Source organism: Mycobacterium paraintracellulare (assembly GCF_000276825.1).
GTDB lineage: Bacteria > Actinomycetota > Actinomycetes > Mycobacteriales > Mycobacteriaceae > Mycobacterium > Mycobacterium intracellulare.
In genome coordinates this window covers 5,299,523-5,412,640 of record NC_016948.1, presented here as the reverse complement: position 1 = coordinate 5,412,640, position 113,118 = coordinate 5,299,523, and the positions used below count along the sequence as shown (strand labels likewise).

The following is a 113,118-nucleotide window of genomic DNA, read 5'->3' as shown; positions in this document are numbered from 1 at the left end:
AGCAGGTCCACGACGGCTCGCCGGTCGGTGACGTCGCAGTTCACGACGGTGGGGTTGATCCCGAGCTCTTGCAGCGTGGCGGCGGCGGTCGTCAGCCGGTCCTGCCGGACGTCGCAGAGCACCACCGTGTGGTCGCGCCCGACGATCTTCGCGGTGGCCAGGCCCATGCCACCCGCGCCGCCTGTGATTACGGACACTCGATTCATACCTGGACGGTATACGGCGCGCGATCGCGGGACGTTACGGGTCTGGCACTGGATGTAACGGGTGGCCGGTGTGGCGGACGGCCGTCCCGAAGAACGGCGCCCGGACCGTGGCGGGCAGGTGGCGCCGGTAGCGGATCAGCGCGACGACGGCCACCGCCGCGTAGACGCCGCAGAGCAGCAGGCGGCCGTGCGTCGAGGCGATCGGGAACTGCACGACGAACATTCCCAAGAGCGCCAGCGCCGCGCCCCGGTGGAAGCGCAGCGCCAGGATCAGCGCCACGCCCATCATCGTCTGGGTCGCCGTGAGCAGCATCTCCTCCACCTGGCGGGAGTCGAGGTGCAGGGCGAACCCGCCGCCACCGAGCAGGTGGGAGATGGGCAGCGAGCCGATCAGCAGGGTCCACTGGTTGACCTTGGAAGAGATCAGCGTGGCGATGGCCGCCGTGCCCTTGCCGCGGGTGGCGAAGATGGTCGCGATGATGAACTCCGGGGCCTCCGACGCCAGCGGGGCCAGCCACTGAACCAGCAGGAACCGGTTGACGCCCAGTTCGGTACCTGCGGCCACCAGGTTGTCGGCAAACGGCTTGGCGCACAGCAGAATCACCGCGCCCGAGGCGGCGAAGAGGCCGACCACGGCGACGCGACGACGGACGTCGGGCAGTTCGCCCAGCGCGGCGGCGGTACCGATCAGGTCGGGCTCCTCGACCTCGCCGTGGCTCAGCTTGTACAGGTAGAACCCGAACCAGGCCAGCAACGCCAGCCCCAGCCCGAAATGAATCTCGCCGGCCACCGGCACCGCGAACGCGATGACGCCGGCGATCAACAGGAATCCCAGTTCGACGCGGTTTGCTGGCTCCAGCGTCAGCCCGGTGGGTTTCCCTGATCCGGACCTGCGCGCCACCACGATGCTGACCAGCACCACGACCGGCCAACCCAGCCCCATCAGCAGCCGGTTGGACCCGGTCATGTTGGCGGCCGCGTACTGCGTGTATTCGGCGTTGTGGCCGGAGACGTACGCGTAGTACAGGTCGACCGCGTATTCGGGCAGGACCGCGATCAAGGCGAGCAGCGCCGTCGCCAGGCCGCCGGACACATCGATCTGGGCGGCCTCGGCGGCCCACGCCAGCAGGAAGCTGGCCGCCACCACCGCGGCGCCGAAGATCAGCAGCGCGGGCACGGCGCCGACGTGCAGCCCGGCGATCCGGATGGCCACGGCCGGGGCGACGAATGCCCCGGTGATCAGCCCGGAACGCGTCAGGGTGCGGCGCCGCCACTGGGCCGTCATCGTGACGTCGGCAGCGGGCCTGTCTATGGCGAGCATCGTCATCCTTCGCGGGAGGCGGCGATCGGGTGGTGGTACTTCGGCTCGGTTGCCGTGACGAACTGATTACCCAAGCTACCCGTCGCCCACACCGTCAGCAACGCGGTGGGTAGGCAAAGTCGGTGACGTGCCCACGCCCATATTTGCTGTACAGGGGCCTATGGAAGCGAAAGTTAGGCAGCCCTGATTTCGAATTTTGGCAAACCTCGCCACGACTGGTTCGACGCGCAGCGAACGGTTCGGGTTCCCACTAGTGGTCCGGCCCCATGGCCGCGGCGGCGGCCTGGGCGAAAAGCTCGACGGCCTGATTGCGGCTCAGCGACGCCAGCAGCTGCGCGGCGGCGCGCATGGTGTCGCCCACCATCAGCGTCGGGCCGTTGCCCAGGTTCTCGAAGGCCTCGGCGATGACCTCGGAGACGGGGGCCGCGTCCGCCGGCGCCTCGTCGGGCGAGCCGATCTGGCCGCGGCTGTATTCGAGCGCGCGCAGGGCCGGCGTATCGGTCTTGCCGAGGATGAGCCCCAGGACGTCGACGCCCTTGGGTTGCAGTTCGGCCCAGAGCGCCTCGGCGAACACCATGTCGAAAGCCTTGGAGGCGCCGTAGGCGACCATGTTGGGCCCACCGGCCAACCCGGCACCGGAGCCGAAGAGGACGATGCCGCCGCTGCCTCGCCGGACCATCGCGGGCGCGAAGTGGTGGCACAGCTGCATGGGCACCATGCAGTTGCGCTGCACCATCGCCTCGGCGGCCTCGATCGAATTGGCAAGGAACGGTGTGAACTTCGGGTCGGCGCCGGCGCAGTAGACCAGCATCCCGATCTCCAGGTCGCCGGTGGCGGCTGCGATCGCCGCCGCGGCGCCGGGCTGCGCGAGATCGATAGCGACAGTGCGGGTTTGCGCCGACGTCGTGTTCTCGATCTCGGCCGCGACGCGGTCGAGAACGCTTTGCCGCCGGGCGAGCAGCACCACGTTGACACCGCGTTCGGCCAGTCCTTCGGCGAACGCCGCCCCCACACCGTCGGACGCGCCGGCCACCAACGCCCACGGCCCGTACTTCGTCGCGAACGTCATCTACGGGGCCCCGAACGTAGCGACGCGCACCTGAGTGAAGCGGCGCCGCGCGATGCGCCATCCCTCGCCGGTCCGCACGATCTCGTCGTCGTAAAAGCCCCACGCGTTGACGCCGGCCTGGTTGTCACCGAACATGATCACCGCGTCGACATAGGTTCGGGCAGTGGCATTGTCGCCTTCGACGGCGATGACCTGGTTGGATAGCCGATGCAGGGTGTGGCCCGCCATCGCGTGCGTCTTGTCCATGAAGTCGGTGACTTCGTCCACACCGCTCCAGCGGCCGATCTCGCCGTAGTCGAGCTCGCAGTCGTCGGTGAACACGGTGCGAAACAGCGGCCAGTCGCGCCTGTCGATGCCGGTGGCGTAACGCACCAGCAGGTCCGAAATGTCTTGCCGGTCTTCTCTTTCGCTCACGGACGATCTCCATTCGGGTGGACGATGATCCGGGGCGGACCGTCGGACCTGCGGGCCAGCTCGAGGGCGTCGGGGACCTCGTCGAGGCCGATGATCGTGCCGACGCTCGGTAGCGGGTCCAGCCGCCCCGACGCGATCGCGTCGAGTGTGCCGTACCAGTCCTGCGGGTGCGGGCCGCCGCCGAACTGGATGGTCACGCCCTGGCGGGTGGCGGTGGTGATGTCGAGGGTGTCGCCGGTGTACCAGCCACCCGCACAATAGATTCGGGTGCCCATCTCGGCGGATTCGACCAGCTTCTGGATCAACCCCGGGGCGCCGACGCATTCGAATACGACGGCCGGCCCGGGCAATCCGCGCCGCGCACGGACCTCGTTGAAGGCCTCGAACGGGGACTTCTCGGAAGGGTCGACCACGACATGGGCACCGAAGCGGTCGCGGGCCAGCTCGCGCCGGTCGGATTTGTAGTCCGCCACGATGATGGGCTCGACGCCGCGGGCGGCCAGGGCGGCGACGGCCGAAAGCCCGATCGCCCCCGCGCCGATGACGATCGCGACCTCACCCTGTCCCAACCGCGCCGACCGCACGTAGAACTCGCCGACGGCGAACGCGTCGGTCAAGGCGACGGCGTCGCTGGGCACGTCACCCGGGACGCGCTTGGTCGCGGCCTCCGAAACCACCAACAGCTCACCGAAACTGCCCTGCGCCTCGGGGTGCTGGCCGATGATGCGCATTCCGCCCGCGCCGCCGTCGACCAGCCGCACCGGCATGGCGGTCACGCGCGTGCCGGCGGCGAACTGGTCGGTGCAACCGGGACCGTGCCCGATGACCTCGCCCACGAATTCGTGACCGAGCACGATGTCTCTATCGGTGTCATACAGCGAGCGGCCGGTCGGGTCGTCGATGGCGAGTTCCGGGTGGTCCATGAAATGCACGTCGGACGCGCAGATCGCGGTGCTCAACGTGCGCAGCAACAACTCGCCCTGGCCGGGGATGGGGTCCGCGGTCTCGCGGACCTGCAGCCGACCGTCTCGCAACACCACTGCGCGCAATACGGTAGCTTTCTCGAATAATCGACATAAGATCTCGAATGTTCGTACAACTGTAAAAATCGCGTAGCGGAGGAGTCAAGCGATTCGCGGATCGACGTCAGCGCCGACCGCGCGGGTGCTCGATGTCGTCGAGCTCCTTGCGCGGTCCGGAAGCGCGCGGCTGCGGTTCTCCGACGTGGTGCGCGAGCTCGATCTCACGCAGGCGACGGCGCACGCCATCCTCAAGACCTTGTGCGACCGCGGCTGGGCCAGTCGCGATCCGATCGCAAAGACGTTCGCGCTGGGGCCGGCGCTCGCCGTGGTGGCCGCCCGCACGGACACCGCCCGCCCGCTGGCCCACGCGGCGCGCTCGGCCGCGCTGCGCCTGTCCGGTGAAGTCGGCTACGCCTGTTCGGTGGTCGAGAAGTTCGGAGACTCCCTGGTGGTCACCGCATTTGAGGGCGAACCCGCCACCCAGCCGTCGGGCATACCGGGCGACCGCATCCCCTACGCACCACCCTTCGGGGTGGCGATGGCGGCCTGGGACACCGACGAGGAACAACGCGCCTGGATCCGCCGCGGCGCGGGCAGCAATGCCGATCGCACGCAGCGCCTGCAACAGGTCCTCGCACGGACGCGGGAACGGGGATTCGACATCGACTGGACGACACCCGCACTGGCCCAGGCCGTCCAGGTGGTCGGCACCTTGGACAGCAATGAGATGCCGACACCCGTGCGGCACATCATGGACCAACTGCTTGTCGAATTCACCACCATCGGGTTCCTTTCCGACGACAACCCCGGGCGTCGGAAGCAACCCGTGGTGACGATCGCCGCACCGGTCTTCGACGACCGGGGCCGCGTTTCCCTGATGGTGGCCGTGCACCCGTTGTGCCCGCTGAGCGCGCGGCAGATCCGGGACATCGGGGCGCATCTGACGGACGAGACGACGGCACTGAGCGGATCACCAGCATCAGCCGGGTAGCCTCGCCCCGGAGGCGAAAAGTCATGGCAGAGAACTACCTTGTGGACGAGCTGGCCCAATTCGTCGTCGGCGCGCAGGCATCTGACCTGACCGGGCGGCCCCGTGCGCTGTTGACGCGCAACGTGCTCGACAGCGTCGCGTGCGCCGTCGGTTCGTTGAACGGGGAGCTCATCGCGACGGTCCGTGAACACACCGCCCAATTCAGCGGAGACCCGACGGCAACACTGGTCGGCGGAGGCCGGGCATCGGTGGACCAGGCCGCGTTCTTCAATGCGGTGCTGGTGCGCTACCCCGATCTGCTCGACACCTACCTGACCGTGGGAGGCTTGTGCCATCCCGCCGACAACTTCGGTGCCGTGCTGGCGGTGGCCGAGCACACCGGCGCCGGCGGCGCCGACTTCCTGCTGGCACTGGCGGTCGCCTACGAGGTCCAATGTCGTTTCAGCGCACAGGTTCCCGTGATGGCACGCGGACTCAACCATGCGCTGCAACTGGCGATGTCGGTGGCCGCGGGCACCGCGAAACTGCTCGGGCTCAGTGCCGAACAGACCGCCAACGCCATCGCGGCCGCCGCTGCCGACAATGTGTCGCTGGCGGGCGTGCATGCCGAACCGGTTTCCTACTGGAAGGGCATCTCCCCGGCCAGCACCGGCATGCGCGCCGTCTACACGACAATGCTGGCGGCGCGCGGAGTCACCGGTCCCAAGTCGCTGTTCGACGGCCCTCACGGGCTGGTCCAATTATTCGGTCAGCCAATCGATTTCCACACCGCCGACCGGGCACTGTCCTGCGTCGAACAGACCTATCTGAAGCAGTACTGTTCGCTCATCCACGGCCAGGTGGTGATCGGCGCGGTCCTGGTGCTGCGTGCCGAGAACAGTCTGCGCGGCGAGGACGTCGCGCGGGTCGGCCTCGAGGTCTTTCAGGGCGCATTCGACATCGCCGGCGGCGGTGCGTACGGCAACAAGGACCACCCGCGCACCAAGGAGCAGGCCGACTACAACCTCAAATACCTGAGCGCGGTCGCCCTGCTCGACGGGGGAGTCGGTCCCGAACAGCTTGAGACCGAACGGGTTCTGCGCGCCGACGTTCAGGACCTCTTGTCGCGGGTGGACGTCACGGCGGCCGACGATCTGACCGCGGGCTATCCGCAGCGCACGGCGGCGCGGGTGCACCTCAGGACGCACGACGGACGCGAATTCAGCCGCGAGCAGGACGATTACGAGGGATCACCCACCCGTCCGATGTCCTGGGATCGTGTCGTGGACAAGTTCTGGTGGCTCGCCGGGCCCTTTTGCGAGCGGGCGCTGGGTGACGAGATCATCGCGGCGGTCGCACGGCTCGACGAGATTCCCGTCGCCACGCTCACCGGACTGCTCGGCGCCGTGAGCCCCACCGCCCGGCGTCCGCGCACCGGGCCGCGCTTCTGACGCGCGCCCCCTTGCGCGTCCGGGCACGCGCGGTCGATGATCGGCCATGCCCAAAGAACGTGGCCTCAATCGGTGGGAGCTGGTTACCTGCGCGCTCGCGGGACACGTCACCTATGCGCCCGACGATCACGCGCTCGCGCAGCGGCTGAGCGGCACCACCGGTCTGGGTGAGGTATGGCGCTGTCTGCGGTGCGGTGAATTCACCGTCGGCCCGCCGCACGGACGCGGTCACGCCGAGGACGCGCCGATGATCATGCACGGCAAGGCCTTACGCCAGGCCATCATCATTCGCGCCCTGGCGGTGGAACGCCTGTTCCGCGCGATGGTGATCGTCCTGGCGGCCTATGCGGTGTGGAAGTTTCGCGGAGCGCGGGGCGCCATTCAGGCCACCCTCGACCGGGACCTGCCGATCTTCCGCGCCGCCGGTTTCAAGGTCGATCAGATGACCATCGTGCACGAACTGGAAAAGGCGTTGGCCGCCAAGCCGTCCACCCTGGCGTTGCTGACCCTGATGCTGGCGGGCTATGCACTGCTGGAGGTCGTCGAGGGCGTCGGCCTGTGGCTGCTGAAACGCTGGGGCGAATACTTCGCGGTGATCGCCACCTCGGTCTTCCTACCGCTGGAGATCCACGATTTGGCCAAGGGCATCACGATGACGCGGGTGGTGACGTTCACCATCAACGTCGCCGCGGTGATCTATCTGCTGATCTCCAAACGTCTGTTCGGCCTGCGCGGCGGGCGCAAGGCCTACGACGAGGAACGGCGCGGCGAGCAGCTGCTCGACGTCGAGCGGGCCGCGGCCAGGACCTGAATCTGCGGCGCGTCCGCTATTCCGCCGCCGGTCTGGGATGAATGAAAATACCCTCGGCCTCCACCGTGACGCCGTGCTCGTCGGCCAGGTGACCGACGGCGAACGTCTTGACGCCCTCCACACGCTCGACATGAGCCTGGGCCCGTAGTGGCCGTCCCAGCGCCGTGGGGCGCCGGTACCGCAGCGTGAGCGTGCCGGTGAACGCGGGCTTGTCGGGCTGGTGCGCGGTCGCGCCCAGCACATGATCGAGCACCAGCGCGCACACGCCGCCGTGCACGGTGTCCGGCGGGCCCTCGTAGGCGGCGCCCAGCACGAACTCCGACCACACCAGTCCGTCGGGTTCGTGATGGATGACCAGCGGCGGTGCGATCGGGTTGCGCAGGCCCACCACCGCGTTGCCCCACGCGATGGTCTGGCCATCGGGATTGCGGTGCACGCCGAACGGCCCGGGCTTCAACGCCCCGCTCAATTCCGCTGCCGCACTGTCGATCTTGGACGTGGCCGCCGCCACCGCCGCGGCGCCGGCCTCGGTGCGGATGCTGATATCGATGAGCCGGCGAAGCGATTCGGCCAGCGGCGCGTAGACCGACTCGAGCTCGCCGAAGTCGATGCAGGGCGTTTGGTCATGCATCTTCGCAACTTAACTCAGGTGTCCACCCAGCGGGCGGCGCCCCTCGGAAGCGTCCGGCGGGCCGGGCATACTGCCTGGGGAAGGAGGACCTCGATGGGGACCTACGCGATCACCGGATCGGCGTCCGGGATGGGGCGCGAGACCGCGCAGCGCCTCCGGGACGGCGGGCACACCGTCATCGGAGTCGACATCAAGGACGCCGACGTCGTCGCCGATCTGTCGACGCCACACGGGCGTAGCGAGGCCGTCGAGCGCGTCCTGGCGGCATCGGGCGGCAGGCTCGACGGCGCCGTGCTTGCGGCCGGACTCGGGCCCAGTCCCGGGCCGGATCGCCTTCGCCAGATCGCCCAGGTCAACTATTTCGGGGTCGTCGACTTACTGACCGCCTGGCGGGCGGCGCTGGCGGCCTCCGGGCGCGCCAAAGCCGTTGTCGTCGCCAGTAATTCGACGACGACCGTGCCCGCGGTGCCCCGCCGGGCCGTGAGGTCCCTGCTCGCGCACGACGCCGACAAGGCGTTGCGCTCGGTGCGGCTGTTCGGACCGGCCGCGCCGACCATGATGTACGCGGCCTCGAAAATCGCTGTCAGCCGTTGGGTGCGGCGGCATGCGGTGCTGCCCGAGTGGGCCGGGTCCGGCGTGCGCCTCAACGCCCTGGCGCCGGGTGCGATCATGACTCCGCTTCTGGCCGAACAGTTGTCGGACCCGCGGCAGGCCAAGGCCGTCGAATCGTTTCCGGTCCCGGTCGGTGGTTTCGGCGACCCGGGGCAGATGGCAGAGTGGATGTGCTTCATGTTGTCGGACGCCGCCGACTTCCTGTGCGGCACGGTCATATTCGTCGACGGCGGCACCGATGCCTATTTCCGGTCCGACGACTGGCCGAAGGCCGTGCCGGTGGGCCGATTGTCCGGGTACCTGCGCCGGTTCAGGGCCTTTCCATAAATTCTGCTGTTGCGTGCCTTTCGATATACCGGGAATGTGCGCTATCCCACAGCGCGGCTTTTCGTGACGTTTACCTCGGCGCGGCGTCCACGCAAAACGGCTGTGGTGCAATTGAATGAATCGGCGCACGGCCGAAAAACAAAGGATCAACTGTGACCACTCTTCCGTCCTGGGTCAGCCAGGGCTCCGCCAACCTCGACGTGGGCGCGCCCCTGAAGGCGCGCGCCTGCGACGCGCTGTACGCGGTCCTCGGCAGCAAGCGGCGCCCGGGGGCCACCGCCCCGCGCATCATGCCCAGGGGCGTCGAACGCTGCTGACGTCCGTCGGTCAGACTGGCAACGGTGCCTGAATACGCGAAGCACGACGACTACTGGAACCACAATTCCGCCTATCACCCGTGGCTGGTCGGCCTCGCCGCGCGGCGGCACGGCGATGTCTTCGACGTCGGGTGCGGCGAAGGGCTGCTGGCCCAGCGGTTGGCCGCGGTGTCCCGCAGCGTTGTCGGCATCGATGCCGACCCGGTCTCGGTGTGGCGCGCGGCGCAGCGATTGCAGTCCATCGACAACGCGTCGGTGGAACATGGGCGGTTCGAGGACCTCGATGGGGCCGAGCGGCGCTACGACCTGATCACCTTTGTGGCCAGTCTGCATCACCTGCCGCTGCGCGATGCCCTGCACAAAGCGCGTCAAATGCTGCGGCCCGCCGGGCAACTGGCCGTCGTCGGGCTGTCCGCCAACAAGAGCATCGCCGACTGGGTGTGGGCCGGCCTGTGCGTGCCGGGGGCGCGCGTCGGCGGGTTACTGCATCGGGAGACCCGCGACATCGGGGTGCCCGTTGCCGATCCCCGGGAGGGCCTCGACGAGATCCGGCGTGTCGCCGCCGACGTCTTACCCGGGGCCGCCATCCGGCGGGGCCTCTATTACCGTTACCGCCTACTGTGGCGAAACCGCTGAGCGCGTTGCCTTTTCGCGTTCGCGCCGGCGCGCCCGGGACGCCCGCAGGTTGACGGCGTTGCCGCACGTCTTGACGTCGTGCCAGACCCCGCTGTTGTTCTTCGAGCGGTCGTAGAACGTCGACCCGCACCGGTGGTTGTGGCAGCGCTTGATCCGCCGCCAGGTGTCGGCGTGCTGGCTCAGCAGGATTTCGCCCCACAACGCCGAGGCCAACCAGCGCCACCCGTTGCCGCTGGGATCAAGCCGCACCTCACCGGCATCGGACAGCCCGAAGGACGCGACGACACCGTGGGCGCCCCGAGACCTCGGCGGTTCGCCGTCCACCATCCGCTCGATGGTGGACCGCACCGCGCGAAGCCTGCCTAAATCCGCCTCACCCAGCTCCGGTGGCGACACGTCCACGCCGCGCGCGGACGACCAGGCCCGCACCGCGGCGTCCGCCCACTCGCGCGCCTGGCCCGGGTCGGCCAGCAGGTCCGGTCCGTACCCGTCGACGCCCCTCGTGTTGAGGAAGTCCTGGACCAAGCCCAGGCCTCCAGGCGCCGCGGCGCAGCCGTATCGCTGTGACGCAATCCACGATGAAGACATAGGCAAATACTACTTGACTGCGTCGCTGCCGACAACTAGCTTGACGTAATCAAAGCAATTTTGCCTCAGTCAAAGGAGCAGGATCATGGTCAACGTCAACGGAGCGGCCGTGGTGGTCACCGGCGGGCAGCGCGGTCTCGGCAAGGCCATCGTGGCCGAGTTGTTGGACAGGGGCGCGGCGAAGATCTACGCGACGGCGCGGGTGCCGAAGCCCAGTGAGGACCCCCGCGTGATCGGCGTCGAATTGGACGTCACCCGGCCGGACTCGGTGGCCGCGCTGGCGACGACGGCGGCCGACGCAGAAATCGTCATCAACAATGCCGGCGTTCTCGGCGCCCGGACCCTGCTCGACAGCGACATCGAAGAGGTGCGAGCGGTCTTCGAGACGAACTACTTCGGCGCGCTGCGCGTCGCCAAGGCATTCGCACCCGTCCTGGCCGACAACGGCGGTGGTGCCCTCGTCGACATCGCCTCGATCCTGTCCTGGATGCCCGGATCCGGTGGGTACGGCGACTCCAAGGCCGCCCTGTGGTCGATGACGAATTCCCTGCGTGCCGAACTGGAGAAGCAGGGCACCCTGGTCATTGCCGCGCATCTCAGCTTCACCGACACCGACATGACCTCCGGCTTCGACGCGCCCAAGAACGACCCGCGCCAGGTGGCACGCGCGATCGTCGACGGCATCGAGGCGGACGACAAGGAGGTGCTGGCCGACGACGATACCCGCTACGTGAAGGCGGCGCTGGCCGGACCGGTCGAGGCGCTGCCCCGGATGCCGTGAACCGCCCGGCTCGACGTGGCCCGGCGCGGCGGGCGGCGCTCCGTGTTTGGATAGCGGTATGTCCGATACCGAACGCATCGTGACCGCCACCCGGGTCATGTCGGCCAACGCCGCGCGGATCTTCGAACTGATCGCCGACCCGTCGCGCCAGCCGAGCTGGGACGGCAACGGCAATCTGGCGTCATCGGCGCCCGGTCAGCGCGTGCGCGCAGTGGGTGACGTGTTCAAGACCACGCTGACCAACGGCGCGGTGCGGGAGAACCATGTCACCGAGTTCGTCGAGGGCAGCAAAATCGCTTGGCGCCCAGCCGAACCCGGCAAGCAGCCGCCCGGTCACCTGTGGCGCTGGGAGCTCAGCCCGGTCAACGCCGAGCTGACCACGGTGACCCACACGTACGACTGGACGGAGCTGACCGACGCCACCCGCCTCGAGCGCGCCCGCGCGACGACGACGGACATGCTGCGCGAGTCGATGGATCGGCTCGCCGCGCTGGCGCAGAGCGCCGAATAACAAGCCGCCCGGAAAAGTCAGCCCAGCTTGGCGCGCACCCACTGGAAGGTGCCGACGTTCTTGACCCGAACGCTGCTAAATCCGTTGTCTTCCAAGGTGTCGCCGATCTCGTCGTCGTCGAACGCGTGCGCCCCGACGTTGGGCAGCAGCTGCCAATAGCGGGCCAGCCGCCCGGCCGTCGGGACCATGATCGCCACCCTGCCCCCGGGCCGCAGCACCCGCGCGATCTCGGCGAGCGCGGCCTTCGGGTCCGGAACCAGTTGCAGCACGGCGGTCGACACCGCCGCGTCGAAGGTGTTGTCGCGCAGCGGAAGTCGCTGCGCATCGGCCTTGATGAAGCCGACCTGGGGCCCGGCCTCATTGCGGACGGCGCGGGCGAGCATCGGCTCGGAGATGTCGACGCCGAGGGCCAGCCCGTCGGGTCCGGCGGCCCGCGCCAGCGACGCGGTGACGTTGCCCGGTCCCGAGCCGACGTCCAGCGCGATACCGCCGGGCGGGATTTGCAACCACTCGAGCGGCAGCTGCCAGGCGCTGATCCACTGGCGAGCGAAGGCCTGGGCGTTGTCGTAGAGCATCGACCCGACTCGTGACGCCCACGCGGCCTGGATCGGGCCGGTGTTCTTCCCCACGCCGTCGTCGCCGGCCGAACCGGAGCCGAGCAGGTCGAGATAGCCGTGACTGACGTCGGGATCGGCCGGCGGATCGATGAGCAGGTCCAGTGCCCGCCGCAGCGCGGGAGGCAGCGTGATGTCCACGTCGGTCATGCGTAACTCCTTCGGGCAGCAGCCCCGAGCTGGACGCCAAATCGCACAGTGGGCTGGCGAAGATTCCCCCGTTGGGCAGCCTACGCCGCGCGCGGGGTTACCGGCGGACGGCGGCGTGCTCGCGGACGAGGGCGTAGAGGCGCCAGTAGCCCGGCACGCCCTTGAGGGCGGACTCGCCCCGGTCGCCGAAGCGGTGCCGCGATCCGGTGACGATGTCGCGCAGCGTCGAGGACACCAAGACCTCGCTCGGCCCGGCGAGGGCCGCCACCCGCGCGCCGATGTGCACGGCCATGCCGGCGATGTCGTCCTTGCCGGCGCCGCGCACCTCGACTTCGCCGGCGTGGATGCCGACCCGCACCTCGATGCCCAGCACTTGCACCGCGTCCACGAGAGCGTCGGCGCAGGCGAGCGCGGCGCTCGGGCTGCTGAACGTCGCGACGAATCCGTCCCCGGCGGTGTTGACCTCGCGGCCGCCGAAGCGCTGCAGTTCGTGCCGCACGATCCTGTCGTGGTTGTCCAGCAGGTCGCGCCAGCGGTAATCGCCGAGCTCGGCGGCGCGCTCGGTCGACCCGACGATGTCGGTGAACACGATGGTCGTGAGCAGCCGCTCGGCGTCAGAGGCGCCGCGGATCCCGGTGATGAACTCCTCGATCTCGTCCAGCATCGGCCCGGTGTCGCCCACCCAGTACAGGACGTCTTCGCCGGGGAGCTCGACCAGGCGCGACCCGGGGATGCGCTCGGCGAGGTAGCGCGCGTGCCCGACGGGGCTGAACCGCGGGTTGTCCCGGTGCAGGATCAGCGTCGGCACGCCGACCCGGTCCAGCCGGTCGCGCACGTCGCCCTCGCGGATCTTGCCGATGAACGCGCGCGCCATGCTGGGCGACGCCGCCCGGTTGCCGGCCATGTCCCACCACGACCGGAACGCGTCGTCGTGCGCGACGCTGGGGGCGATGATGCCGAGGATGTCGAAGCCCCGCTCGACGGCGTCCGGCTCGATGGCGACGGTGGTGTAGGGGTCGGCCTCGGCGAGATCGGAGCCGAACGGGTAGTCGGGGGCGCGCAGCGTGCGCGCCTGGCCGTTCACGATCACCAGGCTGTTCACCCGCTCGGGGAAATCGGCGGCGAGAACCACCCCGGCCAGCGACGTGAAGCTCGGAGCCAAGATCGTCGCGCGCTCGCATCCGACCGCGTTCATGACCGCGATCGCGTCGTTGGCCCAGGATTCCGCGCCGATCATGTCCAGCGACGGGACCCGGGAGGACAGCCCGATCCCGCGTTGGTCGAAGCGGATCACCCGGCAGAAGGACGCCAGGCGCCGATGAAAGCGGTACATCGACGGCTCGCTGTCGACGCAGTCGATGGGGATGAACGGGCCCGGCAGCACGAGCAGGTCGATCGGGCCATCGCCGAAGACCTGATAGGCGATGTCGATCTCGCCGCAACTGGCATACCGGGTCCGTGGAGCCGCAGAACTCCCAGCCACGGGTCGAGCGTAGTTCAGGGCACCGACACCGCAACGGCCTTCAGGGGCCGATGATCGGAACCAGATAGCGGGCGGCGTACTCGCGCACTGCCGCCGGGTCCGAGGTGTCGAGCCGGTCGGTGGGAAAGACGATGATGCCGAGCGCGACGCGCAGCAGGATGTCGGCGACGTTGTCCAGGTCGGTCCCGGACATCTCGGCGCCGCACCGCCGCAGGGTATGGGCGATCCCGTCGGCGAACTGGCGGATCGGGAACACGTGCGACCGGGAGAACATCCCGAACAGCTCCGGCTCGCTTTCGGCGATCCGCGAATACAGCGGCGAGTCCTGCACCAGGCGCACCCCGAGCGCGAACGCCTCGACCACGGCCTCCCGCGGATCACACCCCGCCGTGGCCTGATCGAGCGTGCTGAAGAACAGCTCGGCCTCGCGCCGCACTACCTGCCCGAACAGCTTCTCCTTGGTCGGAAAACGGCGATAGATGGTGCTGCGGCTGACCCCGGCCCGGGTGGCGACGTCGTCGATATTGGCCCGACGCACGCCGTAGGTCTCGAACACGCCGCGCGCGGTGTCCAGGATGGTGCGATCGAGATCGGTCAGCGCCTCGGCGGAAGCGGAGTGAGAGGCCGAGCCCGGTTCGGACTGCATGATTGGCGGCATCGTATCAACTCTCCGGCACGGTTCATCGGCGCTTTTCGGCGCGAGGAAAGCGGCGCGGCCCACCGGCGATGTGCGAGGCCGCGGGACGGCTGCTAGGCTCTGAAACAAAGATACGACTTTGTGTCACTGGTTCACAACGCGTGGCCGGCTCAGCGCGTGCATGAGGAGGTGGGCATGACCGCCCAGAACGACGAACTCGCCGCCCCGAGCGCGGGATCGCGTTTCGACAGCGGCGTGCGCGAGGCCGTGCCCATGCCCACCGACGGCCCCGACTGGTCGGCCACCGACGACACGTCACCGCGCCTGGGGCCCGATTCGTTGATCTGGAAGTTCTACGGAGACAACCGAACCCAGCTGTTCGGATTCCAGCGCACCGCCGGGGTCGAGAACTGCATCGAGCAGCTCGCGCAGGGCGTGCTGGACCACTCCGTGATCTTCAGCGACACGCTGGGCCGGGCCAAGCGGACCGCGCCTCCGCTGATGAACACGGTCTACTCCGAGGACCCCCACGAGTGGGGGCGAAAGGTGCGGGACTTCCACAAGACCATCAAGGGCACGATCAGCGACGGCTCGCGGTATCACGCGTTGAACCCGGAGCTGTTCTACTGGGCCCACGCCAGCTTCGTCGACCAGGTCATCTACAACACCGACACCTTCATCCGGCGGCTGTCACACGCCGAGAAGGAGCAGATCTTCAACGAGGGCAAGGTCTGGTACAGCCTCTACGGCGTCAGCGACCGCGGCCAGCCGCAGACCTACGACGACTTCGTGGCCTACTGGGACGAGATGCTGGACCGGTTCGTCCCGCACAAGACCGTGCTGTACGGCACCGGCTACATCCGCAAGGGCATCCCGGGCCCGCGCTGGATGCCCAAGCCGATCTGGAACGTGGTGTCGGCTCCGCTGAACGCCTATACCCGGCTGGTCGTCGTCGGAACGCTGCCGCCGCAGATGCGCGAGGTGTGCCAGCTGCACTGGGATGCCAAGAAGGAGAAGCGATTCCAGCGCTTCGCCGGGGTCATCCGGGCGCTCAACCCGCTGATCAACCGACTCCCCGTCAAGGCGCTCTACACCCCTTGGGCGGCCCGGGCGTGGGCCCGCGCCGGCGTCGACCCGCGGAAGTTGCACAACCGGGCCGCCGCGGCATAATCCCGCCTCCGGCGGCCCGCCCTCCCAGGGTGCCGGCCGTGACATCGCGCGGGTGGATAGGGCATCGTGGTTAGCCGGCTTCCCAACGGGGCATTCCGCTGCGTCGGTCGGGTGTGCCGGTCGAGCGAATCCGAAGGAGAACCGCGATGCAAATGACGGGCAATACGGTTCTGGTCACCGGCGGTGGTAGCGGAATCGGCCGCGGTCTGGCCGAATCTTTTCACCGGCTGGGCAACCAGGTGATCATCGCCGCCCGACGCAGCGACCAGCTACGGGCCGTCGCAGAGGCCAACCCGGGCATCCAAACCCTGTCGCTCGATCAGGGTGACGCCGCCGACATCCGGCGGTTCGCCACCGAGGTGACCGACCACTACCCGGACCTCAATGTGCTGATCAACAACGCCGGCATCCAGCGGGTCGAGGACCTCACCAGCGGCAATGTCGGCCTGGCCGAGCAGTCCGTCGCCATCAATCTGCTGGGCCCCATGCGGCTGACCGCGTCGTTGCTGCCGGCGCTGCTGCGCAAGTCGCACGCCACCATCCTCAACGTCACGTCGGGCCTGGCGTTCATGCCCAGCGCGCTTACCCCCACCTACTGCGCCTCCAAGGCGGCGCTGCACTCCTACACCGAATCGCTGCGCTTCCAGCTGCGCGACACCTCGGTCCAGGTGATCGAGATCATCCCGCCGCACGTGCGCACCGCCCTGCAGGGCGAGCGGGGATTCGATCCCAGGGCGATGCCGCTCGACGAGTACATCACCGAGACGATGACGCTGCTGCAGACGCAGCCACAGGCCAACGAGATCGTGGTGGAGCGCGTCAAGATGTTCCGCTACGCCGAGCGTGACGGCACCTACGACGACATCTATCCGCGGTTCAACGAGACGATCACCGCCATGTTCGGCAGCTAGCGCCGCCCCCTGTACGCCCGCGGGGCGCGGGCCGAGACCCCGTGTGACACAGGGCGATAAAACCCCGCCAGCGGGTTAGCCGCTCACTCTCCGAAACCGCCGTGCGGCGACGCGACCGACATCGCGCCGGGGCTACCCATGCCGAGGTGGCTGGAGGCGAAGGCGACGCCTTTGTCGATGATGGAGCCGTCGTCGGCGTAGGTGTTGTGGGCGGCGAAGTTCATGCCGTCGGAGCAGACGGGGTCTTCGGTGGCGCAGACTTTGAGGGTTTTGTCTTGGTAGGCGGGTCCGATGACGACGGGGGGTTCGCCGAGGAAGTTCATGGCGCGCACGTTGGGCATGCCGAAGAGCACGACTGAGGAGACGTGGTTGGCGACGTCGGGGGACAGGGGTTTGGGGACGGTGGCGGGGTCGATGCCTTCGGGGACGGCGGCGGAGGTGACAAAGCCCATGACGGCGGCGCCTTGGGAGTAGCCGCCGAGGACCATTTTGGTGTTGGGGCAGTCATGGGCCATGGAGACGACGTGGGCGCCGGCGTCGCGGATGCCGTCGATGCCGGTGTCCCATTGGTCGGTGGCGGGGTAGTTGACGGGGTAGACGTCGAAGGAGCGGTCGCCGACGCGTTGGTGCAGGGCGTCGACGAAGGCTTGGCCGGTGGGGCCGACGCCGGGTTCTTCGCCGGTGCCGCGGGCGAAGACCACTTGCACGTCGGGACATTGGGCGGCGGCGGTGGGGATGAGGGAACCGGAGACGGCCGAGGCGGCCATGCCCGATGCGGCGATAACTACTGCTGGACCAAAAGAACGAACCATGTGACGCGCAAACATGCCGCCATTGTGCCCATTCGACACGCGGCCTAAACAATGGAAACGCCGAAATTACCGTGTTCTCATAAAAGAACCGCCGCTGCTGCGGTCGGAGCGAGATCGGTTGTGCGCGGCGCTCATCCGGCGTGAGCGCCCCGGCACCTTGCGTCCCGCCCCTCATTGCGAGTGCCACCGGGTCGTCTCGGCCGGGCCGAAGCGCGGACCCGGGCCGCAATGTGGTCTGCTACTTGTAGTTACGGGTCGGGACACGGTTGAGCAGCAGCCACGTCCCGGCCAGCGGCTCGAATGAATGCGGCAGCGATGTTGAACGCAGTAGCCCAGGCCCTCAACGCGGTCCTCACCGCGGCGGGCGACCACGTGGCCAATCCGGCGCGGGTGTCGGATCCCGACAAGCTGCGCGCCGCCACCTCCGGCAAGACCGCGTTGGTGACCGGCGCCTCCTACGGCATCGGCGAGGCGACCGCGCGCAGGCTCGCGGCCGCCGGCGCGACCGTGCTGGCGGTCGCCCGGTCCGAGGGAAGGCTCGGGGACCTGACGGCGTCGATCCACGCCGGCGGCGGGCACGCGGTCGCCTACCCGACCGACCTCACCGACGAATCCGCGGTGAGCGGCCTGGCCAAGCAGATCACCGAGGAGCACGGCCCGCTCGACATCGTGGTGAGCAACGCCGGCAAGTCGCTGCGCCGCTCGCTGCACCACCAGTACGACCGCCCGCACGACTTCCAGCGCACCATCGACATCAACTACCTGGGGCCCGTCCGGCTGCTGCTGGGACTCGTGCCCGCGATGCGCGACAACGGCAGCGGGCACATCGTGAACGTGTCCAGCGTCGGCGTGCGGGTGGCGCCGGGCCCGCAGTGGGGCGCCTATCAGGCATCGAAGGGGGCGTTCGACCGCTGGCTGCGCAGCGTGGCTCCGGAACTGCACGCCGACGGCGTCGACGTCACGACCATCTACTTCGCGCTGGTCCGCACCCGCATGATCGCGCCCACGCCCCTGCTCGGCCGGTTCCCCGGCTTGTCACCGGATGACGCCGCCGACGTCATCGCGAAAGCGGTCATCGAGCGGCCCCGCACCCTGGAGCCGCCCTGGGTGCTGCCGGCCGAGTTTGCCTCGGTGCTGTTGGCCGGGCCGGCCGACCACGCCGCCCGGCTGTGGCACCGCCGATTCCTCACCGATTCCGACGGGGGCGACCGTGACCACTGACCGCGTCGCCACCACCGCCGCCCGCGCCCTGGTGCACTCCGGCCTGCTCACCCCGCCGTCGCCGGCGGCGGGCGTGCGGCTGCTTCGCGAGGCGCGCCGGGGCGGCACGAACCCCTACACGCTGCTGGCGGTCACGGCGGCCCGCTGGCCCGACCGCACGGCGATCGTCGACGACGACGGCGCCCTGAGCTACCGCGAGCTGCAACGCGAAACCGAGTCCCTGGCGCGGCGGTTGGCCGCGGACGGGGTCGCGCCCGGCCGGGCGGTCGGGGTCATGTGCCGCAACGGGCGCGGCTTCGTCGCCGGTGTCTTCGCCGCCGCGCTGCTGGGCGCCGACGTCGTCCCGGTCAGTACGGAGTTCCGCAGCGACGCGCTGGCGGCCGCCGTGCAGGCCCACCGCATCTCAACGATGGTCGCCGACAACGAATTCGCCGAGCGGATAAGGGCCGCCGACGAATCGGTCGTCACGGTCGACCCGGCCACGGTCACCGCCGAGGAAGGCGCCCGGCGGCCGCGGGTGGCCGCGCCCGGACGTATCGTGCTGCTGACGTCGGGCACCACCGGCAAACCCAAAGGGGTGCCGCGCGCACCGCAGCTGCGCTCCGCCGTGGGGGTCTGGGTGACCATCCTCGACCGCACCCGGTTGCGTACCGGTTCGCGAATCTCGGTGGCAATGCCGATGTTTCACGGCCTGGCGCTCGGCATGCTGATGCTGACGATCGCCCTCGGCGGCACCGTGCTCACGCATCGCCAGTTCGACGCCGAGGCCGCGCTCGCCCAGGCGTCGCTGCACCGCGCCGACGCCTTCACCGCGGTGCCCGTCGTCCTCGCGCGCATCCTCGAGCTGCCCGAGCGGGTGCGGGCGCGCAACCCGGTGCCGCACCTGCGCGTGGTGATGTCCAGCGGCGACCGCCTGGATCCCACGCTGGGGCAGCGATTCATGGACACCTACGGGGAGATCCTCTACAACGGCTACGGCTCCACCGAGGTCGGCATCGGATCCCTGGCGACGCCCGCGGACCTGCGCGAGGCCCCCGAAACCGTCGGGCGGCCGGTGGCGGGCTGCCCGGTGCGGATCCTCAACAAGAGCGACCGACCGGTGGGGCCGCGGGTGACCGGACGCATCTTCGTCGGCGGCGACCTGGCCGGCAAGGGCTACACCGAAGGCGCCGGGGAAGCCAAGGCCGTCGTCGACGGCATGACGAGCACCGGCGACATGGGCTACCTCGACAACGCCGGCCGCCTGTTCATCGTCGGCCGCGAAGACGACATGATCATCTCGGGCGGCGAGAACGTCTATCCGCGCGCGGTCGAAAACGCGCTCGCCCGCCACCCCGCCGTCGCCGACAACGTGGTGATCGGCGTCCCCGACGAGCGGTTCGGCCAACGGTTGGTGGCGTTCGTGGTGGCGCGGCCCGGCAGCGACATCGACGTGCCGGAGCTCCGGGAGTACTTGAAGAGCCGCGTCTCGCGCTTCGAACAACCCCGCGACATCAACGTCGTAGACCGCATCCCGCGCAACCCGACCGGCAAGGTGCTGCGCAGGGAGCTGTCCGGCTGAACAGGATCGTCCGGCTCCTTACTCGCGCCGCTCCACGGCGCTCGCCGTCGCCGGACCGCGCGATCACTCCTCGGCGGGCTCCAACGCGGCGACCTGCTTGGCCAGCCAGTTGGGCGCCAGCGCCGAGATCACGGTGGCGCCCGCGGTGGAACCCAGCACCCCCGACCAGGCGACCGGACCCAGGGGCGTGCAGCCGAAGAACTGGCTGAGCACCGGGGTCTGCACGATGCCGACCAGCACACCGGCGCTGCCCAGCGCGGTCGCGATCACCAGCGGGCTGTGCCGGCGGGTCAGCAGCGTCTGCGCCAGCTGCGTCGTCACCAGGGCGGTCAAACCCATTGTCGCCGTGCGGCGTTCGGTGCCCGGCGTCCAGCGCCCGATGGCCCAGGCCGCCGTCGCCCCGGCCGCGGTCACCGCGCCGCGGGTGACGATCTGGCGCATCAGCGGCGCGTCGAGGGAAGGCGTGGGCCCGGTCAGCACCGCGCGCCGGTGCTGCCGGCGCGCCTCCTCGGCCTCCTCGGGCGACGCGTACTCGGCTTCGTCGGGCTCGACGTATTGCGACGTGACCGCCACCGCGAGCGCGGGGAACATGTCGGTGAGCAGGTTGACCAGCAGCAGCTGGCGGGTGCCCACCGGTGCACGGCCGGCGCCGAAGGCGGTGCCGATGATGGTGAACAGCACTTCACCGACGTTGCCGCCGACCAGAATCGTCACGGCGTCCCGGACGCCCGCCCACATGCTGCGGCCCTCGACCAGGGCGTCCATCAGCACGCCCAGATCCTCGTCGGTCAAGACGATGTCCGCGGCGCCGCGGGCGGCCGACGAACCCCGCCCGCTCACCCCGATCCCCACGTCGGCCATCCGGATCGCCGCGGCGTCGTTGGCGCCGTCGCCGACCATCGCGGTCACCCGCCCGCAGCGCTGCAGCGCGGCCACGATCTGCACCTTCTGCTCCGGGCTGACGCGGGCGAAGACCTGCACGTCGGCGACCATCTTGGAGCACGCGTCCTCGTCGAGCCCGGCGAGTTCGGCGCCGGTGATCACCCGCGCGTCCGCGGGCAGGCCCAGCTGCCGGGCGATCGCCCGCGCGGTGATGGGGTGGTCGCCGGTGATCAGCACGACGTCGCGGTCGGCGTCGGTGAGCGCCTCGATCAACGGGCGCGCCGACGCCCGGGCGGTGTCCGCCAAGCCCACGTAGCCGAGCAGCTCGAGGTCCTCGGCCGCGGCGTCCACGGCGTCGGCGTCGGTGTCGTCGTCGTCGGTCTCGTGCTTCCAACCGCGCTGCGCCACCGCGAGCACCCGCAGGCCCTGTTCGGCGAGACCGCGGACGACGCCCTCGGCCCGTTCCTGGTCGGCCTGCGGGTCGGCGAACCGACAGCGCGGCAGGATGACCTCGGGCGCGCCCTTGAGGATCAGCACCGGCGCGTCGGCGGGATGCCCGTTGGAGCTGCCCAGCGCGCCGATCGCGGCGGCGAAGCCGCGACTGGACTCGAAGGGCACCTCGGCGATCATCGTCCAGTCCGAATCGCCATAACCGTTCAGCGAATTCGCGGCGGTGAGGATCGCCTCGTCGGTGGCGTGGGCATGGCCCTGGCCGTCCTGCGGCTGGGCGGACGCCCGCGCGGCGGCCCGCAGCAGCCCCGCCGATTGCGGATCGGTCAGTTGGGGCAGCGGGTCGTGCGGGTCGACCCCGACCGGCACGGCGCACACCACGCGTAGCCGGTTCTCGGTGAGCGTGCCGGTCTTGTCGAAACAGATGGTGTCGACGCGGCCCAGCGCTTCGATGGTGCGCGGCGCGCGGACCAGCGCGCCGCGGGCCGTCAGCCGCTGGGCGGCCGAGAGCTGGGAGAGGGTGGCCACCAGGGGCAGCCCCTCCGGCACGGCGGCCACCGCGATCGCGACGCCGTCGGCCACCGCCTGGCGCAGCGGGGCGCGGCGCAGCAGCGCCAACGCCGACACCGTCGCACCTCCGGCCAGCGTCAGCGGCAGCACCTTGCTGGTGAGTTCCCGCAGCCGCGCCTGGATTCCGGCCGCCGTCTCGACGTCGGCGACCGCCGAAATCGCGCGGTGCGCGGCGGTCCCGACGCCGGTGGCCACCACGATCGCCCGGGCGTGGCCGGCCACGATGGTGCTGCCCTCGAAGAGCATGCTGGCCCGGTCGGGGTCGTTGACGGCGACGGGGTCCACCTGCTTGTCCACCGGCAGCGACTCGCCGGTGAGCAGGGACTCGTCGACCTCGAGGTCCTCGGCCACCAACAGGCGGGCGTCGGCCGGCACCACCTCGGGGGCGGCCAGATCGATGACGTCGCCGGGCCGCAGCGACTTCGCGGACACCGTCGCCGTGCGGGTGGCGTGCTTGGCCGCCTCGAGCCGGCGGCGCGTCGTTGCGACCGCGGGGACGACCACCCGGCGCACCATCTGGTCCTGCTCGGCGAACAGCTCGGCGGCCGCGGATTCGGCCCGCAGACGTTGCGCCCCACCGGTTATCGCGTTGACGGTCATGACTCCCGCGACCAGCAGCGCGTCGATGTTGCTGCCGACGATCGCCGACGCGGCCGCCCCGACGGCCAGGATCGGGGTCAGCGGATCGGCGAGCTCGGTCCGGGTCGCCGACGCCAGCCGGGCCATGTTGTGCAGCGGCTTGCGCAGGGGCGCCAGGCCCGGGCTGTAGGACAGGTCGTCGAGACGGCGCCGCCACGAGGGTTCGGTCTCGACGGCCAGCGGCCGCGCGCCGCCGGCGAGCCGCGAATAGACGATCTCGGGATCCAGTGCGTGCCAGGCGGTCAGCGGTTGGGGGGTCGGGTCGGGCAGCCGCAGCACCCGGGTGGCCGAGAACGTTCCGGCCACCAGGGCCGTGGCCGCCGCGGCGTTGACCGGGTTGAGCCAGCGCCGAAAGCTCACCGGGTTGGTGGTCTTCTCCTGCTCACCGGTGACCAGCAGCAGCCCGGCCAACGTGGTGCCGCCCTGGGCCAGGTGCACCGCCGACTCGCTGGCCGATCGGGCCACCGGGATCGCCGAGAGGATCCGCACCGCGTCGGCCAGGTCGGTACCGGTGATGATGTCCGCGGTCCACGCCGTGGCGGCGCGCGGATCATCAAGCGCCACACCGACATCGGCGATCGCGAGCGCGGCCAGGGTGTCGGTCGACGCGAAGTCGCGGTGCAGCGCGGTGATCAGCAGCACCGGTCCGCGATCGGCCCGCAGCTCGCGGACCACGTTCAACAGCGGGGTGCCGGGCGGGTGCGTCGCGCCGACGCTGGCGGTCAGGTCTTCGGTCCCCGCGACGTGGCGGAGCACCACCCGCGCGCCGGTGCGGTGCGCGGTCTGGAACAGCGGGATCGCGTACGGGTCGACCTCCCAGCCCACGTCGACGCTGCCGACGCATTCGCCGTCGACGATCAGGTCGGCGCTTTCCAGGCCCTGCGCGGGCGTGGCCGAAGGCCCTTGATTGCGAACCCATTTCAGTCGTGCGCCGGTCGCCGGCAACTCGTCCGGGTCGGGCTCGGGCGCCTGTTCGCCGTGCAGCAGGGCGTCGGCGACCTCGTAGACCCGGTCGTCGTCCCAGCCGGGCGCGTCGCCGCGGACCCGCAGGACCGCGCGATGGTCGCCGCGCAGGGCGGCACCGTCGATGACGACCACCTTCACCCGATCCAGGCGGCGCAGCGCGCCCGGGTCGAGAACCAGCTGCCCGGAATTGGCGAGCCCGCGGCCCAAAATCGCCGCGAACGCCTGTCGGCCCATGTGCGCGGCCCGCGGCACCCCGGCTTCGATGGCCGCGGCCGCGTCGTCGGTGCCGCCGCCGGCCATCAGCGCGCTGACCGCGGCGATCAGCGAGCCGTTCGCCGCGGAATCGACGTAGCTCTCCACCGGCCCGGCCATCGAGCCCTTCGCCTTGTCCATCGCCGCGTCGATGGTTCCCCCGACCACGACGTGCGAAGCCTCGCCGGCCGCCGCGGCCGCCCAGCTGTGCCGGGGCACCTCCGACTTGGCGGACGAGATGACCGGGACCACCGGGGCCTGTGGCCGTTGCGGCGAGGCCAGGTGGGGTTCCCGGTCCCGCCACACCCGGCGGTGCGCCGCCGCCTCGGAGACCTGCAGGGTGCGCTGGGTCAGGTCGAGCATCGGCGTGCCGAACGACTGCGTCAGGCCATGGGCGGCGGCCGTCGTGGCGGCCAGCGCGATGTCGGTGCCCACCCGGCCCAGCCGCTCCTCGAGGATCGAGACCATGCGCGGTTGATGGTTGATGAGTGCGGCCGCGGCCCGGGTGGTCTGCGGCGCCGCGGGCAGCCGGGTCACCCATCCGGTCACCGCGGCGCCCATCGCGATCAGATCCAGTGCCGCCGCGGTGAGAGGCACCAGAATCGCCAGGGGGTTGCCCGGGTCGGCGAAGGGCGCGGACGGCGTCGCCGCCTCCGACTTCGACCAAGTGATGTCGGCGGCGATGGATGCGACGGTCGAGCGCACCTCGTCCAAGACGGCGTCGTGGTCCGTGCCGTCGGACAGTTCAACCACCAACCGGCCCAACGCACCCTCGACGTGCGCCTCGGCCACGCCCGGGATTCGGCGCACCGGCTCCTCGACGGCGGGCGCGTACTCGCCCCAGCGGGGGAACGGCAGCAACGGGTCCAGGTCCAGGTGCACGCGTTGCCCGCTGTGCCAGCGCACCGGCGGCGTGATCGGGGCGGCGGCGTTGTCGGTGGACGTGTCCGCACCGATTGCCCGGCCCGTGGTTTGAACCACCGATTGCAGGACGGGGCCCGCGAGCTCGGCGACCGGGCCGGCCAACGTCTGCAGCGCGCCGGCGGCCCCCGCCGCAGTCGACACGCCTGCCCGCACCACCTGCGCGGCTCCGCCGGCCACACCGGCGACGACGTCGGAAACGCCGGGAATCTTCACTCGTCACCCTTCAACTACGTCTCCCGCGCCTAATGATCCTGGCGTGTGAAGGACCTGTCCACACGTGGGGCGGGAAGGTAAACCGTCCGACGACATCGATGACGATGCGGGTCGATGCAGGTCGGGCTTCCCAAGATGGCAAGGGCTGCGATCACGTCCCTGGGACAAACATTACCGGGTTGCAGACAAACCAAACGCGCTGAACAAGTCGGGGTCGAGAAAGACGGTGATGCCGGCGATCCCGTCGCGACCGGGGGTCAAGACGTGGATCGAATGGGCCCGCAACACGTGATCGGCGGCGCGGCGGTACTCGGCGACGGCGGGTTGCGCGTTCGCGGCGGTCGGAACCATCGCGATATCGCCGGGCTGCGCCACCGCACGCTCGGCAAGGAACTTCAGCACCGTGTCCCGGCCGGCGAACCACACTGGGAGGGGCGGCATTTCGAGTTTGACGTCCGCCTGCAGCAGCGCGGTCAGCGCCGCCATGTCCGCGTTTTCGAATGCCGCGCAATACCGGTCGAGCAGTTCGCGCCGCCGGGCGTCGCCCGGCTCGGCCATCTGTTCCTCGCTGGGGGACAGCTCGGCGAGGTGGGCCCGGGCGCGCTGTAGCGAACTGTTGACCGCGGCCGGCGTGGTCTCCAGAAGCTCGGCGACCTCGGCGGCGCTGAACTGCACGACGTCGCGCAGGATCAGCACCGCGCGCTGGCGCGCCGGAAGCTCCTGAAGGGCGGTCATCACGGCCAGCCGCACGCTCTGCTTCGCGGTGAAGTCCTCCTCGGGGCTCTTGAACATCATGTCGTCCGGGATGGGTTCGAGCCACGCGTGTGCGCCCGCCGCACCGAGGTCGGCGTCCGGGTCCATCGAGCCCTCGCCCAGCCCGGCCGGCAGCACGCGGCGGGCGCGGTTTTCCAGTGCGCGCAGACAGGCCGTCGTCGCGATCCGGTACAGCCAGGTCTTCAACGCCGCGCGTTCCTCGAAGGCCTGATAGCCCCGCCAGCCCCGCAGATACGTCTCCTGCACGAGGTCTTCGGCGTCGTGCACCGAGCCCAGCATGCGGTAGCAATGCGCGATCAGCTCGGCACGAAACGGCGCCGCCCGCTCGACGAACTCCTCCTGCGCCGGCAATGCCCTCTCCTCTCGGCCGCGTGGTGAACCTACTCCTGTAGAGACATCCGGCCGCCGAAATTCATCGGCCGGCAGCGATGAATTCGGCCGCCCCGCCGTATCTCAATTAGTGAAGTCGCGGCACGGCCGCAGTCCACGCGAGGAAGCGAGCACGACATGAACAAGACCCCAAACCCCGGCGCCGACGGGTTCGCCGGCAGCACCGCGATCGTGACCGGGGCCGGCCGCGGCTTCGGCCGCGCGATCGCCACCGCGTTGGCGACCGCCGGCGCCGAGGTCGTCGGCGTCGCGCGCACCCGATCGCAGCTCGAGGAGGTGCGCGCCCAACTAGGCGACACCTTCACCCCGGTGGTGGCCGACGCCGCCGATCCGGTGACGGCCGGCCGGCTCATCGACCGGCACCGGCCGCGCACCCTGGTGCTGTGCGCCGGGGCGGCGCCGCGGATGGCGCCGCTGCAGGATCAGACCTGGGAGTCGTTCAGCGACAACTGGAACTCCGACGTCGCGCAAGTGTTCCACTGGGTTCGTCACGCGCTGCGGCGCCCGCTGGCGCCGGGCAGCTCGGTGATCGTGATGTCCAGCGGCGCCGCCCTGGCCGGATCACCGCTGTCCGGTGGCTACGCGGGCGCCAAGGCGACCGTACGGTTCCTCGCCGGCTATGCCGCCCTCGAATCGCAACGCGCCGGGCTCGGGATCGGCTTCACCGCCGTGCTGCCGCGGTTGACCCCGGCCACCGGCCTGGGCGCGGCCGCCGTCGCCGCCTACGCCGAGCGCCAAGGCGTCGACGTCGACACCTTCTTACAGGCCGCCGGGCCCGCGCTCACCGCCGAACAGGTGGGCAAGTCGGTGCTCGAGATCGCCACCGCCGGCCCGGACCACGACGCCTACCTGCTCACCTCCGCCGGCCTCGCGCCGCTGACCTGAAAACACCCGAGTCCGAAAGGCGCACAGCGATGAACACACCCCCGATCGTGACGGCCCAGGAGTGGGCGAGCGCGCATCGAGAGCTGCTGGAAGAGGAGAAGAAGCTCACCCGGGCCCGTGACGCGCTCGCGGCCCGCCGGCGCCGGATGCCCTGGATGGAGGTGGACTCCGACTACCGGTTCGAGGGACCCGAGGGCACGGTCAACCTGGCGGGTCTGTTCGGCGGCAGGCGCCAACTCATCGTCTACCGTGCGTTCTACGGGCCCGACATCGACGGCTGGCCCGAGCGCGGTTGCCGGGGCTGCTCGATGATGGCCGACCACGTCGGCAACCTGGCCCACCTGAACGCCCGCGACACCACGCTGGTGTTCGCCTCACGCGCGCCGCAGGCCGACATCGCGCGCCTGAAGGAGCGGATGGACTGGAAGATGCCCTGGTACACGATCACCGACGGCTTCGACGCGGATTTCGGCGTGGACGAATGGCACGGCACCAACGCCTTCATCCGTGACGGCGATCGGGTGTTTCGCACCTACTTCATCAACAACCGCGGCGACGAGGCGCTGGGGACCACCTGGAGCTTCCTGGACATGACCGCGCTCGGACGCCAGGAAACCTGGGAGGATTCGCCGGAGGGCTATCCGCAGACCGCTCCCTACGAGTGGTGGGACTGGCACGACGCGTACGGCGAGCACGAGCCCTCACGCTGGTTCGGTGACCCCGACCCGAACAACCCCAACGACATCCGGCCACCGAAGAGCTAAGTGGCACAGGCTGTTTGGCGCGGCCCGAAAACACGAATGCGCGGTAGCCGTCGAACGGCTACTCGCGCATTTGTTCCGCCGAGAATTCGTCGGCTATAAAATTCGGTGGTTCGCCCTGCCGACCTGGTAGCCGGTGGGGAACGATTTCTCGATGACCTGCAGTTGGTGATCCACCCGGGACTCGAGCTCGAGGACCACGCAGTCGCTGAGCGCCTTCGATTCGAGAACTATGTACCGCTGACCACAATCGGTGATCGGGTCGCCCGAGTGCAATTTCTCGACCGGCACCGACTCCGGAGTTCCATCTGCCTCCATCCATGACACGTTAGGTCAATTCCGCAAGCGAGGGAATAGACCGCTACGTGGCGGCGCCGGCCTGGCGCTGCTTGAAGAACACGCTGACGTGAACGATCAATCCGTCGTCGTCCCGCTCGAAGAGGATGCATTCGGGCCACGTGGTCGCGACGCCATCGATCTCGAACGTCTCGGACAGCTCGGCGTAGGAGGTTCGGGCGTCGACGTGCGAGATCCGCCGCACCTGCAACCGGTGGCCCTGCAGAGCGGTGCATACCTTGCGCAGGTAGGCGACGTAGTGCGCCTTGCCCTCGACGACGTCGCAGAACGGACCCTCCCGGGTCAGGCCGTCCTCGGCGAGGGTGCCGGCCAGTCCGTCCCAGTCGTGATCGGTCAGGCATTGCAGGTAACGCTCGACCGCTTGACCTTCCGCCGCGTCGCCCATCACGCCTCCGCTCCTGGCATTGCGCCGAGCGTAACGCTGCGGCGGAAAAACCGGCAGAATGTCGCCGTGGCGTTACATGCGCGGGCGCGGTCGCTGCTTTTCGTGCACGCCGACCGGACGCTGTCCGAGCGCGTGCCCGCGCCGCCCGATGCGGTGCGCGGCTTCTACGTGGACCTGGACAACATCAGGCTCGTGCACCCGCTGATCGTGTCAGTGGAAACGTTGTCCCGCGGCGAAACCCCGGAGGGCTACCAGCAGAGCTATCGGGTGGTCGATCGAATCCCCTTGGGGCCGCTGACCATCCGCACCGCCTATCACGCCCGGCTGCGAGTGCCGGCCGACGGCGACGTGCTGACGGAGGCCGCCCAGTCACCCGGGGTGCGGTTACGCGGCATGGTGAGTTTCGTGCCCGACGACGGCGGCACCCGGGTCACCGAGCGCATCCGGATCTCCGCGCCGCGGCTCCTGGCCGGGGTGACCGTCCGCGAGGCGGTCAAGGCGCACGCCGAGATGCTGGCCGGCATCCGCAGGCACTTCGAAGTCACGCACCCGCGAAATCGATGACGCCGCGAATGTTGCGGCCCTCGCGCAGATCCACGAACGCCTCGTTGATCTGGTCGAGCCGGTAGTGGCGGGTGACCAACTCGTCGAGTTTCACCGCGCCCGCCTGGTACAACGACAGCAGCATCGGCACGCTGGTGCGCGGATTCATGCCGCCGTAGAGCGCGCCCCTGAGCTGTTTGGCCGACAGCGTCATCTCCTGCAGGACCAACGGGACCGGGGGTTCGGTGAACGGGGTGATGCCGGTGAGCACGCAGATCCCGCCTTTGCGAAGCAGCGCCATCGCCAACGGAAGCAGGTCCACGTGCACCACGCCGGGGCAGACGACGACGCGGTCGGCCATCAGGCCGGCGGTGATCTCCCTGACCAGAGGTATCGCGTCCTCGGCGGAGGCGGCGGTGTGCGTGGCGCCGAAGACCTTGGCCGAATCGCGCTTGGACTCAACAGGATCCACCGCGACGACGTATTTGGCGCCCACGGCGCGCGCGCCTTGCAGGGCGTTCATCCCGACACCGCCCGCACCGATGACGACGACGGTGTCGCCGGGTTCGGTGCCCGCCGAGATCGTCGCGGACCCCCAGCCGGTGCTCACCCCGCACGACACCAGCGAGGCGGCATGGAACGGGATCGCGTCGTCGATCTTGATGACGGAGCGTTCCGATAGCACCGCGTATTCGGCGAACGTGCCGAGTTGCCCGTAGGCCAACAGGTTTTCGTCACCGAGGTGGCGCCGGCAGGTGCCGTCGGTGGGCATCTCCCGCACGAACAGGCTCGCGCCGATGTCGCAGATGTAGCTCTGGCCGTTGACACAGAACCGGCAGCTGCCGCACGCGGGGATGAAGGAGAGCGCCACGTGGTCTCCCGGACGCACCGAGGTCACGCCGGGCCCGATTTCTTCAACGACGCCGGCTCCCTCGTGACCGCCGAGCAGCGGGAACCAGTCCGGCGCCGGCTGGCCGCTCGCGGCCAGCGCCTCGGGGGTCGGCACCACATCGCCGGTGAACAGATGATCGTCGGAGTGGCAGATCCCGGCAACGGCCATGCGCACCAGGACTTCACCGCCGCGGGGCGGATCCAGCTCGATCTCGCGGATCTCCCAGTCCTGGCCGACCCCGCGGATCACAGCGGCGCGACACTTCATTGCGACCTCCCTGATGTCTCATGGCATTCCCGCAGCGGCGCCAGGCGGGCCCGCAGTTCCCGCTTGAGCACCTTGCCGTAGCTGTTTTTTGGTAGCTCGTCGACGAATTCGTAGCGCTTGGGACGTTTGAACCGGGCGATGCGCGTCAGCAGGTGCGCGTCGAGCGCCGCGGCGTCGACGGGATCGCCTGTGCCGACGACGAATGCGACCACCACCTCGCCCCACTCGGCGTCGGGGGCGCCGACCACGCACGCCTCCGCGACCGCGGGGTGCTCGAGCAGGACCTCCTCGACCTCGCGCGGGTAGATGTTGCTGCCGCCGCTGATGACGACGTCCTTCGACCGATCGCGCAGCGTGAGGAAACCGCGCGCGTCGAACGAGCCCATGTCGCCGGTGTACAGCCAGCCCTCTTTGAGCGTGGCGCGGGTGGCATCGGGGTTGCGCCAGTAGCCGGACATGACCGCGTCGCCGCGGCAGACGATCTCGCCGATCTCGTCGACGGGCGCCGGGTCGCCGCCGGCGCGCAGCACCGCGACGTCCATCCCGGACCGCGCATAGCCGACCGATCCCAGGATTGCGTCGTCGCCGGATTCGTGGTCGGCGCGGCGCAGCCCGGTGATGGTCATCGGTGACTCGCCCTGCCCGTAGATCTGGGCGAAGATCGGGCCGAACGCCGCAATCGCCTTGCGCAGGCTTTCGACATACATCGGGCCGCCGCCGTAGACGATCGACTTCAGGTTGGCCGGGCGGGCGCGGCCCGTGCCCACCAGGCGCTGCACCATCGTCGGGGCGAGAAACGCGCTGCCGGCGGGGTGATGCTCGCACAGATCGAGGAACTCGTCGGGGTCGAATGCGCCCGAGGCGGGCACCACCTGGCGGGCGGCGCGCAGCACGTACGGCAGGACGTAGAGCCCCGAGCCGTGCGACATGGGCGCCGCGTGCAGGAGGCTGCACCGTTCGTCCGGGTCGTCGATGTCGGCGAGGTGGGCCACGGTCATCGCGGTCAGGTTGCGGTGCGACAGCATCGCGCCCTTCGATCGGCCGGTGGTCCCGCTGGTGTAGAACAGCCAGGCTAGCGCCGACGGATCGGTGCGCGGCTTCGCCGACGGGGCGACGGTGACCCGCCGCGAGTAGTCCTGCGACTCAAAGGTTTCCATCGGTGTCGTGGTGATCGGCGCCAGTTCGCCGGCGATCGCCGTGGAGGCGAACACCCGCGCCGCGCCCGCGTCGTCGAGGATCTCGGCCATCTCGCGCGGATGCAGCTTGTAGTTAATGGGGACGACGACGCACTCGGCGGCCCAGATCGCGAACATCAACTCGATGATCTCGGGACGGTTGTGGGTCGCGATCGCGAGGCGGGCACCGGCGGCGTGCTGTTTTCGGATCGACGCGGCCAGGCGTAAGGCCCTGTCGCGCAGCTCGATCCAGGTGTACAGGCGCCGGGTGCCGTGATACACCGCGCCGCGGTGGGGGTGCCGGCTCGCGGCCTGATCGAGCATCGCGAACAGGTTCACCGCTCCGTCCACCGCGAGGACAAGGCGAACTCCGACAGATACTTCGTCGAACTCCATCCGCCGTCGACCACGATCGTCTGGCCGTTGATGAAACTTCCGCCCGGCGAGCACAAGAACGCGACCGTGCTAGCGATGTCGTCGACGCGGCCCAACCGCGGGTGCGGCGTCATCTCGGTGTTGATCTTGCGGAATCGCTCGTCCTGCAAGCGCTTCTCGACCATCGGTGTGACCGTGACGCCAGGCGCGACGGCGTTGCAACGGATGCCGGACGCGCCGTACTGGCAGGCGATGTGGGTGGTCAGCGCGGTCAGCCCGCCCTTGGCCGCGGAGTAGGCCCCGCCCCGCAGGCCGCCGACGACCGCGAACGTCGATGTCACGTTGATGATCGCCGAGCCGGGTCCCATGTGGGGCAGCACGTCACGCGCGAGCCGAAACGGTGCCCGTAGCATCAAACCCAGGAAGTAGTCCAGGGTTTCGTCGTCGGTTTCGTGCAGCGGCTTGGGGCTGCCGACTCCGGCGTTGTTGATCAGGAAGTCGATGTGGCCCCATCGCTGCACGGCGAGGTCCACGATGCGTCGCGGTGCGTCGTCGTCGGTCAGGTCGACGGCAAGTGTGGCAACGCGATCCGGATCGCCGATGGCCGTGTGCAGTTCGGCCAGCCGGTCCTGGTCGCGGCCCGTGCCCAGGACCGCCATGCCCATCTCGGCGAGTTTCGTGGCGCAGCCCAGGCCGATGCCGCTGCTTGCGCCCGTGACGATTGCGACCTGCATCTCACCCATCCTTAGTCTCCACCCGCGTGAGCGCCGCCCGGATCCGATGCTTGAGCACCTTGCCCGCGTCGTTCTTCGGCAGGGCATCCCAGATCACGACCTGTTCTGGCGCCTTGAATTTGGCGACGCCCTTGCTCACCAGCAGCGCAAGCAAACTCGCGACGTCCGGGCGCTGCGCGCCCACGGGGACGATCACCGCGCAGGCCCGCTCCCCGGTGCGCTCGTCGGGCAGCCCGACCACAGCGATCTCGGCGATGCCGGGATGGTCGGCGAGCAGGTCCTCGACCTCCTTGGCCGAGATGTTCTCGCCGCTGCGGATGATGACGTCCTTGGCCCGTCCCGTCACGACGAGGTACCGGTCTCCGGAACCGGTCGAGACCCAGCGCCCGAGATCCCCGGTGCGGAAAAACCCATCGGCATCGAAGGAATCGTCTTGGGGATGGCGGTAGCCCAGCAGCATCTGCGGCCCGCGCAGGTAGATTTCGCCGTCACCGGCGGGTGCGGCATCGTGGGGGACGAGCTTGATCTCGGCGATGCCGGCCCTGCCGTCGGTATCCGCGGCGCTGTCGGCTTCGTCGGGCCGGGGCGCGCCGACGGTCGCGACGGGCACCTCGGTGCAGCCGTACACCCGGGTGACCACCGCGCGGGCGAAATAGTCTGCGGCGCGCCGGATCAGCGACGGCGATACCGACGCGCCGCCGCAGATGAACACCTTCAGGTCGGGCAGGCGGGTGCCGCGGCCTTCGGCGGCGGACAGCAGCTGCTGCAGAAACGGCGTGGCCCCCGCCATGTGGGTGCACCGTTCGGCGTTCATCAGCGCGACCGCCTGCGCCGGATCCCACCGGTCCATCAGCACCGCGGTGGTGCCCAGCAGCAGCGGGCATTCGAAGGCATAGATCGAGCCGCCGATATGGGCGACCGGCGACGGGACCAGGAACGTGTCGCCGGGCTCGATGCTCCAGTGCTCGCGGAGCTGGCGGATCAGGGCATGCAGCGAATTGTGAGTGTGCAGGACACCTTTCGGGCGGCTGGCGGTCCCCGAGGTGTACAGGATCATCCGCGCGGCGTCGGGATCGAGCGCCGGAAGCGTCGCGGGGTCCGGCGCATGGTCGAGCAGGTCCGGATAGGGGGTGTGCGGACCGGCGTGCCCGGTTTCGCGCAGCACCACGACCTCGGGCGCGGTGTCCATCGCGGCCGTCACCCGTTCGAGCATCGCCCCGTAGTCGTGGCCGCCGAATCGGTGCGGGGCGAATAGCATTGCGGTGCCGGCGTCTTCGAGAATGAAGCGCAGGTCGCGGTCGCGCAGCGACGGAAGGATCGGGTTCACCACCATGCCGGCCAGCGTCGCGGCCAGATAGATGACGGCGGACTCATGCCAGTTCGGCAGCATGAAGGACACGACGCTGCCGGTGGGCATGCGCGCCAGCATCGCCGCGGCCAGCGCGCCGGCCTGCGCGTGCAGTGTGGCGCAGTCCAGCCGAACATCCTTGTCCACCAACACCGTTCGGTGCGGCGACGTCTGCGCGGCCGCGCGCAGGGAATCGGCGAGCGTGGTGTGCACCCACAGTCCGCGCCGGTAGGCCTCTGACGCATGCGCCGCGTCGTGGCGGGCCCGGGCGAGCAACTCAGCCGGCCTGACCGGTGACGCGACGCATGGTCATCGCATACCGAAACCTCGACGACAGGTGGGTGTTGATCGTCACCTGGGCCACCTCGCCGTCGGAGGTCGTGTAGGTGCGCCGCATCTGCAGTGCGGCCGTTCCCGCGTCCACGCCGAGGCCGTCGGCCAGTTCCGGGGAGAGCAGGACGGCCGCGATCTCCTGGTGCAACTGGGCGACGCTCACGCCGAAAAGATCCTCGATCAACGGGAAGATCGGGCCGGCATGGCGTTGCAGCAGCCTGCCCACCGCGGCGAAACTGCGGCTGATGTAGTACTCCGTCCGGCACATCGGCACCGACGCGCCGTCGGCCTGCCGGTAGCCACGCACCGAGAGCCACTGGGTGCCGGGCTCGAGTCCGGTCCGGGCGGCGAGGTCGTCGTCGATCGTCACCATCGCGTTGGATTCGATGGTCAGCTGCGCGCCGGCGGCGAACGCGAGCAGGTCGTCGATCGACATCGCGTCCTGGGCATAGGAACTCGACGCCGGGCGGGGTACCACCCGGGTGCCCGCCCGCGGCCGGGAGGCGACCAGGTTGTCCTCGCGGAGCCGGCGCAACGCTTCGCGAACGGTGTAGCGGCTCACCGCGAAGCGCTCACACAGTTGGTGCTCGGTCGGCAGCTGCGACCCCACCGGGTAGACCCCGTCGACGATCTCCTTGCGCAGCGTGCGGGCGATCTGCAGGTAGCGGTGGTCGCCCGCGATGGCCTGGGACATCAGTGGCCCGTGGGGCGCAGGGCGAGCACGCTGCCCTCGCCGTCGGCCGAGATGTACAGCGTCCCATCGGCCGCGGCCGTGATGCCGGCGAACGGACCCTGTGGCCCCGAAAACGGCGGCATGCCGCGCAGTGGCTTGGGAGTCACGCCCGGCGGGGGACCGACCGGCAGCCCGGACGCGATCGTCCGGCGTCCGTGGCCGGCGAGGTCGAAGGCGATCAGTTCCTTGGCGCCGGCATCGACCACGTAGAGCACACCGTCGCGGACCAGAATGCCCTGCGGCCGTTGCAGATCGGCCACGACGGTGTCGGCCCGCGACCCGGCCGGCCGGACCACCCGGCCCGCGCCCGCCTCCGCCACCAGCGGGGCCCCGTCGGCGTCGATCGCGACCCCGACCGGCTCGCGCAGATCGGTCGCCAGCACGTCGACACCTCCGGACCGCAGCGACAACACCCGCCCGGTCCCCAACTCCGCAACCACCACACCGCCTGGGGTCACCGCGACACCGTAGAGCTGGTCGAAACCGTCGGCCAGCACCTCGGTTTCGCCGGCTTCGGGCCGGTAACGGGCGACCTGGCCGCCCGAGGTCGTGACGACGAACTCGCCGGGCCCGCCGGCGGCGAGGCCGCGCAGGAACCCGGGATAGCCGGGGCTGAACAACATTCCCGCGGTCTGCAGGGACCCGTCGGGCAGGACGACATAGAAGTACGTGCCGTCGGCGATGTAGAGCTGCCCGTCCTGGCCCACGGCCAGGTCCAGCGGCCAGTTGAGTCCGCCCGGCAACACCGATGTCGTTGCGCCGTCGGGCGATATCTCGGTGATCTCGCCACTGAAGTTGGAGACGAACAGCCGGTCGCCGACGAAGGTGCAGTTGTCCAGCCCCGGATTCAGCTGGGCGAGCAGGCGACGTTCGCCGCTGCGGGGATCGATGCGCAGCACCTGCCCGCTGGCCACCTGGGTGGAGACGAGGTAGCCCCGGGCGTCGAACTTCACCGAGTCGGGGACGCCGAGATCTTTTGCGACACAGTGTGGCTCGCCGCCGTCGGGGTCGACGCGCCAGATTTCGTTGGCGCCCATCACCGGGAAGTACAGCAGGCCGTCGGGACCGACCTCCATCGCGTTCGGTGAGGGCACGTTCTCCAAGAGCACCCGTGGCGGGCCGCCCGACAGGTCGAATTCCAGCAGCCGCCCGCCCTCCCGGCATTCACCGATGAACAACCGGCGGTCATGGAACGTGATGCCGTTGGCCGACGGGACGTCGTCGCGCAGCACCCGCGTCCGGCCGCTGGTCTCGCGCACGCTGACCCGGCCGTCCATCACCTCGGTCGCGTACAGGTTGCCGCGGGGATCGAACGCGACGTCGTCGGGTGCCACGATGTCGCCGCCCTTGGGACTGGTGGTCACCAGTTCCCCGGTGCGGTGGTCCAGCGCGCTGATCTGACTGCCGGTCACCTGCGCGATGTAGATGCGGCCGTCCGGGCCGGTGCGCAGCCCGTTGGCCCCGAACAGCCGGCTCGGCGCGGTCAACCGGTCGAGTTCCCAGCCCGGAGCGACGTCGATCGCGTCCGGGACTGCGTACCGCGTGGGCTGCGTTGAGAGGGCCCTTGAAATGGACATGCTCGCCGAGGTCCTTCCGTCAGCCGGTTGGGCTGGACGTTATCAATTCCTCGTAGTCCAGACAATAGCCACGACGGTGTCTCGGCTCGATCTTGACAGCGAAGTCCGCCGCTCGGAATAGTGTTCTCCCAGGGACAGAGTGCCATATTTTGTCCGGACAAACTGGTAGCGAATGTCGCGGCCGGCGCGGGACGGCGCCGTCGGGGCCGAAAGCAGGTCATGGACGATCAATTCGGGCACCTCAGGCTTGATGGTCGCGTCGTGGTGGTCTCCGGCGCCGGCGGAGGCGGCATCGGCACCACCGTCACAGCCATGACCGCCCGGGCCGGGGCCACCGTGATCGCGGTGAGCCGATCGAAAGAAAACCTCGACGAGCACATCGCCCCGCTGCCCGCCCACGGCCTGGCCGTGGTGCCCGTCGCGGCCGACGCGTCCACCGACGAGGGCATCGCCGCGGTGATCGACCACGCGCGCCGCGCCGACGGAAGCTTGTACGGGCTGGTCAATGTCGCCGGCGGCGCCGAGCCGTCGACGTGGATGCCGTCGACGCGCGTGACCCGCGGCGACTGGCGCAAGATCTTCGCCGACAACCTCGAGACGGCGTTCTTCATGAGCCAGGCCGTGGCGGCCGAGCTCGTCGCGCAAAGACTGCCGGGGTCCATCGTGTCGATCTCGTCGATCAGCGGCATGAACACCGCGCCGTTTCACATCGCCTACGGGACCGCCAAGGCCGCGATCACCGCGATGACCCGCACGATGGCCCTCGAGTTGGCGCAGGCCGGAATCCGGGTCAACGCCGTCGCGCCCGGCGTCACCGAGACGGCGGCCTCGCGCACCTACGTCGACGAGGACCCCGAACGGGATCGGCAGGCGATCGCCATGGGACGGCGGGGCCGGCCCGAGGAGCAGGCCGGCGCCATCCTGTTTCTGCTCTCGGAGATGTCGAGCTATATCACCGGCCAGACGCTGTTGGTCGACGGCGGCCTGGACCTCAAATGGAGCCATCTCGGCGCCGACAACACGTCGCTCTTCTTGCGTGACGAATCCTTCCGCGCGGCCATTAGGAGGATGTGATGACCGATCTCGCCAAGGGCACGAATTCCGCCGGGGCCGAGGAACTCTCGTCCCCGATGACGATCGGCGTCGAGGCATACATCTCCGAGGACTACGCCCGCGCCGAGCGCGACAAGCTGTGGCGGCGGGTCTGGCAGCAGGTCGGCCGCGTCGAGGAACTACCCGAGGTGGGCAGCTATTTGACCTACGACATCCTCGACGACTCGATCATCGTGGTGCGCACCGGCCACAACGAATTTCACGCGCACCACAACGTGTGCATGCACCGCGGCCGCCGGCTGATCGACACCCCCGAGGGCGCCAAGAACGCCTGTGCCCGCACCCGAAAGTCGTTCGTCTGCGGCTTTCACGGCTGGACCTATGGCTTGGACGGGGCGTGCACGCGCATCCGCGAGCAACAGGACTGGCAGGGAGCGCTCACCCCGGACAACACCCACCTTCGACCGGTTCGGGTCGACACCTGGGGCGGCTGGTTGTGGATCAACATGGACCCCGACTGCGAGCCGCTGGCCGATTACCTGTTCCCCGCCGCGAAGATCCTCGACCCGTTCGGGTGTGAGAACTTGCGCTACAAGTGGCGCAAATGGCTTGAATTTGACTGCAACTGGAAGGTCGCGCTGGAAGCGTTCAACGAGACCTACCACGTCTACACCACGCACCCCGAGTTCAACAAGTTCGGCGAGTTCAAGGGGTGGGCGAAAGCCCAAGGCAGACACAGCAACATCGGCTACGACGCCCCAGAGGACATGGAGGCCACCAAGTCCAAGATCCGCCTCGGCATCGGCGCCGACCCGCGGGTGTCCACCGCGGAGATGCAGGTGTACACGATGGAGGAGACCAACGCCACCACCACCCAGACGCTGGTGAACGCGGCCAAGCGACTCGTCGACGAGTTGCCCGAGGGGACGCCGGCCGACAAGGTCCTCGAGCACTGGCTGGCATCGGCGCGCCGCGACGACGAGGCCCGTGGCGTCGTCTGGCCGACGATTCCCGCCGACATCCTCGGGCAGGCCGGCACCGCGTGGCAGATCTTTCCGAACTTCCAGATCGGACAGGGCCTGACCAGCGCGCTGTGTTACGGCGCGCGACCGCACCCCAGCTACAACCCCGACAAGTGCATCTTCGAGGTGTCGGTGTTCGAGCTGTACCCGAAAGGCCAAGAGCCCCAGACCGAGTGGGAGTACACCCCGGTCGGGGATCCCCGTTGGCGGTCGGTCCTACCGCAGGACTTCTCCAACATGGCGGCCGTGCAGCAGGGGATGAAGTCACTCGGCTTCGCCGGCACCAAGCCCAACCCGTACCGCGAACGCAGCACCGTCAACCTGCACTACCAATTGTCGAGATACATGGGTACCGGTGAGCCCCAGGAACTGTCACGCAAGGAGTCACCATCGGCATGACCATGCACCAGGACAGCTGCGGGCCCACCCAGACGCCCGACGACGTCGACATCGCCGCGCTGCGCGAGAAGTACCGGCTGGAACGCGAAAAGCGGCTGCGCAAGGAAGGTTCCAAGCAGTACATCGAACTGGAGGACGACTTCGCCGGGTACTACGAGGTCGATCCCTACACCCCGGCCGCGCCACGCGACCCGATTTCGGAGGACATCGACGTCGCGGTCCTCGGTGGCGGCTTCGGTGGATTGCTGTCGGCGGCCCACCTGAAGAAGGCGGGCGTCGACGACGTACGCGTGATCGAACTCGGCGGCGACTTCGGCGGTGTCTGGTACTGGAACCGATACCCGGGCATCCAGTGCGACAACGAATCCTACTGCTACATCCCGCTTCTCGAAGAGCTCGATTTCATGCCGTCGAAGAAGTTCGCCGACGGCGCCGAGATTTACCAGCACTGCCGCAACATCGGCAAGCATTTCGGCCTCTACGATTCGGCGATCTTCTCCACCCAGGTGCGCGATCTGCGTTGGGACGAGGAGATCAAGCGCTGGCGAATCGGCACCAACCGCGGCGACGACATCCGCGCCCGGTTCGTGGTGCTGGCGTCGGGCCCCTTCCACCGGCCCAAACTGCCCGGCATTCCTGGGATCAAGGACTTCAAGGGCCACGCGTTCCACTCGTCGCGGTGGGACTACGACTACACCGGCGGCGACAGCGGCGGCAACCTGCACAAGCTCGCCGACAAGCGCGTCGCCGTCATCGGCACCGGCGCCACCGCGATCCAGATCGTCCCGTTCCTGGCCCGAGACGCCCAGCACCTCTACGTCTTTCAGCGCACCCCTTCGACCGTCGACGAACGCAACAACGCGCCGACCGACCCGGAGTGGGCGAAGTCGTTGCGGCCGGGCTGGCAGCGGGAACGGCAACGCAACTTCCACTCCTGGACCTTCGAGGGCATGGCGCTGGGTCAGCCGGACCTGGTGTGCGACTTCTGGACCGAACTCGGGCGCAACACCGCGGCCCGGGTGCTCGCGCTGGACGACCCCGCGTCGCTGACGCCCGAGCAGTTCATGGCGATCCGCGAGGAAGAGGATTACAAGCTGATGGAGCGGCTGCGCCGCCGCATCGACGTGATCGTCGAGGACGCGCAGACCGCCGAGGCGCTCAAGCCCTACTACCGGTTCCTGTGCAAGCGGCCACTGTCCAACGACGAGTACCTGCCGATGTTCAACCGGCCCAACGTCACCCTCGTCGACGTCTCCGATTCCAAAGGGGTGGAACGGATCACCGAAAAGGGGCTGGTGGCGGGCGGCGTCGAGTACGAGGTCGACTGCATCATCTATGCCAGCGGCTTCGAGATCACCACCGAGATCAGCCGCCGCTATTCCATGGAGACGATCGAGGGCCGCGACGGGCTGTCGCTGTTCGACCACTGGCGCGACGGCTACAAGACGCTGCACGGGATGACCAGCCGCGGCTTCCCGAACCAGTTCTATACCGGTTTTACCCAGGTCGGCATCTCCGCCAACATCGCCGCCAACTACGAGCTGCAGGGCGAGCACATCGCCTACATCATCGCCGAGGCGTTGAAGCGGGGCGCGACCACCGTGGAGCCCAGCGCGGCGGCCCAGGAGCAGTGGTGCGCGACGATCCGGGAAACCGCCGTCGACAACTCGGCTTTCGACGCCCAGTGCACGCCCGGCTACTACAACAACGAAGGCGGCGGCGGGGGAGAGGGCATCCGGTCACACCTGGGCGAACCGTACGGCCCCGGCTTTTACGCGTTCGAGGACTTGCTGCGCGTGTGGCGTGACAGGGGCGACCTGGACGGGTTGGTGCTCGGCACTTGAGCGAAACCCCTGCAGAGCAACTACGATTCGACGGCCGCGTCGCCGTGGTGACCGGGGCCGGCCGCGGGTTGGGTCGCGCCTACGCGCAGCTGCTGGCCTCGCGTGGGGCGAAGGTGGTCGTCAACGACGTCGGCGGCGGCCTCGACGGCGAAGGGGTCGACGCCGGCCCGGCGGAGCGGGTCGTCGCCGAGATCACCGCGGCCGGCGGACAGGCCGTCGCGTGCAGCGCTTCGGTCGCGACCGCAGCGGGCGGCGACGCGATCATCGCGACCGCGCTCGAGCACTATGGCCGCGTCGACATCCTGGTGCACAACGCCGGCAACGTCCGCCGCGGCTCGCTGAAGGAGATGAGCTACGGGGACTTCGACGCCGTGCTCGACGTGCACCTGCGCGGCGCGTTCAACGTCGTGCGCCCGGCGTTCCCGCTCATGTGCGGGGCGGGCTACGGCCGCATCGTGCTGACGTCGTCGATCGGCGGCCTGTACGGAAACCGCGACGTGGCCAACTACGCGGCCGCCAAGGCGGGCGTCATCGGGTTGTCCAATGTCGCCGCGCTCGAGGGCGCCGCCGAGGGTGTCCGCTGCAACGTGATCGTGCCGGCGGCGGTGACGCGCATGGCGGACGGCATCGACACCTCCGCCTACCCGCCGATGGGCCCGGAACTCGTTGCGCCCGTGGTGGGTTGGCTCGCGCACGAATCCTGCTCGGTGACCGGGGAAATATACATCGCGCTGGCGGGCCGCGTGGCCCGGGCGGTCGTCGCGGAGAGCCCCGGCGTGTGCCGGTCGTCGTGGACGATCGAGGACGTCGGCAGCCATCTGGACGCGATCCGCTACGCGGAGGCGCCGCTGATCTTCCCGGTCGTCCCGGATGGCCATGACGAGCACATCCGCTACAGCTTCGAGCTGGCGCAGAGGTCAAGCGAACTCCATGGCTCGCCCGATCAAGGAGCGCTCAATGGCTAGCCCCGCGGGCCCGATGGCCGGTGTGCGCGTGATCGATCTCACCGCGATGGTGATGGGGCCCTACTGCACCCAGATCATGGCCGACATGGGCGCCGATGTGATCAAAGTCGAACCGCCCCAAGGCGATAACACCCGCTACATCTCGGTCGGCCCGGCGCCGGGCATGAGCGGGGTGTTCGTCAACGTCAACCGCGGCAAGCGCAGCGTCGTGCTGGACCTGCAGACCGACGCCGGAAAGCGGGCGCTACGCGCTTTGGTCGAGACCGCCGACGTGTTCATCCACTCGATGCGCGCCAAGGCGATCGCCAAGCTCGGCTTCGGCTACGACGACGTCGCCGCGATCAATCCCAAAGTCGTCTACACCAATTGCTACGGGTACGGGCGACGCGGACCCGATCGCGACCGCCCGGCCTACGACGACACGATCCAGGCCGAATGCGGCCTGCCGGCGGTGCAGCAGCAGTTGACCGGCGAGGCCGACTACGTCGGCACCATCATGGCCGACAAGATCGCCGGGCTGACAGCGCTGTACGCAACGACGATGGCGTTGTTCCACCGCGAGCGCACCGGGCAGGGCCAAGAGGTCGAGGTCGCCATGTTCGAAACCATGGCGTCGTTCATGCTCGTCGAGCATGCCAACGGCGCCCTGTTCGATCCCCCGCTGGGGCCCGCGGTGTATCCGCGCACCGTGGCGCCCAACCGCCGTCCGTACCGCACCAGCGACGGCCACATCGCCGCACTGATCTACAACGACAAGCACTGGAACGCGTTCATGAACGCCGTGCGGCCGCCGTGGGCCAGCGAGCTGTACGCGACGCTGGAACAGCGCGCCCGCGAAATCGACACCATCTACGGGCTGGTGGCCGAGACCATGAAAGAGCGATCCACCGCGGAGTGGTTGGAGCTGCTGCGCGAACTCGAGATCCCGGCCGCGCCGTTGAACACGCCCGGCGCGCTGTTCGACGATCCGCATCTCAAGGCTGTCGGCATGTTCGAGACCGTGGACACCCCGCATGGGCCGGTGCGCTTCCCCGGCGTGCCCACCTGGTTCTCCCAGACACCGGGCCGCGTCGCGGGGCCGGCGCCCGAACTCGGCGCCCATACCGAGGACGTGCTCGCCGAAATCGGCGCGAGCGGTCCCGGACTCGCACGAAACACACCGCCAGAGCACGATTTTGCGTCTGCTCGCCAGGGAGAGGAACTTCAACAATGACCGTGCCGGTGTACAAGCGCATTCTCGACCTGTTCGAGGCCGAGGGGGTGAACACCCTGTTCGGGATCCCGGACCCGAACTTCGTGCACATGTTCGCCGAGGCCGACGCGCGCGGGTGGTCGGTGGTCGCGCCGCATCACGAGTTGAGCGCGGGTTTCATGGCCGAGGCGGCGTCACGGATGACCGGCAAGCCCGGGCTGTGCATCGGGACGCTCGGCCCGGGCATGGCGAACATGGCCGGAGCGATCCAGTGCGCGCTCGTGGAGAACTCGCCGGTGATCTTCCTCGGCGGCCAGCGCGCCCGCATCACCGAGCGCCGGGTGCGGCGCGGGCGCATCCAATTCGTCCGCCAGGAGCCCCTTTTCGCCCCGTCCGTCAAGTACAGCGCGTCCATCGAGTACGCCGACCAGACCGACGAGATCATCCATGAGGCCATCCGCCGGGCCATGTCCAGCACTCCCGGCCCGGCCTACGTCGAATACCCGTCGCACGTCATCCTCGAAGAGCTCGACGTGGCCGATCCGCTGCCGCCGCATCGGTATCGCCTCGTTAACCAGGGGGCGGGCGCCCCGGAGATCGCCAAGGCCGCCAAGCTGATTCGCGAAGCGAAGAGCCCGATCCTGTTGGTGGGCCACGGCGTGCACACGTCGCGCACCGGCCCCGCGGTGAAGGAGCTCGCCGACCTGATGGCCTGCCCGGTCATCCAGACCTCCGGGGGTACTTCGTACATCCCGGGCCTGCAGGAGCGGACCTTCCCCTACCTGTTCTCCCCGGCCGCCAACGAGGCGGTCGAGCAATCCGACCTGTGCGTCGCGCTGGGAACCGAACTCGGTGAGCCCATGCACTACGGCCGGACCCAGCATTGGGCGGGCAACGACGCGAATCGCAAATGGGTGTACGTCGAGCAGGACCCGGCCGCCATCGGCGTCAATCGACAGTTCGACGTGCCGCTGGTCGGCGATCTGCGCGGCGTCGTGCCGCAGCTGGTCGAGGCGCTCCGGGACACCCCGCGCACCCCGTCGCCCAGCCTCGAGAAGTTGGTCAAGGCCGACGCCGAGGAGCTCGCACAGCTCGCCGAGACCGCGCCGTCGGGTCGTTCGCCGATCCACCCGGCGCGCTATGTCGTCGAGGCCACCAAGGCGTTCAACGAACTCGACGACGCCATCATGGTCCGCGATGGCGGCGCGACCGTCATCTTTCAGTGGACCTACTCGCAGGCCAAACCGCGCGATGTCATCTGGAACCAGAACTTCGGCCACCTCGGCACCGGCCTGCCCTACGCGGTCGGGGCTTCCGTCGCCGAGGGCGGCAAGCGCCCCGTCATGCTGCTGACCAGCGACTCGGCCTTCCTCTTCCACATCGCGGAACTGGAAACGGCTGCGCGGCAGAACCTTCCGCTGGTGTGCGTGGTGGGCGTCGACCACCAGTGGGGCCTGGAGGTCGGCGTCTACAAGCGCACGTTCGCCCAGCCGTCACCGCAGCCCGGCGTGCACTGGAGCAAGGACGTCCGGATGGACAAGATCGCGGAGGGCTTCGGGTGCCATGGCGAGTTCGTCGAGAAGGAATCCGAGATCGGACCGGCCATCGCACGCGCCTACGCCAGCGGCAAAGTCGGTGTGGTGCACGTGTGCATCGACCCGAAGGCCAACTCCGAGGAGATGCCCAAGTACGACCGATTCCGCACCTGGTATGCAGAAGGCACCCAGTGAGCGCCGCAACTAAGGAAGAGTGCTAGCTATGCGCGAATACCTGAAGTTCTACATCGACGGACAATGGGTCGACCCGGTGCGGCCCAACCCCTTCGAGGTGGAAAACCCGGCGACCGAGCAGGTTTCGGGAAAGATCTCGCTGGGGTCGGCGGCCGACGTCGACGTGGCGGTTCAGGCCGCCCGGCGCGCCTTCGCGGGCTGGTCGCTGAGCACCCGCGAACAGCGCCTGGACCTGTTGCAGTCCATCCTCGCCGAATACCAGAAGCGGGCCGACGATCTCGCCGAGGCGGTCACCGAGGAGATCGGCGCGCCGCCCTCACTGGCCGCGGGCCCGCAGGTCTTCCTCGGCATCGGCCACCTCACGACGGCCATCGACGTGCTGAAGAACTTCCCGTTCTCCGAACACAAAGGGGAGACCCTGATCGCCAAGGAGCCGATCGGTGTCTGCGGCTTGATCACGCCGTGGAACTGGCCGATCAACCAGGTCGCCGTCAAGGTGTATCCGGCGCTGGCCACCGGCTGCACCGTCGTCCTGAAACCCTCTGAGGTCGCGCCGTATTCGCCGTACATCTTCGCCGAGATCCTGGCCGCCGCGGGCGTGCCGGCCGGGGTGTTCAATCTGGTCAACGGTGACGGCGCGGGCGTGGGCGCGGCGCTGGCGAGCCATCCCGACATCGACATGGTGTCGTTCACCGGGTCCACCCGCGCCGGGATCGAGGTCGCCAAGAACGCCGCCCCGACGGTGAAGCGAGTGACCCAGGAACTCGGCGGCAAGAGCCCCAACATCGTCCTCGACGACGGCGGCTTCGCCGACGGCGTCCGCGCCGGCGTGGCCAACATGATGCCCAACTCCGGGCAGAGCTGTAACGCGCCGTCGCGCATGCTGGTGCCGAATTCACGGATGGCCGAGGCCATTACGATCGCGCGCGAGGTGGCCGAACAGGTCAAGGTGGGCAGCGCCGACGACGCGACGGCGATCGGGCCGGTGGCGTCGAGGACGCAGTTCGAGAAGGTGCAGCGGCTGATCCAGCAGGGCATCGACGAGGGCGCGACCGTGGTCGCGGGCGGCCCGGGCCGACCGGCGGGGCTGGACACGGGGTACTACGTCAAGCCGACCGTCTTCGCGCATGTCACCAACGACATGACGATCGCGCGCGAGGAGATCTTCGGGCCGGTGCTGTGCATCCTCGGCTACGACGACATCGACCAGGCCGTCGAGATCGCCAACGACACCGAGTACGGCCTCGCCGGCTATGTCTCCGGGGCCGACCTCGACACGGCGCGCGAGGTTGCCCGCCGGATCCGCGCGGGATGGGTGACGATCAATCACGCGTTCGACATGAACGCGCCGTTCGGCGGCTACAAGCGCAGCGGCAACGGCCGCGAATGGAGCGAATTCGGCTTCCACGAGTACCTGGAGGTCAAGAGCACCCTGGGCTACGCCCCCGGCAAGGCCTGACGCCCGACCCCGAAATCCGAACGCAGCGCAGCGGGAAACCGTTGCGTGTCCTCCCCGCGATCCCGCGCGTCCGCCCTTAAGCTGGCTCCGTTCACGAGGAGGGGCAGCGACGTATCGGCATCAACCATGGCGCCGGGCGGGATGGTAGTCACGGCGCGCTGACAGCGAGCATCGAGCCGGGCGGGTCTCACCCCGCACCGGCTCGTCGTTCTCGGCCCCGATGGGTCGCCCCCGTGCGCCGGGTCGGCCGGCTGGGGGTCTGGGACGGGCCGGAGGGGCGCAGCGGAATCCCGGCGCTCGACGGCCTGCGCGCGATCGCCGTTGCGCTGGTGCTCATCGGGCACGGCGGCATCCCCGGCGTCAGCGGCGGATTCATCGGCGTCGACGTCTTCTTCGTCCTGAGCGGATTCCTCATCACCTCGCTGCTGCTCGACGAGCTGGGACGCACCGGTCGCATCGACCTCACCGGCTTCTGGATCCGGCGCGCGCGGCGACTCCTGCCGGCGCTGGTGTTGATGGTGCTCACCGTGGCCGCAGCCCGGCAGCTGCTGCCCGAGCGGTCGCTCACCGGCCTGCGCGACGACGCCATCGCGGCGTTCGTGTGGCTGGCGAACTGGCGGTTCGTCGCGCAGAAGACCGACTACTTCACCCAGGGCGCACCGCCGTCGCCGCTGCAGCACACCTGGTCGCTCGGCGTGGAGGAGCAGTACTACTTCGTCTGGCCGCTGCTGCTGATCGCGGTCACGCTGGCGCTGGCGGCGCGCGCGAGGCGCCGTTTCACCCGGGCCACCGTCGGCGGCGTGCGCTTCGCGACGTTCGTCATCGCCACCGTGGGGGCCCTGGCGTCCGCGGCGCTCGCCATCGTCATGGTGTCCGACGGCACCCGCGACCGGATCTATTTCGGCACCGACACCCGCGCGCAGGCGCTCCTGGTCGGCGCGTCGGCGGCGGCCCTGCTGGTGCGGGATTGGCCGTCGATGAACCGCGGCTGGTGCATGATCCGCACGCGGTGGGGGCGGCGCGCCGCCCGGATTCTGCCGCTCCTGGGCTTGGCGGGTCTGGCGGCCGCGACCCACTACGCGACCGGCGCCAGCGGCGAATTCCGCCACGGCTTGCTGATCGGCGTCGCGATCGCGGCCGTGTTCGTCATCGCCCCGGTCGCCCTGGAGCAGCGCGGCGTCGTCGCGCGCGCGCTCGCGTTGCCGCCGCTGGTGTGGCTCGGCACCATCTCCTACGGCGTGTACCTGTGGCACTGGCCGATCTTCTTGGCGCTCAACGGCGAACGCACCGGGTGGTCCGGGCTGCCGCTGTTCGCCGCGCGGTGCGCCGCCGCGGTGGTGTTGGCCGCGGCGTCGTACTGGGTGCTCGAGCAGCCCATCCGGCGCTGGCGGCCGGCGCGGGTGCCGCTGCTACCGCTGGCGGCGGCGACCGTCGCCAGCGCCGCGGCGGTGACGCTGTTGGTGGTTCCGGTGGGAGCCGGGCCGGGGCTGCGCGAACCGGGCTTGCCGCCCGGAGTCTCCGCGGTCGCGGCCGTCTCGCCGTCACCGCCCGGCGAAAGCCGGCCGCGGGATCCCAACCGGCCGTTCACCGTATCGGTGTTCGGGGACTCGATCGGGTGGACGTGGATGCACTACCTCCCGCCGACGCCGGGATTCACGTTCCTCGACCACACCGTCATCGGATGCAGCCTGGTGCGCGGCACCCCGTACCGGTATGTGGGCCAAACCCTCGAGCAGCGATCCGAGTGCGACGGCTGGCCGATCCGATGGGCCAGGCAGGTCGCCCAGGACCAACCCGACGTCGCGCTGCTGATCATCGGCCGCTGGGAAACCGTGGACCGCGTCAACGAGGGCCAGTGGACCCACATCGGCGACCCGACCTTCGACGCCTACCTCAACGGCGAGCTGGAGCGGGCGCTGACCATCGCCGGCTCCACCGGTGTGCGGGTGGTGGTCGCGACCGTGCCCTACAGCCGCGGCGGTGAAAAGCCGGACGGCCGGCTGTATCCGGAGGACCAGCCGGACCGGGTCAACCTGTGGAACACCATGCTGCGCAAGACCGTCAGCCACCACCCGAACGTCGCGATCCTCGACCTGAACAAGAAGCTGTGCCCCGACGGCGTCTATACCGCCAAGGTCGACGGCATCAAGGTGCGCAGCGACGGCGTGCACCTGACCCCGGAAGGGGTGAAGTGGCTGACGCCGTGGCTCGAGGAGTCGCTGCGCTAGCCGCTAAGTGCCTGTGCGGCAGCTGATCTCCATGCTGTCGCTGTCGCGGACCTGGAAGTTGAAGCTGACGTAGCCGTTGGCCTGGTCGCGCACGCGGTCGAGATACGGGGCCATATCGGCCGAGCTGGCGTTGTCGGCGATGACCAACGCACCCGTGGACAGCCGGGGCTCCAGCAGCTCGATCACGGGCAGGTACAAATCTTTCCAACCGTCGAGCAGCAGAAAATCGACCGCCCCGTCCACGCTTTTCAACGTGCTCAGCGCATCGCCCTCCAGGATCGTGATCACATCGTCCAAGCCCGTCTCGGCGAACGTCTTCTTCGCGGCCGCGATCTTGGCGGCGCTGAGCTCGGTGGTCACGACGCGGCCGCTCCCGTTGTCACGCACCGCGGCGGCCAGGTGAACGGCGGAAATGCCGAACGACATCCCGAATTCGACGACCGTCGCCGGGCGGGTGGCGCGAACCAACGAATACAGCAGCCGGCCGGCTTCGGGCGTCACGGGGATGTAGAACTCGCTCATCGCGTCGGCCCGCTCCTGGGCGGACATCGGTTGATCGAAGGTGCCACGCCGCTCGCGCAACAGCGACATCTGGTTCTTCGACTCGGCGTACATGCGGTCGAGCGTCGATGCGACCCGGGGATCCTGCAGCGTTGTGGTCATCTCGCCGAGCCTAGGCGTGCGGCCTGGGTGGGCGCTGGGAGCCCGCCGACGGCGCCACGCTCAGCGCAAATGAGTTTGACGAGCCCGGGCCGCGGTGCCACTATGGACTCCGCAAGCACCTCGGTAGGTGAGGCGTCTGCATGGATACAGGCCACTGACCCCGAACGTCGAGAGACGCCCCGGGTCAGGACAGCTCTTCCCGGACCCAAGGGTTGAGCCCAAGTGGCTTCTGGAACGTTCCGGATACGCCGTGCAGTGCCGAAGCTCCGACGAGAGGGGTGCGACCGGCGGCTTTGGTGCCGTCGGTCATTCCTGCCTCTCTCGTTCAGGTGAATGTGACGACACCCGCGTGTGTCCCGGCCGTGAGGAGGTGAGGGCGAGATGAGTCCCGGCGATAGTCCGCATCCGAAATTCGTTTTGTCCCGATCCGGCTCCGGCATTCCTTCCGCCGCCTGACCTTGCGTTTGGTCCTGCGCGGCTGACACGTCCCACGGACAGTGTCGATGCCGATCGGACCCCTGGCAGGAGAAGATCATGGCTTTTGTTGTTACGCACCGTTTTTCCGCCGTTCCGCGGGGACGCCGGCGGTCGATGCTGCGCGCGGGCCGGTTGCTGGCCGACAAGCTGCACCTGCGGACCAACCTGACCCCGCAGGAGCGCGCCAACCTGTACGTCTCGCGGATGCCGATCGCGGTGGTCACCGCCTCGCTGGGCGGGCACGCGTCGGGACGCCCCGACAACCACTGGTGATTCGCCCCACGCATCGAGTGCATCCGCATGCCCTCACCCGTGGTGAGAGCGATTCGTACAGCGAGGACCAGATGACGTCGATCCACACCGGCGGCGGCCGTGGCCTGGGTTCGGGCCGCACGGCCGCCGCCGCGGAGAACCCGCGCGCCGAGGCGCCGGCGTCGACGGTGCTCGACACCGCGCACGTCGGCGACATCGTCGGCGCGTTCGGTCGCATCGGGCGCACCGACGGGACCGTGACCGGCAGCTGGCGGCGGCTGAAGACACTGGCGGTCATCACCGGTCCCGGCCTGATCGTGATGGTCGGCGACAACGACGCCGGTGGCGTCGCGACCTACGCCCAGGCCGGCCAGGACTACGGGATGGGCCTGCTGTGGACGCTGGTGCTGATGATCCCGGTGCTCTACGTGAACCAGGAAATGGTGCTGCGGCTGGGCGCGGTCGCCCGGGTGGGTCACGCGCGCTTGATCTTCGAACGGTTCGGCAAGTTCTGGGGCGCCTTCAGCGTCGGCGACCTGCTGATCTTGAACGCGTTGACGATCGTCACCGAATTCATCGGTGTGTCAATGGCTCTCGGGTTCTTGGGTTGTCCGAAGTTCGTCGCCGTCCCAGCGGCCGCGGTGCTGTTGTTCGCCGTCGTGGCCGGGGGTTCGTTTCGCCGCTGGGAGCGGTTGATGTTCCTGTTGATCGCGGTGAACGTGCTGATCATCCCGATGGTGCTGCTGGCGCATCCGGCCCCGAAAGCGACTGCGGCCGGGCTGATCCCGCAGTTCCCCGGCGGGCTGAACTCGACCGTGCTGCTCCTGGTGGTCGCGATCGTGGGGACGACGGTCGCGCCGTGGCAGCTGTTCTTCCAGCAGTCCAACGTGGTGGACAAGCGCATCACCGCGCGCTGGATCCCTTACGGCCGGGCCGATTTGGTGATCGGGATCGTCGTGGTCATGGTCGGGGCGACGGCGCTGATGGCGGTGACGGCCTTCGGGATGGCGGGCACCGCCGACGCCGGGCACTTCACCGACGCCGGAGCGGTCGCCGCGGGGTTGTCGCGGCATCTGGGCGGCACGGTGGGGGCGCTGTTCGCGATCATCCTGCTGGACGCGTCGCTGATCGGCGCCAACGCCGTCGGCCTGGCGACCACCTATGCCGTCGGCGACGCCCTGGGCAAGCGGCACTCGTTGCACTGGAAGATCGGCGAGGCGCCGGTGTTCTACGGCGGCTACGCGGTGCTGCTTGCGGTGTCGGCCGCGGTGTCCTTCAGCCCCGACCACGTCCTGGGCCTGGTGACCCAGGGCGTGCAGGCGCTCGCCGGCGTGCTGCTTCCCTCGGCCACCGTGTTTCTGGTGTTGCTGTGCAACGACCGCGCGGTGTTGGGACCGTGGGTGAACACGGTGCGGCAGAACATCGTTGCGTGGAGCATCGTGTGGTGTCTGGTGCTGTTGTCCCTGGCGTTGACGGCGACGACCTTCTTCCCGGACCTGTCCACCGCCACCATCGAGACCGGGCTCGCCGCCGGCGCCGCGGTCGGCATCGCCGGCGGCGCGGTGATGGTCGTCGTCGGCCGCAGGCATCGCAGCCTGGCCGCGGCGGAAGCCATCGTGCGCACCCTCGGAGGCGGGCTGGACCCGGAGCAGGTCGACGAACTCGACGACGCCGCATCGCTCACCCGTGCCGAACGGCGGGCCGTGCGCCGCCAGGACCGGGCCGGCTGGGTCACCCCGAACCTGGCCCTGCTCGACCGGCCCGCGATGTCGCCGATGCGCCGGGCGGGGTTGTTCACCCTGCGCGGCTACCTCGTGGTCGCCGTCGCGTTCGTCATCATCAAAATCGTGCAGGCAGGGGTCGTCGGGCCGGTCTCGTCATTGTGAGTCGGTAGGCAGCAGAACGATTTTCCCGTGGGTGTGCCGTCGCTCGAGTTCGGCGAAGGCGTCGGCGACCCGGTCCAGCGGATAGGTCGCGGCGATGTCGAAGTCGACGGCGCCGGAGGCGATCAGGCCGGCCATCTCGGCGAGCACCTCGGGTGTCGAGGCGTCCATGCTGCCCTCGGTCTTGGCGCCCACCTCGCCGGCCTTCTGGAAGGCGATGATGGTGTTGATCCGCTCCGGCGCGACGCCGAGGTCCACCGCGAGCTGGACGTAGTCCGGGCCGAACAAGTCGATGAACGCGTCGATGCCGTCGGGCGCCGCGTCGCGCAATCGCCCGGCGAGCCCCTCACCGTAGGCGATCGGGACGACGCCATGCGCGCGCAGCCAGTCGGCGTTGCCGGGGCCCGCGATGCCCAGCACGCGCGCCCCGCGCAGCGCCAGAAGTTGCACCACCAGGCTGCCCACCCCGCCCGCGGCCGCCGACACGGCGACCGTCTCACCGGCCTGCGGCGCCACCGCGCGCACGGCCGCGTACGCGGTCACGCCGGCCACGTAGAGCGAACCCGCCGTCTCCCAACCGAGTTGGGCGGGCTTACGAATCAGTTGACCCACCGGCACGGCGGCGTGAGTCGCGTGGCTGGACCGGCGCAGGCTGAATCCCAAAACCTCGTCGCCGACCGCAAATTCGGTGACCCCGGGCGCCACCGCGGTCACGACACCGGCGAGGTCGCTGCCCTCCCCGGAGGGAAAGGTGGCCGGGAACCTCTCGTGCATCGCCCCGACCCGGATGCCGGCCTCGCCGGGATTGATTCCGGCCGCGCGGACCTCGACGACAACCTCGCCCGGTCCGGGCGTGGGCATGTCGATGTCCGCCACGTACAACACCTCACGCCCCCCGTACCGGTCGAACCGTACGGCGCGCGCCGCTGCAGCGGTCATGCCGATCTCCTCACCGCGACGATGCCCCCACCCACGCCAGCATAGGCACGCAAAGCGCTACCCACCGGCGGCCCGTTGGGCATATGTTCGTAGCAACTCGGGCACGGATGACGCGTGGAAGGAACATGCGTGGGGGCTCCTCGAATCGGTATCGCCGGCCGGGTCGTGTGGCACGCGGCCGCGATCGTCGCGGTCGGCGCCGCGAGCACGGGCTGCGGCGGCTCCGACAAGCCCCCACCGCCGTCGGCGGCGGAGTCGGGCCCGTCCGCGTCCCCGACCGACTCGGGCGCGGTCACCGGGCCGCCGCCGGGGCAACCCACCGATTACGGCTACCTGCTGATCAAGCCGGGCGACGTGGGCGGGGGTCTCACCGCACCCCAGTCGCCGATGCTCAACCCCAACAACGCGCCGGGGGTCGCGCAGCTGTTCGCCAACGCCGACAGCGGCCGCCGGCTGTGGGACACCATCGTGGTGACCGCCGACCCGTCGGCCGCCGCGGCCGAACTCGCCGGCAGCAAAAGCGAATACGCGGGCAAGGTGGTCGGCGACTGGCGGCCGCTCGCCGTGGGCGCCAACGGGTCGGCGATTTCGGGTGCCTCGCCCGACAACTCCCAAGCCATGACGGTCCTGCTGTTCACCGAAGGCAAGGCGCTCGTCACCCTGGAATTCGACAGCGCACCCGACGACCCGTTCGACCCGGCCGTGACCGTCGACATCGCGCGCAAGCAAGACGATGCGATCAAGCGGGGACTGCCCGGTTAGCACCGCACGGGGCTACACCAAGCCCAGCAGGCGTAGGTCGGCGACGTACTTGTCGATCAACGCCGCCGACAGGTGCGGAATGTCCTCGTCCGCACCGATTTTGGCCGTCCGCACCGCGTGGCGGAAGACGTCGGTGGGGGCCGGCGCTCCCCGCAGTGGCGCCGCGGGTTCCCGGTAGGCGTCCAGCAGCGGCAACACCGAATGCTGGCGCTGCTTGTCCGGTAACGCGCGAAGCGCCGTGGTGAAGCGGCCCAGCCATTCGTCATAGTCCTCGATGCGCCGGATGTCGTGTCCGGCGGCGATCAGCCAGTCGACGAACACGTCCAGGGAGACGCCGTCGTCGTGTGGGTTCATCACGTCATAGGAGCGGCACTCGCCGGATTCCTCGGCCGCCATCTGTTCGCCGAGCGTGGTGACCGCTTCGGCCACGAAGTCGGCGGGCAGCCCGTCGTAGTGGGCCACGGCTCGGTTTCCGTGTTCGTCGGTCCGGTAGAACGTGGTCGGCGCGATGCCGGTGGTCAGCAGGCTGAACATCAAGCGGGTGAAGGCATCTGGCACGTTCAGCTGCCCGGCATACCGGCTGTGCGCGAGGATCATGTCGGAGCGGAAGACGGCGACCGGCAACCCGCACAGGTCGTGCGCCTCACGCAGCAACACCTCACCGGCCCACTTGCTGTTCGCGTACCCGTTCGCATAGCTGTCGTCGATCGGGCGTACCGCGCTGACCGCGCGGATGTCGCCGTCTTCGGCGAACTCGCCGGGATCGACCGTCATCGCCACGGCGACGGTCGACAGATAGGTGACGGGCTTGATGCGCGTCGTGATCGCCAGGCGGATCAACTCGGCGGTGCCGACGACGTTCGGGCCGAACAGTTGGTCGTACGGCAGCACGTGGTTGACCAGCGCGGCCGGGTGGACGATCAGATCCACGCTCTGGGCCAGGCGCTGCCAAGTCGATTGGTCCAGGCCGAGATTGGGCTCACCGATGTCGCCGACGATGACTTCCAGGTGCTCGGCGGCCAGCGTCCGGAACCGCTCCAGCAACTGCGGATCCCCGCTGTCGAAAACGGCCTCCAGCCGTTTGCCGGCCGTCGCGGTGTCCGTCGCGCGGACGATGGAGACGAGCTTCCCGCCGGTCTCGGCGAGGCGCTCGAGCCATTCGAGGGCCAGGAAGCGGCCGAGGTAGCCGTTGGCGCCGGTCAGCAGGACCGTGTGGGGTGTGCCGGTCGCGCGCGGCAGGTTCGGTGCGGCGGCCAAGGTCGTCGCGTCGATGAACTTGTCGAGGGTGAGCTCCGCGGCGCGGACCTCGGCGGCGTCGCGTCCGTGCACAGTCGCGAATGTGGGCCGCCGCGATCCCGATTTGCGTTCGGATTCAACGTATTCCGCGAGCTGGCCCAGGTCGGTGGCGGGCCCGGTGATCATTCCCACCGGCACGTCGACGTCGAAGATGTCGCGCAGCAGGTTGGAGAAGGTCAGCGCCGACAGGGAATCGCCGCCGAGTTCGATGAAGAGTGCGTCGGGGGCGGGCGGGCCGCCGGCCACACCCAGTAGCGCCTCGGCGGCCCGGGTGAGGGTGAAGACGACGGGGTGTTTGTCCGCCCCCTCGCGCAGCGCACGCAACTCGGTCACGCGGTTTTCGGCCAGCTCGGCGTAGAGCTGTTCGAGCCGGTCGGCGTAGCGCTCCTTGAGCTTCGGCCGCAGCAGCTTGCCCACGCCCGAGAGCAGGCCGTTGTCCTCGCTGAACGGCTCGGTTTCGACGATGAAGTCGACGGGCACCTCGTAGGACTGCAGTTCGGCGAGTTGCGCCGACTGGCGCAGGGATTCGGCGACGGCGGCCTTGAGGCCCTCGGGATCTTCGGTGAATCGCTCCGCGGCGTCGGCCGTCGGCACGACGACGGCCAGCAGATAGGGGCGTTCGCTGTTGCCGTATACGAAGATCTGGCGGATCAGCGGCGCGCTGGCGAAGACGGCCTCCAGGCGGGCGACGGCGACGAACTCGCCCTGCGCCAACTTCAACACGTTGTTGCGGCGGTCGACGTAGGCCAGCCGGTCCGGCTCGAGCTCGGCCATCACGTCGCCGGTCCGGTAGTAGCCGTCGGGATCGAACGCGTTGGCGGTGACGTCCGGTCGTTTGAAGTAGCCCGGCGTCGCGGTCAGCGACTTCACCAGCAATTCGCCACGCGGATAAGGCTTGTCGGTGTGGAAATAGCCGAGTTCGGGAACGTCGATGAGCTTGTAGTCGAGCACCGGGGGACGGGTCATGCGCCCGTCCTTGGTCACCATGCCGACCTCGGTCAGCCCGTAGCCGTCGAGAACGTGGACGTCCAAACAGGTTTCGACGAAGGCCCGCATCTCCGCGGCCAGCGGCGCCGTCCCGCAGAAGGCGGTCACGATGCGCCCGCCGAGGACCTGCTCACGCAGCTCGGCCCGCGCCCGGGCCTCGGCGGAGCCGGCGTCGGCGCCCGAAGCCACGAGTCGGTCGACGGCGCTCTGGTAGCGCTGGTAGAGCATTTCCGCCACCCGGGGTACCAGGCCCATCTCGGTGGGGCGCACCAGGTTCCAGTCGTCGAACAACGTGGACAGGTCGCTTTCCGGCACGAAGTAGCTGGTGCCGCCGGCCTGGAACGCGGTTGACAGCGGTATCCGGCCACCGAGGTGATTCAGCGGCATGAAGTTGACGTTGAACACGGGTGTGTCCGCGAAGTCGGGCATCAGCTCGTTGGTCCACACCTTGGCCAGCATCTGCTCGGTGTACATGGCGCCCTTGGGTAATCCGGTGCTGCCCGAGGTGTACATGATCATCGCCAGCCGCTGATCGGTATCACCGGTGTACATGGGCTCGGGCGGCAGGGCGCGTCCGCGTTCGATGATTTCGTCGAGGGTCTCGATGGTCACCGCCGCGCCGGCGGCCGCCAGCGTCGCCTGGGCGCGCTGCAGCGCCTCGCGTTGCTCGTCGACCTCGGGCTGGTAATCGAAGACCACGAGCCGCCGCAACGACGAGCTGCCCGACGCCGCCTCGACCGCGAGGTCGAGATAACCGACGCCGGCGGCCAGTATCGACGGCTCGACCTCGTCGACGATCGGTCGCAGCCGTGAGGGGGTCGTATTGTGTTGCAGCGGAACGGCAACCAGCCCGAGGTAGCCGCAGACCAGGTCGAGTGTCAGATATTCGGCGCTGGCGAAACCGACCGTCGCGACGAAGTCCCCGGGCGACACGGGGTTCGCGGCGTCGTGCCGCCACGCGGCGGCGATCGCGCGCACATCGGCCCACAGCTCGCGGTAGGTCATGGTGTCGAAGCGGGGGAGCAGTCGCGTGGTGGTACGCCCGGTCGCGGGGTCGGTGCTCAGTGTCTTGGCCCGCCAGCCCACCGCGGGCCGATCGGCGTAGCCCTCGACGAACAGCTCCAGAATCTGGGGCAGGCGCAGGCCCGGTTGGCGCGCCGCCTGCTGCAGCGACAGATCGGGTTGGGCGTTGCGGAACTGTTCGTCGGTCGCGGCCAACTCGCGGATGCGGGCGGCGACCCGCTCGCGCGCCGGGCCTCTAGAGCTAACTTTCGTGCGCTTCACATCGCCGGTCATGGCCCGCCTCTCGTTCAACTGCCTCGCTCCAACGAGAACTCATCGCCGCGGGCGGGTCTTCCTGTCGGCGCGTGTGACGACGGTCACACGCCGGGGACTGCGGGTGACGCTCAGGCCACGACCTGGATGGGGTCGCCGACGTTGACCTGGTTGAAGTACCAGGCGGCGTTGTCGGGGCTGAGGTTGATGCACCCGTGGCTGACGTTGGCGTAGCCCTGGGAATCGACCGACCACGGGGCCGAGTGGACGTACACGCCGCTCCAGGTGACCCGGACGGCGTACTGCGCGGTGATCTTGTAGCCCTCGGGGGAGCTGAGCGGGATGCCGATCGTGCGCGAGTCCATCACCACGGTGCGCTGCTTCTCCAGCGCGGTGAAGCTGCCCATCGGCGTGGGCCTGCTGGGCTTGCCCATCGACGCGGGCATGGTGCGCAGCACCTCTCCGTCCCTGCTGACGGTGAAGGTGTGCTTGGAGATGCTGGCGACACCGAGCAGCGCTTCGCCGGTGTCGAAGCCGGTCGTCAGCGCCTGCACACCGACCGAAACGTGCGTGTGGGGGGCCCAGTACTGGTCGGGGACCCACTGCACCACCGTGTTGTGAACCCACTCGAAGTGCCCCGGCGTGCCGCCCGGCGACGTCACACGAATCGACCGCTCGACGGCGGCCCGATCGGCCACCGGTGCGGTGAACGTCACCACGACGGGGTGCGCCACGCCGACCACGGCGCCGTCGGCGGGCAAAATCGAGGCGACCTCGGGTGCGGCGTGCGGCGTGGGCACGGCGGCGCTGCCACGGGCCGCCGATCCCACCAGGCCCATGACCGTGATCGCGACCATAACAAATAGATAACGAACACCTCGACGCATAGCGTCCACCCTTCGAGATGGTGCGATCAACACACGGTCATTCTACGGGTTACCCACGAATCACCGGTTTCAGCAAACAATGACAGCCCACTGGACCCGCTGCGGTCACGATTCGACTGCCGATTGGGTTCGATTGGGTCGGCGGCGCGCAGCCCGGGTGGCACGCGCTTCGAAAACGGCACCGATACACCGATTTTCGCGGCCGCAGCCCCCAAATCGTGCCCGGGTGTGGTCGAAGGTGCCGCCGCGGGCTTGGCGCACCCGTCGGGCGCGCGTTAGCCTCAGCGAGATCGGCGCCCAAGCCCGAGCCCGGAACCCGAGGAGTGCGGTGCTCTTCCGCCAGCTGGAGTACTTCGTTGCGGTCGCCTCCGAGCGCCACTTCGCCCGGGCCGCCGAGAAGTGCTTCGTATCCCAGCCGGCGCTGTCTGCCGCGATCGCCAAGCTGGAGCGGGAGCTGAACGTCACGCTGATCAACCGTGGCCACAGCTTCGAGGGCCTCACCCCCGAAGGCGAGCGGTTGGTGGTGTGGGCCAGGCGGATTCTCGCCGAGCACGACGCCTTCAAGGCCGAGGTCGACGCCGTCCGTTCCGGCATCACGGGGACGCTGCGGCTGGGCACCGTGCCGACCGCATCGACGACCGCGTCGTTGGTGCTCTCGGCGTTCTGCTCGGCGCACCCACTGGTGAAGGTGCAGATCCTGTCCCGGCTGGCGGCGACCGAACTGTACCGACGCCTGCGCGAGTTCGAGCTCGACGCCGCGATCGTGCACGCGGCACCCGACGAGGCGGACGTGAACCTGGTCCCGCTATACCAGGAGCGCTACGTGCTGCTGTCGCCCGCGGAGATGTTGGGATCCGGGGCGGCGACGATGACCTGGGCCCAGGCCGCGCAATTGCCGCTGGCGTTGCTCACCCCGGACATGCGCGACCGTCAGATCATCGACAAGGCGTTCGACGATCATGGCATCACCGTCAGTCCGCAGGTCGAAACCGACTCCGTCGCTTCGCTATTCGCTCAGGCGTCCGCCGGAAAGTGGGCTTCCATCGTGCCGCACACGTGGCTGTGGACCTCCCCGCTGGGCCCGGAGGTCCGGGCGGTGGAGATGGTCGATCCGGTGCTCAAGGCCGACGTCGTGTTGGCGACCAACGCGAGCGGACCCGGTTCGCCGATCGCGCGTGCGCTGGCGGCGTCGGCCGCGGGCCTGGCGCTGAACGAGTTTTTCGACGCCCAACTCCTGGGCGTCACCCGCCGCCGCTGACCGCCGCCGCGCGAGCCGGGTTCAGGCCGGCCAGATGACCGCTTTCCACCCCGGCGGCCGGATCGAGCTCGCAGTCGATGACCGAGGGCGCCCCGGAGCCGATCGCCTCGGTCAGCGCCGCGCGCAGCTCATCGGGTGTGGCGACGTGATAACCCTTGCCGCCGAACGCCTCTGCGATCAGCTCGTGGCGCGCCCGGGCGTTCAGCACGGTGGGGGCCGGGTCCGACGGGTGTGCCGCGGTCTCGTCCCCCCGATAGACGCCGCCGTTGTTGAGGATGACGACGGTCACCGGCAGCCGGTAGCGGCAGATGGTCTCGATCTCCATCCCGCTGAAGCCGAACGCGCTGTCACCCTCGATCGCGACGACCGGCCCGCCGGTCTCGACGGCGGCCGCGATCGCGTAGCCCATGCCGATCCCCATGACGCCCCAGGTTCCGGTGTCGAGCCGGTGCCGCGGCAACTCCATGTCGATGACGTTGCGCGCCAGGTCGAGCGCGTTGGCGCCCTCGTTGACGACGTACACGTCCCGGTTGTCCTGCAGCACAGCGCGAATCGCGCCGAGGGCGTTGTAGAACCGCATGGGGTGCGGGTCGTCGGCGAGGCGCTCGCGCATCTTGGCGTCATTGCGCGCCTTGCGGTCGGCCAGCTCGGTCGCCCATTCCGTTGGCGCGGCGAACGGGCGGGCGGTCACGGCGTCACACAGCGCGGACATCGCCGAGCCGATGTCGCCGGCCAACGGCGCGGCGATCGGCTGGTTGCTGTCGAATTCGCTCGCCGCGATGTCGACCTGCACGAATTGGGTGTCGGCGGACCATTGCGGCGACTCCCCATGGCCCAGAAGCCAATTCAGCCGCGCGCCGATCAGCAGGACGGCGTCGGCCCGTGAGATCGCCAGCGACCGTGCGGTGGCCGCGGACTGCGGGTGCGAATCGGGGAGCAGCCCCTTGGCCATCGACATCGGCAGGAATGGGATGCCGGTGGCTTCGACGAATCGTCGAATCTCGTTGTCCGCCTGGGCGTACGCCGCGCCCTTGCCGAGCACGATCAGCGGCCGCCGCGCCCGGGCCAGGACTTCCAGCGCGCGGTCGACCGCGTCGGGAGCGGGCAGTTGACGGGGAGCGGGGTCGACGACCCGCCATATCGTGCCGGCGGCGGCCGAGGCCTCCAGGGCCTGGCCCAGGACGTCGCCGGGGATGTCGAGGTAGACGCCGCCGGGACGCCCGGAGACCGCGGTGCGAATCGCGCGCGCGACGCCGCGACCGATGTCCTCGATCCGGTTGACCCGAAAGGCCGCCTTCGCGAACGGCCGTGCGGCGTTGAGCTGGTCGAGGTCCTGGTAGTCACCGCGTTGCAGGTCGACCAGCGCCCGATTGCTCGAGCCGGAGATCTGGATCATCGGGAAGCAGTTCGTCGTGGCGTTCGCCAGCGCGGGCAGAGCGTTGAGGAAACCGGGCCCGGATGTCGTGAGACACACGCCGGGGCGGCGGGTGAGGAATCCGGCGGCCGCCGCGGCGTTGCCGGCCGAGGCTTCCTGCCGAAAGCCGATGTAGCGGATGCCCGCCGCCTGCGCGGTCCGGGCGAGGTCGGTTATCGGGATGCCGACGAGGCCGTAGATGGTTTCGACGTCGTTGGCCATGAGCGCGTCCACCACGAGGTGGAAGCCGTCGATCACGCGGGTCGACCCCCGCGCGTCGCTTCCCGACGCCGAAACGGTGGACATGGGCGACTCCTCGGTGCGCGGGCGGTAATGACTAGCCATCACTGTGACCCCGGCCCCCGGCGCGTGTCCAAGTCGAAGCCGCTATCCGATGATCGACGGCGTCTATCGCCACAGCTCAGAGGGGCGGCGTTGCGCTTCGATAGCCGACGGTTATCGGTCGTAAGCGGATCGGTATTGGACGCGCCGCGAGCCCGCCCGGCAGGGTGGCATCGACGGCACAAGGACGGCAACAGAGGGGAAGGAGCGCGGTGATGGGATCCGATTCGACAACCGGCGGCGAGGTCACGGCGTCCACCGGCCCGCGCATCGCCGACCTGGTCGAGGCGGCGGCGCGGCGGGCGCCGCAGGCGTGCGCGCTGGTCGTCACCGCCGAACGCGTCCCGGTCAGCTACCACGACTTGACCCGACTGGTCGACGATCTGGCCGCACAACTGGCGGCCGGCGGCCTGGTCCCGGGCGACCGGGTCGCGCTGCGCGCCGGCAGCAACGCCGAATTCGTCGTCGGGCTGCTCGCCGCGTCCCGGGCGGATCTCGTTGCGGTTCCGCTCGATCCGGCGCTGCCGGGCACCGAGCAGCGCGCCCGCAGCGAGGCGGTGGGCGCGCGGGCGGTGCTCGTCGACCGGCTCGGCGATGACGAGACCGCCGGGGCGACACCGCCGGCCTGGCCCATCGCGGTGAGCGCCGGACCCGACGGCGCCGCCCCGGCCGTCACCCTGACGGTCAGCGCCGCACCGCAGCGCGACGTGTCGACGCCGCAGGGCCTGCGCGACGACGACGCCATGATCATGTTCACCGGCGGCACCACCGGCATGCCCAAAATGGTGCCCTGGACGCGCCACAACATCGCCGGCTCGGTCGCGGCCATCGTCGCCGGATACGCCCTGGGGGAACGGGATTCGACCGTCGCGGTGATGCCGCTCTACCACGGGCACGGCCTGCTCGCCGCCCTGCTGGCGACCCTGGCGTCCGGGGGAACGGTGTTACTGCCCGCGGGTGGGCGATTCTCGGCGCACACCTTCTGGGACGACATCGAGGCGGTCCGGGCCACCTGGTACACGGCCGTCCCGACGATCCATCAAATCCTGTTGGAACGCGCCCGCACCGAGCGGCCCGCCGGCGCCGGCGGCCTGCGGTTCATCCGCAGCTGCAGCGCGCCGCTGACCGCCGAGACGGCGCAGGCCCTGCAGGACACGTTCTCGGCCCCGGTGGTGTGCGCATTCGGGATGACCGAGGCGACCCACCAGGTGGCCACCACCGCAGTCGAAGGCGCCGGGCACAGCGAAAACCCGGGCGCCACACCGGGTCTCGTCGGGCGCTCGACCGGACCGCAGATCCGGATCGTCGGACCCGACGGTCAGTCGCTGCCCGCCGAGACCGTCGGCGAGGTCTGGCTGCACGGCCCCACCGTGGTGCGGGGCTACCTCGGCGACCCGTCGATCACCGACGCCAACTTCACCCAGGGGTGGCTGCACACCGGCGATCTGGGCACCCTGTCGCCGGCCGGCGACCTCGTGATCCGCGGCCGCATCAAGGAACTCATCAACCGCGGCGGGGAGAAGATCTCGCCGGAGCGGGTCGAGGCGGTGCTGGCCAGCCACCCCGGCGTGCTGGAGGTGGCCGTGTTCGGCAAGCCGGACACGCTGTACGGCGAGACCGTGGCCGCGGTGATCGTCGCGCGCGGATCCGCCGCGCCGACGGCCGACGAGCTGGCGTCGTTCTGCCGTGACCGGTTGGCCCCCTTCGAGGTGCCGACCGACTTCCAGCAGGCGGCGGAGTTGCCGCACACCGCCAAAGGCTCGCTGGACCGGCGCGCCGTCGCCGAACGGTTCGCTCGCGGGGCCTGAACGCTCAGACGCCGGCGTTGACCCGCGCCGCGGCCGATTCCGGCATCGGCTCGTAGCGGGCGAACGACCGGGTGAACGAGGCGGCGCCGTGCGCCAGTGACCGCAGGTCGATGGCGTAGCGGGTCAGCTCCACCTGGGGCACCTCGGCCTTGACCACGGTGCGTTCGTTGCCCGCGGTGTCGGACCCGAGGACTCGGCCGCGCCGGCTGGACAGATCGCCCATCACCGCGCCGACGAAATCGTCGGGCACCAGCACCGAGATCTCGTCGATCGGCTCGAGCAGCGCCACCTTCGTCGCGGCCGCGGCCTCCCGCAGCGCCAGCGAGCCGGCCATCTGGAACGCGAAGTCCGACGAGTCGACGCTGTGCGCCTTGCCGTCGAGCAGGGTGACGCGGATGTCGACCACCGGGTAGCCCGCGTGCACGCCCTTCTCCATCTGGGCGCGCACACCCTTCTCGACGCTCGGAATGAACTGACGCGGCACCGCCCCGCCGACCACCTTGTCCACGAACTCGAAGCCCGAGCCCTCCGGCAGCGGCTCCACCTCGATGTCGCACACCGCGTACTGGCCGTGACCGCCGGACTGCTTGACGTGACGGCCATGGCCTTTCGCCTTGCCGCTGAAGGTTTCTCGCAGCGGGACGCGCAGCTCCACGGTGTCCACGGTGACGCCGTACCGGTTGGCCAGCGCGTCGAGCACCACCCCGGCGTGGGACTCACCCATGCACCACAGCACGACCTGGTGGGTTTCCTGGTTCTGCTCGATCCGCAGCGTCGGGTCCTCGGCGGCCAACCGGCCCAGCCCCACCGACAGCTTGTCCTCGTCGGTCTTGGCGTGGGCGGCGATCGCGACCGGCAGCAGGGGTTCGGGCATGGTCCAGGGCTTCAGCACCAGCGGCTCCGACTTGTCCGAGAGGGTGTCGCCGGTCTCGGCGCGGCTCAGCTTGCCGATCGCGCAGATGTCACCGGCCACCACGGCCGCGGCCGGGCGCTGCTGCTTGCCCAGCGGGAAGGACAGGACGCCGACGCGCTCGTCCTCGTCGTGATCGGGGTGCGCATGCCCGTTTCCATTAGACGTGCCGAAGAACGACGCAAAATGGCCCGACACGTGAATCGTGGTGTCGGGCCTGATGGTCCCGGAGAACACCCGGACCAGGCTGACCCTGCCGACGTAGGGGTCCGACGTCGTCTTCACCACCTCCGCGAGCAACGGCGCGTCGGTGTCGCACGTCAGGCCGGCGCGGGGCGCCCCGACTTGCGTGAAGACCTCCGGCAGCGGGTGTTCCATCGGCGACGGGAACCCGCGGGTGGCGACCTCCAGCAACTCGTAGGTGCCCACGCCCGTGGTGCTGCACACCGGGATCACCGGGAAGAACGACCCCCGGGCGACGGCCCGCTCCAGGTCGGCGATGAGGACGGCTTCGTCGATGGACTCACCGCCCAGGTACCGCTCCATCAGCGACTCGTCCTCGGACTCCTCGATGATCCCTTCGATCAGGGCCCCGCGCGCTTCCTCGATCTGCGCGGCGTCCGACGGGTCCGGCGCCTGCACGCTGCGCTTGCCGTCGGCGTACTCGTAGCGCGCCTGCGACAGCAGACCGATCAGCCCGCGGCAGGAGGGCAGCCCGGTCGGCAGGTACAACGGTAAAACCTTGTCGCCGAACGCATCCTGCGCCGCGGCCAGCGCCTCGGAATAATTCGCGCGGGTGTGGTCGAGCTTGGTGATCACCACGGCGCGGGGCATGCCGACCTGGTTGCACTCCTGCCACAGCGATTTGGTGGGCTCGTCGACGCCTTCGTTGGCCGCGATCACGAACAGCGCGCAATCGGCGGCCCGCAGCCCGGCCCGCAGCTCCCCGACGAAGTCGGCGTAGCCGGGCGTGTCGATCAGGTTGACCTTGACGCCGTCATGCGACAGGGAGGCCACCGCGAGGCCCACCGATCGTTGTTGACGGATCTCGGCCTCGTCGTAGTCGCAGACCGTGCTGCCGTCCGCCACCGAGCCGCTTCGCGTCAGCACGCCGGCGGCGACCAACAGCGCTTCGACGAGCGTGGTCTTGCCGCCGCCGGACGGTCCCACCAGAACCACGTTGCGAATCTCGCCCGGACCGTTGGCGGTAGGAGCGTTTGCCGCGCCTTGGGAAGTAGTTGTCCTGTCTGCCATGACTTCCTCCAGGTTGCCGGGGCGCGTGGTCGCTGACCTAGCTAGCACCTATCTAGCTACCATTCACCCAACTCCCGTCGACCACAAGACCGTCGGGCCAGATCGAACGGCCGGCCGATCAGGGATACCAGCTCGACCAGCGGTGCACGGCGACGGCGATGACCGGGCCGTCCAGCGAAACCGATTGATACTGAGGGTATTTCGCGCGCAGCAGCCGGCGGCCCGATTCCAGTGCCCGGCCGTCGTCGTGGATGGTGGCGACACCGTCGGCCCGCACCCACCACAGCCGCGCCCAGTCATCGGAGTAGTGGTCCACCAGCAGGCTCACCCGCGGGTCGGCCTCGATGTTGGCCAGCCGGCGCAGCCGCCGCGTCGTCTTCGGTTTCGCGTCGACGGCCGTGTACACCACGTCCCGGCCGCCCGGGTCGGCGGCGACCGCGAACACCACCGGCACCAGGTGCGGCGCCCCGCCCGGGGTGACGGTGGCCAACCGCGCGACCGGCGACTCGATGAATCGGGCCCGGGGGTCGAATTCGCCCACCGCGTCAGCTTAGGGGCGCGCCGGGCGTGACAGCAGGGCCGGCGCGAGCCTGGGACATGCCGTGCACAGCTACCTGCATTACGGTTATGTACACGAATTGTGCCGCCCAGAGCCTGAGGCCGGGACAGTTTGTTGGTTACGGCGAAGCAGGAGGGTGACACCGATGAGCAAATCGCACCACCGCTCGGTCTGGTCCAGGATGGTCAGCGTGGTGGCCGTGGTCGCACTCGGCCTCGGTCTGGACGCCGGTATCGGCCTCGGAATGGCCACCGCGTCACCGCCCGCCCTGCCGCTGGACCCGTCGGCGATGGTCGGTCAGGTGGGGCCGCAGGTGGTCAACATCGACACCAAGTTCGGCTACAACAACGCCGTCGGTGCCGGCACCGGCATCGTGATCGACCCGAACGGTGTCGTGCTGACCAACAACCACGTGATCTCGGGGGCCACCGACATCAGCGCCTTCGCCGTCGGCAACGGGCAGACCTACGCCGTGGACGTGGTCGGCTACGACCGCACGCAAGACATCGCGGTGCTGCAGCTGCGCGGTGCCGCCGGGCTTCCCACCGCCGCGATCGGTGGTGAGGCCAGGGTGGGCGAGCCGATCGTCGCGCTGGGGAACGCCGGCGGTCAGGGCGGAACCCCCAGCGCGGTCACGGGCAAGGTCCTCGCGCTCAACCAGAGCGTCTCGGCGACCGACACCCTGACCGGCGCGCAGGAGAATCTGGGCGGCCTCATCCAGGCCGACGCGCCGATCAGGCCGGGCGACTCCGGTGGGCCAATGGTGAACAGCGCCGGGCAGGTGATCGGTGTGGACACCGCCGCCACCGACAGCTACAAGATGTCCGGCGGTCAGGGCTTCGCGATTCCGATCGGCCGCGCGATGGGTGTCGCCAACCAGATCAGGTCCGGCGCCGGCTCCAACACCGTGCACATCGGCCCCACCGCGTTCCTCGGCCTGGGCGTGATGGACAACAACGGCAACGGCGCGCGGGTGCAGCGGGTGGTCAACGGCGGGCCCGCCGGGGCGGCCGGGATCGCCGCGGGCGACGTCATCACCGGGGTCGACAACGTCGCGATCACCGGGGCGACGTCCATGACCGAGGTGCTCGTCCCGCACCACCCCGGGGACACGATCGCCGTGCATTACCGCTCCACCGACGGCGGCGACCGCACCGCGAACATCACGCTGGCGGAGGGGCCGCCGGCCTGACACACCCGGCGACGACATCCGGCCGGAGGCCAATTCGTTTGCCCCCGGCCGTGATTCGTCGCCCAGGAGTGGGCGTGATTCCGAATGTCGCGCCTCGGGTACCCGTGGCATCGTGGATTTGATGAACGACGCAAAAGAAGCTGTCGAGCACCATCCCGAAGGGGGCAGTCACGTCCAGGACGGCGTCGTCGAGCACCCCGACGCCGAGGACTTCAACAACGCCGCCGCGCTACCCACCGACCCGACCTGGTTCAAGCACGCCGTGTTCTACGAGGTGCTGGTGCGGGCGTTCTTCGACGCCAACGCCGACGGCGCCGGTGACCTGCGCGGACTGCTGGGGCAGCTGGACTACCTGCAATGGCTGGGCATCGACTGCATCTGGCTGCCCCCGTTCTACGACTCGCCCCTGCGCGACGGCGGTTATGACATCAGGGACTTCTACAAGGTGCTGCCCGAGTTCGGGACGGTCGAGGATTTCGTCGCGCTGCTCAACGCCGCGCACGAGCGGGGCATCCGCGTGATCACCGACCTGGTGATGAACCACACATCGGATTCGCATCCCTGGTTCCAGGAGTCGCGCCACGACCCCGACGGCCCGTACGGCGACTACTACGTGTGGAGCGACACAAGCGAGCGCTACACCGACGCCCGGATCATCTTCATCGACACCGAGGAGTCCAACTGGACCTTCGACCCGGTGCGCAAGCAGTTCTACTGGCACCGCTTCTTTTCGCACCAGCCGGACCTGAACTACGAAAACCCGGCCGTGCAGGAAGCCATGATCGACGTGCTGCGGTTCTGGCTCGGCCTGGGCATCGACGGGTTCCGGCTGGACGCGGTGCCCTACCTGTTCGAACGGGAGGGCACCAACTGCGAGAACCTGCCGGAGACGCACGCCTTCCTCAAACGCGTCCGCAAGGTCGTCGACGACGAATTCCCGGGGCGGGTGCTGCTGGCCGAGGCCAACCAGTGGCCGGCCGACGTCGTCGAGTACTTCGGCGACCCCAGCACCGGCGGCGACGAATGCCACATGGCCTTCCACTTCCCGCTGATGCCGCGCATCTTCATGGCGGTGCGCCGGGAGTCCCGGTTCCCGATCTCGGAGATCCTGGCCCAGACGCCCGAGATCCCCGACATGGCGCAGTGGGGGATCTTCCTGCGCAACCACGACGAGTTGACGTTGGAGATGGTCACCGACGAAGAGCGCGACTACATGTACTCGGAGTACGCCAAGGATCCGCGGATGAAGGCGAACGTCGGCATCCGCCGCCGCCTGGCCCCACTGCTGGACAACGACCGCAACCAGATCGAGCTGTTCACCGCGCTGCTGCTGTCGCTGCCCGGCTCGCCGGTCCTGTACTACGGTGACGAGATCGGCATGGGCGACGTGATCTGGTTGGGAGACCGCGACGGGGTGCGCACCCCGATGCAGTGGACGCCGGACCGTAACGCCGGCTTCTCCAAGGCCAATCCCGGCCGGCTGTACCTGCCGCCCAGCCAGGACTCCGTGTACGGCTATCAGGCGGTCAACGTGGAGGCCCAGCGCGACACGTCCACGTCGCTGCTCAACTTCACCCGCACGATGTTGGCCGTGCGGCGCCGCCACGAGGCCTTCGCCATCGGGAGTTTCGAGGAACTGGGCGGCTCGAACCCGTCGGTGCTGGCGTTCCTGCGGCAGGTGTCCGGCGACGGCGACACCGTGCTGTGCGTCAACAACCTGTCGCGGTTCCCGCAGCCGATCGAACTGAACCTGCAGCATTGGAGCGGACGCACGCCGGTCGAGCTGACCGGGCAGGTGGAGTTTCCGCGCATCGGTCACCTGCCCTACCTGCTGACACTGCCGGGACACGGGTTCTATTGGTTCCGGCTGAGCGGATGCGAGGAGGATGCATGACGATCACTCGCGCCGGCGTCAATCCAGGCAAGAAAGAGGAGCGGCGCTGATGACTTCCCCGGAGAAATTGCCCTGGTCCGAGTGGCTTCCACAGCAGCGTTGGTACGCCGGGCGCAACCGCGAACTGTCCAGCGCCGAGCCGAGCGTCGTCGTGGCGCTGCGCGACGATCTCGACTTGGTGCTCGTCGACGCCTCCTACGCCGACGGTTCCCGGGACCGCTACCAGGTGATCGTGAGGTGGGATTCCGCCCCGGTCGTCGAGTACAGCAACGTCGCCACCATCGGCGCCGCCGACGACCGGACCGGCTTCGACGCGATGTACGACGCCGACGCGCCGCAGTTTTTGCTGTCGCTCATCGACTCGTCGGCCGCGCGCGGCGCGTCGGGCGTCGAGGTGAGATTCGCCAAGGAGCCCGACGCCGAGCTGCCGCTGGAGGCGATGGCGCACGTGTCCGACGCCGAGCAGTCCAACACGAGCGTCATCTTCGACCGCGACGCGATCTTCAAGGTGTTCCGCCGCGTCAGCGGCGGCATCAACCCCGACATCGAGCTCAACCGCGTGCTGGGCCGCGCGGGCAACCCGCACGTCGCCCGGCTGCTGGGCACCTACGAGATGACGGGTCCGGGCGACGAGACGTGGCCGCTGGGCATGGTGACCGAGTTCGCCGCCAACGCCGCGGAAGGCTGGGCGATGGCCAGCGCCAGCGTTCGCGACCTGTTCGCCGAGGCCGATCTCTACGCGTACGAGGTCGGCGGCGACTTCGCCGGCGAGTCCTTCCGCCTCGGCGAGGCCGTGGCGTCGGTGCATGCCACCCTGGCCGAGACCCTCGGCACCGCGCAGGCGGTCTTCCCGGTGGAGAACGTGCTGGCGCGGCTGTCGTCGACCGTGGCCCTGGTGCCCGAGCTCGAGGAGTTCGCCGCGACCATCGACGAGCGGTTCCGCAAGCTGGTCGCCGAGACGATCACCGTGCAGCGCGTCCATGGCGATCTGCACCTGGGGCAGGTGCTGCGCACGCCGGAGAGCTGGTTGCTCATCGACTTCGAGGGTGAGCCGGGGCAGCCGCTCGAGGAACGCCGCGCGCCCGATTCGCCGCTGCGCGACGTGGCCGGCGTCCTGCGGTCATTCGAATACGCCGCCTACGGGCCGCTGGTGGACCAGGCCGATGACAAGCAGTTGGCGGCCCGGGCCCGCGAGTGGGTCGAACGCAACCGCACCGCGTTCTGCGACGGCTACGCGGCCGCCTCCGGGATTGACCCCCGCGATTCGGCGCAGCTGCTGGCCGCCTACGAACTGGACAAGGCCGTCTACGAAGCCGGCTACGAGGCCCGGCACCGGCCCGGCTGGCTGCCGATCCCGTTGCGTTCCATCGCCCGCCTGACCGCCGTCTGAGTGGCGATCGCAAGCGCGGCGTAGCCGGGCGCAGTCGCCCGTCGGCAAGCGGCGTGCGCTGCACGCGCCGCCGCCGTCTGGAACCATGTGCGTGTGCCGAACGAGATCAATAACAGTGAGTCGCGGTTGTCCTGGGTGCTGGCGGTGCTGGCGGGGATCCTGGGAGCGACCGCCTTCACCCATTCCGCCGGCTACTTCGTGACCTTCATGACCGGGAACGCCCAGCGGGCCATGCTCGGGTATTTCCGCGGCGACGTGTTGCTGTCGGTGACGGCGGGCGTGTTGATCGTTTGCTTCGTCTCAGGCGTGGTGATCGCCTCGGTGTGCCGGCGGCATTTCTGGGTGGCGCACCCGCATGGGCCGACGGTGCTGACGACGTTCAGCCTGCTGGCGGCCACCATGGTGGACGTCATCGATGAGGGCTGGGAAGAGAATCTGCTCGATTTCGCACCGATCATGTTGGTGGCCTTCGGCATTGGGGCCCTCAACACATCGTTCGTCAAGGACGGCGAGGTGTCGGTCTCGCTCAGCTACGTGACCGGGACGCTGGTCAAGATGGGCCAGGGCATCGAACGCCACCTCGCCGGTGGGACGGCGGCCGAATGGCTGGGTTATTTCCTGCTGTTCGCCAGCTTCGTGGTGGGCGCAACCGTGGGCGGGTTCATCAGCCTGTTCGTCAACGGGACGTGGATGCTGGTGGTGGCCACGGTCGTGTGCGCGCTGACCACCGGCTACACCTACTTCCACTCCGATCGGCGCGCCCTGCTCGACGCGGGTGAAAAAGAGCATCGGCAGTAGCGCTGACCGGTGCGCTACTGCCGATGCTGGCTTGCCGGGATTTAGGTCGCCGGCTGCGCGGGTTGCGCCGGCTGTGCCGGTTGCGCGGGTTGCGCGGTGGTGTTGCTGGCCAGCAGCACCTGCTGCATGTCGGGCTTCATGGCCATCAACTGCTGGTTCCAGTAGGGCCACGAGTGCGTCCCGTTGGCCGGGAAGTTGAACACCCCGTTGCGCCCGCCCGCGGCCGCATAGTTGTTCTGGAACTGCTCGTTGGTGCGCAGCGTCAGGCCCTCCAGGAACTTGGCCGGCATGTTGTCGCCGCCCAGGTCGCTGGGAGTGCCGTTACCGCAGTAGACCCAGATGCGGGTGTTGTTGGCGACCAGCCGCGGAATCTGGACCATCGGGTCGTTGCGCTTCCACGCCGGGTCGGTGGACGGGCCCCACATGCTGTTGGCGTTGTAGCCGCCCGCGTCATTCATCGCCAGACCGATCAGGGTGGGCCACCACCCCTCGGACGGGTTCAGGAAGCCGGACAGGGCGGCGGCGTAGGGGAACTGCTGCGGGTAGTACGCGGCCAGGATCAGCGCCGAGCCGCCCGACATCGACAGCCCCACCGCGGCGTTGCCCGCCGGGGAGATCTGCTTGTTCGCCTGCATCCACAGCGGCATTTCCTGGGTCAGGAAGGTCTCCCACTTGTAGGTGTAGTTCTGCCCGTTGCCCGACGACGGCTGGTACCAGTTGCTGTAAAAGCTCGACTGGCCGCCGACCGGCATGATCACCGACAGCCCGGACTGGTAGAACTCCTCGAAGGCGGGGGTGTTGATGTCCCAGCCGTTGTAGTCGTCCTGCGCGCGCAGGCCGTCCAGCAGGTACACGGCGTGCGCGCCGCCGGGCTGAAACTGGACCTTGATGTTGCGGCCCATCGACGGCGACGGAACCTCGAGGTATTCCACCGGGAGCCCCGGCTTGGAGAAGGCGCTCGCGGTGGGGAAGCCTCCGGTGGCGGCGACGAGACCGGACAGCAGGGAGGCCCCCACGGCAGCGATCGCCAGTCGGCGCGGCATGTTCGCCCCCGCGCCACGCAACTTTCGCACCTTTTCGATGAACGACATAGCTCTCTACCCATCCCAACTTTCATCTGCCGCACCATGCGGTGGAATCTGTTCTCGGGGAGTGAAACACAGGGCGAGCGCCGAATTCGGTTGTCGCGGCCGCAGCGACAGATCGCGGTTAGCTAACGATTGCGAGTCGGCCAGACATCGTCACGTTCGGGTCACGATCGGCTCTCGGAACCGCGCCGGCCCTTGCGCCGTGATGGCGGGCGCGCTAGCACCGCCGGTGGCGCTCTAGGCGACCAATCGGCGCAAAAGCGTTGACGCCGTGGTGATTCCGAGCACCGCCGCCACCACCAGCACGACGATGCCGACCGGGTTGAACGGGGTTCCGATCAGCAGCGCCCGCAGCGCGTCGACCTCGTAGCTGAGGGGATTGACCTTGCTCAGCGCGCGCAACCACGCCGGCATCACGTCGACCGGGTACAGCGCGTTGGAGGCGAAGAACAGCGGCATGGTGATCGCCTGTCCGATGCCCATCAGGCGATCGCGGTTGCGCACCAAGCCGGCCAGCGTCATCGACAGGCACGCGAAGAACGCGGCGCCGAGCATGACGACCCCCATCGCCGCCGCGATCCGCAGGGGATTGATCGTCAGGCCGACACCCATCAGGTACGCCAGCGCCATCACACCGACGACCTGGGCCACCGAACGCACCCCGGCCGCGAACGCCTTGCCGGTGATCAGCGCCGACGCCGGCGCCGGCGTCACCATGAGCTTGGCGAGTACACCGGCGTCGCGATCCCAAATGATTTGTATCCCATAGAAAATGGAGATGAACAACGCCGACTGGGCGATGATCCCGGGTGCCAGGAAGGCCAGATACGACACCGATCCGGTCGCGATGACGTGTAGGTGGCTGAAGGTGGTACCGAAAATCAGCAGCCACAGCGCGGGCTGCACCATCCGGGTGACGAGTTCGGTCCGGTCGTGTTGCAGCTTCTGCAGTTCGACGATCGCGAATGCTCCGATGCGGCCGGTCAGCGCGCCGACCCGCTGCCATCCCCGCGGCGCGCGAATCAGTGTCGCCGCCGCGGCGCCATCAACCGACACGGCGCGCCACCTTTCTGCTGGAACGGATTTCCCGGATGGAGCCGGGTTCCTCCGTCGACGCCGCCTCCTCGTCCAAACCCGTTGCCGCGTAATGGCGGAACACATCCTCGAGCGTGGCGCCCGGCGACCCGTTGGACAGCCGGGCCTTCAACGCGTCGGGTGCGCCGACGGCCCGCAACGCGCCGTGGTGCATCAGCGCCACCCGGTCGCACAGCGCGTCGGCCTCTTCCATGTAGTGCGTCGTCAGTAGCACCGTCATGCCGAACTGCGCCTGCATCTTTCGCACCTGCGACCACACGCCGTCGCGCGCAATGGGATCCAGCCCTACGGTCGGCTCGTCCAACACCAGCAGCGACGGACGGTTGACCAGCGCCTGCGCCACCTCGAGGCGGCGGACCATGCCGCCGGAGTAGGCCGACGCCATCCGGTCGGCCACGCTCAGCAGGTCCATGGCGACCAGCGCCTGATCGACGCGATCGGAGCGCTCGGCGCGCGGCACACCGTACAACCGCGCGAACCACTCCACGTTCTGCCGGCCCGTCAGCGCGGGCTCGATCGAAAGCTGTTGCGGCACATAGCCGATGTTGCTTCTGATGTCGGTGGTTTGGCGGCGCGCGTCCATCCCGAAAATGTGGAGCTCGCCCTGCTGCACCGGGGCCAGCGTGGTCAGCATCCGGACCATGGTCGTCTTCCCGGCGCCGTTGGGGCCCAACAGGCCCATGGTTTCGCCGGGCCGGACCTGCAATGTCACGTCGTCGACGGCGGTGAACTGGCCGTAGCGGTAGGTCAGATGCCGGGCGTCGATCGCCATCGGCAGCGTCGCGCTCATGATCTTCGCTCCTGAAGCATGCGGGTCATCGTGTCGAGGACCTCCAATCCCTTTGCCAAGGACTCGATTTCGTCGGCGTCGAGTTCGTCGAGCAGCTCGGACAGCAGGTCGCGCCGGGCGGCCCGGGACGCGTCGAGGATCTGCTGGGCGGGCTCGGCGAGCCGAAGCTGGCACACCCGGCGATCGGTGTCCCCGGCGGTGCGGAGCAGCAGCCCGTCGGAGACCAACCTGGTGACCAGGGTCGAGGCGGTATTGGGCACCAGCCCGAGTTCGGCCGCGGCGGCGCTGACCGAGATTCCCGGACGCCGGCCGACCAGCCACAGCAGTTCGGACTGCGATTCGGAGAGCCGCGACGAATCGAACGCCCGGCCGGCCGACCGGCGTAGTTGCCGCCGGAAGCGGCCGACCACGCCGAACAGGTCGGTTGCGACGTCGGTGCGTGTCTTCACTTCCGCCATGATACCTCTGTAGCCGAGCTATTTAGGTGGGGAAGCTCCGCGTACGGTAAGTACCCGCTACCTGGGCAGGCGATGCAGCGCGACGCCGGTCACGGCGCCGTCGTCGACGTCGACGGTCATGTACGTGCAAAACGGCTGGCGGCGCCGATCCGTCGGCGACCCCGGATTGAGCAGGCGCAACCCGGTCTCGGTAGTGCTGTCCCAGGGGATGTGGCTGTGCCCGAACACCAGCACCTGGCTGTCCGGGTACAGCCGTGACATACGCGCGTCGCGGCCCGCCGCGGCGCCGGTCTCGTGGGTGACCGTGAACCGGACGCCCGCCAGGGTCACGTCCGCCCGCTCGGGGAGCCGGGCCCGCAACGCCGGGCCGTCGTTGTTTCCCCAGCACCCGACCAGGCGTGTCGCGGCGCTTTCGAGGCGATCGAGGAACTCCGGCGAGATCCAGTCGCCGGCGTGGATGACGACGTCGGCCTGGGCGACCTCATCCCACACCTGCGCGGGCAGGTCGCGGGCGCGTTTGGGGATGTGGGTATCGGCGATCAGCAGCAGCCTCACCGACCCATTGTGGGCGAAATTCTGGGTAGTCCACGGCTGAAAGAGGAGGAATCACATGACACCGGGATTGAGCACCACGCTGCACACCTCGTTCGAGGACGCGGTGGAGCGCACCACGAGAGCGCTGGCCGACCAGGGTTTCGGCGTGCTGTCCACGATCGACGTCAAGGCCACGCTCAAGCAAAAGCTCGGCGAGGAGATGGAGGACTATCTCATCCTGGGCGCCTGCAACCCGGCGCTGGCGCACCGGGCGCTGAACGCTTACCGCCAAATCGGCCAATTGTTGCCGTGCAACGTGGTGGTGCGCTCCGACCCCGCCGGCGACGCGGTCTTGGTCGAGGCCATGGATCCCCAGCTCATGGTCAAGGTGACCGGCGAAGCCGGGGCGCTGCAGGAGGTCGCGGACCAGGCCACCACCAGGCTGCAAGCGGCGATCGGCGCACTCGGGTAACCGTCAGCCGCGCTCGCTGCGGGCCTCGGCGCCCGATTCGCCGGCGTCGAACGAGTCATCGGAGCCCGCGGCGCCCACGTACGAGCCGTCGTCCTCACCCGCGGCGGCGCGGGACCGAGCTTGGTGGGTGTCGGGTTCCACGTCTTCCTCGGCTTTGTGGCCCTTGCGGTCTGGCATGGCGGTTCCTTTCCTGGCGCGGCAACGTCCACCTCCCGAATTCCCCCGACGGCTCAGGCGAAACGGGGGCGGCGCGGCGTTCGGCGCCCGGGCGCTACCGCGCAGGAAGTCGAGCAGGGCCGCATTGAATTGGTCGGGATGGCTCGAGATGGGTTCGTCCGTCCACCGGCTGCCACCCGCGAGGGCTCGGTGTTAACCGTGCGGCCCACCGTTATTGTTAGCAGCCGAAACCAAGGAGAACACCCAATGCGCACCTTCGAATCAGTCGCCGACCTGGCCGCCGCCGCGGGCGAGGAGCTGGGCCACAGTGACTGGGCCACCATCACACAGGAAGACGTCAACCTGTTCGCCGACGCGACCGGCGATCACCAGTGGATCCATGTCGACCCGGAGCGGGCCGCGTCCGGGCCGTTCGGCACGACCATCGCCCACGGTTTCATGACCCTGGCGCTGTTGCCGCGACTGCAGCACCAGATCTACACCGTCAACGGCATCAAGCTCGCAATCAACTACGGCCTCAACAAGGTTCGCTTCCCCGCGCCGGTCCCGGTCGGCTCGCGGGTGCGCGCGCAGAGTTCGTTGGTCAGCGTCGACGACGTGGGCAACGGCGCCGTGCAGGCGACCATCTCGACCACCGTCGAGATCGAAGGGTCGGCCAAGCCGGCGTGCGTGGCCGAGAGCGTCGTCCGCTTCGTCGCCTGAAAACGCCGCGTCGACGCCTGAAAACGCCGCGTCGAACGTCGACCTGTTGCGGCGAAACGCGGCCTCTTCGCGCAACAAGTCCACGTTCGGGTGTCGCGCGGCCGCGGATCAATCCTCGCCGCGGGTGTCGATCACGCGCTGGGCGATGTCGATGAGCTTGGTCTGACTCTCCTGCGACAGCCGGCGCAGCAACTCGAAGGCACGCACGTCGTCCACGCCGTAGCGCTCCATGATGATGCCCTTGGCCTGCCCGATGCGGTCGCGCGACGACAGGGCCGATTGCATCTGCCGTCCGTGGCGCCCGGCCATGATCGCCGACGCGGCGTGCGCGGCGAACACGGTTCCGATGGTCTCGGCCTCGGTATCCCACACGTTGGGCCGGAAGCTGAACAGGTTCAGGGCGCCGGCGGTGCGCTCGGCGGTGTACAGCTTGAACGACAGGCTGCTCAGCACCCCGTGTTCGACCGCCGCCGGCGCGTACTTGGGCCAGCGTGGCTCGTCGCGCAGGTCGTCGCTGCGCACGATCGTTTCATTCAGGGCGGCGTCGTGACAGGGACCCTCACCGAAGTCGTGCTGCAGCTTGTCGAGCTTCGCGACCAGGCTGTCGGTGTCGGCGACCGATTCGAACTCCCCACCCGCCTTGAGCAGCAGCACCCCCGCGATGTCCGCGGCCGGTATCAGCTCAACCGCGGCGGTGGTCACGTCGGCGAAGACGTCGTCCAGCGAACGTGGGGTGGCGATCTCGCGGGCGAGCTCGGCAATGCGCACGGCCAACTCGTGCTTCGAAATTGGGTCCAAAGACTCCATAGGGGCGCATTCTCCACGATGGATCCCCGACGCGTAACCCCGGCGATCAGCGGCCCCGGCCGGACGGCCGACCGATGGGAAGTTGCGATGCCCCGAGTTTGGCGTCATAGGCCCCGGGTATCCGGCGTCGACCAGCCCCATCTCGATCCCCCAGGGAGGCCCCAGTGTTTGTGCACAACAAAGATCTTCAATTCGAGGTACGGGTCGACCGGCCCGACCCTCGATTCGCGTCGCTGCTGATGGACCAGTTCGGCGGCGCCAACGGTGAACTCACCGCGGCGCTGCAGTACTTCACCCAGGCTTTCGTGCTTCGCCAGAAGAACCCGAAAATGTATGACTTGTTCATGGATATCGCGACCGAGGAGCTCAGCCACCTCGAAATGGTCGGGTCGATGATCACCATGTTGCTCGACGGGCTCAACGACAACCTCAAGATCGCCAACGAGAAATGCGACTGGATGCCGGCGGTGACGGCGAACGGCGGCGGCCGGGACGGCCTCATCCACTCGGTCGCGGTCAACCCGCTGTTCCTGGTGCTCAGCGGCGGTGGACCGGACGTCAAGGACTCCGGCGGAAACAACTGGACCGGCGCCTACATCGACGCCAACGGCGACCCGACCGTCGATCTGCGCAACAACGTCGCGGCGGAATCGCGCGCCAAGATCGTCTACGAATACCTCAAGCAGTTCACCGACGACCCCGGCGTCCAGGACACGCTGACGTTCCTCATGACGCGCGAGGTCGCGCACTATCAGCAGTTCACGGCAGCGCTCAACGAGCTTCCGGTGAACTTCCCGCCGGGACAGCTGCCCGGCGACCCGCGGTTCCAGAACGTGGCGTTCAACATGTCCAACGGGGGCGGCGAGTCCGTTCGCGGTCCGTGGAACCAAGGACAGGGCCCCTGGCCCGAGGGCACGGAATGGGAGTACGTGGAAAAGCCCGAGCAGCAGTGGCTGGGCGGCGCCACGCGCAAGAACACCGGCGCCAAGGAGAACCCGCAGGGCTCGCCGGCCGTCAACGCCGAGAAACCGTTCACGCACGAACAGCACGTTCCCACAGGCTAATTGGAGACGAGATGGCCGGGCGTCCGATCAAGACGCCCGGCCATCGTCGTTGCCGGGTCAGTGCATCTGCGGATCCGGCGGATTGTCCTTGCCGCGGCCGGTCACCGCGTCGCGGACGTGGTCGACGATCGCCGCGCCCATCCCCATCGTCTTGAGCACGGCCGGGTTCGGCGGCGTGTCCGGGTGCGGTCGCGTCGGAGCGATCTTCTTTGCCGCTTCCAGCTTTTCGCCGATCTTTTCCAACTCCTCACGGCTGAGCACCGTTTCGACTTGGGGCCACACCTCATTCTGTTCGTAGGCGATGTGGTCGCGGCCCGCCGCGACGAATTCCTGCAACGCCTCGTGGTAGTCCGGCTCGCCCGGCTTACCGTCCTCGAGCCGCTGCAGCAGCTTCTTGCCGGCCTGCTCCTGCTCGATCGCCTTGTCGACGAGTCCATCGCCCATCGCGTCGCGCACCGCCGGCCAAAAGAATTGCTCCTCAATCGCTTCGTGCTGCGATTCGGCGATGATGAGGTTGTTCACCATGGTTTCCAGGCCGCTCGCCTGCGCGCCGGGGCCCGACGGCGCGCCGTCGAGCGTCTCCAACAGACCGAGCACGCTCTTGTGGTCCTGACGGAGAAAAGTGATTGCGTCCATGCTTTGCCTTCCAATTGGGCTGTCCCTCGAAGTTGGGTGCGGATACCCGGGCCCGGGGCTTCGAAACAGCTTCGAAACGACGGGTGCCCGAAGTTCGCTCAGCGCAACTTCGGCAGGACATCGGTGCGGTAGAAGTCGATCGCGGTGATGGGGTCGTCTTGGGGAAAGTGCAGGAAGGGGACGGCCCCGGCGTCGAGCACCCGCTGCACGGCGCTGATGTGCGGGGCCGCGTCGGCGCCGACGGTCCAGCCGGCCAACACCTTGTCGACGGGGTTGGACTCGGCCGCGCGCTGGATCTCGACGGGATTGGGCTGGTCGACGGCGCCGGCCGTGAAACGCCACAGCGTAGCGGCGCGGGCCGCCTCGGCATTGCCGCCGACGACCGCGAACAGTTCGGCGCGTTTACCCAACGTGGCGACATCCCGCCCGGCGGCCTGCGCTCCGGAACCGAAGGCCGCCAACAGTTTTGGGTCCATCACATCGTGGGCCTGGGTGATCCAGCCGTCCCCGTGCTGCCCGGCCAGTTTCGCGCTCTTCGGGCCGCCGGCCGCCACGAAGATCGGCGGCGGGGTGGCCGGCACGTCGTAAAGCTTCAACGAGTTCGTCTGAAAGTATCTCCCCGAGAAGGAGATTCGCGATCCGCTCCACAACCGGCGGATCAGGTCGATCGCCTCGACCAGCCGGTCATGGCGCTCCGCGTAGTCGCCGTAGGCGTTGGTGGTGGCCTGTTCGTTGAGCCGTTCACCGGTGCCGACGCCCAGGAACACCCTGCCCGGGTTGAGGATTGCCAGCGAGGCGAAGGCCTGGGCGACCGTGGCGGGGTGGTAGCGGTAGGTCGGGCAGGTCACCCCGGTGCCGAACGAGATCCGGCTGGTGGCGCTGCCGACCAGCGCCAGCGTGAGCCACGGGAACATCGAATGGCCCTGGTTGTCCTGCCAGGGCTGAATGTGGTCGCTGGCCCACACGTGGTGGAAGCCGGCCTCTTCGGCCGCCTGCGCCTGCGCCACCAGCCGGTCGGTGCGGAACTGCTCGTGGGACAGCACGAACCCCACGCCCTTGCCCGACGGCGGTGGCGGACCGGCGGACGTGGCGTGGTCGGTGCCCCGCGTCGTGCAGCCGTCCGACAGCCCGACGGACCCGAGCATGCCCGCGCCGGCGGCCACCCGCCCGAACGCTCGCCGCGACATGCCGGTCACCCGGGTCGGCATACCCGCGCCGCATCACCTCAACACCCACTAGCGTGACGTGGATGACCCCGCACGTCCGCCCGGCGCTCAAGGCCGACGTCCGCGAGCTGTCGCGCACGCTGGCCCGCGCGTTCTACGACGACCCGGTGATGGTCTGGCTGATGCCCGACCAGAACAAGCGCACCGCGGGCCTGGCCCGGCTGTTCGCGACGATGACCCGCCACCATCATCTCGGCCGTGGCGGCGTGGAGGTGGCCACCGAGGATTCGGGCATCGGCGCTGCGGCGTTGTGGGATCCGCCCGGCCAGTGGCAGGAGACGCCCGGTGCGCAGCTGGCGATGACGCCCACGTTCCTGCGGGTGTTCGGTCTGCGCTCGATGCGCGGCCGTGCGGTCCAGGAATTGATGAAGAGCGTGCACCCCGAGGAACCGCACTGGTATCTGGCGGTCATCGGCAGCGACCCGGCGGTCCGTGGCCAGGGATTCGGTCAAGCCCTGATGAGGTCGCGGCTGGACCGCTGCGACGCCGAATACTGTCCGGCCTACCTCGAATCGACCAAATTCGAAAACGTCCCGTACTACGAGCGTTTCGGCTTCACCGTCACCCGCGAGATCGTGCTGCCGGACGGCGGCCCGACGATGTGGGCGATGTGGCGGGCGCCGCGGGCCGTTTAGTCACCCAATCCGGCGGGCAACCGTTTTGGCATGAGCGAGAACCCCCAAGCCGACGATCTGGTCGATCCCGCCGACTTTCCCGAGGAGGGCGGACCGGGCGACACCCTGAACGCGAGCGAAGGAACCGACTCCGACGAACTGCGCAACGACGACGGTGACATCGTCGTCGATCCCCCCGTGGGCTGGAGCGAGGCCAATCGCTTCGGTGTGACGGCGAGAGAAGAACGAGAGGGCGAATCCCTCGACGAGCGACTGGCCGCCGAGGAGCCCGATGTGCCCGATGACATCGAGCCCGTGGACGACGGGCCGCGGCGCGCGCATCGCGGCCAGATCGACGGCACCCCGGAAGACGGCGATTCGCTCTACGACGTGGTCGACGAGTGAGTCAGTGCTCGCCCGTTTACTGCAGCCAATGTGAATCAGGGAGTGCTCTGCCACCCGGCGATGCCGGTCGCGATCATCCGCAACTGCTTGACCGCGAGCCGGCGGATGTCCTCGGTCGCCTCGGCGCTCTGCGAATCCTCGATGGCCTCCGCGATGACGATCATGGCGTTGACGAACAGGGTCGCCAGCACGTTGAGATCCTCGGTGGTCCACTTGTTCAAACCGGGGAAACGCGCCAGGTCGGTGGCCAGCTCGGAGGTGATCAGCCGGATCTCGGTGCGAATGGCGTAGCGCAGCACGGACAGGCCGCTGTTGCGCTCGCGACCGATCAGCCTCCAGTGCTCGCGCCGGTCGGCCACGCTGGCGACCAGGATCTCGACGGACGACTCGATGACCCGGTTCGGGTCGAGCTTGCCGGCGCGGGCGTCGCGCAAGGTGTCACGCAGGCTGCGAAACGACTCGTCGATCAGGACCAGGCCGAGCGCCTCCATCGATTCGAAGTGGCGGTAAAACGCCGCCGGCACGATCCCGACCTCGCGGGTCACCTCCCGCAGGCTCAGGCTGGAAAAGCTGCGGTCCTGCAAGAGCTTGAGCGCCGCGGCGATGATGGCGCGCCGCGTCGCCTCCTTGCGCTCCTCGCGCGACTGGCTTTCCCGCGAGCGTTCGCGTCCGGAGCCGCGCGCCCGTGAGCTAGGAGTACGGCTGTTCACTGTGTGAACCCTACCACATCGGGCCAGTAAACCCTTGACTACCTGGCCGTTGCGGCCGCACGGTGTACATATGTTCACTCAAAACGCTCAAGCTTCTGGCCGGGTCCTCGCAAGGACGTTCCGCCAGCGCGTGTTGGGTTCGGAGCTTCTAGACCTGCTGACCGGTCCGCACGGCGTCGACCGCTACACCGAGCTCGTCGCACCGACATGGACGCTGGGCGACGCCCGCGCCAAGGTGACCGACGTGCGCCGGACCACACCCCGCAGCGTCACGCTCGCCCTGACACCCAACGACACCTTCCTGGCCACCCACACCGTCCGGGCCGGCCAGTACGTCAACCTGACCGTCGAGATCGACGGGCGCCGGCACACCCGCTGCTATTCCCCGACCAACGCCGAAGGGGCCGCCACCCTCGAGCTGACCATCGGCCGCCACGAGGGAGGGCTGGTGTCGAACCATCTGTACGAACACGCCCGTCCCGGCATGGTGGTCGGTTTGGCCGGCGCCGGCGGCGACTTCACGCTGCCCGCGCCGCGTCCCCGGCGGATCCTGTTCGTCTCCGGGGGAAGCGGGATCACCCCGGTGATGGCGATGCTGCGCACCCTGGTAGCCCAGGGGCATCGCGGCGAGATCGCCTTCGTCCACTACGCCCGCACGCCCGCCGAGGCGTGCTACCGCGACGAGCTGGCCGCGCTGGAGTCGGTGCGGGTGCTGCGCGGTTACACCCGCGCCGACGGCGGCGACCTGGCCGGACGCTTCGGCCCGGAACACCTGGCCGCCGCGATGCCCTCACCCGACGCGGTATTCGTCTGCGGCCCACCGGCTTTGGTCGAGGCCGTGCGGGAGCACTGCGACACCGTGTACACCGAAAGCTTCGTACCGCCGGCCTTCGAAACACCGGCTGACCCGTCAGGAGGGCGAGTCACGTTCTCCGACAGCGGCGTTGACATCGTCGACGACGGACGCCCGCTGCTGGAACAGGCGGAATCCGCCGGCTTGTCCCCGGAAAACGGGTGCCGGATGGGCATCTGTCACACCTGCACGCGGCGCAAAACCGCCGGCACCGTGCGCAACCTGGTCACCGGCGCGGTCTCGACCGCACCCGATGAGGACGTGCAGATCTGCGTGTCCGTTCCGGTCGGTGACGTGGACGTCTCGCTGTAGACAACGGACTTGAGAGGAAAAGCCATGACACCCAACAAGATCACCCTGACATCCGAGCAGGCCGAGGATTTCGGCCGCGAACTCGACGCCATCAAAGAGCGCGTGATGGCGGACCTCGGCGAAAAGGACGCCGACTACATTCGCCGCGTCATCAAGACCCAGCGTGCGCTGGAGGTCGGCGGGCGCGTGCTGCTGTTCCTGCCGCCCGCGTGGCTGCTGGGCACCGGCATGCTCGGCATCGCCAAAATCCTGGACAACATGGAGATCGGCCACAACATCATGCACGGCCAGTACGACTGGATGCGTGACCCGGCGATCTCCGGCCGCACCTTCGAATGGGACACCGCGTGCCCGGCCGATCAATGGCGGCACTCGCACAACTACATGCACCACACCCACACCAACATCGTGGGAATGGACCGCGACATCGGCTACGGGATCCTGCGGATGAGCGAGGACCAGCGCTGGCAGCCGTACTTCCTGGGCAACCCGCTGTATGCCTTCCTGCTGATGGTGCTGTTCCAGTACGGCGTCGCGCTGCACGAACTGGAAACCGAGCGGATCCGCTCCGGCGAGATCCGCCTCGAGGACAAGCGCGAGGTGCTGCGCGCCATCTGGCGCAAGACCCGGCGACAGACGCTCAAGGACTACGTCGCCTTCCCGCTGCTGGCCGGCCCGTTCGCGCCGTTCGTATTCACCGGCAACCTCACGGCCAACCTGATGCGCAACGTGTGGTCGTACATGATCATCTTCTGCGGCCACTTCCCGGACGGCACACAGGAATTCACCGTCGAGGAAACCCGGGACGAGTCGCGCGGCATGTGGTACTTCCGCCAGGTGCTCGGCTCGGCGAACCTCACCGGCGGCCGGCTCTTTCATCTGCTCTCCGGCAACCTCTCCCACCAGATCGAGCACCACCTGTTCCCGGACATGCCGGCCCGCCGCTACGCGGAGATCGCGCCCGAGGTGCAGGAGATCTGCGAGCGCTACGGCATCCCGTACAACCGCGGTCCGCTGCTGCGGCAGTTCGGCACCGTCGTCCGCAAGATCGTCAGGCTGACCTTCCCGGACAGCTGGCGGCCCAAAGCCGGCGCCGACGCGCCCGCCGCCCGCGAGCCGGTCGCCGCGTAACTCGGTGCCGTCGACGCATTGCCTTGCGCCGGACGAGGGGGACAATGAGGTCCGTGGAATGGACCGGCGCGCGCTACGCGGACACCCCGACGGTGGAGGCCTCGACGTGGATCGACGCCGACCCGCAGCGGGTCTGGAACCTGGTCTGCGATATCGAGCTGATGCCCGCGGTCAGCAACGAGCTCCAGGCCGTGGAGTGGGCCGAGGGATCGGACGGCCCGCGGGTCGGCGCCCGCTTCGTCGGATACAACGAGCACGAGGCGTTCGGGCAGTGGAGCACCACGTCTGAGATCGTCGCGTGCGACGAGCCACGCGAATTCGCCTGGGCCGTCGGCGGTCCCGATAACCCGGCCTCGATTTGGCGATTCCGGCTGGCGCCCCGCGACGGCGGCACGGCCCTGAACTACTGGATGCAGATGGGGCCGGGACGTTCGGGGTTGTCGACCGCGATCGACTCGATGCCCGACAAGGAACAGAAGATCGTGTTCGTGCGGATGCGGGAGTTCGAGGCCGCGATCGGAAAGACCCTGGCCTCGATCAAACGGCTGGCCGAGCACGGAGTGCGGTGATGCGGACCGCCACCACGGTGGAGTTCTCCGGTACCGGGGACGACGCCGGGCAGGCGGTGGCGCTCGCGGTCGAGGCGGAAAAGCTGGGCCTCGATGTGTGTTGGGTGGCCGAGGCGTGGGGCGCGGACGCGCCGTCGGCGCTGGGCTACCTCGCCGCCCGCACCGAGCGGATGCTCCTGGGATCCGGCGTGATTCAGGTCGGCACCCGCTCGCCCGTCCTGATCGCCCAGACCGCGATCACGCTCGCCAATCTGTCGAACGGGCGGTTCCTGCTCGGGTTGGGCGCCTCGGGCCCGCAGGTGATCGAGGGTCTGCACGGCGTCTCGTTCGAGCGGCCGCTGGCGCGCACCTCCGAAACCATCGACATCATCCGGCAGGCGTTCGCGGGCGGAAAGATCTCTTACACCGGTAAGGAATTCGAGCTTCCCCGCCCCGGCGGCGAGGCGGTGCCGATGCGGTTGTCGACGCGGCCGCAGCACCCGATCCCGATCTATTTGGCCACGCTGTCACCGGCGATGCTGCGGTTGACCGGGCGGGTCGCCGACGGGTGGCTGGGCACCAGCTTTGTCCCGGAAGGCGCCGAGGACGCCTATTTCCGCCACCTTGACGACGGCCTGGCGGCCGCCGGCCGCGCCCGGGCCGACATCGACATCTGCCAGGGAGCCGAGGTCGCCTTCGCCGCTGACGAAGTCGAGTTGCGGGGCATGGTCGCGGGCCGCAAGAAGGAGCTCGCGTTCAGCCTCGGCGGCATGGGATCGTCGAGCACGAACTTCTATAACCGGGCCTACGGCCGGCAGGGCTGGTCCGAGGTCGCCGCCGAGGTACGCGAGCGCTGGCAGCGCGGCGACCGCGACGGCGCGGCCACGCTGGTGACCGACGAGATGGTGCTGGCGACCACGCTGATCGGGACCGAGGAGATGGTGGCCGCGCGCCTCGCGGTGTGGCGCGACGCCGGCGTGAACACCGTGCGGCTTTATCCCGCGGGCGACACGCTGGACGCCAAGCTCGAGACGCTGGGCCGGGCCATCGAGCTGGTCCGCGCGGCTTCGGATTCTTGACGGCCGCCGAACGTGCACTGGTGGCGGGTTTTCCGCGCGTTTGTCGCCCTCGTTACACGCTCGGCGGTTCAGCTGGTCGTCGTCGGCGCGTCGGCCGCCTTGACGAGCTTCACCTCCGGCCGCTGCGGCACGCCGTCGGCGAGGAACCACCGGAAGGCCAGGTTGCCGCGCGGATAGCCGAGCGTGGTCAGGGAATTCGGGTGCGCGGTCTTCGCCCCGGACAGCACGATCGTCACCGAGCCGTCACTGTTGGCGACGGCGCTGTGGCCGTTGATCGAGCAGCGCGCGTCGGGGCCCTCCGAGGCGCCGTAGGTGGCCATGAACTGGTTCCACACCACCATGTTCCAGAACCTGCACGCCGGCGGCCGATGCGTGATCACCAGCGCCTCGTCCTCGTCGAGCACGAAACTGCCATACGAGTAACAGGCGTCGCGCGCCGACCAGCCGAAGTTGGCGTCCGGCACCTGGTAGGGCTCGGCGAACGCATTTGCGGCGTGGGCGGTTTCGTGCCCGAGGGCGTGCGCGTCTTCGACCCGGTTGCCCACGGCCAGCGGCACGATGGCGAACATGGTTTGCAGCCAGGTCGCGACCGCGCGCAGGCGCGCCGCCGTCTCGGCGTCGCCGTGGCGGATCGGCGCCGGCTCGTCGAGCGCCTCGATCCGCCAGACAACCGGGCGCCCGGTCAGGGGGTCGGCCTGGTAGTCGCGGGTCATCAACACGGCCGCGTCGGCCGTCGGGGGGAATTCGAAGGCGAAGTTGCCGTCGGCGTCGACGTCGAGGTCGGTGTCGCGGACGATCGCGACCACCCGGTCCGACCACGCCCCGAGCGTCGGCTCGTTGTAGGCGGTGACCGAAAAGTACACGCTGTCACCCTTGTTCCCGCTGATGCGGTAGCGGCGCGCCGGGTCGACCGGGCAGATGTGGTAGTAGGCGTCGGTGTTGTCCCCGCCCCAGCGGCGGTCGCGGCGGAACGGGGTGTTGACCGCGACGAATTGCGGCCGATCGGGTTCGGGGAACAGGTAGGTGTCCAACGCCACGCCCAGCGTGGTGGCGAGCATGCGGTAGCCGTCGGCGATGTGCCGGTCATCGGTGACGGCGCGGTCACCCTCCAAAAACGAGCGATCAAGGCCGCCAAGGGTTTTCAACAGATCCTGCCACGCGACCGTCGATTCGTGCGTCATGCGCTGATTCCTTCCAGGAGCAACCGTGTCGTGCGATCGACCCACGCGTCATCGAGCTCGGTGGGGCGGGTGAGCAGGGCGACCAGCGTGATGCCGGCGATGGTTTCGGCCAGTTCCGCGGCGGTGACCTCCGGGCGCACGTCGCCGCGCGCCGCCGCCGCCGCGAGCCAGTCGCCCAGCCCGCCACCGATGACGCCGGCGAAGCGCTCCAGCAGAGCCGAGTGCAGGCTCGGATCCGCGGCCATCTCGCCGATCAGGCCCGGCAGGGCCGCCCGGGCGGACGGCGTGGTGAGGAAAACCATTGTGCGGCGCACCATCTCGCGCAGGCCGTCGGCCGTCGAGCCGGTATCCGGGATGGCGGTGCCGGCGCCGATGGGGAACACCGCCTCATGCACCAGATGCGCCTTGCTGGGCCAGCGGCGGTAGATCGCGGGCTTGCTGGTGCCGGCCCGCTCGGCGATGGCCGACACCAACAGCCCCGGATAACCGGACTCGGCGAGCAGTTCAACCGTCGCGCGCAACACCGCGGCGTCGATACGCGGATCACGGGGCCGGCCAAAATCACCATCCATTACGAAACTGAGAGTAACATAAGTCGCCGTGACCGATGCCGTTCGCTCCGTTTCCCTCGATGACCTGGCCACGCCCCGATTCAGCGTCGAGGGTCAGCAGATCCTCGACATGATGAGCGCTATGGCCCCGCAGTGCCCGTTGGACGCCGACGCGCTGCACGCCCAGGCCAGTGCGGACACCGGCCTGCACGATTTCGGGCCCGACGACTACCGCGAACGGCTCGACGTCTTCCTCGCCGCGCTGCGCGAGATCGACGGGCTGCACGGCGCCGGGGCGGTCAACTTCTACGGGCAGCTGCTGCAGATCCTGAAGAACCGGCTACTGCTGGCCGACCTGTTGCGGCGCCATCCCGAGATCAACGACATCGAACTGACCTCGCCCGTGGTGATCGCCGGGCTGCCCCGCACCGGCACCACGCACCTGCACAACCTGCTGGCCGCGCCACCCACCTTCCGCACCATGCCGTACTGGGAAAGCAACGAGCCCTTCCCGATGCCGAACGAGGTTGCCGTGCAGCCGGATCCGCGGCGGGCCCGGATGGACGTCGCGGTCGGGGTGATCAACACGGTGATGCCGCATTTCGCGCTCATGCACGAAATGACCACCGACCACGTCCACGAGGAGATCCAGCTGCTGGCCAACGATGTCTCCACGATGCTGCTGGAGACTCTCGCCGACGTGCCCCACTGGCGTGACTACTACCAGTCCCACGACCAGACGCCGCACTACGAATACCTGGCCACCCAGCTGCGGGCGATGCAGTTCCTGCGCGGGGGCCGGCGCTGGCTGCTCAAGTCGCCGCAGCACCTCGAACAGGTGCCGGTGCTGGATCGGGTGTTCCCCGACAGCATCGTCGTGTTCACCCACCGCGACCCGGTGCCGGTGGCGCTGTCGATGATCACGATGATCACCTACTCCGCGCGCATGCACCGCTCGCCGGTGCCGGTCGAACAGATCGCCAACTCCTGGATCGACCGCCTCGATCAGATGCTCAGCGCGCTGGTGCGCGACCGCGACACCATCGGCCCGGACCGCTCGGTCGACATCCGGTTCGACGACTTCATGGCCGACGAAGCCGGCGTGGCCGAGCGCGTCTACGCCCTGGCCGACGAGCCCTACACCGATGAGGCGCGCCAGGCCGTCGCCGGCTACCTGGCGGGCCACCGCCGCGGACGCCTGGGCAACGTCAAAACGTCGTATGAGATGTTCGGCCTGAACGAGCACAGCCTGCGCCAGCGCTTCGCGCCCTATGTGGAGCGGTTTCTGGCCTAACCCTTTCCGAGCCGCTACGTTCTCAACACATGGTCACCATGCCCACGCTGGACGGCGTCGAACACCGCTACGTCGAGCTCGGAAACGGCGTGACGATCCACGTCGCCGACGCGGGCCCGGCGAGCGGGCCGGCGGTGATGCTGGTGCACGGCTTCCCGCAGAACTGGTGGGAATGGCGCGAGCTCATCGGCCCGCTGGCCGCCGACGGGTACCGGGTGTTGTGCCCGGACCTGCGCGGCTCGGGCTGGAGCTCGGCGCCGCGCACCAGCTACCGCAAGGACGAGATGGCCGACGACCTGGCCGGGGTGCTGGATCGGTTGGGCGTCGCGTCGGTCAAGCTGGTGGCCCACGATTGGGGCGGACCGGCCGCGTTCATCATGATGCTGCGCCATCCGGACAAGGTGACCGGCTTTTTCGGGGTAAACACCTCGGCGCCGTTCGTCAAGCGCTCCCCGTCGATGCTGCGCAACGTCTGGCGGTTCTGGTATCAGATCCCAATCTCGTTGCCCGTCATCGGCCCCCGGGTGATCAGCGCGTCGAACCCGCGGTTCCTCCGCCTGCTGGGGTCATGGGTCGGCGGCGGCTACACGCTGCCCGAGGAGGACGTGCGGCTGTACCTCGAGTGCATGCGGCAGCCCGGCCACGCCGAGGCGGGGTCGCGGTGGTACCGGTCGTTTCAGACCGGGGAGATGCTGAGCTGGATGCGCGGCGAGTACGACGGGGCCCGCGTCGACGTCCCCGTTCGCTGGCTGACGGGCACCGAAGACCCGGTGATCACGGCCGACCTGACCGAGGGATATGCCGACCACATCAAGGATTTCGAGGTCGAACTGGTCGACGGGGTCGGCCATTGGATCGTCGACCAGCGACCCGATCTCGTGCTGGATCGGGTCCGGGCCTTCCTCGCCGAAAAGTAAACCGGGTGCGGGCTTTTCGGCGCACCTAGTCGACGCCGATGGTGACTTCGGTCGATTTGATGAACACGGTCGCCGGCTGGCCCACCTTGAGCCCGAGGTCGGTCGCGGCGTCCCTGGTGACCGACGACGTGACGACCTGATCGCCGCCGTCGAGCGTCACCTTCACCACGGCCATCACGGTGCCGAGTTCGACCTCGGTAATCTTTCCCCGGAGCTGGTTTCGAGTCGAGAGCCGCATCGCAGAATCCTCCATGTCAGAACGGGCGGGGTCTGCGGTGAGCCTAGCCCCGCCGGGCCGGGCCCGGGATGGCTTGCGACACCTCGATTTACGGCGCCGGACGCGCTCAATGCCGCGGACCGAGCAGGGCTACGGACGCATCCACCGCCGGTTCCACGATTTCTCGGACCGGTGTTCCGTCTTCGACCGCAAGTGCGGTCAGCTCCCGCAGACCGCCCAACAGGATCACGGCCAGGGGCGCGGTCAACGGCGGCAGCTTCGCGCGCCGGAACCCGGGACTGGCGCTGAGGTCGATCAACAGGCTGGTCAACAGCTGCAACCCGCGGCGCTGGACCGGTCGAGCGGCCGCACCCAGCGACGGCAACTCACGGATCCAGCTCAACGTGATGGCCGGGCGCGCCTCGATGTAACCGACATAGGCCTCGACCGCCTGCCGGATCTGCGCGTGCCAATCGGCGTCGGGATCGACCGACGCCGCGATCTTCGCGCCCAGTTTCTCGATGTCGACGGCCAGCAACTCGAGAAAGCACTCCTCCTTGCCCGCGAAGTGGTCGTAGAAGGTGCGTTTGGACGTGCGCGCGCAACGGACGACGTCGGCGACTGTGCTGGCGCGATAGCCGCGTTCGGTGATCGACGTGGCCAGGCCGTCGAGGAGCCGGAGGCGGAAAGGATCGACCTCTTCGAGAGCGGGGTCGCCATCCGTTGCTGTCATTGCTGAGGTCACGGCCCGCACCCCCTTTCGGTTCGAAACGCACCTTGTCAGCTTTGGTACTGCAGAGTACCGTACTCGGAAAGGTCCGTGGTACATCGCGGTACCAACTCCGGCCCGGCAGACGTGGGGAGCAATGACGCCATGAGTGAACTAGCCACCGTCCCGCCGGCCACGGTTCACCTGCCCCCCGCGGTCCGAAGCCCGAAGCTGGTGCAGGGCATCGGTTTTGCCGTGTCGCGGCGGATGATGATGCGACGCCTGTCACGCCGCTACGGCAACGTCTTCACGCTGCGGCTGCCGATGTGGGGGCGCGTCATCATGGTCAGTGATCCACAGCTGGCCAAGCAGATCTTCACCACCAGCCCAGACGAACTCGGCAACATCCAACCCAATTTGAGCAGACTGTTCGGTCCCGGCTCCGTGTTCGGACTCGAGGGCGACGACCATCGCCGGAGGCGGCGGCTGTTGGCGCCGCCATTTCACGGCAAGAGCATGAAAAATTACGAGAGCATCATCGAGGAAGAAACGCTGCGCGAGATGGCCGGCTGGCCGGAGGGCAGCCCATTCGCGACGTTGCCGCCGATGATGCGGATCACGCTGAACGCCATCCTGCGCGCGGTGTTCGGCGCCGAGGGGGCCGAACTCGACGAGCTGCGCAGGCTCATCCCGCCGTGGGTCACCCTGGGCTCACGCCTTGCGGCGCTGCCGAAGCCGAAGCGCTATCCCCGGTTCGGCCCGTGGGGCAGGTTGGACAAGTGGCGGCGCCAATACGACATCGTCATCGAGAAGCTGATCGCCGCGGAGCGGGCCGACCCGGACTTCGCCGAGCGGACCGACGTGCTGGCACTGCTGCTGCGCAGCACCTACGACGACGGTTCCGCGATGTCGCACAAGGACATCGGCGACGAGCTGCTGGCCCTGCTGGCCGCCGGGCACGAGACCACCGCGTCCACGCTGGCATGGGCATTCGAGCGGATCAGCCGACACCCCGAGCTGTTGGCGAGGCTGGTCGAGGAGGCCGACGGGGCCGATGAGGGCGGCAACGAGCTGCGCCAAGCGACGATCCTCGAGGTGCAACGGGCCAGGACCGTCATCGATTTCGCCGGTCGCCACGTCTACCCCGAGGCCTACCGGCTCGGCGAATGGGCGATCCCGCGCGGCTACTCGATCATCGTCGGCATCGCGCAGATACACGACAACCCCGACGTGTTCCCCGATCCGCGGCGGTTCGACCCGCAACGCTTCATCGACACCAAACCGTCGGCGCTGTCCTGGATCCCGTTCGGCGGCGGGACCCGCCGCTGCGTCGGCGCGGCGTTCGCCAACATGGAAATGGACGTCGTGCTCCGGACCGTGCTGCGCCACTTGACAATCGAGACCACGGATGCGCCCGGTGAGCGGTGGCATTGCCGCGGTGTGGCGTTCACCCCGAAGGACGGCGGCCGGATCACGGTGCGCCGGCGCTGAATTCGCCGGGGACCGCTACTGGCTGGAGGCGGCCCGATGCGGCAGCTTCCAGCCCGGCCGGATGAAGTGGCAGGTGTATCCGCTCGGATAGCGCTGCAGGTAGTCCTGGTGCTCGGGCTCGGCCTCCCAGAAGTCGCCGGCCGGGCTGACCTCGGTCACCACCTTGCCGGGCCACAGGCCGGACGCCTCGACATCGGCGATGGTGTCCAGCGCGATCCGCTTCTGCTCCTCGTCCAGGTAGAAGATCGCCGACCGGTAACTGGGGCCGCGGTCGTTGCCCTGGCGGTCTTTCGTTGTCGGGTCGTGGATCTGGAAGAAAAACTCCAGGATCGCCCGGTAATCGGTTTCCGCCGGGTCGTAGATGATCTCGATGGCCTCGGCGTGGGTGCCGTGGTTGCGGTAGGTCGCGTTGGGGACGTCACCGCCGGTGTAGCCGACCCGGGTCGAGACCACCCCCGGCTGCTTGCGGATCAGTTCCTGCATTCCCCAGAAGCAGCCGCCGGCGAGAATCGCTTTCTGGTTGGTCATCGCTCGTCCTCCTCACCCGCCACAGTGAGGCCCAGGCTACACTCCGCCGATGAGCTGCAATGGTGCCGCGAAATCATGAGCACGCCGAAGTTCTCCCGTAGCGAACTGGCCGCCGCGTTCGAGCAATTCGAAGCCACCGTCGATGCGGCCGCGCAGTCGCACGACTGGGACGCGTGGGTCCAGCACTACACACCCGACGTCTTGTACATCGAACACGCGGCGGGCACCATGCACGGCCGCGACGAGGTCCGCGAGTGGATCAGCAGGACGATGGGCAGCTTCCCCGGCAGTCACATGGTCGCGTTTCCGTCGCTGTGGTCGGTGATCGACGAGGCCACCGGGCGCATCATCATGGAACTCGACAACCCGATGCGCGATCCGGGTGACGGCACGGTCATCGGCGCGACCAACATCTCGATCATCACCTACGCCGGTGATGGCCTGTGGCGTCAGCAGGAAGACATTTACAACCCGCTGCGCTTCGTGCAGGCCACGTTGAAGTGGTGCCGCAAAGCGCAGGAGCTCGGCACCCTCGACGAGGCCGGCGCGCAATTCATGGAGCAATACGGAGGCGCCCAGTGACCGCCAGGCCCAAACTCGTCATCGGCGCCAACGGCTTCCTGGGTTCGCACGTCACGCGCCAGCTGGTCGCCAAGGGCCATGAAGTGCGGGCCATGGTGCGCGAGAACGCCAACACCCGGTCCATCGACGACCTCGAGCTCACCCGGTTTCACGGTGACGTGTTCGACACCGCCGTGCTGCGGGAGGCCATGGACGGGGTCGACGACGTCTACTACTGCGTCGTCGACACCCGCGCCTGGCTGCGCGACACCTCGCCGCTGTTTCGCACCAACGTCGAGGGGCTGCGCAACGTCCTCGACGTGGCCGTCGCGCAACCCGACCTGCGTCGGTTCGTCTTCACCAGCACCTACGCGACGGTCGGCCGGCGGCGCGGGCGCGTGGCGACCGAGGACGACATCGTCGCCACCCGCGGGTTGTCGGACTACGTCCAATCCCGGGTCCAGGCCGAGAACCTGGTGATGCGCTACGTGGCCGAATCCGGGCTGCCCGCGGTGGCGATGTGCGTGTCGACGACCTACGGCAGCGGCGACTGGGGCCGCACCCCGCACGGCGCGTTCATCGCCGGCGCCGTCTTCGGCAAGTTGCCCTTCACCATGGACGGCATCCAATTGGAGGTCGTCGGCGTCACCGACGCCGCGGAGGCCATGCTGTTGGCCGCCGAGCGCGGCCGCGTCGGCGAGCGATACCTGATCTCCGAGCGAATGATCGCGTTGACCGAGGTGGTGCGGATCGCGGCCGACGAGGCCGGCGTGCCGCCGCCGCGACGTTCCATCCCCGTTCCGGTGCTGTACGCCCTCGGCGCCCTGGGCAGCCTGCGAGCCCGGCTCACCGGCAAGGACGCCGAGCTCAGCCTCGCGTCGGTGCGCATGATGCGTGCCGAGGCGCCCGTCGACCACAGCAAGGCCGTCCGCGAATTGGGTTGGCAGCCACGCCCGGTCGAGGAGTCCATCCGCGAGGCGGCCCGATTCTGGGCCGCCATGCGAAATGCCAAGGGTAAGAGCGCGACTCCCCGCTGAACGCCACGCCGACCGCTGTTCAGGACGCGGCGCGGCGCTGGGCGTGGGACTAGCCTCGAGCGGGTGAATACCGAGCGAGTGTCCGTCGATCTCACCGGGGCTCCCCAGACCATGCTGGCGACGTTCTACGCCAAGGCGCTGGACGCCGACTTCGACAAGCCGATCCTGGGTGATCGGTACGCGAAGGAGATCGTCGATCGCATCGACTACGACTGGAAGAAGACGACCATCACCGCCCGGCGGGCGCCGTCGGTCACTACCCGTTCGGCACACTTCGACGAGTGGACGCGCAAATTCCTTGCGGCGCACCCGCGCTCGGTCGTCCTGCACGTGGGCTGCGGACTGGACAGCCGGTTCTTCCGCGTGCAGCCGGGTCCGGACGTGCAGTGGTACGACGTCGACTACCCCGAGGTCGCGGCGCTGCGCGCCCAGCTCTACCCGAGCCGCGAGCACTATCGCGTGATCGCCGCCTCGGTCACCGACCCGTCATGGCTGAGCGAAATCCCCACCGATCGCCCCACGCTGATGATCGGGGAGGGGCTGACCATGTACCTGACCGAGCAGGACGGCACCGCGTTGCTGCGCCGGGTGGTCGACCGGTTCGGCTCGGGTGAGCTGCAGTTCGACGTGTTCAACTGGCTCGGGATCAAGTCGCAATGGCTCAACTCCGTGGTGCGACGGTCGGGATCCACGCTGCGGTGGGCGATCAACGGGCCCGACGACATCATCGCGGCCGTACCGGCGGTGCGGCTGCTGGCCTGCGAGCGCTGGTTCGAGTCGGACACCTTCGCACGATTGCCACGCTCCTCCCGACTCCTGGGAAGGGTGATGTCGCTGATCCCCGCCGCCGCGAACATGTCCCAGTACCATCGCTACGCATTCGGCCCGCCGGACGGGAAGGGTTGACGGCGGCCGGGTGTTACAGCCCCAATAGGCGTCTGTAGGAGGTATCGACCATGGCCCACCGGCAAGTCCTCGAGCCGAACGCGGGGCACCCGATCACCATCGAACCCACCCAGGGCAGGGTGCAGGTCCGCGTCAACGGCGAACTGGTGGCCGACACCACCGCCGCGCTGGAACTGCGCGAAGCCACAATCCCTGCGGTGCAATACATTCCGATCGCCGACGTGCAACAGGATCGGCTCACCCGCACCGACACCAGCACGTATTGCCCGTTCAAGGGCGACGCCAGCTATTACAGCGTGACGACCTCGTCCGGTGACACCGTCGACGACGTGATCTGGACCTATGAGCAGCCGTATCCGGCGGTCGCCGCGATCGCCGGGCACGTCGCGTTCTACCCGAACAAGGCCGACATCACCGTCTCGGCTCAGTAGGGGACCCATCCGGGGAGGGCGGACGCCGTCGCCCGGGTGTCGCCGTAGAGGCGCATCGAGACGATCAGCCCGGCGCGGGTGTCGAAGATGCACACGAACGGGCTGTCGTAGGAGGTGCCGTCGGACGTCGTGCCGGTGGCCTGTGCCTCCACCACCACCGTCTCTCCCTCGTTGACGCAGCGCACCAGGTCGATGACCAGCTCGACGTCTTGTTTGCGCCGCTCGACCGCGCGCCGGAAGGTGTCCTTGTCGCATGCGGTGCGCGTGTAGAGCGTCCAGAAGGTGAAGTCGTCGCGCAGCAACGCGAAGCCCTCGTCCAGATCGCCGCCGTCGCTGATGCTCTGCAAAAACATCCAGGCCAGTTCGCCCTGAGGGTCATCGAAGGGCGTCATCACACCGCAATACTGACTGGGGACGGAGTTCAGGGTCAATCGAGCGGTCGGAGAGTCATCAGGTGAAAAGCACGCGCACGGTCGTGTTCCCCGGGGCCGCCAGCTTCGGGCACACGTTGTCGCCGCTGCGCCGCGGCCCCGCGGATCCCTGCTTCCGCGCGACCGGCGACGGCTCGATCTGGCGGACCAGCCTGCTGCCCACCGGCCCCGTCACGGCCAGGATCAGCCGCGCGGCCCCCAACGCCGCGCACTGTGTGGCGTGGGGGAGCGGCGCGGGTGAGTTCGTCGAAATGCTGCCCGCCCTGCTGGGTCTCGAGGACGACGCCTCCGACTTCGTGCCGCGGCATCCGACGGTCGCCGCCGCGCACCGGCGGGTTCCGCACCTGCGGCTGGGCCGCACCGGGCTGGTGCTCGAGGCGCTGATCCCGGCGATCATCGAGCAGCGGGTGCCCGGCGCCGACGCGTTCCGCTCCTGGCGCGTGCTGGTGACCAAGTACGGGACACCGGCGCCGGGGCCCGCCCCCGAGGGCATGCGGGTGGCGCCGTCGGCGCAGCGGTGGCGAACCATCCCGTCGTGGGAGTTTCATCGCGCCAACGTCGACCCCAGGCGCGCACAAACGGTGGTGACCTGCGCGCAGCGCGCCGCGTCGCTGGAGCGGCTGACATCACGGCCGGCGGCACAGGCGCGGGCGGCCTTGACGTCCCTGCCGGGCGTGGGGGAATGGACCGCCGCGGAGACGGCCCAACGCGCCTTCGGCGACGCCGACGCCGTATCGGTGGGCGACTACCACATCCCCAAGATGATCGGCTGGACACTGCTGGGTGAGCCCGTCGACGACGCGGGAATGCTCGACTTGCTGGAGCCGATGCGGCCACATCGCCAGCGCGTGGTCCGGCTGCTCGAGGCCAGCGGATTGGCCTACGAACCGCGCCGGGGCCCGCGCCTGCCGGTGCAGCAAATCCACTCACTGTGATCCGTCGCGTTTTTCGGCGTCGCCATCGGGTACCCAGCAGAGCAAGAAAGTGTGTGGGAACCCCACGGAAGGAAGCTAGGAAACACGCGATGACTCAGTTCACAATTCCGGGATTGACCGACAAGCAGGCGGCGCGGCTCACCGAACTGCTGCAAAAACAGTTGAGCACCTACAACGATCTTCACCTGACGCTCAAGCACATTCACTGGAACGTGGTCGGCCCGAACTTCATCGGCGTGCACGAGATGATCGACCCGCAGGTGGAGGCCGTGCGTGGCTTCGCCGACGATGTCGCCGAACGCATTGCCGCCCTGGGCTCTTCGCCGCAGGGCACGCCGGGTGCCATCATCAAGGACCGCTCGTGGGACGACTATTCGGTGGGCCGCGACACCGTCCAGGCCCACTTGGCCGCGCTGGACCTCGTCTACAACGGCGTGATCGAGGACATCCGCCAATACATCGACGAGACCGACGAACTCGACCCGGTGACCCAGGACCTGCTGATCGGCCAGGCGGGCCAGCTGGAGAAGTTCCAGTGGTTCGTCCGGGCGCACCTGGAAAGCGCCGGCGGTCAGCTCGCCCACGCGGGCAAGAGCACCGAGAAGTCCGCCGCCAAGAGTGCGCGCAGCAAATCCTGACACCCTCAGTCGCACACTTCGCGCCATCGCCCCGGCAAATCGATGCCGGGGCGATGGCGCGTCGGCTTGGCCGCCACGAAGGTGCCGACCGCCCGGAATAAGTGGACCCTAGTCCGGTTATACCGGGTAGTCCGCTCTACGAGGAGGTCAAATGCCTGCAGTTACGGCCAACCCACTGACATTGCCGCGCGTCCGCGGCCCCGGCCCCGCCGACACCGAGCGGCCGGTGCGATCGATCACCACCGGCCCGCGCGGGTACGAGGGTGAGGGGTTCCCGGTCGTGCGCGCCTTCGCCGGGGTCGGTAGCGCCGCCCTGGATCCCTTCGTCCACATGGACCAGATGGGCGAGGTGAACTACCAGCCCGGCGAACCCAGGGGCACCGACTGGCACCCGCACCGCGGCTTCGAAACGGTGACCTACATGCTCGACGGGAAATTCGCGCACCAGGACTCCCACGGCGGTGGGGGGCTGATCACCGACGGAGCGACCCAGTGGATGACCGCCGGCTCGGGCATCCTGCACATCGAGACGCCGCCGGCCGAACTCGTCGACAGCGGCGGCCTGTTCCACGGCGTCCAGCTCTGGGTGAACCTGCCGAAAAAGGACAAGTTCGCGCCGCCGCGCTACCAGGCCATCGAGGGTGGTGACGCCGCATTGGTCGCGTCCGACGACGGCGGGGCGCTGATCCGCATCATCGCGGGCGAGATCGACGGCCACCGGGGGCCCGGGGTCACGCACACGCCGGTCACGCTCGCGCACGCGACGGTCGAGAACGGCGCCCGGCTCAACATCCCCTGGCGGCGCGACTTCAACGCGCTCGTGTACGTGCTGTCGGGCAGCGGGTACGTCGGGCCGATCGCCCACCCGATCCACCAGGGGCAGCTGGCGGTCCTGGGCCCAGGCGACCGGATCACCGTCGGGGCGGAGCGAGCTCGGGATTCGGGCGACGCGACCGCCATTGATGTCCTGCTTCTAGGTGGGCGGCCCATTCGCGAGCCGGTATTCCACTACGGGCCTTTCGTGATGAACACTCGCGCGGAATTGATCGAGGCGCTCGAGGACTATCAAGCCGGAAAATTTGGCGCTATTCCGCCAAATGCACTAATGCCCCACCATGGCGGTGGCACACTCTAGCAATGCTTCCACGGGGGACTCGCAGGCCGGGCCGTCCGCCTGCGGCGAAGGCGGACGAGACCCGGAAACGAATCATCCAAGCTGCTCGTTTGGTGTTCAGCGAACGCGGCTACGACGGCGCGACGTTCCAGGCCATCGCCTCCCGTGCCGACCTGACCCGCCCGGCGATCAACCATTACTTTTCGAGCAAGCGAGCGTTGTATCGGGAAGTTCTGGAGGACACCAACGAATTCGTCATTGCGGCCGGTATCAAAGAGGCGGACGCCGAAACCGGGCTGGTCGCGCGGCTGACGGCCTTCATCTCCGTGGCCGTTAGGGCTAATTCGGAAAATCCCGCCGGATCGGCGTTTTTAATCAGCGGCGTACTCGAGTCCCAGCGCCATCCGGATTTGACCGGAACCGACAACTCGTCGGTGCGCGTGTGCCGCGAGTTCCTGTTGCGCGCCGTCAACGACGCGATCGAAAACGGTGAGCTCGCGGCGGACGTCGATGCGTCGGCACTGGTCGAAACCCTGCTCGTCATCATCTGCGGGGTGGGCCTGTACTCGGGCTACGTCGAGAGCTACCAGCAGATGCTGGCCGTCACCGGAATGCTGCGCCAGCTGCTGGAGGGCGCGCTCTGGCGTCCGGGGGCCTAGCCCGCCGGGCGGCGCAGTGAAGTTGCGCACAAAGCGTATAGGCTAACTAACTTATCCCGGTACCATGGTCGGGATATGACTGACCTGGATGCCTCGACACCGCCTTCCGTGCGGTCTGCCGGCGACAGCTGGTCCATCACCGAACTCGTCGGCGCCACCGCGCTGGGCGTCGCCGCGTCGCGCGCGGCGGAGACCGCCGGCGCCGACCCGCTGATTCGTGACGAGTTCGCCCGCCTGCTGGTGTCGTCGGCCGGCCCGGCGTGGGCGCGGCTGGCGGACCCGGAGCTGTCCTGGCTCGCCGACGATCAGCACGGGCGGCGCGCGCACCGAACCGGCATCGACTACCAGGCCGTGCGCACCCACTTCTTCGACGAATACTTCGACGGCGCAGTGCGTTCCGGAATCCGGCAGGCGGTGATTCTGGCCGCGGGCCTGGACTCGAGGGCCTACCGGCTGGACTGGCCCACCGGCACCACCGTCTACGAGATCGACCAGCCCAAGGTGCTGCAGTACAAGTCGGGCATCCTGCAGCAGCACGGCGCCGTGCCCACCGCGATCCGCCATCCCGTCCCGGCGGACCTGCGCGAGGATTGGCCGACCGCGTTGGCCGCCGCGGGATTCGACCGCACGCAGCCGACCGCCTGGCTGGCCGAGGGGCTGCTGCCGTACCTGCCCAGCGATGCCCAGGACCGGCTGTTCGAGATGTTGACCGCGCTCAGCGCGCCCGGCAGCCAGGTCGCGATCGAGGTGTTCGGCATCAACTCGCGGAGCAACTCGCAGCGCTGGTTGCGGATGCGCGAGCGGCTCGGCCTGGACGTCAACGTCCAGGCGCTGACCTACCACGAGCCGGACCGCTCGGACGCCGCCGCATGGCTTTCCGACCACGGCTGGCACGTGCACGCCGTGGACAACCGCGAGGAGATGGCCCGACTCGGCCGCCCGGTGCCCGACGACCTTTCCGACGAGGCGGTGCGCAGCACGTTGCTGCGGGCGCGCCTCGGCGAAACCACCTTTTGACCTTCGCCTGCCCAAGACCCAAGGAGTTAATGCATGAGCTCACTGCGCACCCACGACGACACCTGGGACATCAAGAGCAGCGTCGGCACCACCGCGGTCATGGTGGCCGCCGCCCGGGCCATCGAGACCGAGCAGCCCGACGCGCTGATCCGCGATCCCTACGCCCGGCTGCTCGTCAACAACGCCGGTGCCGACGTCCTGTGGGAAGCCATGCTCGACCCGGACGTCGTGGCCAAGATCGAAGCCATCGATGAGGAATCCGCCGCCCGGATCCAGCACATGCGCGGCTACCAGGCGGTGCGGACCCACTTCTTCGACGAGTACTTCGCCGACGCCGTCGCCACCGGGATCCGGCAGGTGGTGATCCTCGCGTCGGGGCTGGACTCGCGGGCCTACCGCCTCGACTGGCCGGCCGGCACCACGGTGTACGAGATCGACCAGCCCCAGGTGCTGGACTACAAGACCACCACGCTGGCCGAAAGCGGCGTGACGCCGTCCGCCGATCGCCGCGAGGTGGCGATCGACCTGCGCGAAGACTGGCCGGCCGCGCTGCGCGCCGCGGGTTTCGACCCGACCCGGCCGACCGCCTGGCTGGCCGAGGGACTGCTGATGTACCTGCCCGCCGAGGCGCAGGACAAGCTGTTCACGCAGATCGGCGAGCTGAGTCCGGCCGGCAGCCGGGTCTCCGCCGAAACCGCACCGATGCACGCCGAGGAGCGGCGCCAGCAGATGCGGGAACGGTTCAAGAAGGTCGCCGACCAGCTCGGCCTGGAAGAGACCATCGACGTCGGCGAGCTGATGTACCGCGACGAGCACCGCGCGAACCTCGCCGACTGGCTCAACGACCACGGCTGGCGCGCGACGGCGCAGAACTCGATCGATGAGATGCACCGCCTGAACCGCGGGGTGCAGAGTTTCGAGCTGGACCAGGACAAGGACGCCTTCTCCGACTTCGTGATCGCCGAGCGCCTGTAACGGCGCGGTTACCGCCGTTTCGGCAGGTCATCGCCCATAATGATGACTCATTATGGGCGGCGGCGCGGCGCAGCGATCACACCGCTGGGTGCTGTTGAAGGGCCGGCTCGTCGCCGGCATCGCTTCGGCCTTCGTCATGGCCATCACCGGAATCGGCTGGACGGGTTACCACACCGCCCTGGGCCGGATCATCATCTCCCACGCGCTGCCGAATGGGGCCGCCTCGCTCGGCGACAACCAGAACATCCTGCTGATGGGCCTGGACAGCCGGTTGGACCAGAACGGTCGGCCGCTACCGCAGGAGGTTTACGACGCGCTGCACGCCGGCGACGAAACCTCGGGCGGCTACAACGCCAATGTCCTTATCGTCGTGCACATTTCGGACCGTGACGGTCCCGTCACCGCGGTGTCGATTCCCCGCGACGACTACGCCGAGCTGCCGGGCTGCCCCGGCTCGGTGTGCACGGGCAAGATCAAGCAGGCGTACGGCCTGGCCTATCAGCAATCGTTGAACACGCAGGCCGCCGGGGACTCGGGCGGCGCGGGGTCGACCGATCTGGCGGCCCGCGAGCAAACCGCCCGCGAGGCCGGCCGCAAGGCCGAAATCAGCGCCGTCAGCGACTTTTTGGGTATCTCGGTCGACCACTTCGTCGAGGTCACGTTGGGCGCCTTCTACCAGATCGCCAAGGCGGTGGAGCCAATCACGGTGTGCCTCAACGGCGATACGCGTGACAGCTACTCGGGCGCGGACTTCCATCAGGGTGTACAGCGCATCGATGCGGCGGAGGCGATGGCCTTCGTGCGGCAGCGGCGCGACGAAAACGACGGCTCGTTCACCGATTTCGATCGGACGCGGCGCCAGCAGGCGTTCCTGGTGTCGTTGGTCGAGGCGGCCCGCAGCGGCGGCGCGCTGTCCAGCGTGAGCGGGCTGCGCAAAATGCTCGAGGTCGCCCGGGACAACGTCGCCGTCGACGCCGGGCTCGACCTCGGGCAGTTCGCCGCGCGGGCCTCTCGGCTGACCGGGCGGCCGCTGTCGCTGTACACCCTGCCGATCTCCGGCTTCGGCAAGGACGCGAACGGCTCCGACATCAACCTCGTCGATCTCGCTGCGATCCGGCGCATCGTCAACGAGCGCTTCATGTCCGACGCGCCGGCCGCGCTCGACGCCGCGTCGCCGGCGGCCCAGTCACCGCCCGCGCTGACCGAACCCGTCATCCTCGACGTCGTCAACGCCAGCTCGCGCGACGGACTCGCGGCCGCGCTCGAGGAGGCCCTCACCGGCCGGGGCTTCACCCGGGGCAGCGCCACGACCGCCGCCGCCGCGGCCGACGACAGCACGATCGAATACGGTCCCGGCGCCGACGCGGGCGCGCAGGTCCTGTCCGGGCAACTGCACGTGCCGGCGACCGCGGATCCCTCGGTGGCCTCCGGAACCGTCCGGCTGACCGTGGGAACGCGGTTTCCCGCGGCGGACTACCTCTCCCATTCCGAAGCCCAACCCGGCGCGGCCGGCGACGCGCCGTCGTCCGGGCAGGTGAGTGCGGTCGCCGCCACCGGCAGCGGCGACCGCGCCCCGGCGCCGACCGACCTCAGCCAGATGACGGCCTCGAGCGTCCCCTGCGTCAAGTAACCGCGCGGCCCGATCCTTTCTACTGCTCTCCCAACCGGATGGTTAGTATCGCGGTTATCACCGATGAGCGGCCGCCCCGCGGCGGGACTCTGCTCGGGAAGGACAATGATGACCACCGAATCGGTTGCATCGCAGGCATCGCTCTCCAAGGACTCCACGAACGGGACCGGCTCGGCCGACGTCGCCGCCACGGTTGCCCGGCTTCGTCAGACCTTCGCCACCGGACGCACCCGCGACGTCGACTGGCGCAAGCGGCAGTTGCTGCAGCTGGTGAAGCTGATGGAGGAGAACGAGGCCGCGCTGGCCGCCGCGCTCGCCGAAGACCTGGACCGCAGCCCCTTCGAGGCCTACATCGCCGACATCGCCACCACCGCCGGTGAGGCCAAGTACGCGGCCAAGCGCGTGCGCAAGTGGACGCGGCGCAAGTATCAACTGCTGGAGCTGCCGCAGCTGCCCGGCCGCGGCTGGGTGGAATACGAGCCCTACGGCACCGTGCTGATCATCGGCGCCTGGAACTACCCCTTCTACCTCACGCTGGGCCCGGCCGTCGGGGCGATCGCCGCCGGCAACACCGTGATCCTCAAGCCGTCGGAAATCGCGGCCGCGTCCTCGCGCGTGATGGCCGAGCTGGTGCCCAAGTACCTCGACAACGACGCCATCGCGGTCATCGAGGGCGACGGCGCGACCAGCCAGGAGCTCATCGCCCAGGGCCTCGACCGGGTGATGTTCACCGGCGGCACCGAGATCGGCCGCAAGGTCTACGAGGGCGCGGCGCCGCACCTGACCCCCTGCACGCTCGAGCTCGGCGGCAAGAGCCCGGTGATCGTCGCGGCGGACGCCGACGTGGAGGTGGCGGCCAAGCGGATCGCCTGGATGAAGCTGCTCAACGCCGGACAGACTTGCGTCGCACCGGATTACGTGTTGGCCGACGCCACGATTCGCGACGAACTGGTCGACAAGATCGGCGCCGCCATCACCAAGTTCACCTCCGACAAGCCGGACGGCATGCGGGTGGTCAACCAGCGGCAGTTCGACCGGATCAGCGGCTACCTTTCCGGCAAGGACGGCACGGTCACGGTCGGCGGGGCGTGCGACGCGTCGACGCTGCGCATCCAGCCCGCGGTGGTGGTGGACCCCGACCCGGACGGCCCGCTGATGCGGAACGAGATCTTCGGTCCGGTCCTGCCGGTGATCACCGTCCAAAACCTGGACGAGGCAATACGTTTCGTGAACTCGCGGCCCAAGCCGCTGTCGGCGTACCTGTTCACCAAGCGGCGCGAGACCCGCGAGCGGGTGATCAAGGAGGTGCCGGCGGGCGGCATGCTGGTCAACCACGTCGCCTTCCAGGTGTCGACGGCCAAGCTGCCCTTCGGTGGCGTCGGCGCGTCGGGCATGGGCGCCTACCACGGCAAGTGGGGCTTCGACGAGTTCAGCCACCGCAAGGCGGTCCTGACCAAGCCCACCCGGCCCGACCTGTCGAGCTTCATCTACCCTCCATACACCGAGCGGGCCTTCAAGATGGCCCGCCGGATGTTCTGACCCGGCTTCGCCGAACCAGTTGCTAGACAAAGTTTTTCACAGCAGAGAGGAACCTAATGCCCGGAGTGCAGGATCGCGTCGTCATCGTCACCGGAGCCGGTGGGGGACTGGGCCGTGAGTACGCCCTGACCCTCGCCAAGGAGGGCGCCAGCGTCGTGGTCAACGATCTCGGTGGCGCCCGCGACGGCACCGGCGCCGGCCACAACATGGCCGACGAGGTGGTCAAGGAGATCAAGGACGCCGGTGGCCGGGCGGTCGCCAACTACGACAGCGTCGCCGAGCCCGAGGGCGCCGAGAACATGGTCAAGACCGCGCTCGACGAATTCGGCAAGGTCGACGGCGTGGTCAGCAACGCGGGCATTCTGCGCGACGGCACGTTCCACAAGATGTCCTTCGAAAACTGGGACGCCGTGCTCAAGGTGCACCTCTACGGTGGGTACAACGTCATCCGCGCCGCGTGGCCGCACTTCCGTGAGCAGAGCTTCGGCCGTGTCGTCGTCGCCACCTCCACCAGCGGGCTGTTCGGCAACTTCGGGCAGGCCAACTACGGCGCGGCGAAGCTCGGCCTCGTCGGGCTGATCAACACGCTGGCCCAGGAGGGCGCCAAGTACAACATCAAGACCAACGCGGTCGCGCCGATCGCCGCCACCCGGATGACGCAGGACATCCTGCCGCCGGAGGTCTTCGAGAAGCTCACCCCGGAGTACGTCGCCCCGGTGGTGGCCTACCTGATGACCGAGGAGCTGACCGACACCGACTCGGTGTTCATCGTCGGCGGCGGCAAGGTGCAGCGCACCGCGCTGTTCCAGAACGACGGCATCACCTTCGACAGCGTGCCGTCGGTCGAGGACATCGCCGCCAAGTGGGGCCAGATCACCGACCTGTCCGCCGCCCAGCAGGCCAGCTTCAAGCTGGGCTGAGCCCGGCCTTCCCGAGTGGTCGGCGGGTCAGGCGAGCAGCGCCTCGCGCAGGCGCTCCACGTCTGACTCGCTGACGCTCGCGGCGCGCAAGTAGGCGTCCAGCGACCCGAATTCCTCGTCGATGGTTTGGCGCGCGGCGGCCAGGTAGACCTCGCGGACCCCGAGCACGCCGTCGGACAGCCGCGCCTCGGTCCAGGTCACCACCTCCGGGGTCAGCTCGGCGTCCTGGCGCTGCGCGATCATCGCGGAGATCTGCGCCCGCAGGGCGGGCGCGGCGTCGTTGCTGCGCAGGAAGTCGGCCAGGATGGTGTCGCGGTCGATGCCGATCGCCTCCAGCACGGTCGCCACCACGAAGCCGGTGCGGTCCTTACCGGCGAAGCAGTGCGTCAGCACCGAATGCCCGTCGGCCAGCAGCGAGATGACGCGGTGCAACGCCCGCTGCGCCCCGTTACGCGTTGGGAATTGGCGGTATTCGTCGATCATGTAGCGGGTGGCGGCCTCGTTGACCGACTGCTCCGATTCCTCGACGCCCTCGCCGGTGAGCAGGCGCTGGAAGGCGTGTTCGTGCGGCGCCGCGTCGTCGGTCCCGGCGTCCTGCTCGCCGAGATCGGGGAAGGGCAACAGGTGCACCTCGACGCCGTCGGGAACCAGCCCCGGCCCGCGCCGCGCGACCTCGCGGGCCGCCCGCAGATCGGCGACGTCGGTGATGCCCAGCCGGCTCAGCGTCGCGCGGCCGTCGTCGTCGAGCCCGCTCAGTTCGCCGGAGCGGAACAGCCGCCCGGGTTTGAGCGCCGGTGCGCCATCGGAGACGTCACGAAAGTTCCACGCGCCCGACAGTTCTCGCAACGCCTCAGTCATGCGCGGTGACCGCCGCGGCGAGCGCCGACTTCTCCCGGCCCAGCTCGGCGCGCGCGATGGTTCGCATGTGCACCTCGTCCGGGCCGTCGAAGATCCGCATGGCGCGGTGCCAGCCGTAGAGGCGGGCCAGCACCGTGTCGTCGCTGACGCCGGCAGCCCCGTGCACCTGGATGGCGCGGTCGATGACGTCGCAGGCCACCTGCGGGGCCACCGCCTTGATCTGGGAGACCAGCAGGTGCGCGGCCTTGTTGCCGTGCTGGTCGATGGTCCACGCCGCCTTCTCGCACAGCAGCCGTGCCTGGTCGATCTCGTTGCGGGACTTGGCAATTGACTCCCGAACCACGCCCTGCTCGGCCAGCGGGCGGCCGAACGCCACCCGCTTTTGGGCCCGGTCGGACATCAGGGCCAGGGCGCGCTCGGCCCCGCCGAGGGCGCGCATGCAGTGGTGGATGCGGCCCGGCCCGAGCCGGGCCTGGGCGATCGCGAAGCCGCCGCCCTCTTCGCCGAGCAGGTTGGTGGCCGGCACGCGCACGTTGTCGTAGACGATCTCGCAGTGGCCGTGCTGGTCCTGCCAGCCGAAGACCGGGGTGGAGCGCACCACCGTCACGCCGGGCGTGTCCATCGGCACCAACACCATCGACTGCTGCTGGTGGCTCGCGGCGTCGGGGTTGGTGCGGCCCATGACGATCAGGATCTTGCAGCGCGGGTCGGCCGCGCCCGACGTCCACCACTTGCGGCCGTTGATCACGTAGTCGGCGCCGTCGCGCACGATCGAGGTCTCGATGTTGCGGGCGTCGCTGCTGGCCACGGCCGGCTCCGTCATGGAGAAGGCGCTGCGGATCTCGCCGGCCAGCAACGGCTCCAGCCACTGCTTGCGCTGTTCCTCGGTGGCGAACAGGTGCAGCGTCTCCATGTTGCCGGTGTCGGGTGCCGCGCAGTTGAGTGCCTCGGGGGCGATCTCCAGGCTCCAGCCGGTGATCTCGGCCAGCGGCGCGTATTCGAGGTTGGTCAGGCCCGATTCGGCCGGCAGGAACAGGTTCCACAGGCCCTGCTGCTTGGCCTTGATCTTCAGTTCCTCCACGACGGGCGGAACCGTGTGGTCGCGCGGGCCGGCTTCGTGACGGAACTTGTCGTAGTCGGCCTCGGCAGGGAACACATACTCGGTCATGAAATCGGTCAGCCGCTTGTGGTAGTCGCTGGCCTTGGCCGACATCGCGAAGTCCATGCCCGTCACGATAGGTCACGCGCGACAAGGGGGCGCGAGCAGACGCAGAAGCACCGCGACACGCCGTTGAGGAGGTGCTCGGGTGTCTGTTCGCGGCAGGATTGGGGCGTGACCGAATCCCGCCCCCCGTTCCCGCCGTTCACGCGGGAGACCGCGCTGCAGAAGGTGCAGGCGGCCGAGGATGCCTGGAACACCCGCGACCCGCACCGCGTCAGCCTGGCGTACACGGTCGATTCGCGGTGGCGAAACCGCGGCGAGCACATCGTGGGCCGCGACGAGATCGTGGCGTTCCTGACCCGCAAGTGGCAGCGCGAACTGGATTACGCGCTGCGCAAGGTTCTTTGGGACTTCCACGACAACCGCATCGCGGTCCGCTTCCAATACGAGTGCCGCGACCAGTCGGGGCAGTGGTATCGCAGCTACGGCAACGAGCTGTGGGAGTTCGCCGAGTCGGGGCTGATGGCCCGCCGCGAAGCCAGCATCAACGACGTGCCGATCGACGAATCGCAGCGACGCATCTTCGGGCCCCGCCCGTCGTCCGAACACGCCCACGACATCCCGCTCTGGTAGCGGCGCGCAACAACGACGCCTTGTGACCTCACAACGGTGTGGCCGCTACTGCATCGGCATGCGGCGGCGAACCATCGACCGGGAGTCGATCGCCCGTCGGCGGGGTATCCCGCCCCGGGTGGCCCAGAGCCGATCACCCATCCATGGCGGAACCTGGTTAAGGTAGCGAAGCGCGCGGCCGAGCCAGCGCCACGCCCATCGGCACGGACAGTACGTAAGAGTACGGAAAGTAGATGTACGCGCCATGACAGATGCGCAGACGACGGTAGGAGTGGTCTCCGAGTCCGGGGCCGACGAGCGGCGGGTCGCGCTGGTGCCGAAGGCGGTGGCGTCGCTGGTGGGCAGCGGCGTGGCGGTCGTGGTCGAGTCCGGCGCGGGCGAACGGGCGCTGCTGCCCGACGCGCTCTACACCGAGGCCGGCGCCACCATCGGGGACGCGTGGGCCGCCGACGTCGTGGTCAAGGTCGCGCCGCCGACCGCGGACGAGGTCGGCAAGCTGCACAGCGGGCAGACGCTGATCGGCTTCCTGGCGCCGCGCAACGCCGAGAACTCGATCGGAGCTTTGAAGCAGGCGGGCGTGCAGGCGTTCGCGCTGGAGGCCATCCCGCGGATCTCGCGGGCGCAGGCGATGGACGCCTTGTCGTCGCAGGGCAACGTGGCCGGCTACAAGGCGGTGCTGCTGGCGGCCTCGGAGGCGACCCGGTTCTTCCCGATGCTGACGACGGCCGCCGGAACGGTGAAGCCGGCCACGGTGCTGGTGCTCGGGGTCGGGGTGGCCGGGCTGCAGGCGCTGGCGACGGCCAAGCGGCTCGGTGCCCGCACCACCGGTTACGACGTGCGGCCCGAGGTGGCCGATCAGGTGCGCTCGGTGGGCGCGCAGTGGCTCGACATCGGGATCGACGCGGCCGGTGAGGGCGGATACGCCCGCGAGCTGACCGACGAGGAGCGCGCGCAGCAGCAGCAGGCGCTGGAGAAGGCCATCAGCGGTTTCGACGTCGTGATCACCACGGCGCTGGTCCCGGGCCGGCCCGCGCCGCGGTTGGTGACCGCCGCGGCCGTGGAGGCGATGAAGCCCGGCAGCGTGGTGGTGGACCTGGCCGGCGAGACCGGCGGCAACTGCGAGCTCACCGAACCCGGCAAGACGGTCGTCAAGCACGACGTCACCATCGCGTCGCCGCTGAACCTGCCGGCGACGATGCCCGAGCACGCCTCCGAGCTCTACAGCAAGAACATCACCGCTTTGCTGGACTTGCTGCTCACCGACGGCAAGCTGGCGCCGGACTTCGACGACGAGGTCATCGCGGACTCCTGTGTGACGCGGGACTGAGAGGACTACATGTACGACGAACTGTTGGCCAACGTGGCGATCCTGGTGCTGTCCGGGTTCGTCGGGTTCGCGGTCATCTCCAAGGTGCCCAACACGCTGCACACGCCGCTGATGTCGGGCACCAACGCCATCCACGGCATCGTGGTGCTGGGCGCGCTTGTGGTGTTCGGCTCGGTCGAGCACCCCTCGCTGGCGGTGCAGATCATCCTGTTCGTGGCCGTCGTGTTCGGCACCCTGAACGTCATCGGCGGGTTCATCGTCACCGACCGGATGCTGGGCATGTTCAAGGGCAAGAAGAAACCGGTGCCCGCCGCGAGTGAGGAGCCGGCCGCCAAATGAACTACTTGGTCATCGGCCTGTACATCATTTCGTTCGCCCTGTTCATCTACGGCCTGATGGGCCTGACCGGGCCCAAAACCGCGGTGCGGGGCAACCTGATCGCCGCGGTGGGCATGGCGATCGCGGTGGCCGCGACGCTGGTCAAGATCCGCCACACCGACCAATGGGTGCTGATCATCGCCGGCCTGGTGGTGGGCGTGGTGCTCGGTGTCCCGCCGGCGCGCTACACCAAGATGACGGCGATGCCGCAGCTGGTGGCGTTCTTCAACGGCGTCGGCGGCGGCACCGTCGCGCTGATCGCGCTGTCGGAATTCATTGAGACGCAAGGCTTTTCGGCGTTCCAGCACGGTGAGTCGCCGACCGTGCACATCGTGGTGGCGTCGTTGTTCGCCGCGGTCATCGGCTCGATCTCGTTCTGGGGATCGATCATCGCGTTCGGCAAGCTGCAGGAGATCATCTCGGGCGCACCGATCGGTTTCGGCAGGGCCCAGCAGCCGGTCAACCTGCTGCTGCTGGTCGCCGCGGTGGCCGCGGCGGTGGTGGTCGGGGTGCACGCCCATCCCGGCACCGGCGGGGCGTCCCTGTGGTGGATGATCGGGCTGCTGGCCGCGGCCGGCGTGCTGGGCCTGATGGTGGTGCTGCCCATCGGCGGCGCCGACATGCCGGTCGTCATCTCGCTGCTCAACGCGATGACGGGGTTGTCTGCCGCGGCCGCCGGTCTGGCGCTGAACAACACCGCGATGATCGTGGCCGGCATGATCGTCGGCGCGTCCGGCTCGATCCTGACCAACCTGATGGCCAAGGCCATGAACCGCTCGATCCCCGCGATCGTCGCCGGCGGCTTCGGCGGCGGCGGGGTGGCCCCCAGTGGCGACGGCGGGGGAGACAAGACCGTCAAGGCCACCTCGGCCGCGGACGCCGCGATCCAGATGGCCTACGCCAACCAGGTGATCGTGGTGCCGGGCTACGGCCTGGCCGTCGCGCAGGCGCAGCACGCGGTGAAGGACATGGCGGCCCTGCTGGAGGACAAGGGCGTGGAGGTCAAATACGCCATCCACCCGGTCGCCGGCCGGATGCCCGGGCACATGAACGTGTTGCTGGCCGAGGCCGAGGTCGACTACGACGCCATGAAGGACATGGACGACATCAACGACGAGTTCGCGCGCACCGACGTCGCGATCGTCATCGGCGCCAACGACGTCACCAACCCGGCGGCCCGCAACGACGCGTCCAGCCCGATCTACGGCATGCCGATCCTCAACGTGGACAAGGCCAAGTCGGTGATCGTGCTGAAGCGATCGATGAACTCCGGGTTCGCGGGAATCGACAACCCGCTGTTCTACGGCGAGGGCACCAGCATGCTGTTCGGCGACGCGAAGAAGTCGGTGACCGAGGTCGCCGAGGAACTCAAAGCGCTGTAAAGACTGCGGTCCTCCGCGCCGGGGCTAAACGGGCGGGTAGGCCGGCGGCGGGTACCCGTTGCCGTCGGTGACACCGCGCAAGCCCCAGGTGAGGTACCGCATGAAGAACTCGATCTCGTCGCTTCCGTCGTAATCCGGGCTCGGATCCATCGGTCCCACCTCTCGAATCTCGTTCGAGGAGGAGTCTAGTCGCATGCCCGTCGACGTGACACCCGGCGTTTTTGCTTAAACTGTCCAACCAGTTGATTGATAGTTATTCTTGGCCGAACCGGGCCTGGCCTGCCCGTACCGACGATAGTGAGAACAGATGCCCACCGACAGCGTCACACCCAATGGGCAAACGCGGCGCGAAGAGCTGCTGGCCGTCGCCACCAAGCTGTTCGCGGCGCGCGGCTATCACGGCACCCGGATGGACGACGTGGCCGACGTGATCGGCCTGAACAAGGCGACCGTCTATCACTATTACGCCAGCAAGTCGCTGATTCTGTTCGACATCTACCGCCAGGCCGCCGAGGGCACGCTGGCCGCCGTGCATGACGACCCGTCCTGGACCGCGCGCGAGGCGCTCTACCAGTACACCGTCCGGCTGCTGACCGGCATCGCCAGCGATCCCGAGCGCGCCGCGGTGTACTTCCAGGAGCAGCCCTACATCACCGAGTGGTTCACCAGCGAGCAGGTCGCCGAGGTCCGCGAGAAGGAAGCGCAGGTCTACCACCACGTGCACGGCCTGATCGACCGCGGGATCGCCAGCGGCGAGTTCTACCAGTGCGATTCGCACGTGCTGGCGCTGGGCTACATCGGCATGACGCTGGGCAGCTATCGCTGGCTGCGGCCCAGCGGGCGGCGCTCCGCCAAGGAGATCGCGGCGGAGTTCAGCACGGCGCTGCTGCGCGGACTGATCCGCGACGAGGCGATCCGCACGACGTCTCCGCTGGGTCCTTAACCGCGCAGGTGCTTGTCGAGGAACGCGAGCTGGTCGGCGACCGCCCGCTCGAACGCGTCGTCGACATAGATCGCGAAATGGCACTCGGGATACAGCTTGACCTCGCCGCGGGGCGCTCTGGCCGCGTGGCGCAGCGTCGCCGCCGCGGGGGCCACCGAGTCGGCCTCGCACACGCAGAACAGGATCGGGCAATCGATCTTCGGTGTCAGGCGTCCCGGGCGATAGGTGAAGACCTGCAACGCGATTCGGGCGGCGACCTCGTTGCGTACGTCGGCGCCGTCGGGCACCAGCCGCAGGTAGCCCTCGTACGCGTCGGGCGTGTTCATCAACGCGACCTCGCCGGGCCGCCCCGCCGTCGCGACCATCACCGGTGGCCGGCCCCGCTTGCTCGCGAGCACGTCGCGCACCGCCCGCGCGGTGATGCGCGCGGTGATCAGCGGGTTGGTGATGGTGCGCGCGGACGCGATGCCGTCGGTGAAGGGGCACTGGGCGACGGCCGCGGCGATGCCCGGCAGCCGCGCCGCCGTCGCGATCACGTGACCGCCGGCAAAAGAGGTGCCCCACAACGCGATTCGGTCGGGATCGACACCCGGCAGGGTGCGCGCGTAGTCGACGGCCGCGGCCCAGTCGGCGAGCTGCATGCCGACGTCGAGGACCTGACGGGGCCGGCCCCCGCTGTCGCCGAAGTTGCGGTAGTCGAACACCAGGCACGCGTAGCCGGCCGCGCTGAAGCGTTCGGCGTAGGCGTCCAGGCGCATGCTCCGCACGGCGCCCAGGCCGTGGGCCATCACCAGCAGCGGCGCGGGGCCGTCGCCCGGCGGGCGGTAGAGCCAGGCGCTGATCAGGTCGTCGCCGGACGGGAACCGAAGGTCTTCGCGTGTGGTCATCAACGGTTGATTCTGCCCCCGCGGTCCACGGGCGTCCGCAGGTATGCGCGCCCAAATTAATGGACTAGTGTCTAGAAACGTTTTGAGCGCTCAACGGACGGAGACTGTCATGGCGATCCGCGTCGCGCACGTCGGTACCGGCAACGTCGGTGGGCTGGCCCTCGCCGAACTGATCACCAACCCGCAGTTCGAGCTGACCGGGGTGTGCGTCTCCACCCCGGAAAAGGTGGGTAAGGACGCGGGCGAGCTGTGCGGCGTCGGCCTGGACGCCGGCGTGGTGACGGGCGTCGCGGCCGTCGACGACCTGGACGCCATCATCGCCGCCAAGCCCGAGTGCGTCGTCTACTGCGCGATGGGCGACACCCGGCTGCCCGAGGCGATGG

The 113,118-nt window shown here is 68.9% G+C and carries 111 protein-coding genes and 1 riboswitch (2 of these 112 only partly in view); of the genes, 63 read left to right on the top strand and 48 right to left on the bottom strand.

Annotated elements, in window-relative coordinates:
* The 5 genes from OCQ_RS25175 to OCQ_RS25155 form a co-directional block, all read right to left on the bottom strand.
* Positions 1-167 carry the 5' end (the start) of an SDR family oxidoreductase gene (locus OCQ_RS25175; protein ID WP_014383518.1) on the bottom strand. 637 nt of this gene lie to the left of the window's left edge, so the window shows 167 of its 804 coding nt (coding positions 1-167); it begins with the start codon at positions 165-167; the stop codon falls past the left edge of the window.
* A gap of 73 nt (positions 168-240) precedes the next feature.
* Positions 241-1,533, bottom strand: a complete 1,293-nt coding sequence (locus OCQ_RS25170; RefSeq protein ID WP_014383517.1) for a sodium/hydrogen exchanger — start codon at positions 1,531-1,533, stop codon at positions 241-243.
* A gap of 244 nt (positions 1,534-1,777) precedes the next feature.
* Complete coding sequence (locus tag OCQ_RS25165) at positions 1,778-2,596, bottom strand: SDR family NAD(P)-dependent oxidoreductase (protein WP_014383516.1); 819 nt, start codon at positions 2,594-2,596, stop codon at positions 1,778-1,780.
* Complete coding sequence (locus tag OCQ_RS25160) at positions 2,597-3,010, bottom strand: nuclear transport factor 2 family protein (RefSeq protein ID WP_008262331.1); 414 nt, start codon at positions 3,008-3,010, stop codon at positions 2,597-2,599.
* A complete protein-coding gene (locus OCQ_RS25155) occupies positions 3,007-4,050 on the bottom strand; it encodes a zinc-binding dehydrogenase (RefSeq protein ID WP_014383515.1) in 1,044 nt (347 codons plus the stop codon). Before OCQ_RS25155 ends, OCQ_RS25160 begins: the two co-directional genes overlap by 4 nt.
* A 124-nt stretch (positions 4,051-4,174) precedes the next feature.
* On the opposite strand from OCQ_RS25155, the gene OCQ_RS25150 reads away from it, so the two are divergent.
* From OCQ_RS25150 to OCQ_RS25140, 3 genes are read left to right on the top strand one after another with little or no spacing between them, the layout of a single operon-like run.
* Complete coding sequence (locus OCQ_RS25150) at positions 4,175-5,023, top strand: helix-turn-helix domain-containing protein (protein WP_014383514.1); 849 nt, start codon at positions 4,175-4,177, stop codon at positions 5,021-5,023.
* Between the two features lie 41 nt (positions 5,024-5,064).
* On the top strand, positions 5,065-6,453 hold the full coding sequence (locus tag OCQ_RS25145; protein ID WP_014386107.1) for an MmgE/PrpD family protein: 1,389 nt from the start codon (positions 5,065-5,067) through the stop codon (positions 6,451-6,453).
* A gap of 46 nt (positions 6,454-6,499) precedes the next feature.
* Positions 6,500-7,264, top strand: a complete 765-nt coding sequence (locus OCQ_RS25140) for a DUF2127 domain-containing protein (RefSeq protein WP_014386106.1) — start codon at positions 6,500-6,502, stop codon at positions 7,262-7,264.
* Between the two features lie 16 nt (positions 7,265-7,280).
* Here the strand turns inward: OCQ_RS25140 and OCQ_RS25135 are convergent, their stop codons facing one another.
* On the bottom strand, positions 7,281-7,895 hold the full coding sequence (locus OCQ_RS25135) for a PaaI family thioesterase (protein ID WP_008262317.1): 615 nt from the start codon (positions 7,893-7,895) through the stop codon (positions 7,281-7,283).
* Positions 7,896-7,988: 93 nt separating this feature from the next.
* Between OCQ_RS25135 and OCQ_RS25130 the strand changes: the two genes are divergently transcribed.
* The 3 genes from OCQ_RS25130 to OCQ_RS25125 all read left to right on the top strand — a co-directional run bounded on the left by OCQ_RS25130 (position 7,989) and on the right by OCQ_RS25125 (position 9,787).
* The gene (locus tag OCQ_RS25130; protein ID WP_008262316.1) at positions 7,989-8,834 is read left to right on the top strand and encodes an SDR family oxidoreductase; all 846 of its coding nucleotides are present in this window, start codon (positions 7,989-7,991) and stop codon (positions 8,832-8,834) included.
* 152 nt (positions 8,835-8,986) lie between these two features.
* Entirely contained in the window at positions 8,987-9,151 is a 165-nt protein-coding gene (locus tag OCQ_RS26845) for a hypothetical protein (protein WP_008262315.1), read from the top strand.
* 24 nt (positions 9,152-9,175) lie between these two features.
* On the top strand, positions 9,176-9,787 hold the full coding sequence (locus OCQ_RS25125) for a class I SAM-dependent methyltransferase (protein WP_008262314.1): 612 nt from the start codon (positions 9,176-9,178) through the stop codon (positions 9,785-9,787).
* Here the strand turns inward: OCQ_RS25125 and OCQ_RS25120 are convergent.
* Entirely contained in the window at positions 9,767-10,312 is a 546-nt protein-coding gene (locus OCQ_RS25120; RefSeq protein ID WP_008262309.1) for a CGNR zinc finger domain-containing protein, read from the bottom strand. The two genes, OCQ_RS25125 and OCQ_RS25120, sit on opposite strands and share 21 nt — an antisense overlap.
* 148 nt (positions 10,313-10,460) lie before the next feature.
* Here OCQ_RS25120 and OCQ_RS25115 point away from each other — a divergent pair, with 148 nt between their 5' ends.
* Positions 10,461-11,156 (top strand): SDR family oxidoreductase, encoded by a 696-nt coding sequence (locus OCQ_RS25115; RefSeq protein WP_008262306.1) that lies wholly within the window; start codon positions 10,461-10,463, stop codon positions 11,154-11,156.
* 58 nt (positions 11,157-11,214) lie between these two features.
* Positions 11,215-11,667, top strand: coding sequence for an SRPBCC family protein (locus OCQ_RS25110; protein ID WP_008262303.1), 453 nt, complete (start codon positions 11,215-11,217; stop codon positions 11,665-11,667).
* Between the two features lie 17 nt (positions 11,668-11,684).
* On the opposite strand, the gene OCQ_RS25105 is transcribed toward OCQ_RS25110, so the two are convergent.
* The 3 genes from OCQ_RS25105 to OCQ_RS25095 all read right to left on the bottom strand — a co-directional run bounded on the left by OCQ_RS25105 (position 11,685) and on the right by OCQ_RS25095 (position 14,560).
* Complete coding sequence (locus OCQ_RS25105; RefSeq protein ID WP_008262302.1) at positions 11,685-12,431, bottom strand: methyltransferase domain-containing protein; 747 nt, start codon at positions 12,429-12,431, stop codon at positions 11,685-11,687.
* A 97-nt stretch (positions 12,432-12,528) separates the two neighbouring features.
* Positions 12,529-13,914, bottom strand: a complete 1,386-nt coding sequence (locus tag OCQ_RS25100) for an adenylate/guanylate cyclase domain-containing protein (RefSeq protein ID WP_009954459.1) — start codon at positions 13,912-13,914, stop codon at positions 12,529-12,531.
* A 40-nt stretch (positions 13,915-13,954) separates the two neighbouring features.
* Positions 13,955-14,560: a TetR/AcrR family transcriptional regulator gene (locus OCQ_RS25095; RefSeq protein ID WP_008262290.1), complete on the bottom strand. Its 606-nt coding sequence runs from the start codon at positions 14,558-14,560 to the stop codon at positions 13,955-13,957.
* 186 nt (positions 14,561-14,746) lie between these two features.
* On the opposite strand from OCQ_RS25095, the gene OCQ_RS25090 reads away from it, so the two are divergent.
* Complete coding sequence (locus OCQ_RS25090; protein WP_050989431.1) at positions 14,747-15,721, top strand: oxygenase MpaB family protein; 975 nt, start codon at positions 14,747-14,749, stop codon at positions 15,719-15,721.
* Between the two features lie 146 nt (positions 15,722-15,867).
* A complete protein-coding gene (locus tag OCQ_RS25085) occupies positions 15,868-16,632 on the top strand; it encodes an SDR family oxidoreductase (RefSeq protein ID WP_008262286.1) in 765 nt (254 codons plus the stop codon).
* 83 nt (positions 16,633-16,715) lie between these two features.
* On the opposite strand, the gene OCQ_RS25080 is transcribed toward OCQ_RS25085, so the two are convergent.
* Positions 16,716-17,459: a cutinase family protein gene (locus OCQ_RS25080; protein WP_038538215.1), complete on the bottom strand. Its 744-nt coding sequence runs from the start codon at positions 17,457-17,459 to the stop codon at positions 16,716-16,718.
* A gap of 300 nt (positions 17,460-17,759) precedes the next feature.
* Between OCQ_RS25080 and OCQ_RS25075 the strand changes: the two genes are divergently transcribed.
* Both OCQ_RS25075 and OCQ_RS25070 read left to right on the top strand, forming a co-directional pair.
* The gene (locus OCQ_RS25075; RefSeq protein WP_014386102.1) at positions 17,760-18,665 is read left to right on the top strand and encodes an SDR family NAD(P)-dependent oxidoreductase; all 906 of its coding nucleotides are present in this window, start codon (positions 17,760-17,762) and stop codon (positions 18,663-18,665) included.
* Positions 18,655-20,226 carry an AMP-binding protein gene (locus tag OCQ_RS25070; protein WP_014386101.1) on the top strand — a complete coding sequence of 524 codons (1,572 nt, stop codon included), beginning with the start codon at positions 18,655-18,657 and terminating at the stop codon, positions 20,224-20,226. The genes OCQ_RS25075 and OCQ_RS25070 overlap by 11 nt, the downstream gene beginning before the upstream one ends.
* A 63-nt stretch (positions 20,227-20,289) precedes the next feature.
* Here the strand turns inward: OCQ_RS25070 and OCQ_RS25065 are convergent, their stop codons facing one another.
* Positions 20,290-25,122 (bottom strand): cation-translocating P-type ATPase, encoded by a 4,833-nt coding sequence (locus tag OCQ_RS25065; RefSeq protein WP_014386100.1) that lies wholly within the window; start codon positions 25,120-25,122, stop codon positions 20,290-20,292.
* 171 nt (positions 25,123-25,293) lie between these two features.
* Positions 25,294-26,247, bottom strand: a complete 954-nt coding sequence (locus OCQ_RS25060) for a sigma-70 family RNA polymerase sigma factor (protein WP_014386099.1) — start codon at positions 26,245-26,247, stop codon at positions 25,294-25,296.
* Between the two features lie 156 nt (positions 26,248-26,403).
* Between OCQ_RS25060 and OCQ_RS25055 the strand changes: the two genes are divergently transcribed.
* Positions 26,404-27,171 carry an SDR family oxidoreductase gene (locus tag OCQ_RS25055; RefSeq protein WP_014386098.1) on the top strand — a complete coding sequence of 256 codons (768 nt, stop codon included), beginning with the start codon at positions 26,404-26,406 and terminating at the stop codon, positions 27,169-27,171.
* Between the two features lie 29 nt (positions 27,172-27,200).
* Positions 27,201-27,935: a DUF899 domain-containing protein gene (locus tag OCQ_RS25050; RefSeq protein ID WP_009957139.1), complete on the top strand. Its 735-nt coding sequence runs from the start codon at positions 27,201-27,203 to the stop codon at positions 27,933-27,935.
* A gap of 93 nt (positions 27,936-28,028) precedes the next feature.
* Here the strand turns inward: OCQ_RS25050 and OCQ_RS25045 are convergent, their stop codons facing one another.
* Positions 28,029-28,250: a hypothetical protein gene (locus tag OCQ_RS25045; protein WP_009957137.1), complete on the bottom strand. Its 222-nt coding sequence runs from the start codon at positions 28,248-28,250 to the stop codon at positions 28,029-28,031.
* 43 nt (positions 28,251-28,293) lie between these two features.
* The gene (locus tag OCQ_RS25040) at positions 28,294-28,674 is read right to left on the bottom strand and encodes a nuclear transport factor 2 family protein (RefSeq protein WP_009957136.1); all 381 of its coding nucleotides are present in this window, start codon (positions 28,672-28,674) and stop codon (positions 28,294-28,296) included.
* 66 nt (positions 28,675-28,740) lie between these two features.
* On the opposite strand from OCQ_RS25040, the gene OCQ_RS25035 reads away from it, so the two are divergent.
* Positions 28,741-29,238 (top strand): SRPBCC family protein, encoded by a 498-nt coding sequence (locus tag OCQ_RS25035; RefSeq protein WP_014386097.1) that lies wholly within the window; start codon positions 28,741-28,743, stop codon positions 29,236-29,238.
* Here OCQ_RS25035 and OCQ_RS25030 read toward each other — a convergent pair.
* The 6 genes from OCQ_RS25030 to OCQ_RS25005 are packed head-to-tail and all read right to left on the bottom strand — an operon-like array spanning position 29,216 to position 36,651.
* Positions 29,216-30,358 carry an NDMA-dependent alcohol dehydrogenase gene (locus OCQ_RS25030; RefSeq protein ID WP_014386096.1) on the bottom strand — a complete coding sequence of 381 codons (1,143 nt, stop codon included), beginning with the start codon at positions 30,356-30,358 and terminating at the stop codon, positions 29,216-29,218. The two genes, OCQ_RS25035 and OCQ_RS25030, sit on opposite strands and share 23 nt — an antisense overlap.
* A 14-nt stretch (positions 30,359-30,372) precedes the next feature.
* Positions 30,373-31,902: an acyl-CoA synthetase gene (locus tag OCQ_RS25025; protein ID WP_014386095.1), complete on the bottom strand. Its 1,530-nt coding sequence runs from the start codon at positions 31,900-31,902 to the stop codon at positions 30,373-30,375.
* Positions 31,887-32,669 carry an SDR family NAD(P)-dependent oxidoreductase gene (locus tag OCQ_RS25020; RefSeq protein ID WP_009957131.1) on the bottom strand — a complete coding sequence of 261 codons (783 nt, stop codon included), beginning with the start codon at positions 32,667-32,669 and terminating at the stop codon, positions 31,887-31,889. The genes OCQ_RS25025 and OCQ_RS25020 overlap by 16 nt, the downstream gene beginning before the upstream one ends.
* The gene (locus OCQ_RS25015; RefSeq protein WP_014386094.1) at positions 32,662-34,284 is read right to left on the bottom strand and encodes an AMP-binding protein; all 1,623 of its coding nucleotides are present in this window, start codon (positions 34,282-34,284) and stop codon (positions 32,662-32,664) included. Before OCQ_RS25015 ends, OCQ_RS25020 begins: the two co-directional genes overlap by 8 nt.
* Before the next feature lies 1 nt (position 34,285).
* Entirely contained in the window at positions 34,286-35,035 is a 750-nt protein-coding gene (locus OCQ_RS25010) for a GntR family transcriptional regulator (RefSeq protein ID WP_008262192.1), read from the bottom strand.
* Complete coding sequence (locus OCQ_RS25005) at positions 35,035-36,651, bottom strand: SMP-30/gluconolactonase/LRE family protein (RefSeq protein ID WP_041785322.1); 1,617 nt, start codon at positions 36,649-36,651, stop codon at positions 35,035-35,037. The genes OCQ_RS25010 and OCQ_RS25005 overlap by 1 nt, the downstream gene beginning before the upstream one ends.
* A gap of 219 nt (positions 36,652-36,870) precedes the next feature.
* Between OCQ_RS25005 and OCQ_RS25000 the strand changes: the two genes are divergently transcribed.
* The 8 genes from OCQ_RS25000 (at position 36,871) to OCQ_RS24965 (ending at position 48,543) form a co-directional block, all read left to right on the top strand.
* A complete protein-coding gene (locus OCQ_RS25000; RefSeq protein ID WP_014386092.1) occupies positions 36,871-37,725 on the top strand; it encodes an SDR family NAD(P)-dependent oxidoreductase in 855 nt (284 codons plus the stop codon).
* Positions 37,725-39,125, top strand: coding sequence for an aromatic ring-hydroxylating oxygenase subunit alpha (locus tag OCQ_RS24995; RefSeq protein WP_041785319.1), 1,401 nt, complete (start codon positions 37,725-37,727; stop codon positions 39,123-39,125). The genes OCQ_RS25000 and OCQ_RS24995 overlap by 1 nt, the downstream gene beginning before the upstream one ends.
* The gene (locus OCQ_RS24990) at positions 39,122-40,969 is read left to right on the top strand and encodes a flavin-containing monooxygenase (protein ID WP_014386090.1); all 1,848 of its coding nucleotides are present in this window, start codon (positions 39,122-39,124) and stop codon (positions 40,967-40,969) included. Before OCQ_RS24995 ends, OCQ_RS24990 begins: the two co-directional genes overlap by 4 nt.
* Positions 40,966-41,934, top strand: coding sequence for an SDR family NAD(P)-dependent oxidoreductase (locus tag OCQ_RS24985; protein WP_014386089.1), 969 nt, complete (start codon positions 40,966-40,968; stop codon positions 41,932-41,934). The genes OCQ_RS24990 and OCQ_RS24985 overlap by 4 nt, the downstream gene beginning before the upstream one ends.
* A 13-nt stretch (positions 41,935-41,947) precedes the next feature.
* Positions 41,948-43,147: a CaiB/BaiF CoA transferase family protein gene (locus tag OCQ_RS24980; protein ID WP_014386088.1), complete on the top strand. Its 1,200-nt coding sequence runs from the start codon at positions 41,948-41,950 to the stop codon at positions 43,145-43,147.
* The gene (locus OCQ_RS24975; RefSeq protein WP_014386087.1) at positions 43,144-44,856 is read left to right on the top strand and encodes a thiamine pyrophosphate-binding protein; all 1,713 of its coding nucleotides are present in this window, start codon (positions 43,144-43,146) and stop codon (positions 44,854-44,856) included. The genes OCQ_RS24980 and OCQ_RS24975 overlap by 4 nt, the downstream gene beginning before the upstream one ends.
* 28 nt (positions 44,857-44,884) lie before the next feature.
* Positions 44,885-46,315: an aldehyde dehydrogenase family protein gene (locus OCQ_RS24970; RefSeq protein WP_014386086.1), complete on the top strand. Its 1,431-nt coding sequence runs from the start codon at positions 44,885-44,887 to the stop codon at positions 46,313-46,315.
* A gap of 233 nt (positions 46,316-46,548) precedes the next feature.
* The gene (locus OCQ_RS24965) at positions 46,549-48,543 is read left to right on the top strand and encodes an acyltransferase family protein (protein WP_014386085.1); all 1,995 of its coding nucleotides are present in this window, start codon (positions 46,549-46,551) and stop codon (positions 48,541-48,543) included.
* 3 nt (positions 48,544-48,546) lie between these two features.
* Here OCQ_RS24965 and OCQ_RS24960 read toward each other — a convergent pair whose 3' ends face one another.
* Positions 48,547-49,206, bottom strand: coding sequence for an O-methyltransferase (locus OCQ_RS24960; RefSeq protein ID WP_014386084.1), 660 nt, complete (start codon positions 49,204-49,206; stop codon positions 48,547-48,549).
* A gap of 112 nt (positions 49,207-49,318) precedes the next feature.
* Positions 49,319-49,491: riboswitch (M-box (ykoK) riboswitch) on the top strand.
* Positions 49,492-49,740: 249 nt separating this feature from the next.
* Between OCQ_RS24960 and OCQ_RS26705 the strand changes: the two genes are divergently transcribed.
* Both OCQ_RS26705 and OCQ_RS24955 read left to right on the top strand, forming a co-directional pair.
* Positions 49,741-49,956 (top strand): hypothetical protein, encoded by a 216-nt coding sequence (locus OCQ_RS26705; protein WP_131810750.1) that lies wholly within the window; start codon positions 49,741-49,743, stop codon positions 49,954-49,956.
* 71 nt (positions 49,957-50,027) lie between these two features.
* A complete protein-coding gene (locus OCQ_RS24955; protein WP_232065627.1) occupies positions 50,028-51,821 on the top strand; it encodes an NRAMP family divalent metal transporter in 1,794 nt (597 codons plus the stop codon).
* On the opposite strand, the gene OCQ_RS24950 is transcribed toward OCQ_RS24955, so the two are convergent.
* A complete protein-coding gene (locus OCQ_RS24950; RefSeq protein WP_014386082.1) occupies positions 51,813-52,757 on the bottom strand; it encodes an NADP-dependent oxidoreductase in 945 nt (314 codons plus the stop codon). The genes OCQ_RS24955 and OCQ_RS24950 overlap by 9 nt on opposite strands.
* Positions 52,758-52,886: 129 nt before the next feature.
* Between OCQ_RS24950 and OCQ_RS24945 the strand changes: the two genes are divergently transcribed.
* A complete protein-coding gene (locus OCQ_RS24945; protein WP_014386081.1) occupies positions 52,887-53,519 on the top strand; it encodes a hypothetical protein in 633 nt (210 codons plus the stop codon).
* A gap of 12 nt (positions 53,520-53,531) precedes the next feature.
* On the opposite strand, the gene car is transcribed toward OCQ_RS24945, so the two are convergent.
* Together car and OCQ_RS24935 are read right to left on the bottom strand one after the other, a co-directional pair.
* Positions 53,532-57,098: a carboxylic acid reductase gene (car, locus tag OCQ_RS24940; RefSeq protein ID WP_014386080.1), complete on the bottom strand. Its 3,567-nt coding sequence runs from the start codon at positions 57,096-57,098 to the stop codon at positions 53,532-53,534.
* 110 nt (positions 57,099-57,208) lie between these two features.
* Positions 57,209-57,964 carry a L,D-transpeptidase gene (locus OCQ_RS24935; protein WP_038538166.1) on the bottom strand — a complete coding sequence of 252 codons (756 nt, stop codon included), beginning with the start codon at positions 57,962-57,964 and terminating at the stop codon, positions 57,209-57,211.
* A 328-nt stretch (positions 57,965-58,292) separates the two neighbouring features.
* Between OCQ_RS24935 and OCQ_RS24930 the strand changes: the two genes are divergently transcribed.
* On the top strand, positions 58,293-59,222 hold the full coding sequence (locus OCQ_RS24930) for a LysR family transcriptional regulator (protein ID WP_009957108.1): 930 nt from the start codon (positions 58,293-58,295) through the stop codon (positions 59,220-59,222).
* Here the strand turns inward: OCQ_RS24930 and oxc are convergent.
* The gene (gene oxc / locus OCQ_RS24925) at positions 59,206-60,942 is read right to left on the bottom strand and encodes an oxalyl-CoA decarboxylase (RefSeq protein ID WP_009957107.1); all 1,737 of its coding nucleotides are present in this window, start codon (positions 60,940-60,942) and stop codon (positions 59,206-59,208) included. The genes OCQ_RS24930 and oxc overlap by 17 nt on opposite strands.
* Before the next feature lie 251 nt (positions 60,943-61,193).
* Between oxc and OCQ_RS24920 the strand changes: the two genes are divergently transcribed.
* Positions 61,194-62,786: a FadD7 family fatty acid--CoA ligase gene (locus OCQ_RS24920; RefSeq protein ID WP_008262151.1), complete on the top strand. Its 1,593-nt coding sequence runs from the start codon at positions 61,194-61,196 to the stop codon at positions 62,784-62,786.
* 4 nt (positions 62,787-62,790) lie between these two features.
* Here the strand turns inward: OCQ_RS24920 and OCQ_RS24915 are convergent, their stop codons facing one another.
* Together OCQ_RS24915 and OCQ_RS24910 are read right to left on the bottom strand one after the other, a co-directional pair.
* Positions 62,791-64,950 carry an elongation factor G-like protein EF-G2 gene (locus OCQ_RS24915; RefSeq protein WP_008262150.1) on the bottom strand — a complete coding sequence of 720 codons (2,160 nt, stop codon included), beginning with the start codon at positions 64,948-64,950 and terminating at the stop codon, positions 62,791-62,793.
* A gap of 118 nt (positions 64,951-65,068) precedes the next feature.
* Positions 65,069-65,491 carry a TIGR03668 family PPOX class F420-dependent oxidoreductase gene (locus OCQ_RS24910; RefSeq protein ID WP_014386077.1) on the bottom strand — a complete coding sequence of 141 codons (423 nt, stop codon included), beginning with the start codon at positions 65,489-65,491 and terminating at the stop codon, positions 65,069-65,071.
* A gap of 163 nt (positions 65,492-65,654) precedes the next feature.
* Here OCQ_RS24910 and OCQ_RS24905 point away from each other — a divergent pair, with 163 nt between their 5' ends.
* The 4 genes from OCQ_RS24905 (at position 65,655) to OCQ_RS24890 (ending at position 70,783) form a co-directional block, all read left to right on the top strand.
* Positions 65,655-66,701, top strand: a complete 1,047-nt coding sequence (locus OCQ_RS24905) for a S1C family serine protease (RefSeq protein WP_008262147.1) — start codon at positions 65,655-65,657, stop codon at positions 66,699-66,701.
* A gap of 121 nt (positions 66,702-66,822) precedes the next feature.
* A complete protein-coding gene (treS, locus tag OCQ_RS24900) occupies positions 66,823-68,595 on the top strand; it encodes a maltose alpha-D-glucosyltransferase (protein WP_008262145.1) in 1,773 nt (590 codons plus the stop codon).
* A 49-nt stretch (positions 68,596-68,644) separates the two neighbouring features.
* Positions 68,645-69,985, top strand: coding sequence for a maltokinase N-terminal cap-like domain-containing protein (locus OCQ_RS24895; RefSeq protein WP_008262144.1), 1,341 nt, complete (start codon positions 68,645-68,647; stop codon positions 69,983-69,985).
* A gap of 93 nt (positions 69,986-70,078) precedes the next feature.
* On the top strand, positions 70,079-70,783 hold the full coding sequence (locus tag OCQ_RS24890) for a YoaK family protein (protein WP_008262142.1): 705 nt from the start codon (positions 70,079-70,081) through the stop codon (positions 70,781-70,783).
* Positions 70,784-70,824: 41 nt separating this feature from the next.
* Here the strand turns inward: OCQ_RS24890 and ag85C are convergent, their stop codons facing one another.
* The 5 genes from ag85C to OCQ_RS24865 all read right to left on the bottom strand — a co-directional run bounded on the left by ag85C (position 70,825) and on the right by OCQ_RS24865 (position 74,769).
* On the bottom strand, positions 70,825-71,874 hold the full coding sequence (gene ag85C, locus OCQ_RS24885; RefSeq protein WP_008262140.1) for a diacylglycerol acyltransferase/mycolyltransferase Ag85C: 1,050 nt from the start codon (positions 71,872-71,874) through the stop codon (positions 70,825-70,827).
* 234 nt (positions 71,875-72,108) lie between these two features.
* A complete protein-coding gene (locus OCQ_RS24880) occupies positions 72,109-72,927 on the bottom strand; it encodes an ABC transporter permease (RefSeq protein ID WP_014386076.1) in 819 nt (272 codons plus the stop codon).
* On the bottom strand, positions 72,917-73,756 hold the full coding sequence (locus OCQ_RS24875) for an ATP-binding cassette domain-containing protein (RefSeq protein WP_014386075.1): 840 nt from the start codon (positions 73,754-73,756) through the stop codon (positions 72,917-72,919). The genes OCQ_RS24880 and OCQ_RS24875 overlap by 11 nt, the downstream gene beginning before the upstream one ends.
* Complete coding sequence (locus tag OCQ_RS24870; RefSeq protein ID WP_008262134.1) at positions 73,753-74,214, bottom strand: MarR family winged helix-turn-helix transcriptional regulator; 462 nt, start codon at positions 74,212-74,214, stop codon at positions 73,753-73,755. The genes OCQ_RS24875 and OCQ_RS24870 overlap by 4 nt, the downstream gene beginning before the upstream one ends.
* A gap of 57 nt (positions 74,215-74,271) precedes the next feature.
* Entirely contained in the window at positions 74,272-74,769 is a 498-nt protein-coding gene (locus OCQ_RS24865) for a metallophosphoesterase family protein (RefSeq protein ID WP_014386074.1), read from the bottom strand.
* 55 nt (positions 74,770-74,824) lie between these two features.
* Between OCQ_RS24865 and OCQ_RS24860 the strand changes: the two genes are divergently transcribed.
* The gene (locus OCQ_RS24860) at positions 74,825-75,220 is read left to right on the top strand and encodes a DUF302 domain-containing protein (protein ID WP_008262125.1); all 396 of its coding nucleotides are present in this window, start codon (positions 74,825-74,827) and stop codon (positions 75,218-75,220) included.
* Between the two features lie 3 nt (positions 75,221-75,223).
* Here the strand turns inward: OCQ_RS24860 and OCQ_RS26840 are convergent, their stop codons facing one another.
* On the bottom strand, positions 75,224-75,397 hold the full coding sequence (locus OCQ_RS26840; protein ID WP_008262122.1) for a hypothetical protein: 174 nt from the start codon (positions 75,395-75,397) through the stop codon (positions 75,224-75,226).
* A 246-nt stretch (positions 75,398-75,643) separates the two neighbouring features.
* On the opposite strand from OCQ_RS26840, the gene OCQ_RS24855 reads away from it, so the two are divergent.
* Positions 75,644-76,099, top strand: coding sequence for a MaoC family dehydratase (locus OCQ_RS24855; RefSeq protein WP_008262120.1), 456 nt, complete (start codon positions 75,644-75,646; stop codon positions 76,097-76,099).
* Between the two features lie 108 nt (positions 76,100-76,207).
* On the opposite strand, the gene OCQ_RS24850 is transcribed toward OCQ_RS24855, so the two are convergent.
* Positions 76,208-76,906, bottom strand: a complete 699-nt coding sequence (locus OCQ_RS24850) for a GAF and ANTAR domain-containing protein (protein ID WP_041785312.1) — start codon at positions 76,904-76,906, stop codon at positions 76,208-76,210.
* A 164-nt stretch (positions 76,907-77,070) separates the two neighbouring features.
* On the opposite strand from OCQ_RS24850, the gene OCQ_RS24845 reads away from it, so the two are divergent.
* A complete protein-coding gene (locus OCQ_RS24845; protein ID WP_009956675.1) occupies positions 77,071-77,970 on the top strand; it encodes a manganese catalase family protein in 900 nt (299 codons plus the stop codon).
* Positions 77,971-78,027: 57 nt separating this feature from the next.
* Here OCQ_RS24845 and OCQ_RS24840 read toward each other — a convergent pair whose 3' ends face one another.
* Both OCQ_RS24840 and OCQ_RS24835 read right to left on the bottom strand, forming a co-directional pair.
* Positions 78,028-78,606 (bottom strand): hemerythrin domain-containing protein, encoded by a 579-nt coding sequence (locus OCQ_RS24840; protein ID WP_009956674.1) that lies wholly within the window; start codon positions 78,604-78,606, stop codon positions 78,028-78,030.
* A gap of 98 nt (positions 78,607-78,704) precedes the next feature.
* Positions 78,705-79,802 carry a F420-dependent hydroxymycolic acid dehydrogenase gene (locus OCQ_RS24835; protein WP_139826556.1) on the bottom strand — a complete coding sequence of 366 codons (1,098 nt, stop codon included), beginning with the start codon at positions 79,800-79,802 and terminating at the stop codon, positions 78,705-78,707.
* 53 nt (positions 79,803-79,855) lie between these two features.
* Between OCQ_RS24835 and OCQ_RS24830 the strand changes: the two genes are divergently transcribed.
* The gene (locus OCQ_RS24830) at positions 79,856-80,467 is read left to right on the top strand and encodes a GNAT family N-acetyltransferase (RefSeq protein WP_041785839.1); all 612 of its coding nucleotides are present in this window, start codon (positions 79,856-79,858) and stop codon (positions 80,465-80,467) included.
* Positions 80,468-80,497: 30 nt separating this feature from the next.
* Positions 80,498-80,851, top strand: coding sequence for a hypothetical protein (locus OCQ_RS24825; protein ID WP_014386071.1), 354 nt, complete (start codon positions 80,498-80,500; stop codon positions 80,849-80,851).
* Between the two features lie 35 nt (positions 80,852-80,886).
* Here OCQ_RS24825 and OCQ_RS24820 read toward each other — a convergent pair whose 3' ends face one another.
* On the bottom strand, positions 80,887-81,561 hold the full coding sequence (locus tag OCQ_RS24820) for a TetR family transcriptional regulator (protein ID WP_008262100.1): 675 nt from the start codon (positions 81,559-81,561) through the stop codon (positions 80,887-80,889).
* A gap of 70 nt (positions 81,562-81,631) precedes the next feature.
* On the opposite strand from OCQ_RS24820, the gene OCQ_RS24815 reads away from it, so the two are divergent.
* From OCQ_RS24815 to OCQ_RS24800, 4 genes are read left to right on the top strand one after another with little or no spacing between them, the layout of a single operon-like run.
* Positions 81,632-82,726, top strand: a complete 1,095-nt coding sequence (locus OCQ_RS24815) for a ferredoxin reductase (protein ID WP_041785309.1) — start codon at positions 81,632-81,634, stop codon at positions 82,724-82,726.
* Positions 82,727-82,750: 24 nt separating this feature from the next.
* Positions 82,751-83,857, top strand: coding sequence for a fatty acid desaturase family protein (locus OCQ_RS24810; RefSeq protein ID WP_014386069.1), 1,107 nt, complete (start codon positions 82,751-82,753; stop codon positions 83,855-83,857).
* Between the two features lie 44 nt (positions 83,858-83,901).
* Positions 83,902-84,426: an SRPBCC family protein gene (locus tag OCQ_RS24805; RefSeq protein ID WP_020188393.1), complete on the top strand. Its 525-nt coding sequence runs from the start codon at positions 83,902-83,904 to the stop codon at positions 84,424-84,426.
* Complete coding sequence (locus OCQ_RS24800; protein WP_009956663.1) at positions 84,426-85,484, top strand: LLM class flavin-dependent oxidoreductase; 1,059 nt, start codon at positions 84,426-84,428, stop codon at positions 85,482-85,484. Before OCQ_RS24805 ends, OCQ_RS24800 begins: the two co-directional genes overlap by 1 nt.
* 68 nt (positions 85,485-85,552) lie before the next feature.
* Here the strand turns inward: OCQ_RS24800 and OCQ_RS24795 are convergent, their stop codons facing one another.
* Both OCQ_RS24795 and OCQ_RS24790 read right to left on the bottom strand, forming a co-directional pair.
* Positions 85,553-86,665, bottom strand: coding sequence for a DUF1214 domain-containing protein (locus OCQ_RS24795; RefSeq protein ID WP_009956661.1), 1,113 nt, complete (start codon positions 86,663-86,665; stop codon positions 85,553-85,555).
* A complete protein-coding gene (locus OCQ_RS24790) occupies positions 86,662-87,237 on the bottom strand; it encodes a TetR/AcrR family transcriptional regulator (protein WP_009956660.1) in 576 nt (191 codons plus the stop codon). Before OCQ_RS24790 ends, OCQ_RS24795 begins: the two co-directional genes overlap by 4 nt.
* 28 nt (positions 87,238-87,265) lie before the next feature.
* Here OCQ_RS24790 and OCQ_RS24785 point away from each other — a divergent pair, with 28 nt between their 5' ends.
* Both OCQ_RS24785 and OCQ_RS24780 read left to right on the top strand, forming a co-directional pair.
* On the top strand, positions 87,266-88,510 hold the full coding sequence (locus OCQ_RS24785; protein WP_014386067.1) for a sulfotransferase family protein: 1,245 nt from the start codon (positions 87,266-87,268) through the stop codon (positions 88,508-88,510).
* A 29-nt stretch (positions 88,511-88,539) separates the two neighbouring features.
* Positions 88,540-89,427, top strand: a complete 888-nt coding sequence (locus tag OCQ_RS24780; RefSeq protein WP_008262085.1) for an alpha/beta fold hydrolase — start codon at positions 88,540-88,542, stop codon at positions 89,425-89,427.
* Between the two features lie 25 nt (positions 89,428-89,452).
* Here the strand turns inward: OCQ_RS24780 and OCQ_RS24775 are convergent, their stop codons facing one another.
* Together OCQ_RS24775 and OCQ_RS24770 are read right to left on the bottom strand one after the other, a co-directional pair.
* Positions 89,453-89,665: a TOBE domain-containing protein gene (locus tag OCQ_RS24775; protein ID WP_008262084.1), complete on the bottom strand. Its 213-nt coding sequence runs from the start codon at positions 89,663-89,665 to the stop codon at positions 89,453-89,455.
* Positions 89,666-89,771: 106 nt separating this feature from the next.
* Positions 89,772-90,377, bottom strand: coding sequence for a TetR/AcrR family transcriptional regulator (locus tag OCQ_RS24770; protein WP_014386065.1), 606 nt, complete (start codon positions 90,375-90,377; stop codon positions 89,772-89,774).
* A 141-nt stretch (positions 90,378-90,518) separates the two neighbouring features.
* Between OCQ_RS24770 and OCQ_RS24765 the strand changes: the two genes are divergently transcribed.
* Positions 90,519-91,844 carry a cytochrome P450 gene (locus tag OCQ_RS24765; protein WP_041785307.1) on the top strand — a complete coding sequence of 442 codons (1,326 nt, stop codon included), beginning with the start codon at positions 90,519-90,521 and terminating at the stop codon, positions 91,842-91,844.
* A gap of 15 nt (positions 91,845-91,859) precedes the next feature.
* Here the strand turns inward: OCQ_RS24765 and msrA are convergent, their stop codons facing one another.
* Positions 91,860-92,372, bottom strand: coding sequence for a peptide-methionine (S)-S-oxide reductase MsrA (gene msrA / locus OCQ_RS24760; RefSeq protein WP_014386063.1), 513 nt, complete (start codon positions 92,370-92,372; stop codon positions 91,860-91,862).
* 75 nt (positions 92,373-92,447) lie between these two features.
* Here msrA and OCQ_RS24755 point away from each other — a divergent pair, with 75 nt between their 5' ends.
* The 4 genes from OCQ_RS24755 (at position 92,448) to OCQ_RS24740 (ending at position 95,307) form a co-directional block, all read left to right on the top strand.
* The gene (locus tag OCQ_RS24755) at positions 92,448-92,954 is read left to right on the top strand and encodes a nuclear transport factor 2 family protein (RefSeq protein WP_009956654.1); all 507 of its coding nucleotides are present in this window, start codon (positions 92,448-92,450) and stop codon (positions 92,952-92,954) included.
* Positions 92,951-93,970, top strand: coding sequence for an NAD-dependent epimerase/dehydratase family protein (locus OCQ_RS24750; RefSeq protein ID WP_014386062.1), 1,020 nt, complete (start codon positions 92,951-92,953; stop codon positions 93,968-93,970). Before OCQ_RS24755 ends, OCQ_RS24750 begins: the two co-directional genes overlap by 4 nt.
* A gap of 78 nt (positions 93,971-94,048) precedes the next feature.
* Positions 94,049-94,876 carry a class I SAM-dependent methyltransferase gene (locus OCQ_RS24745; RefSeq protein ID WP_014383486.1) on the top strand — a complete coding sequence of 276 codons (828 nt, stop codon included), beginning with the start codon at positions 94,049-94,051 and terminating at the stop codon, positions 94,874-94,876.
* 50 nt (positions 94,877-94,926) lie between these two features.
* The gene (locus OCQ_RS24740) at positions 94,927-95,307 is read left to right on the top strand and encodes a DUF427 domain-containing protein (RefSeq protein ID WP_008262071.1); all 381 of its coding nucleotides are present in this window, start codon (positions 94,927-94,929) and stop codon (positions 95,305-95,307) included.
* On the opposite strand, the gene OCQ_RS24735 is transcribed toward OCQ_RS24740, so the two are convergent.
* The gene (locus OCQ_RS24735; RefSeq protein WP_041785304.1) at positions 95,301-95,699 is read right to left on the bottom strand and encodes a nuclear transport factor 2 family protein; all 399 of its coding nucleotides are present in this window, start codon (positions 95,697-95,699) and stop codon (positions 95,301-95,303) included. The two genes, OCQ_RS24740 and OCQ_RS24735, sit on opposite strands and share 7 nt — an antisense overlap.
* 62 nt (positions 95,700-95,761) lie before the next feature.
* On the opposite strand from OCQ_RS24735, the gene OCQ_RS24730 reads away from it, so the two are divergent.
* The 9 genes from OCQ_RS24730 (at position 95,762) to OCQ_RS24690 (ending at position 105,165) form a co-directional block, all read left to right on the top strand.
* Positions 95,762-96,673, top strand: coding sequence for a DNA-3-methyladenine glycosylase family protein (locus OCQ_RS24730; RefSeq protein ID WP_008262067.1), 912 nt, complete (start codon positions 95,762-95,764; stop codon positions 96,671-96,673).
* 89 nt (positions 96,674-96,762) lie between these two features.
* Entirely contained in the window at positions 96,763-97,311 is a 549-nt protein-coding gene (locus OCQ_RS24725) for a Dps family protein (RefSeq protein WP_008262065.1), read from the top strand.
* Between the two features lie 151 nt (positions 97,312-97,462).
* On the top strand, positions 97,463-98,446 hold the full coding sequence (locus OCQ_RS24720) for a pirin family protein (RefSeq protein WP_014386060.1): 984 nt from the start codon (positions 97,463-97,465) through the stop codon (positions 98,444-98,446).
* Between the two features lie 2 nt (positions 98,447-98,448).
* Entirely contained in the window at positions 98,449-99,084 is a 636-nt protein-coding gene (locus OCQ_RS24715; RefSeq protein WP_036459905.1) for a TetR/AcrR family transcriptional regulator, read from the top strand.
* Between the two features lie 75 nt (positions 99,085-99,159).
* Positions 99,160-100,101: a class I SAM-dependent methyltransferase gene (locus OCQ_RS24710; protein ID WP_014381484.1), complete on the top strand. Its 942-nt coding sequence runs from the start codon at positions 99,160-99,162 to the stop codon at positions 100,099-100,101.
* Positions 100,102-100,134: 33 nt separating this feature from the next.
* Positions 100,135-101,076 (top strand): class I SAM-dependent methyltransferase, encoded by a 942-nt coding sequence (locus tag OCQ_RS24705; protein ID WP_009956642.1) that lies wholly within the window; start codon positions 100,135-100,137, stop codon positions 101,074-101,076.
* 52 nt (positions 101,077-101,128) lie between these two features.
* Positions 101,129-102,706 carry an LCP family protein gene (locus tag OCQ_RS24700; protein WP_014386058.1) on the top strand — a complete coding sequence of 526 codons (1,578 nt, stop codon included), beginning with the start codon at positions 101,129-101,131 and terminating at the stop codon, positions 102,704-102,706.
* Between the two features lie 105 nt (positions 102,707-102,811).
* Positions 102,812-104,245 (top strand): aldehyde dehydrogenase family protein, encoded by a 1,434-nt coding sequence (locus OCQ_RS24695; RefSeq protein ID WP_009956640.1) that lies wholly within the window; start codon positions 102,812-102,814, stop codon positions 104,243-104,245.
* A 56-nt stretch (positions 104,246-104,301) separates the two neighbouring features.
* Positions 104,302-105,165 (top strand): SDR family oxidoreductase, encoded by an 864-nt coding sequence (locus OCQ_RS24690; protein WP_008262046.1) that lies wholly within the window; start codon positions 104,302-104,304, stop codon positions 105,163-105,165.
* Positions 105,166-105,192: 27 nt separating this feature from the next.
* Here OCQ_RS24690 and OCQ_RS24685 read toward each other — a convergent pair whose 3' ends face one another.
* Together OCQ_RS24685 and OCQ_RS24680 are read right to left on the bottom strand one after the other, a co-directional pair.
* Positions 105,193-106,023, bottom strand: a complete 831-nt coding sequence (locus tag OCQ_RS24685) for a tyrosine-protein phosphatase (RefSeq protein ID WP_009956639.1) — start codon at positions 106,021-106,023, stop codon at positions 105,193-105,195.
* Positions 106,016-107,236, bottom strand: coding sequence for an acyl-CoA dehydrogenase family protein (locus tag OCQ_RS24680; RefSeq protein ID WP_009956638.1), 1,221 nt, complete (start codon positions 107,234-107,236; stop codon positions 106,016-106,018). The genes OCQ_RS24685 and OCQ_RS24680 overlap by 8 nt, the downstream gene beginning before the upstream one ends.
* Before the next feature lie 120 nt (positions 107,237-107,356).
* On the opposite strand from OCQ_RS24680, the gene OCQ_RS24675 reads away from it, so the two are divergent.
* From OCQ_RS24675 to OCQ_RS24660, 4 genes are all read left to right on the top strand, one after another.
* Positions 107,357-107,818: a nuclear transport factor 2 family protein gene (locus OCQ_RS24675; protein ID WP_014386056.1), complete on the top strand. Its 462-nt coding sequence runs from the start codon at positions 107,357-107,359 to the stop codon at positions 107,816-107,818.
* A gap of 244 nt (positions 107,819-108,062) precedes the next feature.
* Positions 108,063-109,145 (top strand): Re/Si-specific NAD(P)(+) transhydrogenase subunit alpha, encoded by a 1,083-nt coding sequence (locus tag OCQ_RS24670; RefSeq protein ID WP_026071122.1) that lies wholly within the window; start codon positions 108,063-108,065, stop codon positions 109,143-109,145.
* A gap of 9 nt (positions 109,146-109,154) precedes the next feature.
* Entirely contained in the window at positions 109,155-109,484 is a 330-nt protein-coding gene (locus OCQ_RS24665) for an NAD(P) transhydrogenase subunit alpha (RefSeq protein ID WP_008262035.1), read from the top strand.
* A complete protein-coding gene (locus OCQ_RS24660) occupies positions 109,481-110,905 on the top strand; it encodes an NAD(P)(+) transhydrogenase (Re/Si-specific) subunit beta (RefSeq protein WP_009956633.1) in 1,425 nt (474 codons plus the stop codon). The genes OCQ_RS24665 and OCQ_RS24660 overlap by 4 nt, the downstream gene beginning before the upstream one ends.
* A gap of 24 nt (positions 110,906-110,929) precedes the next feature.
* On the opposite strand, the gene OCQ_RS26700 is transcribed toward OCQ_RS24660, so the two are convergent.
* Complete coding sequence (locus tag OCQ_RS26700; protein ID WP_003874194.1) at positions 110,930-111,055, bottom strand: hypothetical protein; 126 nt, start codon at positions 111,053-111,055, stop codon at positions 110,930-110,932.
* A gap of 157 nt (positions 111,056-111,212) precedes the next feature.
* Here OCQ_RS26700 and OCQ_RS24655 point away from each other — a divergent pair, with 157 nt between their 5' ends.
* Positions 111,213-111,848: a TetR/AcrR family transcriptional regulator gene (locus OCQ_RS24655; protein ID WP_008262031.1), complete on the top strand. Its 636-nt coding sequence runs from the start codon at positions 111,213-111,215 to the stop codon at positions 111,846-111,848.
* Here OCQ_RS24655 and OCQ_RS24650 read toward each other — a convergent pair.
* A complete protein-coding gene (locus OCQ_RS24650) occupies positions 111,845-112,735 on the bottom strand; it encodes an alpha/beta hydrolase (protein ID WP_014386055.1) in 891 nt (296 codons plus the stop codon). The two genes, OCQ_RS24655 and OCQ_RS24650, sit on opposite strands and share 4 nt — an antisense overlap.
* 109 nt (positions 112,736-112,844) lie before the next feature.
* Between OCQ_RS24650 and OCQ_RS24645 the strand changes: the two genes are divergently transcribed.
* Positions 112,845-113,118: the 5' end (the start) of an NAD(P)H-dependent amine dehydrogenase family protein gene (locus tag OCQ_RS24645; protein WP_014386054.1), read on the top strand. 827 nt of this gene lie beyond the right edge of the window; the window shows 274 of its 1,101 coding nt (coding positions 1-274); the start codon lies at positions 112,845-112,847; its stop codon lies beyond the right edge, outside the window.

Bases quoted from the DNA above. Each gene is read 5' to 3' on its own strand.
- OCQ_RS25010 (WP_008262192.1), bottom strand. From the start codon at position 35,035: ATGTCCCAGGCCATCGCGGGCGACCACCGCTACCTGCAGATCGCCCGC.
- OCQ_RS24695 (WP_009956640.1), top strand. From the start codon at position 102,812: ATGATGACCACCGAATCGGTTGCATCGCAGGCATCGCTCTCCAAGGAC.
- OCQ_RS24860 (WP_008262125.1), top strand. From the start codon at position 74,825: ATGACACCGGGATTGAGCACCACGCTGCACACCTCGTTCGAGGACGCG.
- OCQ_RS24815 (WP_041785309.1), top strand. From the start codon at position 81,632: ATGTTCACTCAAAACGCTCAAGCTTCTGGCCGGGTCCTCGCAAGGACG.
- OCQ_RS25080 (WP_038538215.1), bottom strand. From the start codon at position 17,459: ATGTTTGCGCGTCACATGGTTCGTTCTTTTGGTCCAGCAGTAGTTATC.
- OCQ_RS24690 (WP_008262046.1), top strand. From the start codon at position 104,302: ATGCCCGGAGTGCAGGATCGCGTCGTCATCGTCACCGGAGCCGGTGGG.
- OCQ_RS24850 (WP_041785312.1), bottom strand. From the start codon at position 76,906: ATGGAGTCTTTGGACCCAATTTCGAAGCACGAGTTGGCCGTGCGCATT.
- OCQ_RS24975 (WP_014386087.1), top strand. From the start codon at position 43,144: ATGACCGTGCCGGTGTACAAGCGCATTCTCGACCTGTTCGAGGCCGAG.
- OCQ_RS24990 (WP_014386090.1), top strand. From the start codon at position 39,122: ATGACCATGCACCAGGACAGCTGCGGGCCCACCCAGACGCCCGACGAC.
- OCQ_RS25055 (WP_014386098.1), top strand. From the start codon at position 26,404: ATGAACAAGACCCCAAACCCCGGCGCCGACGGGTTCGCCGGCAGCACC.
- OCQ_RS24995 (WP_041785319.1), top strand. From the start codon at position 37,725: ATGACCGATCTCGCCAAGGGCACGAATTCCGCCGGGGCCGAGGAACTC.
- OCQ_RS25115 (WP_008262306.1), top strand. From the start codon at position 10,461: ATGGTCAACGTCAACGGAGCGGCCGTGGTGGTCACCGGCGGGCAGCGC.
- OCQ_RS24725 (WP_008262065.1), top strand. From the start codon at position 96,763: ATGACTCAGTTCACAATTCCGGGATTGACCGACAAGCAGGCGGCGCGG.
- oxc (WP_009957107.1), bottom strand. From the start codon at position 60,942: ATGTCCACCGTTTCGGCGTCGGGAAGCGACGCGCGGGGGTCGACCCGC.
- OCQ_RS24870 (WP_008262134.1), bottom strand. From the start codon at position 74,214: ATGGCGGAAGTGAAGACACGCACCGACGTCGCAACCGACCTGTTCGGC.
- OCQ_RS24685 (WP_009956639.1), bottom strand. From the start codon at position 106,023: ATGACTGAGGCGTTGCGAGAACTGTCGGGCGCGTGGAACTTTCGTGAC.
- OCQ_RS24680 (WP_009956638.1), bottom strand. From the start codon at position 107,236: ATGTCGGCCAAGGCCAGCGACTACCACAAGCGGCTGACCGATTTCATG.
- car (WP_014386080.1), bottom strand. From the start codon at position 57,098: ATGACCGGCGATGTGAAGCGCACGAAAGTTAGCTCTAGAGGCCCGGCG.
- OCQ_RS24805 (WP_020188393.1), top strand. From the start codon at position 83,902: ATGAGGTCCGTGGAATGGACCGGCGCGCGCTACGCGGACACCCCGACG.
- OCQ_RS24935 (WP_038538166.1), bottom strand. From the start codon at position 57,964: ATGCGTCGAGGTGTTCGTTATCTATTTGTTATGGTCGCGATCACGGTC.
- OCQ_RS25040 (WP_009957136.1), bottom strand. From the start codon at position 28,674: ATGGGCGACGCGGCGGAAGGTCAAGCGGTCGAGCGTTACCTGCAATGC.
- OCQ_RS24780 (WP_008262085.1), top strand. From the start codon at position 88,540: ATGGTCACCATGCCCACGCTGGACGGCGTCGAACACCGCTACGTCGAG.
- OCQ_RS25075 (WP_014386102.1), top strand. From the start codon at position 17,760: ATGTTGAACGCAGTAGCCCAGGCCCTCAACGCGGTCCTCACCGCGGCG.
- OCQ_RS24970 (WP_014386086.1), top strand. From the start codon at position 44,885: ATGCGCGAATACCTGAAGTTCTACATCGACGGACAATGGGTCGACCCG.
- OCQ_RS24740 (WP_008262071.1), top strand. From the start codon at position 94,927: ATGGCCCACCGGCAAGTCCTCGAGCCGAACGCGGGGCACCCGATCACC.
- OCQ_RS24830 (WP_041785839.1), top strand. From the start codon at position 79,856: ATGACCCCGCACGTCCGCCCGGCGCTCAAGGCCGACGTCCGCGAGCTG.
- OCQ_RS24950 (WP_014386082.1), bottom strand. From the start codon at position 52,757: ATGACCGCTGCAGCGGCGCGCGCCGTACGGTTCGACCGGTACGGGGGG.
- OCQ_RS24650 (WP_014386055.1), bottom strand. From the start codon at position 112,735: ATGACCACACGCGAAGACCTTCGGTTCCCGTCCGGCGACGACCTGATC.
- OCQ_RS26705 (WP_131810750.1), top strand. From the start codon at position 49,741: ATGGCTTTTGTTGTTACGCACCGTTTTTCCGCCGTTCCGCGGGGACGC.
- OCQ_RS25105 (WP_008262302.1), bottom strand. From the start codon at position 12,431: ATGACCGACGTGGACATCACGCTGCCTCCCGCGCTGCGGCGGGCACTG.
- OCQ_RS25130 (WP_008262316.1), top strand. From the start codon at position 7,989: ATGGGGACCTACGCGATCACCGGATCGGCGTCCGGGATGGGGCGCGAG.
- OCQ_RS25170 (WP_014383517.1), bottom strand. From the start codon at position 1,533: ATGACGATGCTCGCCATAGACAGGCCCGCTGCCGACGTCACGATGACG.
- OCQ_RS24700 (WP_014386058.1), top strand. From the start codon at position 101,129: ATGGGCGGCGGCGCGGCGCAGCGATCACACCGCTGGGTGCTGTTGAAG.
- OCQ_RS25000 (WP_014386092.1), top strand. From the start codon at position 36,871: ATGGACGATCAATTCGGGCACCTCAGGCTTGATGGTCGCGTCGTGGTG.
- OCQ_RS24795 (WP_009956661.1), bottom strand. From the start codon at position 86,665: ATGACGCACGAATCGACGGTCGCGTGGCAGGATCTGTTGAAAACCCTT.
- OCQ_RS24915 (WP_008262150.1), bottom strand. From the start codon at position 64,950: ATGGCAGACAGGACAACTACTTCCCAAGGCGCGGCAAACGCTCCTACC.
- OCQ_RS24855 (WP_008262120.1), top strand. From the start codon at position 75,644: ATGCGCACCTTCGAATCAGTCGCCGACCTGGCCGCCGCCGCGGGCGAG.
- OCQ_RS24770 (WP_014386065.1), bottom strand. From the start codon at position 90,377: ATGACAGCAACGGATGGCGACCCCGCTCTCGAAGAGGTCGATCCTTTC.
- OCQ_RS24715 (WP_036459905.1), top strand. From the start codon at position 98,449: ATGCTTCCACGGGGGACTCGCAGGCCGGGCCGTCCGCCTGCGGCGAAG.
- ag85C (WP_008262140.1), bottom strand. From the start codon at position 71,874: ATGTCGTTCATCGAAAAGGTGCGAAAGTTGCGTGGCGCGGGGGCGAAC.
- OCQ_RS24800 (WP_009956663.1), top strand. From the start codon at position 84,426: ATGCGGACCGCCACCACGGTGGAGTTCTCCGGTACCGGGGACGACGCC.
- OCQ_RS24980 (WP_014386088.1), top strand. From the start codon at position 41,948: ATGGCCGGTGTGCGCGTGATCGATCTCACCGCGATGGTGATGGGGCCC.
- OCQ_RS24765 (WP_041785307.1), top strand. From the start codon at position 90,519: ATGAGTGAACTAGCCACCGTCCCGCCGGCCACGGTTCACCTGCCCCCC.
- OCQ_RS24720 (WP_014386060.1), top strand. From the start codon at position 97,463: ATGCCTGCAGTTACGGCCAACCCACTGACATTGCCGCGCGTCCGCGGC.
- OCQ_RS24660 (WP_009956633.1), top strand. From the start codon at position 109,481: ATGAACTACTTGGTCATCGGCCTGTACATCATTTCGTTCGCCCTGTTC.
- OCQ_RS24920 (WP_008262151.1), top strand. From the start codon at position 61,194: ATGGGATCCGATTCGACAACCGGCGGCGAGGTCACGGCGTCCACCGGC.
- OCQ_RS25085 (WP_008262286.1), top strand. From the start codon at position 15,868: ATGCAAATGACGGGCAATACGGTTCTGGTCACCGGCGGTGGTAGCGGA.
- OCQ_RS24960 (WP_014386084.1), bottom strand. From the start codon at position 49,206: ATGACCACAACGCTGCAGGATCCCCGGGTCGCATCGACGCTCGACCGC.
- OCQ_RS26840 (WP_008262122.1), bottom strand. From the start codon at position 75,397: ATGCCAGACCGCAAGGGCCACAAAGCCGAGGAAGACGTGGAACCCGAC.
- OCQ_RS25135 (WP_008262317.1), bottom strand. From the start codon at position 7,895: ATGCATGACCAAACGCCCTGCATCGACTTCGGCGAGCTCGAGTCGGTC.
- OCQ_RS24895 (WP_008262144.1), top strand. From the start codon at position 68,645: ATGACTTCCCCGGAGAAATTGCCCTGGTCCGAGTGGCTTCCACAGCAG.
- OCQ_RS25110 (WP_008262303.1), top strand. From the start codon at position 11,215: ATGTCCGATACCGAACGCATCGTGACCGCCACCCGGGTCATGTCGGCC.
- OCQ_RS24875 (WP_014386075.1), bottom strand. From the start codon at position 73,756: ATGAGCGCGACGCTGCCGATGGCGATCGACGCCCGGCATCTGACCTAC.
- OCQ_RS25050 (WP_009957139.1), top strand. From the start codon at position 27,201: ATGAACACACCCCCGATCGTGACGGCCCAGGAGTGGGCGAGCGCGCAT.
- OCQ_RS25165 (WP_014383516.1), bottom strand. From the start codon at position 2,596: ATGACGTTCGCGACGAAGTACGGGCCGTGGGCGTTGGTGGCCGGCGCG.
- OCQ_RS25045 (WP_009957137.1), bottom strand. From the start codon at position 28,250: ATGGAGGCAGATGGAACTCCGGAGTCGGTGCCGGTCGAGAAATTGCAC.
- OCQ_RS24790 (WP_009956660.1), bottom strand. From the start codon at position 87,237: ATGGATGGTGATTTTGGCCGGCCCCGTGATCCGCGTATCGACGCCGCG.
- OCQ_RS25095 (WP_008262290.1), bottom strand. From the start codon at position 14,560: ATGCAGTCCGAACCGGGCTCGGCCTCTCACTCCGCTTCCGCCGAGGCG.
- OCQ_RS24955 (WP_232065627.1), top strand. From the start codon at position 50,028: ATGACGTCGATCCACACCGGCGGCGGCCGTGGCCTGGGTTCGGGCCGC.
- OCQ_RS24810 (WP_014386069.1), top strand. From the start codon at position 82,751: ATGACACCCAACAAGATCACCCTGACATCCGAGCAGGCCGAGGATTTC.
- OCQ_RS24905 (WP_008262147.1), top strand. From the start codon at position 65,655: ATGAGCAAATCGCACCACCGCTCGGTCTGGTCCAGGATGGTCAGCGTG.
- OCQ_RS24710 (WP_014381484.1), top strand. From the start codon at position 99,160: ATGACTGACCTGGATGCCTCGACACCGCCTTCCGTGCGGTCTGCCGGC.
- OCQ_RS24840 (WP_009956674.1), bottom strand. From the start codon at position 78,606: ATGGACGCAATCACTTTTCTCCGTCAGGACCACAAGAGCGTGCTCGGT.
- OCQ_RS24665 (WP_008262035.1), top strand. From the start codon at position 109,155: ATGTACGACGAACTGTTGGCCAACGTGGCGATCCTGGTGCTGTCCGGG.
- OCQ_RS24775 (WP_008262084.1), bottom strand. From the start codon at position 89,665: ATGCGGCTCTCGACTCGAAACCAGCTCCGGGGAAAGATTACCGAGGTC.
- OCQ_RS24735 (WP_041785304.1), bottom strand. From the start codon at position 95,699: ATGACGCCCTTCGATGACCCTCAGGGCGAACTGGCCTGGATGTTTTTG.
- OCQ_RS24755 (WP_009956654.1), top strand. From the start codon at position 92,448: ATGAGCACGCCGAAGTTCTCCCGTAGCGAACTGGCCGCCGCGTTCGAG.
- OCQ_RS25020 (WP_009957131.1), bottom strand. From the start codon at position 32,669: ATGGGTGAGATGCAGGTCGCAATCGTCACGGGCGCAAGCAGCGGCATC.
- OCQ_RS25090 (WP_050989431.1), top strand. From the start codon at position 14,747: ATGACCGCCCAGAACGACGAACTCGCCGCCCCGAGCGCGGGATCGCGT.
- OCQ_RS24705 (WP_009956642.1), top strand. From the start codon at position 100,135: ATGAGCTCACTGCGCACCCACGACGACACCTGGGACATCAAGAGCAGC.
- OCQ_RS24670 (WP_026071122.1), top strand. From the start codon at position 108,063: ATGACAGATGCGCAGACGACGGTAGGAGTGGTCTCCGAGTCCGGGGCC.
- OCQ_RS24825 (WP_014386071.1), top strand. From the start codon at position 80,498: ATGAGCGAGAACCCCCAAGCCGACGATCTGGTCGATCCCGCCGACTTT.
- OCQ_RS25005 (WP_041785322.1), bottom strand. From the start codon at position 36,651: ATGTCCATTTCAAGGGCCCTCTCAACGCAGCCCACGCGGTACGCAGTC.
- msrA (WP_014386063.1), bottom strand. From the start codon at position 92,372: ATGACCAACCAGAAAGCGATTCTCGCCGGCGGCTGCTTCTGGGGAATG.
- OCQ_RS25140 (WP_014386106.1), top strand. From the start codon at position 6,500: ATGCCCAAAGAACGTGGCCTCAATCGGTGGGAGCTGGTTACCTGCGCG.
- OCQ_RS26700 (WP_003874194.1), bottom strand. From the start codon at position 111,055: ATGGATCCGAGCCCGGATTACGACGGAAGCGACGAGATCGAGTTCTTC.
- treS (WP_008262145.1), top strand. From the start codon at position 66,823: ATGAACGACGCAAAAGAAGCTGTCGAGCACCATCCCGAAGGGGGCAGT.
- OCQ_RS24655 (WP_008262031.1), top strand. From the start codon at position 111,213: ATGCCCACCGACAGCGTCACACCCAATGGGCAAACGCGGCGCGAAGAG.